At 69.1% G+C, this 89,601-nt stretch carries 89 protein-coding genes, 2 pseudogenes and 1 riboswitch (1 of these 92 only partly in view); of the genes and pseudogenes, 41 read left to right on the top strand and 50 right to left on the bottom strand.

Annotated elements, in window-relative coordinates; genetic code table 11:
• Positions 1-77: 77 nt before the first annotated feature.
• The 10 genes from M5C96_RS01710 to M5C96_RS01665 form a co-directional block, all read right to left on the bottom strand.
• A complete protein-coding gene (locus M5C96_RS01710; RefSeq protein ID WP_272566778.1) occupies positions 78-1,946 on the bottom strand; it encodes a potassium transporter Kup in 1,869 nt (622 codons plus the stop codon).
• 166 nt (positions 1,947-2,112) lie between these two features.
• Entirely contained in the window at positions 2,113-3,408 is a 1,296-nt protein-coding gene (gene gshA / locus M5C96_RS01705; RefSeq protein WP_272566777.1) for a glutamate--cysteine ligase, read from the bottom strand.
• A gap of 130 nt (positions 3,409-3,538) precedes the next feature.
• Entirely contained in the window at positions 3,539-5,005 is a 1,467-nt protein-coding gene (locus M5C96_RS01700; protein ID WP_272566776.1) for a TrkH family potassium uptake protein, read from the bottom strand.
• A gap of 43 nt (positions 5,006-5,048) precedes the next feature.
• Complete coding sequence (gene trkA, locus M5C96_RS01695) at positions 5,049-6,539, bottom strand: Trk system potassium transporter TrkA (RefSeq protein WP_272566775.1); 1,491 nt, start codon at positions 6,537-6,539, stop codon at positions 5,049-5,051.
• A gap of 44 nt (positions 6,540-6,583) precedes the next feature.
• Positions 6,584-7,864 carry a glutamate-5-semialdehyde dehydrogenase gene (locus tag M5C96_RS01690; protein WP_272566774.1) on the bottom strand — a complete coding sequence of 427 codons (1,281 nt, stop codon included), beginning with the start codon at positions 7,862-7,864 and terminating at the stop codon, positions 6,584-6,586.
• Between the two features lie 160 nt (positions 7,865-8,024).
• The gene (locus tag M5C96_RS01685) at positions 8,025-8,627 is read right to left on the bottom strand and encodes a nucleotidyltransferase family protein (RefSeq protein WP_272566772.1); all 603 of its coding nucleotides are present in this window, start codon (positions 8,625-8,627) and stop codon (positions 8,025-8,027) included.
• 8 nt (positions 8,628-8,635) lie between these two features.
• The gene (locus tag M5C96_RS01680) at positions 8,636-9,382 is read right to left on the bottom strand and encodes an ABC transporter ATP-binding protein (protein WP_272566771.1); all 747 of its coding nucleotides are present in this window, start codon (positions 9,380-9,382) and stop codon (positions 8,636-8,638) included.
• Positions 9,379-10,173 (bottom strand): ABC transporter ATP-binding protein, encoded by a 795-nt coding sequence (locus tag M5C96_RS01675; RefSeq protein ID WP_272566770.1) that lies wholly within the window; start codon positions 10,171-10,173, stop codon positions 9,379-9,381. The genes M5C96_RS01680 and M5C96_RS01675 overlap by 4 nt, the downstream gene beginning before the upstream one ends.
• Positions 10,170-12,101: an ABC transporter permease gene (locus M5C96_RS01670; protein ID WP_272566769.1), complete on the bottom strand. Its 1,932-nt coding sequence runs from the start codon at positions 12,099-12,101 to the stop codon at positions 10,170-10,172. Before M5C96_RS01670 ends, M5C96_RS01675 begins: the two co-directional genes overlap by 4 nt.
• Before the next feature lie 52 nt (positions 12,102-12,153).
• A complete protein-coding gene (locus M5C96_RS01665; RefSeq protein WP_272566768.1) occupies positions 12,154-13,392 on the bottom strand; it encodes an ABC transporter substrate-binding protein in 1,239 nt (412 codons plus the stop codon).
• Between the two features lie 269 nt (positions 13,393-13,661).
• Here M5C96_RS01665 and M5C96_RS01660 point away from each other — a divergent pair, with 269 nt between their 5' ends.
• The gene (locus M5C96_RS01660; RefSeq protein ID WP_272566766.1) at positions 13,662-14,051 is read left to right on the top strand and encodes a nuclear transport factor 2 family protein; all 390 of its coding nucleotides are present in this window, start codon (positions 13,662-13,664) and stop codon (positions 14,049-14,051) included.
• A 129-nt stretch (positions 14,052-14,180) separates the two neighbouring features.
• On the opposite strand, the pseudogene M5C96_RS01655 reads toward M5C96_RS01660, so the two are convergent.
• Positions 14,181-15,461 (bottom strand): annotated as a pseudogene (locus tag M5C96_RS01655) (phosphoethanolamine transferase).
• A 469-nt stretch (positions 15,462-15,930) separates the two neighbouring features.
• Positions 15,931-16,118, top strand: a riboswitch (yybP-ykoY riboswitch).
• A gap of 15 nt (positions 16,119-16,133) precedes the next feature.
• Here M5C96_RS01655 and mntP point away from each other — a divergent pair.
• Together mntP and M5C96_RS01640 are read left to right on the top strand one after the other, a co-directional pair.
• Positions 16,134-16,700: a manganese efflux pump MntP gene (mntP, locus tag M5C96_RS01645; protein ID WP_272566760.1), complete on the top strand. Its 567-nt coding sequence runs from the start codon at positions 16,134-16,136 to the stop codon at positions 16,698-16,700.
• 25 nt (positions 16,701-16,725) lie between these two features.
• On the top strand, positions 16,726-17,028 hold the full coding sequence (locus M5C96_RS01640) for a hypothetical protein (protein WP_272566759.1): 303 nt from the start codon (positions 16,726-16,728) through the stop codon (positions 17,026-17,028).
• A gap of 34 nt (positions 17,029-17,062) precedes the next feature.
• On the opposite strand, the gene M5C96_RS01635 is transcribed toward M5C96_RS01640, so the two are convergent.
• The 8 genes from M5C96_RS01635 to M5C96_RS01600 form a co-directional block, all read right to left on the bottom strand.
• Positions 17,063-18,400, bottom strand: a complete 1,338-nt coding sequence (locus M5C96_RS01635) for an NAD(P)/FAD-dependent oxidoreductase (protein ID WP_272566758.1) — start codon at positions 18,398-18,400, stop codon at positions 17,063-17,065.
• Positions 18,401-18,425: 25 nt separating this feature from the next.
• Positions 18,426-19,478 (bottom strand): DNA polymerase III subunit delta, encoded by a 1,053-nt coding sequence (gene holA / locus M5C96_RS01630; RefSeq protein ID WP_272566756.1) that lies wholly within the window; start codon positions 19,476-19,478, stop codon positions 18,426-18,428.
• A gap of 100 nt (positions 19,479-19,578) precedes the next feature.
• Positions 19,579-20,079: an LPS-assembly lipoprotein LptE gene (locus tag M5C96_RS01625; RefSeq protein WP_272566755.1), complete on the bottom strand. Its 501-nt coding sequence runs from the start codon at positions 20,077-20,079 to the stop codon at positions 19,579-19,581.
• A gap of 2 nt (positions 20,080-20,081) precedes the next feature.
• On the bottom strand, positions 20,082-22,817 hold the full coding sequence (leuS, locus tag M5C96_RS01620; protein ID WP_272566754.1) for a leucine--tRNA ligase: 2,736 nt from the start codon (positions 22,815-22,817) through the stop codon (positions 20,082-20,084).
• Positions 22,818-22,956: 139 nt separating this feature from the next.
• On the bottom strand, positions 22,957-23,418 hold the full coding sequence (locus M5C96_RS01615) for an ExbD/TolR family protein (protein ID WP_272566752.1): 462 nt from the start codon (positions 23,416-23,418) through the stop codon (positions 22,957-22,959).
• A gap of 30 nt (positions 23,419-23,448) precedes the next feature.
• On the bottom strand, positions 23,449-24,135 hold the full coding sequence (locus tag M5C96_RS01610) for a MotA/TolQ/ExbB proton channel family protein (protein WP_272566751.1): 687 nt from the start codon (positions 24,133-24,135) through the stop codon (positions 23,449-23,451).
• Positions 24,136-24,152: 17 nt separating this feature from the next.
• Positions 24,153-25,001 carry a 4-hydroxy-tetrahydrodipicolinate reductase gene (gene dapB / locus M5C96_RS01605; RefSeq protein WP_272566750.1) on the bottom strand — a complete coding sequence of 283 codons (849 nt, stop codon included), beginning with the start codon at positions 24,999-25,001 and terminating at the stop codon, positions 24,153-24,155.
• Positions 25,002-25,059: 58 nt separating this feature from the next.
• Positions 25,060-25,608 (bottom strand): outer membrane protein assembly factor BamE, encoded by a 549-nt coding sequence (locus M5C96_RS01600; RefSeq protein ID WP_272566749.1) that lies wholly within the window; start codon positions 25,606-25,608, stop codon positions 25,060-25,062.
• Between the two features lie 92 nt (positions 25,609-25,700).
• Between M5C96_RS01600 and fur the strand changes: the two genes are divergently transcribed.
• Entirely contained in the window at positions 25,701-26,135 is a 435-nt protein-coding gene (fur, locus tag M5C96_RS01595) for a ferric iron uptake transcriptional regulator (RefSeq protein ID WP_272566748.1), read from the top strand.
• Positions 26,136-26,181: 46 nt separating this feature from the next.
• Here fur and hprK read toward each other — a convergent pair whose 3' ends face one another.
• From hprK to hpf, 3 genes are all read right to left on the bottom strand, one after another.
• Positions 26,182-27,135 (bottom strand): HPr(Ser) kinase/phosphatase, encoded by a 954-nt coding sequence (gene hprK, locus M5C96_RS01590; protein WP_272566747.1) that lies wholly within the window; start codon positions 27,133-27,135, stop codon positions 26,182-26,184.
• A 28-nt stretch (positions 27,136-27,163) separates the two neighbouring features.
• Complete coding sequence (locus tag M5C96_RS01585) at positions 27,164-27,634, bottom strand: PTS sugar transporter subunit IIA (protein WP_272550568.1); 471 nt, start codon at positions 27,632-27,634, stop codon at positions 27,164-27,166.
• Between the two features lie 121 nt (positions 27,635-27,755).
• A complete protein-coding gene (gene hpf, locus M5C96_RS01580) occupies positions 27,756-28,091 on the bottom strand; it encodes a ribosome hibernation-promoting factor, HPF/YfiA family (protein ID WP_272566746.1) in 336 nt (111 codons plus the stop codon).
• 422 nt (positions 28,092-28,513) lie between these two features.
• On the opposite strand from hpf, the gene M5C96_RS01575 reads away from it, so the two are divergent.
• On the top strand, positions 28,514-29,434 hold the full coding sequence (locus M5C96_RS01575; RefSeq protein ID WP_272566745.1) for a phosphoribosylaminoimidazolesuccinocarboxamide synthase: 921 nt from the start codon (positions 28,514-28,516) through the stop codon (positions 29,432-29,434).
• 61 nt (positions 29,435-29,495) lie between these two features.
• Here the strand turns inward: M5C96_RS01575 and M5C96_RS01570 are convergent, their stop codons facing one another.
• Positions 29,496-30,302: an META domain-containing protein gene (locus M5C96_RS01570; protein ID WP_272566744.1), complete on the bottom strand. Its 807-nt coding sequence runs from the start codon at positions 30,300-30,302 to the stop codon at positions 29,496-29,498.
• 32 nt (positions 30,303-30,334) lie between these two features.
• Positions 30,335-31,243: a thioredoxin gene (gene trxA, locus M5C96_RS01565; RefSeq protein WP_272566743.1), complete on the bottom strand. Its 909-nt coding sequence runs from the start codon at positions 31,241-31,243 to the stop codon at positions 30,335-30,337.
• A gap of 93 nt (positions 31,244-31,336) precedes the next feature.
• On the opposite strand from trxA, the gene purE reads away from it, so the two are divergent.
• The 4 genes from purE to M5C96_RS01545 all read left to right on the top strand — a co-directional run bounded on the left by purE (position 31,337) and on the right by M5C96_RS01545 (position 35,078).
• A complete protein-coding gene (purE, locus tag M5C96_RS01560) occupies positions 31,337-31,834 on the top strand; it encodes a 5-(carboxyamino)imidazole ribonucleotide mutase (protein ID WP_272566742.1) in 498 nt (165 codons plus the stop codon).
• Positions 31,831-33,003 carry a 5-(carboxyamino)imidazole ribonucleotide synthase gene (locus M5C96_RS01555; RefSeq protein WP_272566740.1) on the top strand — a complete coding sequence of 391 codons (1,173 nt, stop codon included), beginning with the start codon at positions 31,831-31,833 and terminating at the stop codon, positions 33,001-33,003. Before purE ends, M5C96_RS01555 begins: the two co-directional genes overlap by 4 nt.
• 19 nt (positions 33,004-33,022) lie before the next feature.
• Positions 33,023-34,033: an L-threonylcarbamoyladenylate synthase gene (locus M5C96_RS01550; RefSeq protein ID WP_272566739.1), complete on the top strand. Its 1,011-nt coding sequence runs from the start codon at positions 33,023-33,025 to the stop codon at positions 34,031-34,033.
• Between the two features lie 91 nt (positions 34,034-34,124).
• Positions 34,125-35,078 carry an SGNH/GDSL hydrolase family protein gene (locus M5C96_RS01545; protein WP_272566738.1) on the top strand — a complete coding sequence of 318 codons (954 nt, stop codon included), beginning with the start codon at positions 34,125-34,127 and terminating at the stop codon, positions 35,076-35,078.
• 93 nt (positions 35,079-35,171) lie between these two features.
• Here M5C96_RS01545 and M5C96_RS01540 read toward each other — a convergent pair whose 3' ends face one another.
• Together M5C96_RS01540 and M5C96_RS01535 are read right to left on the bottom strand one after the other, a co-directional pair.
• Complete coding sequence (locus tag M5C96_RS01540) at positions 35,172-35,843, bottom strand: OmpW/AlkL family protein (RefSeq protein WP_272566737.1); 672 nt, start codon at positions 35,841-35,843, stop codon at positions 35,172-35,174.
• 33 nt (positions 35,844-35,876) lie between these two features.
• On the bottom strand, positions 35,877-36,926 hold the full coding sequence (locus M5C96_RS01535; RefSeq protein WP_272566736.1) for an SGNH/GDSL hydrolase family protein: 1,050 nt from the start codon (positions 36,924-36,926) through the stop codon (positions 35,877-35,879).
• On the opposite strand from M5C96_RS01535, the gene M5C96_RS01530 reads away from it, so the two are divergent.
• Positions 36,901-37,134 carry a hypothetical protein gene (locus M5C96_RS01530; protein ID WP_272566735.1) on the top strand — a complete coding sequence of 78 codons (234 nt, stop codon included), beginning with the start codon at positions 36,901-36,903 and terminating at the stop codon, positions 37,132-37,134. The genes M5C96_RS01535 and M5C96_RS01530 overlap by 26 nt on opposite strands.
• Before the next feature lie 31 nt (positions 37,135-37,165).
• On the opposite strand, the gene dacB is transcribed toward M5C96_RS01530, so the two are convergent.
• A complete protein-coding gene (gene dacB, locus M5C96_RS01525) occupies positions 37,166-38,626 on the bottom strand; it encodes a D-alanyl-D-alanine carboxypeptidase/D-alanyl-D-alanine endopeptidase (RefSeq protein WP_272566734.1) in 1,461 nt (486 codons plus the stop codon).
• A 174-nt stretch (positions 38,627-38,800) separates the two neighbouring features.
• On the opposite strand from dacB, the gene M5C96_RS01520 reads away from it, so the two are divergent.
• From M5C96_RS01520 to M5C96_RS01485, 8 genes and pseudogenes are all read left to right on the top strand, one after another.
• Entirely contained in the window at positions 38,801-39,109 is a 309-nt protein-coding gene (locus M5C96_RS01520; RefSeq protein WP_272566733.1) for a hypothetical protein, read from the top strand.
• Between the two features lie 151 nt (positions 39,110-39,260).
• Complete coding sequence (gene tsaB, locus M5C96_RS01515) at positions 39,261-39,989, top strand: tRNA (adenosine(37)-N6)-threonylcarbamoyltransferase complex dimerization subunit type 1 TsaB (protein ID WP_272566732.1); 729 nt, start codon at positions 39,261-39,263, stop codon at positions 39,987-39,989.
• Positions 39,986-40,456 (top strand): ribosomal protein S18-alanine N-acetyltransferase, encoded by a 471-nt coding sequence (rimI, locus tag M5C96_RS01510; RefSeq protein WP_272566730.1) that lies wholly within the window; start codon positions 39,986-39,988, stop codon positions 40,454-40,456. Before tsaB ends, rimI begins: the two co-directional genes overlap by 4 nt.
• The gene (locus M5C96_RS01505) at positions 40,453-41,244 is read left to right on the top strand and encodes a uracil-DNA glycosylase family protein (RefSeq protein ID WP_272566729.1); all 792 of its coding nucleotides are present in this window, start codon (positions 40,453-40,455) and stop codon (positions 41,242-41,244) included. Before rimI ends, M5C96_RS01505 begins: the two co-directional genes overlap by 4 nt.
• Positions 41,245-41,476: 232 nt before the next feature.
• A complete protein-coding gene (gene corA / locus M5C96_RS01500) occupies positions 41,477-42,463 on the top strand; it encodes a magnesium/cobalt transporter CorA (protein ID WP_092742874.1) in 987 nt (328 codons plus the stop codon).
• Between the two features lie 298 nt (positions 42,464-42,761).
• Positions 42,762-43,193 (top strand): annotated as a pseudogene (locus M5C96_RS01495) (transposase); the annotation flags it as partial.
• 38 nt (positions 43,194-43,231) lie between these two features.
• Complete coding sequence (locus M5C96_RS01490) at positions 43,232-43,939, top strand: IS5 family transposase (RefSeq protein WP_272563731.1); 708 nt, start codon at positions 43,232-43,234, stop codon at positions 43,937-43,939.
• Positions 43,940-43,978: 39 nt separating this feature from the next.
• Entirely contained in the window at positions 43,979-44,353 is a 375-nt protein-coding gene (locus tag M5C96_RS01485; protein ID WP_272566728.1) for an RHO alpha subunit C-terminal catalytic domain-containing protein, read from the top strand.
• 118 nt (positions 44,354-44,471) lie between these two features.
• On the opposite strand, the gene M5C96_RS01480 is transcribed toward M5C96_RS01485, so the two are convergent.
• The 9 genes from M5C96_RS01480 to M5C96_RS01440 form a co-directional block, all read right to left on the bottom strand.
• Positions 44,472-45,233: a 5'-methylthioadenosine/adenosylhomocysteine nucleosidase gene (locus M5C96_RS01480; RefSeq protein WP_272566727.1), complete on the bottom strand. Its 762-nt coding sequence runs from the start codon at positions 45,231-45,233 to the stop codon at positions 44,472-44,474.
• 67 nt (positions 45,234-45,300) lie between these two features.
• The gene (locus M5C96_RS01475) at positions 45,301-46,980 is read right to left on the bottom strand and encodes a long-chain-fatty-acid--CoA ligase (protein WP_272566726.1); all 1,680 of its coding nucleotides are present in this window, start codon (positions 46,978-46,980) and stop codon (positions 45,301-45,303) included.
• A gap of 144 nt (positions 46,981-47,124) precedes the next feature.
• Positions 47,125-48,615, bottom strand: coding sequence for an NAD(P)(+) transhydrogenase (Re/Si-specific) subunit beta (locus M5C96_RS01470; protein WP_272566725.1), 1,491 nt, complete (start codon positions 48,613-48,615; stop codon positions 47,125-47,127).
• Positions 48,612-48,956 carry an NAD(P) transhydrogenase subunit alpha gene (locus M5C96_RS01465; protein WP_272566724.1) on the bottom strand — a complete coding sequence of 115 codons (345 nt, stop codon included), beginning with the start codon at positions 48,954-48,956 and terminating at the stop codon, positions 48,612-48,614. The genes M5C96_RS01470 and M5C96_RS01465 overlap by 4 nt, the downstream gene beginning before the upstream one ends.
• Positions 48,957-49,034: 78 nt before the next feature.
• Positions 49,035-49,781: a hypothetical protein gene (locus tag M5C96_RS01460; protein ID WP_272566723.1), complete on the bottom strand. Its 747-nt coding sequence runs from the start codon at positions 49,779-49,781 to the stop codon at positions 49,035-49,037.
• Positions 49,782-49,797: 16 nt separating this feature from the next.
• Positions 49,798-50,913 (bottom strand): Re/Si-specific NAD(P)(+) transhydrogenase subunit alpha, encoded by a 1,116-nt coding sequence (locus M5C96_RS01455; RefSeq protein ID WP_272566722.1) that lies wholly within the window; start codon positions 50,911-50,913, stop codon positions 49,798-49,800.
• A 169-nt stretch (positions 50,914-51,082) separates the two neighbouring features.
• A complete protein-coding gene (gene fba / locus M5C96_RS01450) occupies positions 51,083-52,147 on the bottom strand; it encodes a class II fructose-bisphosphate aldolase (RefSeq protein ID WP_272566720.1) in 1,065 nt (354 codons plus the stop codon).
• 92 nt (positions 52,148-52,239) lie between these two features.
• Positions 52,240-53,568: a histidine kinase dimerization/phospho-acceptor domain-containing protein gene (locus tag M5C96_RS01445; protein ID WP_272569876.1), complete on the bottom strand. Its 1,329-nt coding sequence runs from the start codon at positions 53,566-53,568 to the stop codon at positions 52,240-52,242.
• 86 nt (positions 53,569-53,654) lie between these two features.
• Positions 53,655-54,356, bottom strand: a complete 702-nt coding sequence (locus tag M5C96_RS01440) for a response regulator (RefSeq protein WP_272566717.1) — start codon at positions 54,354-54,356, stop codon at positions 53,655-53,657.
• A gap of 96 nt (positions 54,357-54,452) precedes the next feature.
• On the opposite strand from M5C96_RS01440, the gene M5C96_RS01435 reads away from it, so the two are divergent.
• Together M5C96_RS01435 and M5C96_RS01430 are read left to right on the top strand one after the other, a co-directional pair.
• Complete coding sequence (locus M5C96_RS01435; protein WP_272566716.1) at positions 54,453-55,274, top strand: phosphatase PAP2 family protein; 822 nt, start codon at positions 54,453-54,455, stop codon at positions 55,272-55,274.
• On the top strand, positions 55,261-55,851 hold the full coding sequence (locus M5C96_RS01430; protein WP_272566714.1) for a phosphatase PAP2 family protein: 591 nt from the start codon (positions 55,261-55,263) through the stop codon (positions 55,849-55,851). The genes M5C96_RS01435 and M5C96_RS01430 overlap by 14 nt, the downstream gene beginning before the upstream one ends.
• Here M5C96_RS01430 and pyk read toward each other — a convergent pair.
• The 4 genes from pyk to M5C96_RS01410 form a co-directional block, all read right to left on the bottom strand.
• The gene (gene pyk, locus M5C96_RS01425) at positions 55,784-57,220 is read right to left on the bottom strand and encodes a pyruvate kinase (RefSeq protein ID WP_272569875.1); all 1,437 of its coding nucleotides are present in this window, start codon (positions 57,218-57,220) and stop codon (positions 55,784-55,786) included. The genes M5C96_RS01430 and pyk overlap by 68 nt on opposite strands.
• A gap of 205 nt (positions 57,221-57,425) precedes the next feature.
• Entirely contained in the window at positions 57,426-59,192 is a 1,767-nt protein-coding gene (locus M5C96_RS01420; protein WP_272566713.1) for a hypothetical protein, read from the bottom strand.
• Positions 59,182-59,673 (bottom strand): hypothetical protein, encoded by a 492-nt coding sequence (locus tag M5C96_RS01415; RefSeq protein WP_272566712.1) that lies wholly within the window; start codon positions 59,671-59,673, stop codon positions 59,182-59,184. The genes M5C96_RS01420 and M5C96_RS01415 overlap by 11 nt, the downstream gene beginning before the upstream one ends.
• Positions 59,670-59,933 (bottom strand): hypothetical protein, encoded by a 264-nt coding sequence (locus tag M5C96_RS01410; protein WP_272566710.1) that lies wholly within the window; start codon positions 59,931-59,933, stop codon positions 59,670-59,672. The genes M5C96_RS01415 and M5C96_RS01410 overlap by 4 nt, the downstream gene beginning before the upstream one ends.
• A 654-nt stretch (positions 59,934-60,587) precedes the next feature.
• Between M5C96_RS01410 and M5C96_RS01405 the strand changes: the two genes are divergently transcribed.
• Genes M5C96_RS01405 through M5C96_RS01395 form a run of 3 tightly spaced genes read left to right on the top strand, consistent with a single transcriptional unit; the run spans position 60,588 to position 64,387 of the window.
• The gene (locus M5C96_RS01405; RefSeq protein ID WP_272566708.1) at positions 60,588-62,969 is read left to right on the top strand and encodes a TonB-dependent hemoglobin/transferrin/lactoferrin family receptor; all 2,382 of its coding nucleotides are present in this window, start codon (positions 60,588-60,590) and stop codon (positions 62,967-62,969) included.
• 57 nt (positions 62,970-63,026) lie between these two features.
• Positions 63,027-63,551: an EF-hand domain-containing protein gene (locus tag M5C96_RS01400; protein WP_272566706.1), complete on the top strand. Its 525-nt coding sequence runs from the start codon at positions 63,027-63,029 to the stop codon at positions 63,549-63,551.
• A 20-nt stretch (positions 63,552-63,571) separates the two neighbouring features.
• Positions 63,572-64,387 carry a DUF4198 domain-containing protein gene (locus M5C96_RS01395; protein ID WP_272566705.1) on the top strand — a complete coding sequence of 272 codons (816 nt, stop codon included), beginning with the start codon at positions 63,572-63,574 and terminating at the stop codon, positions 64,385-64,387.
• 10 nt (positions 64,388-64,397) lie between these two features.
• Here the strand turns inward: M5C96_RS01395 and M5C96_RS01390 are convergent, their stop codons facing one another.
• Positions 64,398-65,789, bottom strand: coding sequence for an aminopeptidase P N-terminal domain-containing protein (locus tag M5C96_RS01390; protein WP_272566704.1), 1,392 nt, complete (start codon positions 65,787-65,789; stop codon positions 64,398-64,400).
• Between the two features lie 142 nt (positions 65,790-65,931).
• On the opposite strand from M5C96_RS01390, the gene M5C96_RS01385 reads away from it, so the two are divergent.
• Positions 65,932-66,681, top strand: a complete 750-nt coding sequence (locus M5C96_RS01385) for a hypothetical protein (RefSeq protein ID WP_272566702.1) — start codon at positions 65,932-65,934, stop codon at positions 66,679-66,681.
• 33 nt (positions 66,682-66,714) lie between these two features.
• Here M5C96_RS01385 and M5C96_RS01380 read toward each other — a convergent pair whose 3' ends face one another.
• On the bottom strand, positions 66,715-67,500 hold the full coding sequence (locus M5C96_RS01380; RefSeq protein ID WP_272566701.1) for a nucleotidyltransferase family protein: 786 nt from the start codon (positions 67,498-67,500) through the stop codon (positions 66,715-66,717).
• Positions 67,497-67,889, bottom strand: a complete 393-nt coding sequence (gene speD / locus M5C96_RS01375; protein WP_272566700.1) for an adenosylmethionine decarboxylase — start codon at positions 67,887-67,889, stop codon at positions 67,497-67,499. The genes M5C96_RS01380 and speD overlap by 4 nt, the downstream gene beginning before the upstream one ends.
• 104 nt (positions 67,890-67,993) lie before the next feature.
• Between speD and tkt the strand changes: the two genes are divergently transcribed.
• The 7 genes from tkt (at position 67,994) to M5C96_RS01340 (ending at position 74,910) form a co-directional block, all read left to right on the top strand.
• Entirely contained in the window at positions 67,994-70,045 is a 2,052-nt protein-coding gene (gene tkt, locus M5C96_RS01370) for a transketolase (protein ID WP_272566699.1), read from the top strand.
• A gap of 76 nt (positions 70,046-70,121) precedes the next feature.
• Positions 70,122-70,583, top strand: a complete 462-nt coding sequence (locus M5C96_RS01365) for a hypothetical protein (RefSeq protein ID WP_272566698.1) — start codon at positions 70,122-70,124, stop codon at positions 70,581-70,583.
• Positions 70,584-70,596: 13 nt separating this feature from the next.
• Positions 70,597-71,103, top strand: a complete 507-nt coding sequence (locus tag M5C96_RS01360; protein WP_272566697.1) for a type VI secretion system amidase effector protein Tae4 — start codon at positions 70,597-70,599, stop codon at positions 71,101-71,103.
• Between the two features lie 347 nt (positions 71,104-71,450).
• Positions 71,451-72,452: a type I glyceraldehyde-3-phosphate dehydrogenase gene (gap, locus tag M5C96_RS01355; RefSeq protein WP_272550521.1), complete on the top strand. Its 1,002-nt coding sequence runs from the start codon at positions 71,451-71,453 to the stop codon at positions 72,450-72,452.
• A 318-nt stretch (positions 72,453-72,770) separates the two neighbouring features.
• Positions 72,771-73,241: a DUF4398 domain-containing protein gene (locus tag M5C96_RS01350; protein WP_272566695.1), complete on the top strand. Its 471-nt coding sequence runs from the start codon at positions 72,771-72,773 to the stop codon at positions 73,239-73,241.
• Between the two features lie 96 nt (positions 73,242-73,337).
• A complete protein-coding gene (locus M5C96_RS01345; protein ID WP_272566694.1) occupies positions 73,338-74,240 on the top strand; it encodes an OmpA family protein in 903 nt (300 codons plus the stop codon).
• 112 nt (positions 74,241-74,352) lie between these two features.
• Positions 74,353-74,910 (top strand): DUF924 family protein, encoded by a 558-nt coding sequence (locus M5C96_RS01340; RefSeq protein ID WP_272566693.1) that lies wholly within the window; start codon positions 74,353-74,355, stop codon positions 74,908-74,910.
• Between the two features lie 33 nt (positions 74,911-74,943).
• Here the strand turns inward: M5C96_RS01340 and M5C96_RS01335 are convergent, their stop codons facing one another.
• Both M5C96_RS01335 and M5C96_RS01330 read right to left on the bottom strand, forming a co-directional pair.
• A complete protein-coding gene (locus M5C96_RS01335) occupies positions 74,944-75,351 on the bottom strand; it encodes a YciI family protein (RefSeq protein WP_272566692.1) in 408 nt (135 codons plus the stop codon).
• Between the two features lie 21 nt (positions 75,352-75,372).
• The gene (locus tag M5C96_RS01330; protein ID WP_272566691.1) at positions 75,373-75,786 is read right to left on the bottom strand and encodes a VOC family protein; all 414 of its coding nucleotides are present in this window, start codon (positions 75,784-75,786) and stop codon (positions 75,373-75,375) included.
• 89 nt (positions 75,787-75,875) lie between these two features.
• On the opposite strand from M5C96_RS01330, the gene M5C96_RS01325 reads away from it, so the two are divergent.
• From M5C96_RS01325 to M5C96_RS01315, 3 genes are all read left to right on the top strand, one after another.
• Positions 75,876-76,550: a TetR/AcrR family transcriptional regulator gene (locus M5C96_RS01325; RefSeq protein WP_272566690.1), complete on the top strand. Its 675-nt coding sequence runs from the start codon at positions 75,876-75,878 to the stop codon at positions 76,548-76,550.
• Between the two features lie 138 nt (positions 76,551-76,688).
• Entirely contained in the window at positions 76,689-78,008 is a 1,320-nt protein-coding gene (locus tag M5C96_RS01320) for a putative DNA modification/repair radical SAM protein (RefSeq protein ID WP_272566689.1), read from the top strand.
• The gene (locus tag M5C96_RS01315) at positions 78,008-78,943 is read left to right on the top strand and encodes a TIGR03915 family putative DNA repair protein (protein WP_272566688.1); all 936 of its coding nucleotides are present in this window, start codon (positions 78,008-78,010) and stop codon (positions 78,941-78,943) included. The genes M5C96_RS01320 and M5C96_RS01315 overlap by 1 nt, the downstream gene beginning before the upstream one ends.
• Positions 78,944-79,031: 88 nt before the next feature.
• Here the strand turns inward: M5C96_RS01315 and M5C96_RS01310 are convergent, their stop codons facing one another.
• Positions 79,032-79,379 carry an HPF/RaiA family ribosome-associated protein gene (locus tag M5C96_RS01310; protein ID WP_272566686.1) on the bottom strand — a complete coding sequence of 116 codons (348 nt, stop codon included), beginning with the start codon at positions 79,377-79,379 and terminating at the stop codon, positions 79,032-79,034.
• Between the two features lie 290 nt (positions 79,380-79,669).
• Between M5C96_RS01310 and M5C96_RS01305 the strand changes: the two genes are divergently transcribed.
• From M5C96_RS01305 to M5C96_RS01280, 6 genes are all read left to right on the top strand, one after another.
• Entirely contained in the window at positions 79,670-80,542 is an 873-nt protein-coding gene (locus M5C96_RS01305; protein WP_272566685.1) for a gamma-glutamyl-gamma-aminobutyrate hydrolase family protein, read from the top strand.
• 260 nt (positions 80,543-80,802) lie between these two features.
• On the top strand, positions 80,803-81,444 hold the full coding sequence (locus M5C96_RS01300) for a Csu type fimbrial protein (RefSeq protein ID WP_272566684.1): 642 nt from the start codon (positions 80,803-80,805) through the stop codon (positions 81,442-81,444).
• Positions 81,445-81,489: 45 nt separating this feature from the next.
• Complete coding sequence (locus M5C96_RS01295) at positions 81,490-82,113, top strand: Csu type fimbrial protein (RefSeq protein ID WP_272566683.1); 624 nt, start codon at positions 81,490-81,492, stop codon at positions 82,111-82,113.
• On the top strand, positions 82,113-82,952 hold the full coding sequence (locus tag M5C96_RS01290; RefSeq protein WP_272569873.1) for a fimbrial biogenesis chaperone: 840 nt from the start codon (positions 82,113-82,115) through the stop codon (positions 82,950-82,952). Before M5C96_RS01295 ends, M5C96_RS01290 begins: the two co-directional genes overlap by 1 nt.
• The gene (locus M5C96_RS01285; protein WP_272566682.1) at positions 82,939-85,311 is read left to right on the top strand and encodes a fimbria/pilus outer membrane usher protein; all 2,373 of its coding nucleotides are present in this window, start codon (positions 82,939-82,941) and stop codon (positions 85,309-85,311) included. Before M5C96_RS01290 ends, M5C96_RS01285 begins: the two co-directional genes overlap by 14 nt.
• A gap of 47 nt (positions 85,312-85,358) precedes the next feature.
• Positions 85,359-86,312 (top strand): Csu type fimbrial protein, encoded by a 954-nt coding sequence (locus M5C96_RS01280; RefSeq protein ID WP_272566681.1) that lies wholly within the window; start codon positions 85,359-85,361, stop codon positions 86,310-86,312.
• Between the two features lie 117 nt (positions 86,313-86,429).
• On the opposite strand, the gene M5C96_RS01275 is transcribed toward M5C96_RS01280, so the two are convergent.
• On the bottom strand, positions 86,430-86,900 hold the full coding sequence (locus M5C96_RS01275; RefSeq protein ID WP_272566680.1) for an FKBP-type peptidyl-prolyl cis-trans isomerase: 471 nt from the start codon (positions 86,898-86,900) through the stop codon (positions 86,430-86,432).
• Positions 86,901-86,992: 92 nt separating this feature from the next.
• On the opposite strand from M5C96_RS01275, the gene M5C96_RS01270 reads away from it, so the two are divergent.
• Complete coding sequence (locus M5C96_RS01270) at positions 86,993-87,232, top strand: hypothetical protein (RefSeq protein ID WP_272566679.1); 240 nt, start codon at positions 86,993-86,995, stop codon at positions 87,230-87,232.
• Here the strand turns inward: M5C96_RS01270 and M5C96_RS01265 are convergent.
• From M5C96_RS01265 to M5C96_RS01255, 3 genes are all read right to left on the bottom strand, one after another.
• Positions 87,219-87,683, bottom strand: a complete 465-nt coding sequence (locus tag M5C96_RS01265; protein WP_272566678.1) for a hypothetical protein — start codon at positions 87,681-87,683, stop codon at positions 87,219-87,221. The genes M5C96_RS01270 and M5C96_RS01265 overlap by 14 nt on opposite strands.
• Before the next feature lie 93 nt (positions 87,684-87,776).
• Positions 87,777-88,841 carry a pirin family protein gene (locus M5C96_RS01260; RefSeq protein ID WP_272566677.1) on the bottom strand — a complete coding sequence of 355 codons (1,065 nt, stop codon included), beginning with the start codon at positions 88,839-88,841 and terminating at the stop codon, positions 87,777-87,779.
• A gap of 330 nt (positions 88,842-89,171) precedes the next feature.
• On the bottom strand, positions 89,172-89,601 hold the 3' portion of the coding sequence (locus tag M5C96_RS01255; RefSeq protein WP_272566676.1) for a GyrI-like domain-containing protein. The gene runs 35 nt beyond the window's last position; 430 of the gene's 465 nt are visible here — the last part of the coding sequence; its start codon lies beyond the right edge, outside the window; it ends in the stop codon at positions 89,172-89,174.

Below are 89,601 nucleotides of genomic sequence, written 5' to 3'. Positions count from 1 at the left end.
CTGGTCGAGTTGCTATCAAATCAATAGCTACAAGGACAATCAAACCGCCGGCATGCGCCAGAAAAAGCCATGAACTCTCAAATCTCGATCTTGGAGCCCAGTTCCACCACCGCATTGCCCGGCAGATTCAGGAAGCCGGCAGCGCCGCTCGCGTTGTGGTGCATCTGCGCGAAGAGCTTCTCGCGCCACGGGGCCATGCCGCTGCCGATGGTGGGGATGACGACATCGCGCGACAGGAAGTAGCTGGTGGTCATGGGCTCCAGCTCGCAGCCGCGCCCGCGCATCAGCGCCAGGGCGCCGGGCAGGTCGGGATCGTTCTTGAAGCCGTAGTGCACGATCACCTGCCAGCAGTCGCCGCCCAGGGGTTCGACCTGCAGCCGCCGGTCCAGCCCGATCCAGGGGACCTCGTGGCTGCGCACGGTCACGAACAGGTTCTGTTCGTGCAGCACCTTGTTGTGCTTGAGGTTGTGCAGCAGCGCATTGGGCACCGAGCCCGTCTCGGCCGTCAGGAAGACGGCGGTGCCGTTCACCCGGGTGGGCGGGCTGACGAAGACGGCGGTGAGGAAGTCGCGCAGGTCCAGGGAGTCGTCGCGCAGCTTTTCGTTGAGTAGCTCGCGCCCGCGCTTCCAGGTCATCATCAGGGTGAAGACGATGCCGCCGATCAGCAGCGGGAACCAACCGCCCTGGAACAGCTTGAGCAGGTTGGAACTGAAGAAGGCCAGGTCCACCACGAAGAACGAGCCCGTGGCCGCGACGCACAGGGCGAGCGGGTACTTCCAGCCGTACCGGATCACGAAGAAGGTGAGCACGGTGGTGATGAGCATGTCCAGCGTGACCGCGATGCCGTAGGCGGCCGCCAGGTTGCTGCTGGAGCGGAACATGACCACCGCCAGCACGATGGCGACGAACAGCATCCAGTTGACGAACGGGATGTAGATCTGGCCCGTGTCCCGTACGCTGGTGTGCAGGATGTTCAGGCGCGGCAGGTAGCCGAGCTGGATGACCTGCTTGGTCACGCTGAAGGCGCCGGTGATGAGCGCCTGCGAGGCGATGACGGTCGCCATGGTGGCCATGATGACCAGCGGGATCAGCGCCCAGTCGGGGGCCATCATGTAGAACGGGTTCTTCACCGCCTCGGGCTCGGCCAGCAGCAGCGCGCCCTGGCCGAAATAGTTGATGGTGAGCGCCGGCATCGCCACGCTGAACCAGGCCAGGCGAATGGGTTTCTTGCCGAAGTGGCCTAGGTCGGCGTAGAGCGCCTCGGCACCGGTCACGCACAGCACCACCGCGCCCAGCACGATGAAGCTGGTGCCCGGGTTGTTCCAGATGAAGCCCAGCGCATGGTGCGGGCTCAGGGCGCCCAGGATTTCCGGGTGGCCGATGATGTGCGGAATGCCCAGGGCGGCCAGGCTCAGGAACCACACCAGGGTGATGGGCCCGAAATAGCGCCCGATGCCGCCGGTGCCGCGCTTTTGCACCGCGAACAGGCAAAACAGCACGACGAGGGTGAGCGGGATGACGGCCTTGCCGAAGTGCGGCGACACCACTTCGAGCCCCTCGACCGCCGACAGCACCGAGATGGCCGGGGTGATGACCCCGTCGCCATAGAAGAGCGAGGTGCCGAAGATGCCGATGCACAGCAGCACGCTGCGCAGCCGGGGCTTGTCCTTCACCGCCTGGGAGGCCAGCGCCAGCATGGCGATGAGCCCGCCTTCCCCGTTGTTGTCGGCCCGCAGGACCAGCACCACGTATTTGAGCGAGACGATGGTGGTCAGCGTCCAGAAGAAGATGGACAGGATGCCGTAGACGTTCTGGGGCGTGAAGGCCACGTGTCCCGAGCCGAACACCTCCTTGACCGCATACAGCACGCTGGTGCCGATATCGCCATACACGACGCCGATGGCGCCCAGGGTGAGCGCCGCGAGCGAGGACTTGGAACTTTGCACAGACTGGCCCGCTGGCACCGGGGCCAACCGGGATTCCGATATTGGGGGACCGCTATTGTGGCGCGGCTCGCCCCCGATGGTTCGGCCCCCGCCCGGTTGTTGCAATGCAGCAACTGAGGCGGCCACGGCCGCCCCCTCCCCTTGCCCGAGCGTGGACGCGCGGCCGTCAGTCGTAGATCTCGGCCTCGGGGTTGGTGGCTTCCAGCTCGTAGCTGGCGGCGAGCATCGCCAGGCGCGCCACCACACCATACATATAGAAGCGGTTGGGCGCGCTGGCGCCGGGGCGGGCGCCGGGCTGGGGCAGGTGCGTGCTGTGCTCGAAGGCCAGGGGCACGAAGCTCGCGCCGGGGGCGTTGAGGTTCTCGTCCACGCCGCGCTCGGCATGCATGCGGTAAAAGCCCCCGACCACGTAGCGGTCCATCATGTAGACGACCGGCTCGGCCACGGCCTCGTGCACCCGCTCCTGCGTGAGCACGCCTTCCTGGATGATCACGTCGCTCACCGCCTGCCCGTCCTTGATGACGGCCATCTTGTTCCGGGTCTTGCGGTTGAGCGCGTCCAGGTCCTTGGCGTCGCGCACGGTCATGATGCCCATGCCGTAGGTGCCGTTGTCGGCCTTCACGATGACGAAGGGCTTTTCGTTGATGCCGTATTCTTTGTACTTGCGGCGCACCTTGCCCAACTGCGCATCGACGGCCGCGCGCAGCCCCTCCATGCCCGTGCCTTCGTTGAAGTCGACGCCTTCGCAGCGGCTGAACAGCGGGTTGATGAGCCACGGGTCGATGCCCAGCAGCTTGCCGAAGCGCTTGGACACTTCCTCGTAGCTCTGGAAATGGCGGCTCTTGCGGCGCACGCTCCAGCCGGCGTGCAGCGGCGGCAGCAGGTACTGCTCGTGGATGTCCTCCAGGATGCCCGGGGGGCCGGCCGAGAGGTCGTTGTTGAGCAAGATGGTGCAGGGATCGAAGTTCTTGAGCCCCAAGCGCCCCTTGGTACGGACCACGGGCTCGAGCGTGACGGAGTCGCCGTTGGGCAGGGTCACCGTGGTGGGCTTCTTGATCTCGGGGCTGATGGAGCCCACGCGCACGTTGAGCCCCGCCATGTTGAAGATGCGCTGCAGCTGGATCACGTTCGCCAGGTAGAACGTGTTGCGGCTGTGGTTCTCCGGCACGATGAGCAGGTTGCGGGCCTCGGGGCAGATCTTCTCGATGGCCGCCATGGCCGCCTGCACGGCCAGGGGCAGCATGTCGGTGGTCAGGTTGTTCCAGCCGCCGGGAAACAGGTTGGTGTCCACCGGAGCGAGCTTGAAGCCGGCATTGCGGATGTCCACCGACGTATAGAACGGGGGCGTGTGCTCCATCCACTCCAGGCGGAACCACCGCTCGATCGCGGGCATGGAATCGAGAATGCGCTGTTCGAGCTCGTTGATCGGTCCCGTGAGGGCGGTGATGAGATGCGGAACCATGAAAAGCCCTCGGAAGACGAAAGACGCGTTGAATTGTAGGGATATGGGGACGCGCCCCGGCTTCGCAACCCCGGCCGCCGGCTTTCGCCACCGGCGCGCCGCCCCGGCCCGTGCGGGCCGCCTCCCCGCGCTACCGCCGCCAGAACGCCGGGGTGAGCAGCACCATGAAGCTCAGGATCTCCAGCCGCCCGAGCAGCATGGCCAGGGTGCAGACCCAGAGCTGGAACTCGGTGAGCACCGCGTAGGTGGCCGACGGCCCGAGCAGCCCCAGGCCCGGCCCCGTGCAGTTGACGCTGGCCAGCACGGCGGAGAACGCGCTCACCAGGTCCAGGTCGGTCAGCAGCAGCACCATGCTCAGCACCGTGACCGTGGCGCCGTAGACCAGCATGAACGCCAGCACCGAGAAGATCATGCGGTGGTCCACCACCGCGCGGCCCAGGCGCACGGGCTGCACGGCGCGGGGGTGGGCCAGGCGCGTCATCTCGCGGCGGGCCTGCTTCAGCAGGATCAGCATGCGCACCATCTTGATGCCGCCGCCGGTCGATCCCGCGCTGGTGGCCACGCCCGACAGCATGAGCATGAAGATCGGCGCGAACACCGGCCAGGCCAGGTAGTCGGTGGTGGCGAAGCCCGTCGTCGTGGCGACCGACACCACATGGAAGAACCCGTGCCGCAGCGCCGCCAGCGGCGCATAGACGTCCTTGGCCCACAGCAGCAGCGCGACGAACAAACCGCCGCCCAGCAGCGTGAGCACGGTGGCGCGCATCTCGGGGTCGCACCACAGGCTGCGCCAGTGGCCCTTGCGCAGCGCGACGAAATACAGCGCGAAGTTGCAGCTGGCCACCACCATGAACACCACCGCGATGGATTCGAGCAGCGGCGACTGGAAATGGCCGAAGCTGCTGTCGTGCGACGACAGCCCGCCCAGGCTCACCGTGGTGAACATGTGCATGACGGCATCGGCCGGCGGCATGCCGCCCAGCCAGTAGGCCAGCGCACACGCCAGCGAAAAGAGCACGTACACGCCCCACAGCCCCTTGGCGGTTTCGGTCATGCGTGGGGTGAGCTTGGTGTCCTTGACCGGGCCCGCAGCCTCGGCCTTGAAGAGCTGGCTGGCGCCCACGCCCAGCAGCGGCAGCACGGCCACCGCCAGGATCAGGATGCCCATGCCGCCCAGCCACTGCATGAAGGTGCGCCACACGTTGATCGACAGCGGCAGCGCATCCAGCCCCGTCAGCACGGTGCCGCCCGTGGTGGTCAGGCCCGAGACGGCCTCGAAGTAGGCATGCGTGAACGATATCGGCCGGCCGATCTGGTGCATGGCCAGCAGCAGCGGCAGCGCGGCGAACAGCGGCAGCACCACCCACACGAGCGCGACGAGGATGATGCCGTGGCGCGGCTGCAGTTCCCGCGCCTGGTGGCGCAGACCCGCCCACAGCCCGCCGCCGCACAGCAGCGTGGCCGCCAGGGCGCCGGCGTATTGCGGCCACAGGCCGTCGCCCGTCCACCAGGAGGCCGCCAGCGGCACGCCGAAAGCCAGCGAGAACAGGGCGAGCAGCGCGCCCAGCACGCGCAGAACGGGAAGAAGGTCCGCCATGGTGTCGGTGTGGAAGGAAACGAAGAGGGTCGGGGGCGCGGGTTCAGAAGAACGTGGCGCCCAGGCGGAAGGCCTTTTCCACATCGCGCACCAGCCGCTTGTTCGGCAGGAAGAACACCACGTGGTCCCCGCTTTCGATCACCGTGTGGCTGCGCGGGATGATGACCTGGGGTTCGGCGAAGGCGTCCGGGCCATCGCCCTCGGCCGGCGCCGCATCCGCCCCCGGCTCCGCGCCGGACAGCCCGCGCACGATCAGCCCCATGTGCACCTCGGGCGGCAGGTGCAGGTCGCCGACCTTGCGGCCCACCACGCGCGAGCTCTTGCGGTCGCCGCGCGCCACGATCTCCAGCGCCTCGGCCACGCCCCGGCGCAGGCTGTGCACGGCCTGCACGTCGCCGCGGCGCACGTAGGCCAGCAGCTCGCCCAGCATGGCCTGCGCGGGCGACAGCGCGATGTCGATCTGCGTGCCGTGCATCAGGTCGGCGTAGGAGCGCCGGTTGATCAGCGCCAGCACGCGGCTCGCGCCCATGCGCTTGGCCAGCAGGCAGGCCATGATGTTGTCCTCGTCGTCGTCGGTGAGCGCGAGGAACAGGTCCACCTCCTCGACGTTCTCGTCACCCAGCAGGTCTTCGTCCGTGGCATCGCCCTGCAGCACCAGCACCTCGGAGGGCAGCGTGGAGGCCAGCTCGACGCAGCGGTCCGGATCGCCCTCGATCACCTTGATGTGAAAGCGCCCCTGCTGCGCCAGCTGCCGCGCCAGGCGCAGGCCCACGCGGCCGCCGCCGGCGATCATGATGCGGCGCACCGCCCGCGCGGGCTGGCCGTCGCGCTGGTGCATGGCGGCCAGCACCTGGGGAATGTGCTCGCGCGCGGACAGCACGAAGACCTCGTCGCCCGCCGCGATGCGCGTGTCGCCGTCGCAGGCGATGAAGCGGTCGGGCTCTTCGGGAAAGCGGCGGTAGATGGCCACCATGCGCATGGCCACGTCCGGGATGCCGGCCCGCATGTCGGCGATGCGCACGCCCGCCACGGTCGCGCCGGCCCGCACGCGCACCGACACCAGGCAGGCCCGGCCGCCGGCGAATTCGCGCACCTGCAGTGCCTCGGGGTACTCCACCAGCTTGCCGATGTAGCGCGTCAGCGATTCCTCGGGGCAGATGATGCGGTCCACCGCGAAGCCGTCCTTGCCCAGCAGCAGCGCGGCCTGCTCGCGGTCGTGCTCGAAGCCCGAGGAGCGCACCCGCGCGATGCGCGTGGGCACGTTGAAGAGCAACTGCGCGACCTTGCAGCACACGAGGTTGGTCTCGTCCTGCGCGGCGCAGGCGATCAGCAGGTCGGTGTCGCGCGCGCCGGCCTCGGCCAGCACCTCGGGGTCGATGCCGTTGCCCACCACGCCGCGCAGGTCGAAGCGTGATTCCAGATCGCGCAGGCGCTGGGCGTCCGTGTCGATGACGGTGATGTCGTTCTGCTCGGACACGAGGCTGTCGGCCACGCTGCAGCCGACGCGGCCCGCGCCGAGGATGATGATTTTCATGTCAGTGGGGGGCTGGGCCGGACCGCGGGCTCGCTGGGAGCGCGTCAGCCGCGCACTTCGCCTTCGCCCAGCACCACGTACTTGAGCGAGGTCAGGCCCTCGATGCCCACCGGGCCGCGGGCATGGAACTTGTCGGTGCTGATGCCGATCTCGGCGCCCAGCCCGTACTCGAAGCCGTCGGCGAACCGGGTGCTGGCGTTGACCATCACGCTGGCCGAATCCACCTCGCGCAGGAAGCGCTGGGCGTGGCCGTGGTGGGTGGTGAGGATGGCGTCGGTGTGGTGGCTGGAGTAGCGGTTGATGTGGGCGATGGCCTCGTCCAGGCCGTCCACCACCTTCACGCTGATGATCGGGGCGAGGTATTCCTCGCTCCAGTCCTGCTCGGTGGCGGGCACCAGCTTCGCGCCCGGCACGCCGGCCAGCAGGGCGAGCGATTCGGGGCAGCCGCGCATCTCCACGCCCTTGCCGGCATAGACCGCGCCGATCTGCGGCAAAAAGGCGGCCGCCGCGCCGCGCGCCACCAGCAGGCTCTCGCTGGCGTTGCACGGGCTGTACTTGTTCGTCTTGGCGTTGTCGGCCACCTTCACCGCCATGGCGATGTCGCAGGGGTCGTCCACATAGGTGTGGCAGTTGCCGTCCAGGTGCTTGATGACCGGCACCTTGGCGTCGCGGCTGATGCGCTCGATCAGGCCCTTGCCGCCGCGCGGGATGATGACGTCCACGTACTCGGGCATGGCGATCAGGTGGCCCACGGCCTCGCGGTCGGTGGTCTGCACCAGCTGCACCGCGTCCTCGGGCAGGCCGGCCTCGGCCAGGGCCTGCTGCACCAGGGCCGCCAGGGCCTTGTTGGAGTCGATGGCCTCGGAGCCGCCGCGCAGGATGCAGGCGTTGCCGCTCTTGATGCTGAGGCTGGCGGCCTCGATGGTCACGTTGGGGCGGCTCTCGTAGATCATGCCGAACACGCCGATGGGCACGCGCATCTGGCCGACGCGGATGCCGCTGGGCTGCTGGCGCATGCCGGTGATCTCGCCGATCACGTCGCCCATGGCGGCGAGCTGCTCGCAGCCGAGCGCGCAGGTTTCCAGCACTTTGGGGGTGAGCTTCAGGCGATCGACCATGGGCTCGGCCAGGCCGGCGGCGCGGGCGCGCTCCAGGTCGCGGGCGTTGCTCTCCTGCAGCGGGGCGGTCTGCTCGCGCAGCAGGCGGGCCAGGGCGAGCAGGGCCCGGCTCTTGACCGCCGAGGGCGCCCGCGCCATCTGCGCGGAAGCCGCTTTTGCCTGGATGCCGAGGCCATGGGTGTATTCGGCGATGTGGAGCGCGTTCATGGGCGTGATTTTGACGCAGTTGCCGCGGCCGCGGAAACGCAGGGCTGTCGCGCCGCTCACCCTCGAGAGCGAAATCACTACCAATTTGATAGCACAATGCCCTAGTACTGATTGCGCCGGAGCCCGATTCGACCCCGAACCCTTTCCGGGACCGCCGCCGTCACCCCAGCCCGGCGGGCGTGTCCAGATCGCGCAGCACGCCGGGGTCGTCCACCGCGCAGCGCTGCGCGGCCGCCCAGTCGAGCGCACGGCGCACGCCGTCGTCGCCCGACAGCCCCTCCAGCCGGGGATACAGCACTGCCGGGATCAGCCGCGGATTGCCGGGCTGGCCGCCGAACACCGGCAGCACGGGCTGCCCCGGCTGGCGCTGCCAGGCCGCGATGAGCGCGCGCACGGTGGCCGCCCGCACGTCCCCCATGTCGGCCAGCGCGACCACGATGGCCGGCGCGCCGCGCACCAGCGGCAGGGCGGCCGACAGCGAGGCCGCCAGCCCATCGCCGCGCCGGAACGACCAAGCCACCTCGACCTGCAGGCGCCGGCACAGCATCAGCCCCCAGGCATCGCCCGGCGGCAGCACGGCGACGACGCGCGGGCACACGGCCTGCAGCGGCGCGAGCGCGGCCTCCATCAGCGAGCCGTGGCCGGGCCAGGGCACGCGGCGCTTGTCGCTGCCGAAGCGCCGCGCGTGGCCCGCCGCCAGCAGCACGCCGACCACGCCGTGGGCCGGCGCCGTGGGCAGGGCTTCGTCGCGGGCGGTGTCCATGGCGCGGCCTACACCGCGAGGTACGCGCGGCGCACCTCCTCGTTGCGCGACAGCGCCTCGATCGAGCCCTCGTAGCGGATCTGGCCCTTTTCCAGCACATAGGCCCGGTCGGACACCATCTCGGCAAAGCGCACGTTCTGCTCGGACAGCAGGATGCTCGCGCCCCGGGCCTTGAGCTGCAGGATCGTCTGCGCCATCTGCTCGACGATCACGGGCGCCACGCCCTCGGAGGGCTCGTCCAGCAGCACCAGGTACGGGTTGCCCATGAGCGTGCGCGCCACGGTGAGCATCTGCTGCTCGCCGCCGCTCATCTGCCCGCCGGGCCGCTGCGGCATGGCGCCCAGGTTGGGAAAGAGCCGGTACAGCGCGGCGGGCGTCCAGGACGGCGCCTCGCTGCCATCGGGCCAGCGCCGGGGCGGCTGGCGGCCGACCTCCAGGTTCTCGGTGACCGTGAGGTCGGCGAACACGCGCCGGTCCTCGGGCACGAAGCCCAGGCCCATCCGCGCGATCTCGTAGGGCTGCAGGCCCGCGATCGGGCGGCCGAGAAAATCCACCCGCCCCTGCCGCCGCGCGAGCAGACCCATGATGGCCTTGAAGGTGGTGGACTTGCCCGCGCCGTTGCGGCCCATCAGCGCCACGACCTCGCCGCGGCGCACCTGCAGCGACACGTCGAACAGGATGTGCGCCGCGCCGTACCAGGCGTTCAGGCCGGAGACCTCCAGCAGCGGCGGCGGCGGCGCCGCGGGGGCCGTCATGCCGCGCCCTCTGGCACCGCTTCCCGGTGCTCGCTCTTTTCCCCGAAGGTCGTGCCGGCGCCCAGGTACACCGCCTGCACTCCGGGGTGGTTGCGGATCGCGTGGGCATCGCCCTCGGCGATGAGCCGGCCCTGCGCCAGCACGATGATGCGGTCCGCATGGGCGAACACCACGTCCATGCTGTGCTCGGTGAACAGCACCGCCATGCGGCGCTCGGCCACGAGCCGCCCGGTGAGCGCCATGAGGTCGCTGCGCTCCTGCGGCGCCATGCCGGCGGTGGGCTCGTCCATCAGCAGCAGTTGCGGATCGTTGGCCAGCGCCAGGGCCAGCTCCACGCGCTTGACGTCGCCGTAGGCCAGTTCGCTGCACGGGCGGTCGGCCTGCGCGTCCATGCCGACCTGGGCCAGGAGCCCCATCGCCTCGGCGCGGTAGTGCGAGGCGGCGGGCCGCCAGAGCGCGAACACGCGCCGGTGGTGCGACAGCAGCGCCATCTGCACGTTCTCGACCACGGTGAGCGAGGCGAACGTGGCCGCGATCTGGAAGGTGCGGCCCACGCCCAGGCGCGCGATGGCGCGGGGCGGCAGGCCCAGCAGCTCGCGCCCCTGCAGCTGCACCGAGCCGGCCGTGGCCTTCGTCTGCCCGCCCACCATGTCGAAGGTGGTGGACTTGCCCGCCCCGTTGGGCCCGATGAGCGCGAGCAATTCCCCCGCCGCCAGGTCGAAGCCGATGCCATCGACGGCCTGCACGCCGCCATAGGATTTGCGCAGGCCGCGCACCTGGAGCAGCGTCATGGCGAAGGCCCCTCGGGGATGGCGGGCGCCACCGCCGATCGTTCGGCCCGGCGCTGCGCGATCTGCTGCGCAAAGCCCGCGATGCCCTGCGGGAAAGCCAGCACCAGCAGCAGGATCACCCCGCCGAACAGCGCGCGCCAATACTCCGTGGCCCGCAGGATGGCGTCCTGCAGCACGCTGAACGCCGCCGCGCCGACGATGGGCCCCAGCAGCGTTTGCAGGCCGCCCAGCAGCACCATGACCAGCCCGTTCACCGACTGGCCCACGGCCACCGCCTCGGGCGAAATGCTGCCTTTGGAGAACGCGAACAGGCTGCCCGCCAGGCCGGCGAACCCGCCCGCGATCACGAAGGCCGTCCACTGCACGCGCCGCACGTCGATGCCCACCGCCTCGGCCCGCAGCGCCGAGTCGCGCCCCGCACGCAGCGCGTAGCCGAACGGCGCGAACAGCACGCGCCGCAGCGCGAACACCGACAGCCCCACCAGCGCCAGCGTGAGGTAGTAGTAGCCCGCGCCGCCCAGCCACGGCGCGGGCCACACGCCGATCAGGCCGTTGGAGCCGCCGGTGACGGCATCCCACTGGAACACCACCGACCACACGATCTGCGAGAACGCGAGGGTCAGCATGGCCAAGTACACGCCCGACAGGCGCACGCAGAACCAGCCGAAGACCAGCGCGCCGGCCCCAGCCACCAGCGGCGCGAGCGCCATGGCCAGCGGCATGGGCATGCTGAAGGCCTTGAGCAGCACCGCCGCGCCGTAGGCGCCCAGCCCGTAGTAGGCCGCGTGGCCGAACGAATGCAGGCCGCCCGGGCCCATGATGAAGTGCAGGCTCACCGCGAAGAGCACCGCCACCAGCACGTCCTGCGCCAGCACCGTGGCATACGGCAGCCAGGCCGACAGCAGCGGCAGCGCGGCCAGGGCCGCCAGCACGGCCACCACCGCGGCCCGGAACAGCGGCGTGCCTGGGCGCAGCGGCGCCTCCGCGGGTGCCGAATTGCGGCTCGTGGCCTGGGGCCGCCCCATCAGCCCCCAGGGCCGGAACACCAGCACCAGGGCCATCACCAGGAACTCCACTACCAGCGTGAGCTTGGAGAACGACACCTCGACGCCGAACCACTGCACCGTGCCCAGCCCCACGCACAGCGCCTTGATCTCGGCGATCAGCAGCGCGGCCACGTAGGCGCCCGGGATCGACCCCATGCCGCCCACCACCACGATCACGAACGCCTCGCCGATGGCGCGCAGGTCCAGCGCCAGGCTGGCCGGCTCGCGCGGCAGCTGCACCGCGCCGCCCAGCCCCGCGAGCATGGCGCCCAGCGCGAACACGCCCGTGAAGAGCCACGCCTGGTTGACGCCCAGGGCGCCGAGCATTTCGCGGTCCTGCGTGGCGGCGCGCACCAGCGTGCCCCAACGCGTGCGCGTGAGCAGCAGCCACAGCAGGCCCAGCACCAATGGGCCCAGGGCGATCAAGAACAGGTTGTAGGCCGGGTACTGCCGGCCCATCAGCTCGATCGATCCCGCCAGGCCCGGTGCGCGCCGGCCCAGCAGTTCCTCGGGCCCCCAGAGCCACAGAACCGCATCGCTCACCACCAGCACCAGCGCGAACGTGGCCAGCAGCTGGAACAGCTCCGGCGCGCGGTAGATGCGCCGCAGCAGCACCACCTCCACCAGCGCGCCGAAGGCGCCCACCGCCAGCGCCGCCAGCAGCAGGCCGAGCCAGTAGCCCAGCGGCCCACCGGCCAGACCCGCCATGTGCTCGACCAGCGAATACGCCAGGTACAGGCCCAGCATGTAGAACGACCCATGCGCGAAGTTGACGATGCGCGTCACCCCGAAGATCAGCGACAGGCCGGCCGCCACCAGGAAGAGCGACGACGCCTCGGCCAGCCCGTTGAGCAGCTGGGTCAGGAAGCCGGAGAAATCCATCGCGGGCGGAACGGGGCGCGGCGGGGTCGCGGGCGATCGGCAGGCCGGCGCGTCAGGGCGCGGGGCGCAGCGCGCGCACCTCGGCCTCGGGCGGCAGCAGGGTGTCGCCGGGCACGTAGCGGTAGTCGACCATCACGCCCTTGCCGTCCTTGAGCGCGATCTTGCCCACGTACACGCCCAGCGTGGACTGGTGGTCGATCGCGCGGTATTCGATGGGGCCGTCGGGCGTGGACACCTGGAGGCCGCTGAACGCCTTGGCCAGCGACTCGGCATCGGTCTTGCCGCCCGCGCGCTTCACGCCCGCGGCCAGGGACTGGATGGTGTCGTAGCCGATCAGCGCGCCCAGGCGCAGGTCTTCCTTGCCGTACTTGGCCTGGTAGGCCGCGACGAACGCCTTGTGGGCCGGCGTGTCGATGCTGTACCAGGGGTAGCCGGTGACGATCCAGCCCACGGGCGCCTCGTCGCGCAGCGGCTCCAGGTACTCGGGCTCGCCGGTCAGCAGGCTCACCACCGGGGTGCTCTTGAACAGGCCGCGCGTGGTGCCTTCGCGCACGAACTTGGCCAGATCGGGGCCGAACAGCGCGTTGAAGATGGCGTCGGGCTTGGCATCGGCGATGGCCTGGGCCACGCTGCCGGCGTCCAGCTTGCCCAGCGGCGCGGCCTGCTCGGTGACGAACTCGATGCCGGGCTGCTGCGCCTTCATGCGCTTCTTGAACGTGTCCACCGCCGACTGGCCGTATTCGTAGTTGGGGTACACGATGGCCCAGCGCTTTTTCTGGAGCTTGAGCGCCTCGGGCACCAGGGCCGACGACAGCATGTGGGTGGACGAGCGCAGGCGGTATGTGTAGGCGTTGCCGTTTTGCCAGGTGATCTTGTCGGTGAGCGCTTCGCTGGCCAGGAAAAAGCGCTTCTTTTGCTTGGCGTAGTCGGACAGCGCCAGGCCGATGTGCGACAGGAAGCTGCCCGCCAGGATGTCCACCCGCTCGCGCGAGACCAGCTCGTCGGCCAGCCGCACGGCCTCGCCGGGGTTGGCATTGTCGTCGCGCGTGACCAGTTCGAGCTTCCTGCCGCCGATGCCGCCCGCGGCATTGACCTCGTCCACCGCCAGGTGCATGCCCTTCTTGTAGGCCTCCAGGAACACCGGCTGGGCCTTGTAGCTGTTGATCTCGCCGATCTTGATCGTGCCCTGCGCCCAGGCGGGGACACCGGGAAAAGCGCCCAACACGGCGACACAGGCCGCAGCCAGCCAGCGCGCGCCGGCGCCCGCAACGAAACGGTGGGGAAAGCTCATGACAACTCCTAGCGAAATAAAGGGCGGGCCGACTTTTCCTGCGGGTCCACCGGCGCAACCGCGCAAACCCCCGATGCTGGCACATCCGCCGCAGGCCCAGCCCCGAAAATCGCAGCGATTCCATGGCCTTGCGGATCGCATTGTCCCGGGTAGCGGCCGGCCCGGGCGACCCCGCCGGGCGCCGGCCGTGTTAAACATGCCGGAACGTCTCGCCACCGCCCTGCCCCGTTCGGCATGGCGGCCTGTCCTTCACTGCTTTCGGAATCTCCATGCGCACGCCTTTCGAACTCATCACCGCCCACTACGCCGCCTCCGCCCGCCAGGACATCGCCGCCATGATGGCCGACATGGCGCCCGAAGTGCAGTGGACCGAAATGGCGGGTTTTCCATGCGCGGGCACCTGGGTGGGGCCTCAGCAGGTGATCGACAGAGTTTTCAAGGTGCTGGGCGCCGACTGGATCGGCTACCGCTTCGATCTGGAGACGTTGATCGATGGCGGCGACCGCATCGTGGGCGTCGGTAGCTACTCGGGCACCCATGGCCGCACGGGCAAGGCCATGCAGGCGCGGGCGGCGCACGTGTGGCAGGTGCAGGGCGAGCGAATCGTGCGCTTCGAGCAGTTCACCGACACCCTGCTGGTCGATCGTGCGATGGCCTGATTCCGGGCGCGAAAGCGATGTCCCGGCAGATGCTATTAAATTAATAGCTACATGCCCTAGGTATTATTGCGGTGGAGCCCGATTGGGGCATGCATCCAAAAGCCAGAGGCATGCCCGCCTGCGCCGCCCTCACTCCGAGAACGACGGCACCGCTACCGGCAGCGTCGGCGCCACCCAGCGGTAGCGGTCGTCCAGCACGTTGCGCTCCGGCATGGCACCGGCCCAGCCGATGTGCAGCAGATCGGCCAGGGTCCAGGCCGCCCAGTCGGCGCGGAACGGCCGCTGCGCCGTGGCGGCGGACACCGGCTGCGCCGCCGCGCTGCGCCAGATCACCGTGGGAATGCGGTAGCCCGAGGCGGTCGCGGGGCTGTGGCCCGCGCGGTCGCTGCCGTGGCCGACCTCCTGGCCGTGGTCGGACAGATACATCCACGCCCGGGACTCGCCCGGCCGCGCCCCGGCGCGCGCCAGCTGCAGCGTCTCGGACACCACGAAGTCGTGGTACAGCAGGGCGGCGTCGTACTGCTGGCGGTAGCGCCGCACCCAGGCCGAGCGGCCCTGGCCGGCCAGCTGCGCCTCGACCGCGTCCACGTGGTCGTCGAACGGGTTGTCGCCGCTCGGAAAGCGCAGCCGGTAGTGCGGGTGCGCGCCCATCAGGTGCACCACGATCAGCTTGCGCTCGGCGGGGTCGTCCAGCGCCTCCTGCACGCAGTCCAGCAGCTCGCCGTCCAGCGAGGCGCCCGCGCGGCCCGGCGTGCGGTTGACCAGATCCACCACGTCGGCCAGGCGCGCATGCTGCTGCTCGATCGCCACGTCGTCGTGGTTGCTCATCCACCAGACCTTGTAGCCCGCGGCGCGGGCCAGCGCCAGCACGTGCTGCCCGTCGGCCCGGCCCGGCTACCCGAAGCCGAAGAGGTTGGCCAGTGCCGGCAGCGTGCTGGCATCGACCGACCATGCATTGCGCAGCACGGCCATCTCCCCGCCCAGCACGCGCTGCTGCGCCTCCAGGCGCGGCGTGGTGGCGCGCGCGTAGCCGTACAGGCCCAGGTTGTCGCGGTTGATGCTGTCGGTTACCACCAGCACCACGGTGGACGGGCCGGCGCGCGTGACCGCGGGCGCCGCCTGCCGCGCGCGCTCCAGCAGGGCGCTGCGCTGGCGCTCCTGGTCGGCCCAGCCGCTGCGCAGGCCGTGGACCGCCGCGTTCCAGTGCATCCAGTAGGCGACCGGGTGCAGCCGGCGCCACGGCTTGCTGGCATAGCCCAGGGCGCTGAGCGCCAGCAGTGCGCACAGCAGCGCCACCAGGCTTCGCGGCCAGCGCACGGCGGTGCGCAGGCCCCGGCGCGCGCTGCGGCCCACCAGCCACGCGGCACCCACCAGCGCCGCCGACCACACGGCCACCGAGCGCCAGTGCATCGACAGGTATTCGGCGCTCTCGCGGCCCGTGGCGTTGGCGGCCGCGCCGAGCACCAGCGTGCTGTCGGGCGCGGCCTGGTAGGCGTCCAGCAGATAGGCGCGCGCCACGCCGTCGAGCGCGAAGGCCATGGCCCACAGCCACACGGCGGCGGTGCGCAGCCGGTGCACGGCATCGCTGCGCACCGGCCAGGCCAGCCACAGCAGGGCGGGCAGGGCCAGCGCCATCAATTGCGCCACACGGCGGCCATCGTGCCCGAGGGCCACCAGCGCCAGCACCGTGGCCATGGCCAGGCCCAGGGCGCGCAGCGCCTGCCGCGGCGCGGGCGGCGGGGCCGCGGAAAGGGAGGAAGGGTCTGGCACGTTCGGGATCCGGCTCGTCGGGGTGGCGCGGATTCTGACAGCGGGCCAAGCCCCCGCACGCGCCAGGGCCGGCGCGGCCCCAGGCCGGCAGGGGCTTCTATAATCCGCGCTCCCTTGGGGAGTAGCCGGCTTTCGTGCAATGTCTTTCGAGCGTTGTACGAAGGCGCCTGCGTCAACACACTCGGCATGCTGCATGCCGTGGCGCAGGCAACCGTTGCGGTTGGCGAGACCATCGGCATGCCACCGCGACGAAAGGTCGGGCAGCGGGGGCGTGCCTTTGCGCTCGCCCGGCCGTACAACGACTTCCCCACCATGAATTTCGCCTCCACCGCCTTGCTCGCGCTGGCCATGTCCACCGACGCCTTCGCCGCCGCCGTCGGCAAGGGCAGCGCCCTGCAGAAACCCCGCTGGTCCGAAGCCTTGCGCACCGGCGCCATCTTCGGCGTCATCGAGGCGCTCACCCCGATCGCCGGCTGGGCGCTGGGCTACGCCGCCTCCGGCTACGTGAAGGAATGGGACCACTGGATCGCGTTCACGCTGCTGACCATCCTCGGCCTGCGCATGGTGTACGCCGCGTTCCAGGCGCCCGATGCCGAAGCCGAAAAGCCCGCCCGCCACGGCTTCTGGCTGCTGGCCGTGACCGGCTTTGCCACCAGCATCGATGCGATGGCCGTGGGCGTGGGGCTGGCGTTCCTCGACGTGGGCATCCTGCCCGTGGCGGCGGCCATCGGCCTGGCGACGTTTGCCATGGTCACGATCGGCGTGATGGTCGGCCGGGTGCTGGGAAGCATCGCGGGCCGCTGGGCCGAGGCCGTGGGCGGCGTGCTGCTGATCGGCATCGGCTCGGTGATCCTCTACGAGCACCTGACCACGTTCTGATCCCGGCCCGCGCTACCCTTGCCGCATGACCCGTTTTTCCGACACCACCACCGCCCTCGTGCAACTGGCCACGCTGGACTCCGCCCTGGCCCGCTGCCGCGCCCCGGGCGGCAGCGCCACCGAGCTGAGCGCCACGGCCCGCGCGCAGGACGCGCTGCTGGCCGCCCTGCCCCCGCGCTATGCCGAGGTGCTGCACGGCCTGCTCGACCGCCTCGAATCGAGCGCGCTGTTTTCCGAGGAAAGCTGCTCGTTCAGCCAGAAGGACCTGCTGGACAGCCTCCAGCAGTGGGTGGACAAGGCCGGGGACGTGCTGCGCCAGGCGGGCTGACCGGGCCGGCCACCGCGCCCCATCCACCGCCCGGTCACCGCTCGGCGCGGCCCGCCCACTTCTCCCGGGCGATGTAGGCGCGCACGCCCAGGCCCAGGCCCAGGAACGGCGCGGGCGGCATGCGCGCGGGCGCGCCCAGCGCCAGAGCGTCGGCGATCAACGGATGGTCCTGGCCCAGCGCCAGATCGGCCGCGAGCGCGCCCAGCACCGTGTGCTTGACGATGCCCACGCCGTTGCAGCCCGCCACGCCGTGCACGTTGGGGGCAAAGCGCCCCCAGCGCGGCGCGCCGTTGCGCGTGATGGCGATGGCGCCTTCCCAGAAATGCGCGAGCGGCACGTCGGCCAGCTGCGGAAACCGCGCATCGAACACGGCCCGGTGCGCGCGCCGCACGCGCTCGCGCACGGCGGCGGCCACGCGAAAGCGCGGCGCGTATTCGAAGCCCTGGCGCACCAGCAGGCGGTGGTCGTCGGTGTAGCGCAGCGTGGCGCCGGCCACGGCGTTCACCGGCGTCACGCCCCAGCCCTGCGGTGCGCCCAGGCGCTCGCGCTGCGCGGGCGTGAGCGGCGCGCTCAGCGAGCCGAACGTGGCCAGCGGAAAGGTCTCGCCCTGGAACAGGCCGAGCTGCTGCGCGAAAGGGTTGCTGGCCACGATGAGCTGCGGCGCTTCGATGCGCCCCTGCGCGGTGTGGGCCACCACCGCGTGCGGGGCGATGTCCAGCGCGTGCACGGGCGTGTTCTCGTACAGCGCGACCTGGGCGGGCAGCGCATCGGCCAGGCCCCGGCACAGCGCGGCCGGGTTGAGCAGCACCGTGCCCGGCGTGTACAACCCGGCGGCGAAGTAGCGCGTGCCCAGGCGCGCGGCGAGCGCATCACGGTCCAGCCGTTCGTGCGGCTCACCCAGTGCGCGCAGCTCCTGGGCGTGGTGGTCCAGCGTGCGCCCGGCCGCGGGCGACACGGCGCAGTGGTACTTGCCCGCGCGGCGCCACTGGCAGTCGATGGCGTGTGCGGCGATGTGCCGCTGCAGGTCGGCCAGGCCGGCGGCCAGCAGGCGCTGGTAGTGCGCGGCCTGGCGCAGCTCTTCGAGCGAACTGCCCACGTTGTGCGGCACGTCGATGGCGAAGCCGGAGTTGCGGCCCGAGGCGTTGTCGCCCACCGTGCCCGCATCGACCAGCACCACGTGCGCGTGCGGGCGCAGCTCGGCCAGGCGGCGCGCCGCGGCCAGGCCCGCGTAGCCGGCGCCCAGCACCAGCCAGTCGGCCCGCACGGGGCCCTGCAGCGCCGGGCGCGGCGCGCGCGGCGGCAGGATGGCCGACCAGCCGTTGGTAGCATCGTCGGCCGGCAGGCGCAAGGGGGTGGGACGCGGTGTCGGCAAGGCGAACGAAAGGCGCTGCGGGCGCTCAGCGCGCCCCGCAGGCCTTGCACAGCTGCAGCGCCAGCCGCTGCAGCGCCTGCCAGCCATCGGTGGGCCAGTCGGGCGCCTTGAGGCCCTTGACGATGCCGTCCACCGTGTGCGCGGACTGCAGCAGCCGGGCCGCGGCGGCATCGGAAAAACGCGGCGCGATGCGCTCGAACAGGCGCTCCTTGGGGCCCCAGATGCGGTTTTCGCGCAGGGCGATGGGCAGGGGCTTGCCGGCGTTGAGCGCGTCCTTCACGCGCTTCAAGGCGCGGATGTCCTCGGCCAGCGCCCAGTGCACCAGCACTTCGGCCTCGCCCTCGGCCTGCAGGCCATCGAGCATGCGCTGCACCCGGGCCACCTGGCCCGAGAGCACCGCCTCGGAGAGCTTGAACACGTCGTAGCGCGCCACGTTGAGCACCGCCGCCTCGACCTGGGCCCACGACAGCTCGCCGGGCGGATGCAGCAGCGCGAGCTTGGCGATCTCCTGGTGCGCGGCAAGCAGGTTGCCTTCCACGCGGTCGGCGAAGAACTGCAGCGTGCGCTGGCCCTCGTCGCCGCCGGCCACGCGCTGGCCCTGCAGCGACAGGCGCTGGGCGATCCACTGCGGCAGCGCGGCGCGCTCCACCGGGTCGATCTGCACCGAGATGCCCCGGCCGTCCAGCGCGCTGAACCAGCCCCCGGTGCGGGTGGCCTTGTCCAGGCGCGGCAGCAGCACCAGGGTGAGCGTGCTGTCGTTGCCCTGCGCGGCCTCGGCGATCTGCTGCAGCGCCGCGCCGCCGTCCTTGCCGGGCTTGCCCGAGGGGATGCGGATCTCCACGATCTGCTTGTCGGCGAAGAGCGAGAGCGAGCCGCCGGCCGCCAGCACGGCGCTCCAGTCGAAGTGCGCGCCGGCCACGGTGTGGCTGCTGCGCTCGGTGTAGCCCTGGGCCCGCGCCGCCGCGCGGATGGCGTCGGCCGCCTCCTGCTGCAGGAGCGGTTCGTCGCCATGCAAGGTGTAGAGCGACCGCACGCCCTTTTGCAGGTGCGCGGCGAGTTGGTTCAGAGCGACTTGCATGGGAGCGGCCAGGGCAGGATCTTTGAATGAAACAGGCCGCATGCCCTAGGAAAACATGCGGTCGCAGCTATCAAATCAATAGCAATCGGAGTGCCGACCATCAAACCGGGCGCGCCGCGGCGAGCCGGCGCAGCAGCTGCTGCACGAGGTCGGTCTGCATGTTGCGGTACAGCAGCGCTTCTTCGGCCTCCTTGGCGAGCGCGATGCTTTCGTTGTAGCTCACGTCGCGCTGCTGGAGCAGCTCGGTGTCGGGGATCAGCTCCGCGCCCTGCTGGTTGCGCAGGCGAAAGTGGATGCGCAGGCGCAACTGCAACTCGCGCACCTGGCCCGAGGCGTTGTAGCCCACCACCACGCGCTCGCGCTGCTCGGACAGCAGCTCGAAAATGGCGTCGGCCGTGGTCTTTTGCGTGGGATCGCGCAGCACCGTGAGGTTGCCGCCCGCGCCCTGCAGCGTGCGCTGCAGCTCGCGCGCCAGGGGCGAGCCGCCGCCCGCCTCCACGTAGAGCGAGCGGAACTGGAACTCGGGCGCGCGGCGCAGGTGAAAGCCGCAGGCGGCCAGGGGCGCGACGGCCAGCAGCGACAGGAGGGTGCGTTTTTGCATTGTCAGATGACCACGTTGACCAGGCGGCCCGGCACGACCACGATCTTCTTGGGCGTGGCGCCGTCCGCCTGCTTGACGAAAGCCTCGCTCGCGAGGGCGGCGCGCTCGATCTCGGCCTTGTCGGCCGAGGCGGGCACGCGGATGGAGCCGCGCAGCTTGCCGTTGACCTGCAGCATCAGCTCCAGCTCGTCCTGCACCAGCGCATCGGCATCGGCCTGGGGCCATGGCGCATCGAGCAGGTCGCCCCACGTCTTGTTCAACGCTAATTCACACCACAGGTTGTGGGCAATATGAGGGGTTACAGGATAAATAACCCGCAAAAGAATTGAAAAAGACTCGTGAGCGACGGCTGAAACTTCAAGCTGGGTCTGGTCGTCATCACCTTTTTGCCAAAGGTCACTCTGCCGTGCAACTAAATTAAGAATTTTCATACAACCACTAACCACCGTGTTGTAACTCATGCGGCTGTAGTCATAGTCGATCTGTTGCAGCAAAAGGTGAACTTGGCGGCGGTAATCCTTCGCTCGACTAACTGTCAGGTTGTGCACGACTCCTTCAAGTGCGCTGCTTTCACTTTTAAAAAATTTGTTTGTCTTTGCGTTGAAAGCAATTGAATCCCAAAGGCGATTTAGAAACCTATTTGCCCCCTCTACTGCGGACTCGTTCCACTCAAGAGTCTGCTCAGGCGGCGCAGCGAACATCACGAATAGGCGCGCGGTGTCGGCGCCGTAGCGCTCGATCAGGTCCTGCGGATCGACGCCGTTGTTCTTGGACTTGGACATGGTGCCCACGCCCTCGTAGTCGATGGCGGTGCCCGCGGGCAGGCTGCCGACGGCGTTCTTGAGCTTCGCGCCCACGATCTTGCCGCCCTCGTCCACCACGTGCTCGACGTCGTGCGGCCAGAAATACTCCTTGCCGCCCTGCTCGGTGCGGCGCGAGTAGATGTGGTTGAGCACCATGCCCTGCGTGAGCAGCTTGGTGAAGGGCTCGTCGATCTTCACCAGGCCCACGGGCTCGGAATCTCCGGGGCCCTCCACCCGGATATCGCGCATCACCTTGGTCCAGAAGCGCGCATACAGCAGGTGCAGGATGGCGTGTTCGATGCCGCCGATGTACTGGTCCATCGGCATCCAGTAGTCGGCACCCTCGGCCACCATGGCCTCGCTGTTCTTCGGGTCGCAATACCGCATGAAGTACCACGAGCTGTCCACGAACGTGTCCATGGTGTCGGTCTCGCGGCGCGCGGCCTTGCCGCAGACCGGGCAGGTCACGCCGGCGTGGAAGCCTTCGTGGTGGTGCAGCGGATTGCCCGAGCCGTCCGGCACGCAGTCGGTGGGCAGCACCACCGGCAGGTCCTTCTCGGGCACGGGCACGGCGCCGTGCTCGTCGCAGTGGATGATGGGGATCGGCGTGCCCCAGTAGCGCTGGCGCGAGACGCCCCAGTCGCGCAGGCGCCAGGTCTTTTTGGTCTCGCCCAGTCCCTTTTGCGCGAGCGCATGCGCCACGGCCTGCACGGCCTCGGGGTAGGACAGGCCGCTGAAGCTGTCGGAGTTGACGGTGACGCCGCGCTGCTTGTCGCCGTACCAGTCCTGCCAGTGGTGGTAGTCGAAGGTCTCGCCATCGACCAGCACCACCTGCTTGATGTCGATGCCGTACTTGAGCGCGAAGGCGAAGTCGCGCTCGTCGTGCGCGGGCACGCCCATCACCGCGCCGTCGCCATAGCCCATGAGCACGTAGTTCCCGATCCACACGGGCACTTCCTCGCCGGTGATCGGGTGCGTGACCACCAGCCCGGTGGGCAAGCCCTTCTTTTCCTGCGTGGCCAGTTCGGCCTCGGTGGTGCCGCCGCTCTTGCACTCCTCGATGAAGGCGGCGATGGCCGGATTGCCCTGCGCCGCGCGCGCGGCCAGCGGGTGCTCGGGCGCCACGGCGCAGAAGGTCACGCCCATGATGGTGTCGGCGCGCGTGGTGAAGACGTACATGCGCCCGTCGCCGATCAGCGTGCCGTCCGCCGCGCGGATGTCGTGCGGGAAGGCGAAGCGCACGCCCTCGCTCTTGCCGATCCAGTTCTCCTGCATGAGCTTGACGCGCTCAGGCCACCCGGGCAGCTGGTCGCCGGTGACGAAGCCCAGCAGCTCTTCGGCGTAGTCGGTGATCTTGAGGTAGTAGCCCGGGATCTCGCGCTTTTCCACCGTGGCACCGGTGCGCCAGCCCTTGCCGTCGATCACCTGCTCGTTGGCCAGCACGGTCTGGTCCACCGGGTCCCAGTTGACGACCTGGGTCTTGCGGTAGGCGATGCCCTTTTCCAGCATCTTGAGGAACAGCCACTGGTTCCAGCGGTAGTAGCTCGGGTCGCAGGTGGCGACCTCGCGCGACCAGTCGATGGCCAGGCCCATCGCCTGCATCTGCTTTTTCATGTACGCGATGTTGTCGTACGTCCACTGCGCGGGCGGCACGCCGTTCTTGAGCGCCGCGTTCTCGGCCGGCAGGCCGAAGGCGTCCCAGCCCATCGGCATCAGCACGTTCATGCCCTTCATGCGCAGCTGGCGCGCGAGCATGTCGTTGATGGTGTAGTTGCGCACGTGGCCCATGTGCAGCTTGCCGCTGGGGTAGGGCAGCATGGAGCAGGCGTAGAACTTCTTCCGGTCCGCATCCTCGGTCACGCGGTAGGCATCGGTGGCCGTCCAGTGGCCCTGCGCGGCGCGCTCGACCTCGGTGTGGTTGTATTTGTCTTGCATGGGTTGGCGGGGCCGCGGCGGTGCGGCCAGGAAAGAAAGTGAGCGGGGTGTCAGCCGGGGATTTTAGGCGCGATGCCGGCCGCGGGCGGCGCGAAGCGTTACACGGAGCGCGGTCCCGGCTGGCGCAGGGCCCGGCCGGTCAGCGGGCAGCGGCGGGAGAGGCTGGAGCTGTGGAAGGGGCGGCCGGCGCGGCCGGGTCCGCCACGAAGCCGATGCGCCGCAGGCCCGCGGCATTGGCCGCCCCCATCACCTCGACCACCCGGCCATACGGCACGGCGGTGTCGGCGCGCAACTGCACCTCGGTGTCGGGCTGCTCCCTGGCCAGCTGCGCAAGGCGCGCGGCCAGCGCCTGCGGGGCGAGCGGCACGTCGTCCAGGTAGGCCTGGCCCTCCTTGTCGAGCACCACGGTGACCGACTGCGGGGGCGCGCCGGGCGTGGCGCCGTCAGCGCGCGGCAGGTCCAGCCGGATCGAGCTGGCCAGCAGCGGTGCGGTCAGAATGAAGATGACCACCAGCACCAGCATCACGTCCACCAGCGGCGTCATGTTGATGTCGCTCATGGGCTGCGGCCCGGTGGTGCGTTCGAGTCGGCCGAATGCCATGGCGCGTGCGGGGCGGGAGTCCGTCGCCGGTCAGTCGTTCGCCGCGCCGGGCGGGGCGATGCCGGATTCGTCCAGCACCAGCTCGCGCAGGTCGCGCGCGAAGCCTTCCAGGTCGGCCTCGGTGCGGCCGATGAAGCGGCCGAACACGTTGTAGGCCAGCACGGCGGGAATGGCCACGGTGAGGCCGGCAGCGGTCATGACCAGCGCCTCGCCCACGGGGCCTGCCACGCGGTCGATGGTGATCTGCCCGGCCCCGGCCATGGCGGTGAGCGCATGGTAGATGCCCCACACGGTGCCAAGCAGGCCCACGAACGGTGCGGTGGAGCCCACGGTGGCCAGCAGCACCTGCCCGAACTGCAGCCGGCCCAGCACCCCGTGCAGCGCATCGCGCAGGCCGCGCGTCAGTTGCTGGGACAGGCTGCCGCGCGCGGCCAGCGTGGCGGGGGCCTGGTTGGCGCCGGCCACGGCGCTGGCCGCCTGCACCAGCGGCATCACCAGGCCATCGCGGTCGAAGGCGGGCAGGCGCTCGGCCGCCAGGGCGATCGACGGGGCCTGCCAGAAGGCGGCGATGGCGCGGGCCGCATCACGGCGGGCACGGCGCATCAGCAGGGCCTTCCAGACGATCACGACCCAGCTGGCGACCGACATGGCCAGCAGCAGCAGCGCGCTGATCTGGGTGACCGCGTCGCCCTGACGCCACCAGTGCAGGCCGTCCATCGCGTGCGCGCCGGCCGTCAGGCGGCGTTCAGGCCCAGCACGTCGAACATGTCGAACAGGCCGGTCTGGTGCGCGGCGAGGAATCGCACGGCGCGCAGGCTGCCCTGGGCATAGGTCGTGCGGCTGGCGGATTTGTGGGTGATCTCGATGCGCTCGCCGGTGCCGGCGAACAGCACGGTGTGGTCGCCCACGATGTCGCCGCCGCGGATGGCGGAAAAGCCGATGCTCGACGGATCGCGCTCGCCCGTGATGCCCTCGCGGGCATAGACGGCGCAGTCCTTGAGATCGCGCCCCAGGGCCTGGGCGATGACCTCGCCCATCTTGAGCGCGGTGCCCGAGGGCGCATCCACCTTGTGGCGGTGGTGGGACTCGATGATCTCGATGTCGTAGCCCGTGGACATGGCCTTGGCGGCCAGCTCCAGCAGCTTGAGCGTGACGTTCACGCCCACGCTCATGTTGGGCGACAGCAGGATGGCGGTGCGCGCGCTGGCGGCGGCGATCTCGGCCTTTTGCGCGTCGGACAGGCCCGTGGTGCCGATCACCATCTTGACGCCCGTCTCGGCGCACACCGCCAGGTGGGCCATGGTGCCCTCGGGGCGGGTGAAGTCGATCAGCACGTCGGCGTGGCGCAGGCCTTCGCGCACGTCGGCCGTGATGGCCACGCCGCTGGCATGGCCCAGGAAGGCGGTGGCGTCGGAGCCGATGGCGGGGCTGGCCGCCACGTCGAGCGCGCCGGCCAGCACGCATTCGCCGCCGGTGTCGCGGATGGCTTCGATCAGCATGCGCCCCATGCGGCCGGACGCCCCGGCGACGGCCACGCGGCAAGGGGTGGAGGAGGATGCGTTCGGGGAAGTGGTGGCGGTCATGGAAAGATCAGCGGCTAAGCCGCAGGGCCGGTGCGCACCAGGCCCTGGCCGGCGGAAATCAGCGGGTCGACGATTCCAGCGGCGGGTAGCTGGACGGCGGCGTGGGCACGGGCGAATCGGCAGGTTCGGGCAGCGTGGCCGGCTTGGGGAGCTTGGCCAGCTGGGCCTCGGTCGCCTCCAGCACCGGCACCTTGTTCTTCGGGGTGCGCGTGCCCAGGGTGGCGACGAACTCGGCCTCGGTGGGCATCTCGTCGCCCTCGGCGCGCTCGAACACGTCGCCGTTGAAGAAAACGGTCAGCTTGCGCGACTGCACCTCGACGCCGGGGCGTTTGAGGGTGAAGACGTATTCCCAGCGGTCGGCGTGGAACAGGCTGGTCACCAGCGGCGTGCCGAGGATTTCCTTGACCTGCTGGCGCCCCATGCCGGGCTTGAGCGCCTCGACCTGCTCGCGGGAGACGAAGTTGCCTTGAACCACGTCCACCTTGTAGGGAGTGACCAGGCTGGCGACGCGGTTGCTGGCGCTGTCGAAGCTGCCGCAGGCCGTCAAGCTGGCGCCGATCAACAGGGTCAGGGCCCAACGGGCGCTGCAGCGGGCGGAAACGGACATGGAGTTAGGCATAGGCGATATGATCCGACCCATTGTAGCGGCAGCTTCTCCCGGGCTTTGGCACGCTGGTTTGGTACACGGAAACCCCTGTCATGACGAACATCGACGAACTCAAGAGCACCGGCCTGAAGGCGACCCTGCCGCGCCTGAAGATCCTCGAGATCTTCCAGAAGGGCGCGCAGCGCCACATGACCGCAGAAGACGTGTTCCGCGTGCTGCTGCAGGAGCGCTCGGACATCGGCCTGGCCACGGTGTACCGCGTGCTCACGCAATTCGAGCAGGCGGGCATCCTGAACCGCAGCAACTTCGAAAGCGGCAAGGCGGTGTACGAGCTCAACGAGGGCCAGCACCACGACCACTTCATCTGCACGGTCTGCGGCAAGGTCGAGGAGTTCTACGACCCCGAGATCGAAAAGCGCCAGCAGCTGGTGGCCAAGTCGAAGGGCTGGGTGGTGCAGGACCACTCGATGGCGCTGTACGGCCAGTGCGCCACCTGCGCCAAGCTGGCCACCACGCAGCACCGCTGAGCAGCGGGCGCGTGCCGCCCGGCGGGCCCGGGACGCGGCGCGATGGTCAGGAGCCGTCGCGCTCCATGGCGCGGCGGTGCCGCTCCACGAATTCCTGGTAGGTGTCGATCCCGCGCAGGTTCAGGATGGTGTTGCGCACGGCCGCCTCGACCAGCACGGCGATGTTGCGGCCCGCCACCACCTGGATCACCACCTTGAGCACCGGCACGCCCAGCACGTCCTGCGTGAGGGGCTCATAGGGCATGCGTTCGTAGTCGCGCTCCAGCGTTTCCTTGCGCACCAGGTGCACGATGAGCTTGAGCCGCATTTTGCGCCGCACGGCGGTCTCGCCGAAGATCGCGCGGATGTCCAGCAGGCCGATACCGCGCACTTCCAGCAGGTTCTGCAGCAGGTCGGGGCACTTGCCTTCGATGGTGGTCTGGTTGATGCGGAACAGGTCCACCGCGTCGTCGGCCACCAGGCCGTTGCCGCGCGAGATCAGCTCCAGGCCCAGCTCGCTCTTGCCCAGGCCCGATTCGCCGGTGATCAACACGCCCAGGCCCAGGATGTCCATGAACACGCCGTGCATGGTGGTGCGGTCGGCGAAGTGCTTGGACAGGTAGGCGCGCAGCACGTCGATGACGAAAGCCGACGACTCGTGCGTGGAGAACATCGGGATTTGAGCGCGCTCGCACATGGACAGCAGCGCATCGGGCGCGACCTGGCTGTCGGCCAGCACCAGCACGGGCGGCTCCAGCGTGACGATGCGGGCGATGCGGCGCTTGCAGTCCTCGGGCGTCGCGTTGGTGAGGTAGGCGGTTTCGCGCTCGCCCAGAATCTGCACCCGGTAGGGGTGGATGTAGTTGAGGTAGCCCACCAGGTCGGCGCCGGAGCGCGCGGAGCGCACGGCCACCTCGTCGAAGCGCCGCTCGGAGGCCCCGAGGCCGGCGACCCATTCCCACTTCAGCGGGCCGCGGAACTCCTCGAACAGGACATCGGCGCTGACGACGTTGGGTTTCACGGAAGGTTCAGCGTTCGCGGCGGCGGAGTCAGGCGGTGGCCTGGGCGGACTGCCAGCCGGCGATCAGACCGTGCAGCTCGGCGGCATCGGTGCTGCCCTTGATGCGCTCGCGCAGCGAGCCGTCGCTCAGCAGCTCGGCGATCTCGGACAGGATCTCCAGGTGCTTTTGCGTAGCCGCCTCGGGCACCAGCAGGAAGATCAGGAGCCCGACGGGCTGCTCGTCCGGCGCATCGAAACCGATCGGGTGGGCCAACTGGAAGACGGCGGCCATCGGCGCCTTCAGGCCCTTGATGCGGCCATGCGGGATGGCGACACCGTGGCCCAGCCCCGTGGAGCCCAGCCGCTCGCGGGCGAAGAGGCTGTCGGTGATGAGGGCGCGCGACAGGCCGTGCTGGCTCTCGAACAACAACCCTGCCTCTTCGAAAGCGCGCTTTTTGCTGGTGGCGTCGACGCTCACGAGCACTTGAGCGGCAGGCAGGATGGAGGCAAGACGGTTCATGGTGAAGGGTTGCGATTATGCACCCCCTAGCATAAACCCTGAGCACTTTGAGGGGGGCATAAAAAAACCGCCCCTGAGGGCGGCGTGGCGAAGGGCCTGGCTGCTCAGGCCCCGGCACCAATCAGGCCACCAGCTCCCGCTTGATGGCGCCATGGTGGTGGTTCTGGATGCGGTCCTTGTGGCGGACCACCTGGCGGTCCAGCTTTTCCACCAGGTCGTTCACGGCCACGTACAAGTCGGAATGGGAACTCTCGGCGAACAGATCACTGCCTTTCACATGCACGTTGCATTCCGCGCGCTGGCGTTTTTCCTTCTCCTTTTGCTTCTCGACGGTGAGCAGCACCTTGACGTCGACCACCTGGTCGAAATGCTTGCTGATGATGTCCAGCTTTTCCGTCACATGGGCGCGCAATGCGGGAGTTACTTCGAGGTGGTGACCGCTGATCGTCAGGTTCATAAAACTGGCCTCCTGGGCTTGCGTTGAAGAAGCGCCGTCCTCAAAGGTCTGATGGAAGGACGGCCCGGCGAAAGGTCAACTCATGCATGTGTTGGATTCACTATGCGCCCGCCCCCGGGCAATTGCAAACGCATACCGAAGTCGGCTGTCGGGTCTTGCCCTCCCAGGTGCCAAGGGCCGAAAAACGGCGCAAAATAGCCTGGCTTTGCTCCGCGGCACACAGCGCAGACGCCTTCGCGGGGCACACCGCCGGCACGGCGCCCTGCCGACGCAGTGGCCCGCCGTCCGCTGCGGTTCCGGCCCACGCCCCTCCCTCCCGACCGCCCTGCACCGGCCATCCCGGCACGCGCCCTAAAATCGCGGGCTGGCCGGCCCTGCCGCCGAAAGCCGCGGCTTTCCCGTTCGCAATCGCTTCACCCACCATGACCCTGCCCCTTTCCTCCGCACTGCACACCTCCGCCCTCACGTCCCTGCCGCTGCTCGCGCGCGGCAAGGTGCGCGACAACTACGCCGTGGGCGACGACCGCATCCTGATGGTGGCCAGCGACCGCCTCTCGGCCTTCGACGTGATCATGGGCGAGCCGATTCCGGGCAAGGGCGAGCTGCTCACGCAGATGGCGCTGTTCTGGTTCGACAAACTGGGCCACCTGTGCCCCAACCACCTGACGGGGGACGATCCCGAGAGCGTGGTGACGCCGGACGAGGCCCCCCAGGTGCGGGGCCGCTCGATGCTGGTGCAGCGCCTGCAGCCGATCCCCGTGGAGGCGGTGGTGCGCGGCTACCTGGCCGGCAGCGGCTGGAAGGAATACCAGGAATCGCGCGCCGTGTGCGGCGTGCAGCTGCCCGAGGGCCTGACCAACGCGGCCAAGCTGCCGCAGCCCATCTACACCCCGGCCGCCAAGGCCGCGATGGGCGAGCACGACGAGAACATCACCTTCGAGCGCACGGTGGAGATGATCGGCATCGAGCTGGCCACGAAGATCCGCGACCTCAGCATCGCCATCTACCAGGAGGCCGCGGCCATCGCGCTGGAAAAGGGCATGATCATTGCCGACACCAAGTTCGAGTTCGGCCTGGCGCCCGACGGCACGCTGGTGCTGATGGACGAGGTGCTCACGCCCGACAGCTCGCGCTACTGGCCCGTGGAAGGCTACGAAAGCGCTCTGGCCGCCGGCGAGAATCCACCCAGCTACGACAAGCAGTTCGTGCGCGACTGGCTGGAGCAGACGCAGATCAACGGCAAGCCCTGGAACAAGACCGCGCCCGCCCCGCGCCTGCCGCGCGAGGTGGTCGAGAAGACCGCCGCCAAGTACCGCGAGGCGCTTGAGCGCCTGGTGGGCTGAACGGCCCTCTGCCGCGCGCGCCAGGGGGCGCAGCGGCATCCCGGCGGCCCGTGCGGCCGCCTCATTCCAGCTCGATGGCCTCCAGCCGCAGCAGCACGCGCGCCTCTTCGCCGAACAGCAGCAGTTGCCGCCCTTCCTGGCGGTAGGTCCGGACTTCGCCCAGCGCATGCAGAAAACGACCCTCCAGGGTGGCCGTCTGCAGGCACAGCTGCAGGGTCGTGTTGATCTGCATCATCCGCAGGCGCACGCCATCGACCACGTAGCTCGCCAGAAAGCGGTTGCAGCCCCCTGCCCCGCGCGCTTGTTCCCCTTCGCTGTCCAGCACCAGATGCGGCTCGGGCGCTCCAGCGGGGGCCGGCGGCACGGCCGTGTCATCGATTTCCACCAATCGCCAGTAGGTCTGTCGCAGCGGCACCTCGGCCTGCACGGTCGCCTTGTCCAAAGGCAGGCGGTGCAGCTCGACATCCACGCGCCGATAGGCCGGGTCCGGCGGCAACGGATGGGTGCCATCGGAGGCGAAGCGCACGTAGCCTTGCAGGGACAGTGAGGCGCGAACCCGGTAGCGGCCCGGCAGCAGCGGCTGCGTGAGCGCGGACCGGAAAGGAATCCGCAACTGGTACGGCGGCGGCCCCGGCAGCTCGATGCGCTGGCGCCCGAGCACCGTGGGCGGCGCATCGGGCCGCGAGACGTCGAGCAGCGCCGCCTCAAACACGGCCGGCTCGTCGGGCGGCACGTAAAGGCGCTCACGCGAGAACACCGTGCCGATGACCATGGCATCGGGCGAGGGCGATGTGGCGCAGCCCGCCAGGGCGAGAACCAGCACCGAGGCCAAGGCCAGCGCCGCCGCACGGGCCCGTTCAGCGCCCATGGACCGGGCGGCTTCGGTGGCTGGGGCGCCGGTCAGCTCAGCACCACGCTGGACAGGCGGCGGCGGTAGGTGGCGACCGTCGGGTCTTCCGGCGGGATCTGACCCTCGGCCACCTTCACCCGGGGCGGCTCGATGATCTCGAGCACGGCCACGTAGGTCTTGCGCGCGGCCTCGTCGCTCCAGGCCTTGTCGCGCATGAGGATTTCCAGCAGTTCGTCCATGGCCTCGGTCCAGCGCTGGTGCGCGATGAACCAGCGCGCACGGCCGAAGCGGGCGTCGAAATCGCGGCGGTTGGCCGCGATCCTGGCATCGAAATCGGCCAATGCCGACGGGCCGTTTGCCTCCCTGGCCACGAAATCGATCGCATCCATCCAGGCCTTGAGCGCACCCAGCTTGCGCGATGCCGGGGCCTTGGCGATCACTGGAGCGAAGGCGACCTTGGCGTCGTCCTCGCGGCCCAGCTGCAGCAGCAGCTTCACGTAGTCGAAGCGGGCGTCGTCGTTGGCGGGGTCGGTGGCGACGGCGTGCTGCAGCTTTTCCAGCGCGGTGTCGGTGTCGCCGTCGGCCAGCGCGTCCTGCGCCAGTTCCTCCTCCTGCTCGGCCAGGGCCGCCTCGGCGGTGGGCACGTGCTTGTCGAGGAAGGCCCGCACCTGGCCCTCGGGCTGGGCGCCCATGAAGCCATCGACGGGCTGGCCGTTCATCAGCAGCACGCAGGTGGGAATGCTGCGGATGCCGAACATGCCGGCGATCTGCTGCTCCTGGTCGGAGTCGATCTTCACGAGCTTGAAGCAGCCCTCGTACTCGGTCTCCAGCTTCTCCAGGATGGGCCCGAGCGACTTGCACGGGCCGCACCAGGGCGCCCAGAAGTCCACCAGCACGGGCACGTCCATCGAGGCGGCGATGACTTCGGTTTCAAAATTTTCTACGGTGACGTCGATCATGTGTTCAGGCCCGGTGGGTGCGCTCGGCACACAAAAAGTAAAATCGCGGGTTCCACTTCGGCGGGCGGCCGGTTCGGCCAGCGCCCCACTCACATGAAACCCATCCAGATCGGTGTGGTCATGGGCTCCAGCAGCGACTGGGAGACCATGCAGCACGCAGTGCAGATTCTCCAGCAATTCGGCATCGCCCACGAAGCCCGCGTGGTCTCGGCCCACCGCATGCCGGACGACATGTTCGCCTATGCCGAGGCAGCGGCCGGCGCGGGGCTCAAGGCCATCATCGCCGGTGCGGGGGGCGCGGCCCACCTGCCGGGCATGATCGCCGCCAAGACCACGGTGCCGGTGCTCGGCGTGCCGGTGGCCAGCCGCCACCTGCAGGGCGTCGATTCGCTGCACAGCATCGTGCAGATGCCCAAGGGCATTCCGGTGGCGACGTTCGCCATCGGCACGGCGGGTGCGGCCAATGCGGCGCTGTTCGCCGTGGCCCTGCTGGCCACCGAGGACCCCGCATTGCGCGAGCGGCTCGAGGCCTTCCGCGCCGAGCAGACCGCCGCGGCGCGCGCCATGGCCCTGCCGCCGGTGTCCGCATGAGCGCGCAGCCGAGGCCCCCGCTGCTGCCCGGCAGCACGCTCGGCGTGGTGGGCGGCGGCCAGCTCGGCCGCATGTTCGTGCACGCGGCGCAGGCCATGGGCTACTTCACGGCCGTGCTGGATGCCGACGCCGACAGCCCCGCCGGCCGGGTGAGCCACCACCACGTCCGCACCGCCTACGAGGACCCGGACGGCCTCGCCCGGCTGGCCGGCCTGTGCGATGCCATCACGACCGAATTCGAGAACGTGCCGGCCCAGGCGCTGCGCACGCTGGGCGCCGAGCGCCCGGTGGCGCCGGCCGCGAGCGCTGTGGCCATTGCACAGGACCGCGCCCAGGAGAAGGCCCATTTCGTGCGCTGCGGCGTGCCCTGCGCGCCCTACGCGGTGATCGAAACCGCCGCCGATCTGGCGGCCGTGGCGCCCGATCTTCTGCCCGGCATCCTGAAGACGGCGCGCATGGGCTACGACGGCAAGGGCCAGTCCCGCGTGAAGACGCCGGACGAACTCGCCGCCGCGTGGCAGGCCATGGGCGGCGTGCCCTGCGTGCTGGAAAAGATGCTGCCTTTGGCCCTCGAATGCTCGGTGATCGTGGCGCGCGGCGCCGACGGCACCTGCGTGCACCTGCCCGTGCAGCGCAACCTGCACCGGGACGGCATTCTGGCGGTCACCGAGGTTTACGAGGGTAATGTGCCTCATGCCCTAGTGGAACATGCCGTCAATGCTTCCAAATCGATAGCAAACGGCCTGGACTACGTGGGCGTGCTGTGCGTGGAGTTCTTCGTGCTCGACGGCGGCGAGCTGGTGGTCAACGAGATCGCCCCGCGCCCGCACAACAGCGGCCACTACAGCCAGAACGCATGCGACGTCTCGCAGTTCGAGCTGCAGGTGCGCGCCATGGCCGGCCTGCCACTCACGCAGCCGCGCCAGCACAGCCCCGCCGTCATGCTCAACCTGCTGGGCGACCTGTGGTTCACGCACGGCCCGCACGCCCGCACGCCCGCCTGGGACGCGGTGCTGGCGCTGCCGGGCACGCACCTGCACCTGTACGGCAAGGCCGACGCCAAGCCCGGCCGCAAGATGGGCCACCTGAACGTGACGGCCCCGACCGCCGAGGCCGCGCGCGCCACGGCGCTGCAGGCGGCGGCGCTGCTGGGCATCGAAGCCTTCTGAACCCGGGCCCGCACACGACATGATCCTCGACGGCCAACGCCCCGAATCCATCGCCGCCGCCGCGCGCGCCCTGCGCACGGGCGCGCTGCTGGGCCTGCCCACCGAGACGGTGTACGGCCTGGCCGCCGACGCGGCCAGCGATGCCGCCGTGGCGCAGATCTTCGCCGCCAAGGGCCGGCCGAGCGACCATCCGCTGATCGTGCACGTGGCCGATGCCGGCGGCATTGCCCACTTCGCCAGCGAAGTGCCGGCGTTCGCGCAGGCGCTGGTCGATGCGTTCTGGCCCGGCCCGCTCACCCTCATCCTGCCGCGCCGGCCCGGCGTGGCCACCGCCGCCACGGGCGGCCAGGACAGCGTGGGCCTGCGCTGCCCCGCCCACCCCGTCGCCCAGGCCGTGCTGCGCGCCGGCGCATCGGACGACCCGGCGCTGGAGGGCCGCCCCGTGTGGGGCGTGGCCGCGCCCAGCGCCAACCGTTTCGGCCGCGTGAGCCCCACCACCGCCCTGCACGTGCAGGACGAGCTGGGCGAGGCGCTGCTGGTGCTGGACGGCGGGCCCTGCGGCGTGGGCATCGAATCGACCATCGTCGATTGCACGCGCGGCGTGCCGGTGCTGCTGCGGCCCGGCGCCATCACCCGCACGCAGATCGCCCAGGCGTGCGGCCTGGCGCCGCTGTCGAAGGAGGACCTGCCCGCGCACACCCCGCGCGCGTCGGGCACGCTGGAGGCCCATTACGCCCCGGCCGCCAAGGTGCGGCTGATGGAGGCCAAGGCGCTGCAGACCGGGCTGGACCTGCTGGGCGCCGATGCCGCGCACCTGGCCGTCTACGCGCGCACCCCGCTGCGCTCGCGCTCGGCCAAAGTGCAGGTGCGGCGCATGCCCGACGATGCCACGGCCACCGCCCAGCAGCTCTTTGCCGTGCTGCGCGCCTTCGACGACGACGGCGTCAAGCTGATCTGGATCGAAACCCCGCCCGCCACCCCCGACTGGGAGGGCGTGCGCGACCGCCTACAGCGCGCCGCGGCGGCATAGGGCAGGGTCCGGGAGGCCCATTGCACGCCCTGTTGCAGGCCACCGCGCGCCAGTCGTTAAACTCTCGCCACATTTTCTGGAGAAAAAACCCATGGCAGCAAATTGGATGCGCCGCACCCTCGTGGTCGCCGCTTGTGCAACGGCCACGTTGCTCGCGGCTTGCGGTTCGAGCACAACCGAGTCGGCCATCACGCCCGACCGGTTCATCACGTTCGGTGACGGCTTCACCGACATCGGCCAGAACGGGGCCCGCTACACGGTCAACGACGGCAGCATCAACAACTGGGCCCAGCAGATCGCCAACAACTACGGCAAGAGCTTCACCGCCGCCGCAGCGGGCGGCACGGGCTACGCGCAGGGCAATGCCCGCGTGACGGCCACCACCGACGCCGCCGGCCGGACCACCACCCCGTCCGTCACCCAGCAGATCGACACCTTCCTGTCCAAGGGCGGCTTCGCCGAGAACGACCTGGTGCTGATCAACGGCGGCATCAGCGACGTGATCGCCGGCATGGCCGCGGTGAACGCGGGCACGCAGACCAGCGCGCAGTTCCTCACCAACGCGGCCACGGCCGGCAAGGAACTGGCCGCGCAGGTGCGCCGCCTGTCCAACGCCGGCGCCAAGCACGTGGTGGTGACCGGCACCTACGACCTGGGCAAGAGCCCCTGGGCCGTGGGCATCAACCAGACCACGCTGCTGAGCAACGCCAGCACGCAGTTCAACCAGGCCCTGCTGGTGAACATCGAAGACCTGGGCACCACGGTGCTGTACGTCGATCTGGCCTACTACGGCAACGTGTTCGTGGGCTCTCCTTCGGGCTACGGCTTCACCGACAAGGACAACGCCGTCTGCACCTCGGTGGACCCGAACAACGGCATCGGCATCGGCGCAGGCCAGGTCAACTCGCTGCTGTGCAACGCCTCCACGCTGCTGACCGGCGCCGCCCAGGACAAGTACGTGTTCGCCGACCGCGTTTACTTCACGCCTTCGGCCCAGCGCCAGTTCGGCACCTACGCGTACGACCGCCTGCGCGCTCGCTGGTAAGCGCCTTGCAGCCCACGCGAAAAAGCCGACCCTCGGGTCGGCTTTTTTGATGGTGCCGCGGGCTCCGTGCGGCACGGGGCCCGGCGGGGGGCCTCAGAACCGGTAGCCGATCCCGACCGCGAACACGTTGGGGTTGAGCTTGATGTCGATGTTCTGCCCGCTCGACAGGCGCGTGGTGGTCTTCAGGGCGCTCTTGTAGTAGGCCGCGTCCAGGAACCAGCGCTCGTTGAACTGCCATACGAAGCCGACCTGCGCGGTGACGCCCCACTTGTCGTCGATCGACGCGGTGGTGGGATTGGTCGGCGTGCCGCCTGTCAGTCCGTTCAGCGTGGCGGTGGTGCGCTCCTTGAAGAACTTGGCGTAGGTCACGCCCAGCCCGACATACGGCCGGAAGGCCGCGTTGGCCTCCTGGAAACGGTATTGCGCGAACACGGTGGCGGGCACCACCTTGGTCTCGCCCACCTTGCCCACGCCGCCGATGGCGCCGTCACCGTAGAACGAGTGCTTGAACGGCAGGCCGATGGGCACGTCCACCGCCCAGTGGTCGGTCAACATGTAGTTCAGGCCGCCGGTCAGCGCCGTGGCGGAATGCACGTCCACGCGGGTGCCGGGAAAGCTCGGCGCGCTCAGGTTGCCGCTTTTGACTTGGGGCGAGATTTGGGTCACGCCGGCGCGCAGGCTCAACGTGCCGGCGACTTGTGCGCTGGCCGTGCCGCAGACGGCGGCCGCGGCGATCGCCACGCAGGCCCAGGAAAATGGCTTCATGAAAACTCCTCGAAGGGGATGGGGCCTGGGCAATCAGAGCCAGCCGGCGGTGGACAGGGAACGCGACACCAGTTGGGCGACCAGTTGGTGGCCGTACGGCGTGGGGTGGAAGCTGTCGGCAAAACCGTAGGACTTCCACCAGTCGGCACCGCCCGTGGCGCCTGCAGGGGGCGTGCGGGCCGACAGGGCGGCCGACGTGCAGGTCGGGAAGGAGTAGGTCGGCAGGCCATCGCTGCCCACGCCGGTGGCCGGGCAGGCAGCGGTCGAGACGTTGGTCAGCTGGTACTGGGCCGGGTTGGTGGCCTGGTCCTTGAACGAGCTGTAGAAGTCCACCAGGGCCAGGCGGCTGTCGGTCCCCAGGCTGGTGGCCAGGCGGGCGTTGTAGGCCTGGATCCAGCCGTCGAACAGGGCTTCGGCCTGGGCGGCGGCGGCCGCGCCGTTGGCGGCCGCGATGGAAGCCACCACCAGGCGGAACCGCGGGGTGAGGGTGATGCCCGGGGCGTTGAGCACCGCGACGCGCTTGGCGCCCTTGTCCAGCGTGTTGGTTTTGATGGTGGCCGCGAAACGCGTGGCCAGCGTCTGCATGTACAGCCCGCCCACCTGCGCCATGCCGGTCGCGCCGCCGGCCAGGGCGGTGTTCACGGTGTTGGCGTCCAGCAGCGTGCCCAGCACGGCGCGGTAGGTGGCGCCGCCGTCGCTCGAGGCGCGCAGGTAGGCGCCGATCAGGTCGGCCGCGTCGTTGGCGCCGCCGTCGATCAGCACCAGGTCGGCGTCGGTGAATCCGGCGGCGCCTGCATCCTGGATCTGCTTGGTGATGGAGACCGGCGAGGTGGGCGCCGTGAAGTTATTGATGCGCCCGCCGCCCACGGCGTAGTTGGTGCATTCCGCACGCGTGCCGAACGTGGTGCCGGTCGACTGGTAGTGCGCGCACAGCGTCTGCCCGTAGCTCGTGGCGACGCGCTCGGGCCAGACGGAACTGGAGCCGGCGCCCGTGGCCGCCGTGCCCTGCACGGTGAACTTGAAGCCGAACGTGCCGCTGTCGGCCAGGCTGTCGCCCATGACCTTCACGGACTTCACGCTCACGGCGGGCGTCGTGTCCGAGCCGCCGCCCCCGCAGGCCGCCAGCAAAGCGGCTGCCGCCAATGCCGTCACCGCCCAGGAAGCTCTGTTTTTAGTGGTTTTTGAGATCAAGGTGTTCTCCGTCAGGTTGAAAATAGCACGGTCGTGCGTTTTACTGGGGCCCATCGTAAACCTGCACCGTCCGGGGCCAGCACAGGGGAACTACCGATAGCCGCGCCGCGCAGGCGCCCGTCCAGAGCGCCTCAGCGGTCATGGGCCACCCAATCGACCAGGGCCTCGATGGCCGGGCGCGCCGCGGCCGCGTTCGGGTGGTTGGCGATGGCCACCATCACGTAGCGGCGGCCGCTGGCGGCGTGCACGAAGCCGGCCATGGCCGAGACGTCGCGCAGGCTGCCGGTCTTGAGGTGGGCCGCGCCCACCGACCGTCCCTGGGCCCGGCGCAGGGTGCCGTCCACGCCGGTGATCGGCAGCGACGACACCAGCTCGGGCATGACAGGCGAGAGCCATGCCGCCTGCAGCATGCGCGCCAGGGCCTGGGCGCTGATGCGCGCCTCGCGGCTCAGGCCCGCGCCGTTGTCCAGCACGGGCGCCTCCGTGCCGGGAAAGCGCTGGCGCCACCACTGTCCGACCACGGTGCGCGCACCGTCGAAGGTGCCGCGGCCATTCTTTTGCAGCGCCAGCGTGAGGAACACCTGCTGCGTCATCACGTTGTTGCTGTACTTGTTGATGTCGCGCACCACCTCGGCCAGCGCGGGCGAGGACGTGCTGAAGGCCGGGGCCAGGCCGGCGGGCACCCGCCCGTCGCGCACGCTGCCGGTGAGCTTGCCGCCCAGGTCGCGCCACATGCCTTCGATGGCGCGCGCCGCGTAGCCGGCGGGATCGGCCGGCGCCACCGCCCAGGTGCGCTCGCCGCAGGCCGCCGGGTACACACCCTGGAAGGCGATGCGGGCGGGGTCGGCCAGCTCGGCCTTGAGGGCCGTGCGCCAGTCGCCGCACTCCGCGCCCGCCGCCGCGAGCGGCACGGTGGCGGGCCACTGCACGCCGGCCAGCGGCGGCTCGTACTGCACGCGCGCCAGCCCGGCCGGGCCATCGGGCACGAAGGTCATGGCGATCGACTTGTAGTTGACCAGCAGCGCGTCCGGCGCGGCGTTGTAGGGGCGCAGGGGCTCGCCGTCGAAGCGCGCGGCATCGTGGTCGGGCACGTCGAAGGCGCTGCGGTCCAGCACGATGTCGCCGACGATCACCTGGATGCCCTGCGCCTGCAGGCGCCGCATCAGCAGCCACAGGCGCTCCACCACGAGCTTGGGGTCGCCCTGCCCCTTGATGTACACGTTGCCCTGCAGGCTGCCCGACCGGGGGCGGGCGTCCAGGTACACCGGCGTGTCCCAGGTGAAGGCCGGCCCCAGCTGGTCCAGCGCGGCATAGGTGGTGACCAGCTTCATGACCGAGGCGGGATTGACCGGCACCTGCGCGCGGTAGGCGAGCCGGGGCGCCTGCCGGCCCTCCGCATCCACCACCAGCACCGACAGGGCCTCGCGCGGCAGCTTGGCGCGCTGCAGGGCGGCCTCGACTGCGGGCGGCAGGGCGGCGGCCTCGGGCGTGGCGGGAGACTGGGCCAGGGCCGGCAGCGCCGCCCCCGCGAATGCCACGAGCGTGGCCGCGCGCACGGCCAGACGCCGGCGCCATGAAAAGACTTGCAACATGGCGGACGAGTCTAGCGATGCACGCCGGCGGCGCCCCCCTGGCGCGCTGCCGGCGGCTGAGGATCGGCCTTCGTCCTACAAATCGATGCGCTTGCGGGGAGGGCCAGCGGCCTGCGGGTTCACCCTAGGATGGCCTCCATCTTGAAGTCCCGGCCTCCGGGAAGAAAGGCAACTGTGAGCATTTGGTACAAATTGGCTCTCGGCAATGACCAGGACGCGTTCGAGCCCGCGCGCCAGATCCAGCAGATCTTCATGGCGAAGTTCCTGATGACGCCTCCCGGCTCGGGACGCGCCCTTTTCTCCAGCTACGACCTCGCCAGCGACAACCTCTGGCTGTATTTTTCGCCCGCGGCGCGCGACATCGCCACCCGTGTGGCCGCCCAGCCCTGCGACAAGCCCGCCCCCGACGCCCCCCTGGGCCTGCTGGCCGGCGAGGGCGACGCCCTGGCCCAGCCGGCGGCGCTGGAAGCCGCGGCCGCCTGACGCCGGCACCGCGCGCAGGGGTTGCGCGCGGCGGGACGGCAGCCGCCGGCCGGGGCGCCGATAATGCGCACCGGCTCTCCAGCACCGGGTGCGGCGCACGGCTGCGGTTTCGCAGACCCGGCGCTTCGGGCGGGCCATCCACCCTCACCCCATGAACCTGCTCGCCTTCGACACCAGTACCGACACCCTGTCCATCGCCGTACAGCGCGCCGATGCGACCTGGGAGCACAGCGGGCCCGGCGGCGCGCAGGCATCTGCCACGCTGCTGCCGGCGATCCGGGCGTTGCTGGCCGAGGCCGGCCTGTCGTTCGACACGCTGGATGCCGTGGTCTTCGGGCGCGGCCCGGGCTCGTTCACCGGCCTGCGCACGGCGTGCTCGGTGGCGCAGGGACTGGCTTTCGGTGCGCGCGGCGGTGCGGGCGTGCCCGTGCTGCCGATCGACACCCTGCTGGCCATGGCCGAGGCGGCCCGCCATGCCCACGGCTGCACGCGCGTGGTGGCGGTGCTCGACGCCCGCATGGACGAGGTCTACACCGCGCTCTTCGAATTCCAGGCCGACGGCACCTGGCGCGGGGGCGACGATTTCGGCCTGTGCGCGCCGCAGTCCGTGGCCGTGCCGCCCGGCTACACCGTGGCCGGCAATGCCCGCGCGGCCCATGGCGAGCGGCTCGCACCCGACGCCCCCCACGTGTTCGCCCTGCCGACCGCCCTCGCCCTGCTGCACCTGGCTCCCGCGCGCATCGCTGCGGGGGGCGCGCAACCGGCCAGCGAAGCCCTGCCGCTGTACGTGCGCGATAAAGTGGCGCAAACCACGGCGGAGCGCCTGGCGGCCAGGCAGGCGGCCGCAGCCGCCCTGCCTCCCATTCTGAGTGCCCCATGAGCGCCGTTCCCCACCCCCCCGAAGAAGCCCGGTTCGAGCCGCTCACGCTCGCGCGGCTGGATGCGCTGCTGGCGATCGAACAGGTCGCCTACACGCACCCCTGGACGCGCGGCAACTTCATCGATGCCATGGCGGCCGGCTACGAAACCCAGCTGCTGATGGCCGGCGATGAACTGATCGGCTACTTCGTGGCCATGAAAGGCGTGGACGAAGTGCACCTGCTCAACCTGACCGTGGCACCCGCCCACCAGCGCCAGGGCTGGGCCCGGCTGCTGCTGGATGCGCTGGCCCTGTGGGCGCGCGGCTGCAACGCGCAATGGCTGTGGCTGGAAGTGCGCGTGAGCAATGCGCGGGCACGGTCGATCTACGAAGCCCGGGGCTTTCGCTTCGTGGGCGAACGCAAGCGCTACTACCCCGCCCACGGCGGCGAACGCGAGGATGCCGTCGTGATGAGCCTGCCACTATGAGCCTGGACCTGGACGCACGCCAGCGCGCCATGCTGGCCGAGATGGGCATCACCGTGTGGGCGCCGGCAGCCGCCCCCCCGGCCGTGCCGGAGCCCGTCGTGGCCGCGGCCCCGGCGGCCGAATCCGTTGGAGCTCCCCCCTCCTCCGCCGTGCCGGCCGCGCCCCGGATGGCGCCGGCGCCGCAGGCCTCGGCCCCTGCCGTGGCCCGCCCGGCCTCGGTGCCTGCGCCCGCAGCGTTGCCCCCGACGCGCGACGAGGCCGCGGGCACCGCCGCGGCCCTGCAGGCGCCGCAGCCGCTGTACCCGCTGGCCGACCCGTCGGCCACGCCGGTGGACCTGGGTGCCGGCTGGCTGGTGCTGGCCGAAAGTGCCACGCCCGACGCCCCGCTCACCGGCGACGCCGGCAAGCTGCTGGACAACATGCTGCGCGCCATGCGCCTGCACCGCCATCCCCGGGTGTTCTTCGCCGCCGTGCAGCGCACCGGCGCCGTGGGCCCCGGCGATGCCGGCATCGCGCACGCGCTGCACGAGGCGCTGGCCACCCTGCGCCCGTCGATGGTGCTGGTGCTCGGCCTGGGTGCGGCCCGCGCCGTGCTGGAGAGCCGCGAACCCCTGGGCCGGCTGCGCGCCGGCCTGCACGCCCTGCCCGGCGGCACGCCGGCCATCGTCACCTACGACCCGGCCTACCTGCTGCGCGCCCCCGAGGCCAAGGCCGCCGCCTGGGCCGACCTGTGCCGCGCCCTCGCCACGGTGCGGGCGGCGGGCAACCCGGCGCCCGAGGCGGACTGACGGAAAACAAAGCCTTCCCGGCACTGCGCGCACGGACTGCCAGGCCCCGCCGGGCCTCGGCGGGTGTCATGGGATTGACGCAGCGCAATGCCATAATCCGCGGCTTGCATTTTTGGAGATTCCTCCGTGGAAACCTACCCCAGTTGGTAGCTTTCAGCTCCCGGCCTGCCGAGGGTTGAAAGCCGCCCCATCCCTCGCAGAAAAGCCCATCACACACCGGGAGTGAGCCCACATGCTCAACATTTTCACGCTCGCCAACGGCCGGCTCGTCCAGGAAGAAATCGAATCCCTGGAAGAGCTGGCGCAGTTCCAGCCGATCTGGGTCGACCTGGAGTCGCCCACCCTCGAAGAAAAGCGCTGGGTCAAGCAGCACTACGGCCTCTTCATCCCTGAAGACGCCATGGACGAGGACATCGAGGAATCCGCCCGCTTCTATGAAGAAGACAACGGCGAGCTGCACATCCGCAGCGACTTTCTCATCGACGACGAAGACGACCCGCGCTCGGTGCGCGTGGCCTTCATCCTGAACCTCGTCAACGACACGCTCAAGAGCAAGGGCGTGCTCTTTTCCATCCACGACGAAGACGTGCCGGTCTTCCGCCTGCTGCGCATGCGCGCGCGCCGGGCGCCGGGCCTGATCGAGGATGCGAAGGAGGTGCTGCTCAAGCTCTTCGACGCCGACGCCGAATACTCCGCCGACACGCTCGAAGGCATCTACGACGACCTGAAGAAGGTCAGCGTGCAGGTCCTGGCCGGCGACGTGACCGACGCCCGCGCCGGCGAGGTGCTGGCCGCCATCGCCCGCCAGGAGGACCTGAACGGCCGCATCCGCCGCAACGTGATGGACACGCGCCGCGCCGTGAGCTTCATGATGCGCAGCAAGATGCTCAACGCCGAGCAGTTCGAGGAGGCGCGCCAGATCCTGCGCGACATCGAATCGCTCGATAACCACACGGCGTTCCTGTTCGACAAGATCAACTTCCTGATGGACGCCACGGTCGGCTTCATCAACATCAACCAGAACAAGATCATCAAGATCTTCTCGGTCGCCAGCGTCGCCTTGCTGCCGCCGACGCTGATCGCCAGCGTCTACGGCATGAACTTCAAGTTCATGCCCGAGCTGGACTGGTCGCTGGGCTACCCCTATGCGCTGGCGCTGATGGTGGCCAGCGCCCTGGGCCCCATGTGGTACTTCCGAAAGCGCGGCTGGTTGAAGTGACCCCCCCTGAGCCGCTGCGCGGCTTCCCCCCAGGGGGACGACGCCAGTGGCCCGGCGGAGCCGGTTCCACGGCGTCTGCTGGACTGAAGACGCGCGATGCTGATAGGCGTTGACTGTGCTGCGTCGAATTGGCCTTAAGCACAATAAACACTAAGGCATGCAGCTACTATTTTCATAGCATCAAGCAACCCTATATTGCGTTTCATGAAGGACGATGCTAAGTGACCTAAGGAAGGTCTGCATAAATCGCCCCACGACATGCTTGGCATGGAGATGAAGCCCTGAGACGATACGTCACATGAAGCAGCACAGCCTGGGCTTGGGAATGACGGCGAAGCGAACGCGGCGGCGGGAATTCCTGGATGAGATGGAGAAGGTCGTACCGTGGGCCGAACTGGTGGCCCTGGTGTCGCCGTACCTACCCGAAGGCAAGCGGGGGCGTCCTCCGTTCCCGTGCGAGACCATGTTGTGTATCCATTTCATGCAGCAGTGGTTCGCGCTGAGCGACCCGGCGATGGAAGAAGCGCTGCACGACATGCCGGTATTCCGCGAGTTCGCGGGCCTGGAAGGCTGGGACGAGCGGCTGCCCGACGAGAGCACGATCCTTCGGTTCCGGCATGTGCTGGAGAAGCACAAATTGGCTGCGCAAATCCTGCAGACCATCAACGATCTGCTCAGCGCCAAGAGCGTGATGCTCAAGAGCGGCACGGTGGTGGATGCCACGGCTTTGTTGCACAAAGCGATGCAGCTCGCTGGTAGTCTGACCAGATGAGTGAAGGCAAGAAGATGCGGACCCGCTACCGCACGACAAACTGGGCACAGTACAACGCGGCATTGAAGGCCCGTGGATCGCTGACGATGTGGCTGGATAGGGGGATGCAGTGGCTGGCTGAGCCCAAAGGCAAACGCGGTCGCAACCAAACGTTCTCGGATGCCGCGATCCAGTTCTGTCTGAGCATCAAGTGCCTGTTTGGTCAGCCCCTTCGCCAAGCGCTTGGCATGGTCCAAAGCCTGCTCAAGCTGGCTGGGGTGAACTGGCCGGTCCCTGACTTCAGCACGGTCTGTCGGCGCCAAAAGGATCTGCAAGTCCAACTGAACTACCAGCCGAGGAGCTCACCGCTGCACCTGCTGGTGGACAGCACAGGCATTAAGTTCCTGGGAGAAGGTGAATGCAAGCGCAAAAGGCACGGGGCCGAATACCGGCGCGAATGGCGTAAGGTTCATTTGGGCATCGATGCTCAGACACTGGAGATCCGGGCCATCGAGGTCACCAGCAACGCCATTGGAGATGCGCCCATGCTGCCGCAGTTGCTGGCGCAAATGACCAAGATGCACTGCTTCAAGCGCTTGGGCGAGCGGGTCATGGCACGAACGTTTGAGCGTCAGGTGGTTGAGCTGCATGTCCGAGTTGCGCTGCTGAACCGGTTCAGCCAGCTTGGACGGCCTGAAACCGTCGCGGTGGCGGCTGTGGCATGAGTGCGCCTGGGGCTGGGGTCATAACGCGCTCGATTCGGTTTGTGCAACAAAGCCTACCCGGATGGCTATCGGCATCACGTGATCTTTCCTGCCACGACCATTGGATACACCGACAACCAGCAGCTTGCCATCATGGATTACCAGCCGACAGGGACTGGCAGTTGCAGGATGTTCGCCCGCCTCTTCAGCTTTGAGGTTCCTGACCTCACTCGGGCTGAAATGGCGATGCTGGAAATCGTGGATCCTTGGCACACCGCCTACGCGGAAAAGCTCTTTGCGGAAGACCAAGCCATCTGTGAGGCAGTGCAACGCGGGCTGTCGTCCAGGCCCTCACGCATGAAGGGCGTTCTGCAACCCGGCGAGCGCCTCGTTCGACGCTTCCAGGAAATCTATCGCCAATGGATGGATCGATAAAACCCCAAGGCGGCAGGTCCACAACACCTGCCGAGACGAACGCTTACCTTTCCGAAAACCACCCAAAAGCCAAACAGCCCTCCAGCGTAATAACCACTAGGGCATGCAGCTACTATTTTTATAGCGCATCTAGAAATCGCCCGATGATGCCATCGGCATACCGGCTGGCCACGGTCTGAACGAAGCGGGGGAAGTCCACGTGCGCGGCGTCGTCCGCACGGTCGGAGACGGTGCGGACGGCGGCAAAGGGCACGCCGTAGTCGCTGCAGACCTGGGCCACGGCGGCGCCCTCCATCTCCACCGCCAGCACCGCATGGCCGGCGGCGGTGAACGCGTCGCGCAGCGCCTGCGATTCCTGCACGGTCGACACGAAGCGGTCGCCGCTTGCGATCAGGCCCCGGTGCACACGCGGAGCGCGCAGGGGCGGCGGCAGTCCGGCGCCGTCCAGCAGCGCGGCTGCGCCACCGGCCAGGCATTCGCCGGCGGCATCGGCTAGCCGGTCGGCCAGCGCTTCATCGCACGGCAGCCGGGTGCGGCCGTAGCCGGGCAACTCCCAGCGGGGGAACAGGGGCGAGGCGTCCATGTCGTGCTGCAGGAAGTCGTGCGCCACGACCACGTCGCCCACCTGCACGTCCGCGCCCAGGCCGCCGGCCACGCCGGTGAACACCACGCGCGCCGCGCCGAAGCGCTCGATCAGCGCGGTGGCGGTGGTGGCCGCCGCGACCTTGCCGATGCCCGATAGCGCCAGCACCACCTCGCGCCCGTGCAGGCCGCCGCTCCAGAACGTGCGGCCGGCATGCAGGGTGCGCCGCCCCCGGGTGAGCGCGTCGATGAGGCCCTGCTGCTCTTCGGCCAGGGCGCTGAGGATGGCGGTCGTCACGGCCGCAACGCCCCCAGCGGTTGCGCCGGCGCCGGGGTGGCCCGGGGCCAGGACGGGACGGGCCGCACTAGCGCTTGTCGCGCAGCTCGCGGCGCAGGATCTTGCCCACCGGGGTCTTGGGCAGCGATTCGCGGAACTCGATCACACGGGGCTGCTTGTAGCCGGTGAGGTTGGCCTTGCAGAACTCGCGCACCTGCGCCTCGGTGAGGTCGGTGCCGCGCTTGACGATGACCAGCTTGACGGCTTCGCCCGTCTTCTCGTCGGGTACGCCCACCACCGCGCATTCGAGCACGCCGGGCAGCGTGGCCACCACGTCCTCGACCTCGTTGGGGTAGACGTTGAAGCCGCTCACCAGCACCATGTCCTTCTTGCGGTCCACGATCTTGAAGTAGCCGCGCTCGTCGATCACGCCGATGTCGCCGGACTTGAAGTAGCCGTCGTCCGTCATGACCTTGGCGGTCTCATCGGGCCGCTGCCAGTAGCCGGCCATGACCTGCGGGCCCTTGATGGCGATCTCGCCACGCGCGCCCGGCTCGGTCACATCGCGGCCATCGTCGTCGATGAGCTTCATGTAGGTGCTGGAGATCGGCACGCCGATGGTGCCGGTGAACGCCTTTTCCGTGGCCGGGTTGCAGGCGACCGTGGGGCTGGTCTCCGACAGGCCGTAGCCTTCGCAGATGGGGCAGCCGGTCTTTTCCAGCCAGAGCTTGGCCACCGCGCCCTGCACGGCCATGCCGCCGCCCACCGACACCTTGAGGTTCTTCCAGTTCACGGTGTTGAAGTCGGGGTGGTGGGCCAGGCCGTTGAACAGCGTGTTCACGGCCGGGAAGCTGTGGAAGGTGTGCCGCGAAAGCTCCTTGAGCACCGCCGCCAGGTCGCGGGGATTGGGCAGCAGGATGTTCTTGGCGCCCGTGCGCATGCTCATCATCATGTTCACCGTGAAGGCGAAGATGTGATAGAGCGGCAGCGCGCACACGGTGGTGGGCTGCTCGTTGGCCGGCACGGTCTGCATCACGGGAACGTTCCAGGCCTCGGCCTGCAGCACGTTGGCGATGATGTTGCGGTGCAGGAGCACGGCGCCCTTGCTCACGCCCGTAGTGCCGCCCGTGTACTGCAGCAGGGCCACGTCGTCGGGGCGCAGGTCGGGAACCTTGAGCGTGCCGCGCGCGCCCTGCGACAGGGCGTCGTTGAAGCGCACCGCGCCGGGCAGGTTGAACGGCGGCACGAGCTTCTTCACGCTGCGCACCACGTAGTTGACGATCAGGCCCTTGGGGAAACCCAGGCGGTCGCCCATGGCGCACAGCACGACGTGCTTGACCTGCGTGGCGCCGATGCACGCCTGCAGCGTGGCGGCGAAGTTCTCGATGATGACGATGGCCTTGGCGCCCGAGTCCTTGAGCTGGTGCTCCAGTTCGCGCGGGGTGTACAGCGGGTTCACGTTCACAACCACGAAACCGGCGCGCAGGATGGCGGCCACGGCCACGGGGTACTGCGGCACGTTGGGCATCATGACCGCCACGCGGTCGCCCCTGGCCAGCCCCAGGCCCTGGAGATAGGCCGCGATGTGGCGGCTTTGCACGTCCGTCTCACCGAAGCTCACATCCTTGCCCATGTAACTGTAGGCCACGCGGTCAGCGTACTTGCCGAAGCCCTCTTCCATCAGGGCGATGAGCGAGGGGTACTGCGCCGGGTCGATGTCGGCCGGCACCCCGGGTGGGTAGGCGGCAAGCCACGGGCGGTCATTCATGCTGTGTGTCTCCAAACCTGCTGTTACAAAAAGGAGCCCGCATTGTCGTCGCGGGCGAAGGCGCCAGGGGCCTGTAGTTTCCCTAAACCGTGCGCCTCCGCCGCAGCGGCCGCCAAGAGGGCGCCGTCGTAGGGGCGCGCGGGCCTATTCGATGGCCTTGCCGATGTCCTCGACGACCTTCTTGGCGTCGCCGAAGACCATCATGGTCTTGTCCATGTAGAACAACTCGTTGTCCAGGCCGGCATAGCCCGCCGCCATGGAGCGCTTGTTCACGATCACGGTCTTGGCCTTGTAGGCCTCCAGGATGGGCATGCCGTAGATGGGGCTGCCCTTGGTGTGCGCGGCGGGGTTCACCACGTCGTTGGCGCCGAGGATGATCGCCACGTCCACCTGTCCGAATTCGCCGTTGATGTCTTCCATCTCGAACACCTGGTCGTAGGGCACCTCGGCCTCGGCGAGCAGCACGTTCATGTGGCCCGGCATGCGCCCGGCCACCGGGTGGATGGCGTATTTGACGGTGATGCCCTTCTCGGCGAGCTTGGCGGCCAGCTCCTTGACCGCATGCTGGGCGCGCGCCACGGCCAGGCCGTAGCCGGGCACGATCACCACGGTCTCGGCGTTGCCCAGCACGAAGGCGGCGTCGTCGGCGCTGCCGCTCTTGACGCTGCGCTGCGCCTGCGCGCCGCCGGCCGAAGCCGCCGCCGCATCGCCGCCGAACCCGCCCAGGATCACGTTGAAGAACGAGCGGTTCATCGCCTTGCACATGATGTAGGACAGGATGGCGCCCGAGCTCCCCACCAGCGATCCGGCGATGATGAGCATGCTGTTGTTCAGGCTGAAGCCGATGCCCGCCGCCGCCCAGCCCGAGTAGCTGTTGAGCATCGAGACCACCACCGGCATGTCCGCGCCGCCGATGGGAATGATGATGAGCACGCCCATCACGAACGCCAGCGCCAGCATTGCGAAGAAGGCGGTCCAGCTCTCGGTGGCCATGTAGACCAGCCCGAGCCCGACGGTCGCCAGCCCCAGCACGAGGTTGAGCAGGTGCTGGCCCTTGAACTGCACCGGCGCACCCTGGAACCAGCGGAACTTGTATTTGCCCGACAGCTTGCCGAAGGCGATCACCGAGCCGCTGAAGGTGATGGCACCGATGGCTGCGCCCAGGAACAGCTCCAGCCGGTTGCCGAACGGGATCGGCAGCCGCGCGAAGCCTTCCACCAGCACGGTGCCCTCGGGCGTGGCGGCGCTGGCCAGGGCCGGCACGGGGGGCGGCACGATGCCGAAGGCCCAGGGCTCGGCCACCGCGGCGACGGCGATGAAAACTGCGGCCAGGCCGATCATGCTGTGCATGAAGGCGACCAGTTCGGGCATCTTGGTCATCTCCACCCGCTGGGCCATCACCGTGCCGGCAGCGCCCCCGACGAGCAACCCGAGCAGCACCCAGGCCAGGCCCATGGGCGCGCCGCGCGTGACGCTCCAGATCAGCGCGGCGGTGGTGAGCACGGCGATCGCCATGCCGGCCATGCCGAACAGGTTGCCCCGGATCGAGGTGGTGGGATGCGAGAGCCCCTTGAGCGCCTGGATGAAGCAGACGCTGGCCACCAGGTACAGCAGCGTGACGAGGTTCATGCTCATGGCGCGGCCTTGTCGGAAGCGGTGCCGGCGGCAGCGGGGGACGCGGGCTTGCGCTCCTTCTTGCGGAACATCTCCAGCATGCGCCGCGTGACGAGGAAGCCGCCGAACACGTTCACCGCGGCCAGCGCCACCGCGAGCACGCCCATGGTCTTGCCCAGGGTGGTCTCGGTGAGGGCTGCGGCCAGCATGGCGCCGACGATCACGATGGCCGAGATCGCATTCGTCACCGCCATCAGCGGCGTGTGCAGCGCCGGGGTCACGGTCCACACCACGTGGTAGCCGACATAGATGGCCAGCACGAAGATGATCAGGTTGATCAGCGTGGGGGAAACGGCATCCATGGCAGCACTCCTTGAAGGTGAAGGGGCGAACGGGGCGAAGGAACGGACGACTGGCTGAACGGCGGAACGACGGAATGGCTACTGCGGCGGGGCGATCGGGAACGGCGGCACGATCAGCCGGCCGTCCATCATCGCGGTGCTCAACCGCGCGGCCTGCGCCATCTTGTCGCCCCACTCCAGCGCCGGACGGCCGGCGCGCAGGAAGGCCTCGTTGTCGCGCGTGGGTGGGCGCACCAGGCGCTGATCGACCAGCGCATCGATGGTGACGATGGCGCCGCCGTTGGTGGCATAGCGGAAGAACACGTGCGAGTACGGCTTGGTGGGCGCCGCCTGGTTCATGGACAGCCACTGCGCCACGGCGGGGCGGTTCTTGGCCAGGTAGTCCTCGGTATCGGCGCGGCGCTTGTAGCGCAGGCAGTCGATGCGCGCGGGGCTGCCCTGGGCCTTGTCCTCGACGAACACGCCCTGCTGCTGGGGGCACGGGGCCGTCCACAGCGTGGTGTCGCGCGGGTAGTTGGTGCTGTTGGTCTGCACCAGCAGCACGGCCAGCAGCGGCCGGTCCTTGCCCGGACCGCGCAGGCCCATGGCGGTCATCTGCGTGGGCAGGTCGGCGGAGGTGTCGTCGGGCAGCACGTCGATCACCTCGTCGCGGCGGCCGAGCACCTCCCAGTCGCCGGGCGGCAGTTCCAGCTGCGCACGGCCCACGTGCGGCAGCGCGGGCTGCACGGGCGCGCAGGCGGCCAGGGTGAGCAGCGAGGCGATGGCCAGCAGCGGGCCGCCAAGGCGGGGGGACAGGGGGAGCAGGGATGAAAGCCGGGTCTTCACAGGAATGCTTGTCTTGTCATGCGCGGGTGACCGCGCCTTCATGGGCCACGAGGCAGGCGGCGACGATGTCGTCTTGCCGGTCCACGTGCAGGGCCCCTTCGGGGTGGATGATGAGCTTGAGGAAATCGAGCAGGTTGCGCGCGTAGAGTGCCGAGGCATCGGCCGCCACCAGCGCGGGCAGGTTGGTTTCGCCGACCAGCGTCACGCCATGGCGCACCACGGTCTGGCCGGCTTCGGTCAGCGGGCAGTTGCCGCCCTGGGGAGCGGCGATGTCGACGATCACCGAGCCCGGCTTCATGGACTGCACCATCGCCTCGGTCACCAGCACCGGCGCGGGCCGGCCGGGAATGAGGGCGGTGGTGATGACCACGTCGGCCTGGGCCACGCGCTTGGCTACCTCACCCTTCTGGCGTTCCAGCCAGCTGGCCGGCATGGCGCGCGCATAGCCGCCGGAGCCCTGGGCGGCCTCTTTCTCTTCGTCGGTTTCGAAGGGCACGTCGATGAACTTCGCGCCCAGCGATTCGACCTGGTCCTTGACCGAGGGCCGCACGTCGGAGGCCTCGATCACCGCGCCCAGCCGCTTGGCCGTGGCGATGGCCTGCAGGCCGGCCACGCCCACGCCCAGCACCACCACGCGCGCGGCCTTCACCGTGCCGGCGGCGGTCATGAGCATGGGAAAGAAGCGCTGGTAACGGTCGGCCGCGATCATCACGGCCTTGTAGCCGGCGATGTTGGCCTGGGAAGACAGCACGTCCATGCTCTGGGCGCGCGTGGTGCGGGGCGCAGCCTCCAGCGCGTAGGCAGTGACGCCCGCCTGCGCCAGCCGCTGCAGGCCGGTCGCATCGAAGGGGTTGAGCATGCCGACCAGCGTGGCGCCGGGGCGCAGCAGGGGCGTTTCGGATTCGGTGGGGCAGCGGACCTTGAGCACCAGGTCAGCGCCCCAGGCGCCGGCGGCGTCCACGATCTCGGCGCCGGCCGCGGCATAGGCGGCATCCGGCACGCTGGCGGCCACGCCCGCACCCGCCTGGATGCGCACCGCATGGCCCTGGGCCTTGAGCTTCTTGACCGTCTCCGGGGTCGCGGCGACCCGGGTTTCTCCAACCATGGACTCGGCTGGTACACCTATCTGCATGTTGTCTGTCTCCCGGCTGGCGTGTGCTCGGCGATCTCCGCTCACTGGGCCCGAGCTTACCCGATGCGCTCCGCGGCACCGGCACGCCCCCATGACGAAGGCCCGGCGCACGCGAATGCGCCGGGCCTTGGCGTGCGGAGGCGATAGCGCCCCCGCGCGGCGCAGGGAATCAGTTCACCACCTGGGCCAGCGCGCCCGCGGCGTACTGGCCGGCCACGACCTGCAGGCTGTGGCCCTTGATCTTGGGCGCCTGGCCTTCGCAGCCGAACTCGATGTAGCGCTGCTTGCAGATGGCCTTGGCGGCCTCGCGCGCGGGCTTGAGCCATTCGCGGGCGTCGAACTTTTCGGGGTTCTCGGCCAGGAACTTGCGCACGGCGCCCGTCATGGCTAGGCGGATGTCGGTGTCGATGTTGATCTTGCGCACGCCGATCTGGATGGCCTTCTGGATTTCCTCGACGGGCACGCCGTAGGTTTCCTTCATGTTGCCGCCGTACTGGCGAATGATCTCCAGCAGATCCTGCGGCACGCTGGAGCTGCCGTGCATCACCAGGTGGGTGTTGGGGATGCGGCGGTGGATTTCCTGGATGCGGTCGATGGCCAGGATGTCGCCCGTGGGCTTGCGCGTGAACTTGTAGGCGCCGTGGCTGGTGCCGATGGCGATGGCCAGCGCGTCGAGCTGGGTGCGCTTGACGAAGTCGGCGGCCTGCTCGGGATCGGTCAGCAGTTGCTCGCGCGTCATGGTGGCGTCGGTGCCATGGCCGTCTTCCTTGTCGCCCTTCATGGTCTCCAGCGAGCCCAGGCAGCCCAGTTCGCCCTCGACCGTGACGCCGACCTTGTGCGCCATGTCCACGACCTTGCGCGTCACGTCCACGTTGTATTCGTAGCTGGCGATGGTCTTGCCGTCGGCCTCGAGCGAGCCGTCCATCATCACGGACGAAAAACCCAGGTCGATCGCGCCCTGGCACACGGCGGGGTTCTGACCGTGGTCCTGGTGCATGACCAGGGGAATGTGGGGGTAGGCCTCGACGGCGGCCTGGATCAGGTGCTTGATGAAGGCTTCGCCGGCGTACTTGCGGGCGCCGGCACTGGCCTGCAGGATGACCGGGGCGCCCGTCTCGTCGGCGGCGGCCATGACGGCCTGGACCTGTTCCAGGTTGTTCACGTTGAAGGCGGGAATGCCGTAGCGGTTTTCGGCGGCATGGTCGAGTAGTTCGCGCATCGAGACGAGAGGCATGGGATGGGTCCGTTCAAGGTGGGCAGTGGGGAAGGCACGCAGGCCCTGGAAGGCCGTCGGCCGCGGTGGTAACCGCTTCGTAACCGGCGATTTTATCCGGTCGGCCCCGCCGGGGAATCCATGAATTCCAGACGGTAGCAGGTGGTGAATGGCGGCGGTACGGCGCCCGGGCCGAAGCGTGCGCCGTGCGCCTCCGCCACGCGCGCGACGATCTCGTGTCCCAGGTGCAGGCTGTCCACCGGTGCGGGCGCAGCGCCCTGGTCATGGTGCCGGGCGCCGTCGTCCACCACCTGCAGCCAGGGGCCGCCGTGTTCGGCCTGCCCCAGCTGCACCTCGATGCGGGTGCCGTGGGGCGTGTGCTTGAGGGCGTTTTCCAGCAGGTTGCGCAGGGCGATCTCCAGCAGCACCGCGTTGCCGTGCCAGACCAGCGCGCCGGGCGCCGCGACGGCGATGCTGTCCTCGCGCGCCCAGGCGGCCTGGGCGTAGTCGGCGCTCACGCGGCGCGCCAGTTCGGCCAGATCGACGGGCGCGGCCGCCTCGTGCAGCTGGGTGCGGCTGGCGCGTGCCAGGGCGAGGAGCTGGTTGAGCACATGCCCGGCGCGCAGCGCATCCTGCCCGATGCGGGCCAGCGCCTGGGCCTGCTCCTGCGCCGACAGCCCCCCGTCCAGCGCCCGCGCCTGCAGCACGATGGACGACAGCGGCGTGCGCAGCTCGTGCGCCACCTCGTTGGCCAGCCGCCGCTCGCGCGCCAGCGCCGCCTGCTGGCGGTCCAGCAGGGTGTTGATGGACACGACCATCGGGTCGAGCTCGCGCGGGGCGTTGCCGGCGTCCAGCCGCTCGGCCCGCACCACGTCCAGCCGGGCCACGGCGTCCGACAGCGAGTACAGCGGCCGCAGCCCGCGCCGAACCGCCAGGCCCAGCGCCAGCGCCACCACCGGCAGCAGCCACAGCCCGGGCTCGATGATCTGGCCGGCGATGTCGTCGGCCAGGTCGTCGCGCTCGTCCAGGTTGAGCAGCACCATGATCTTGCGGTCGTGGGCCGCATCCCACTGCGAGAACCCGCGCCAGGACACCGGCGGGTCGCCCAGCTCCAGGTCGGCGAAGCCGTCCGGCAGGTCGAACGCCGGCAGCGGCGCGCTGCCCGTGCGCGACAGCAACTGGCCGTTCGCTCCCCACAGCACCACGCTCAGCGATTGCTGGTAGTCGTGCGCCTTGAGCCAGGGCGTGGGCGCGCGCTGCGTGGCCAGGGACGGCTCGACCCCATCGGAGGCGCGCAAATTGAGCAGCAGCGCGGCGACGCTGGCCAGGTGTCCGTCGGTGAGCTCGTCGGCCTCGTGCACCCCGGTCTGGTAGCCCAGCCCGACGAAGGTGCCCCACACGACCACCAGCGCGCCCAGCGTCCACAGCAGCAGGCGCCGCATGAGCGAACCCCTGCGCACAGGTGGCACGGGCGTCGCGGCGGTGTCGGCGGGCTCGGGGATCGGTGGGTCGGTCGGAAGGACGCGGCTCATGGCGTGTCCTCCAGCGGCATGAAGTAGCCCACGCCGCGCATGGTCTGGATGCGCCCGCTGCCGAGCTTGCGGCGCAGGTGGTGGATGTGCACTTCCACCGCATTGCTCTCCACGGCGCTTTGCCAGTTGTAGAGGCTTTCCTCGATCTGCTGGCGCGACAGCACCCAGCCGCGCGACTCCAGCAGCACCAGCAGCACCGAAAACTCGCGCGGGGACATGTCCACCTGCTGCCCTGCCCGGCGCACGGTGCGCGCGGCGGGGTCCACCTCCAGGTCACCATGGCGGATGGTGGGCGATGCCCGGCCCGCAGCCCGGCGCAGCAGGGCGCGCAGGCGGGCTTCCAGTTCGTCCACGTCGAACGGCTTGGCCAGGTAGTCGTCGGCGCCTTCGTCCAGCCCTGCGATGCGCTGGTGGACCTGGTCCCGGGCGGTGAGGATCAGCACCGGCATGGCCGGATCGGGCAGCGCGGGCGCGCCCGGGGCACCGGGCGGGCTGTGGCGCAACCGGCGCAGCAGCTGGGCGCCATCGCCATCGGGCAGGCCCAGGTCCAGCAGCACGGCATCGAACCGCTCCATGCGCAAGGCGCTCCAGGCGGCCGCCACGCTGGAACACACGTCCACCGCATAGCCGCGCTGGTGCAGGTTGGTGCGCAGGCCGTCGGCAATGCCTGCATCGTCTTCGACCACGAGGATTCGCATGGAGGCGATTGTCACCGCGATGCGCGGCGTTCCATGACCCCAGCCGTCCGGACCCGTTAAGACGGCGTTAAGAGCGGCTGCCTATCGTCCGCCCCCATGCCGATTTCAGCCTCCCCCGGCGCCGCACCTGCCGCGCCCCGCTCCGCCCCTCCGCTTCAACCGCTGGCCTGGGCGCTGGCCATTCTGGTCGCACTCATGGCCTGGGACACCTCGGGCCTGGACCTCGATCTGGCCCGCCTGTTCAGCTCGGCCCATGGCTTTCCCTTGCGCGACCATTGGCTTTTCGTGCACGTCCTGCACGAAGGCGCGCGGCGGCTGGGCTGGGTGCTGGTGCTGGTGCTGGTGCTGGTGCTGGTGCTGGTGCTGGTGCTGGTGCTGGTGCTGGTGCTGGTGCTGGTGCTTGCTGTCGGCGTGTGGTGGCCGGTGGGCGTGCTGCGCCGGCTGGACCATGGCGAGCGGGTGCAGATGGCGATCAGCGCCCTGCTGTCGCTGGGGGTGATTGCGCTGCTCAAGCAGGGCAGCACCACCAGTTGCCCCTGGGATCTGTCGGAGTTCGGCGGCGTGGCGCGCTACGCCTCGCATTGGGCCCTGGGCGTCATGGACGGCGGTGGCGGCCACTGCTTTCCGGCAGGACATGCCTCGGCCGGCTTTGCATTCCTCGGTGGCTATTTCGCCCTGCGCCACAAGGCGCCGCGCGCCGCGCGCTGGTGGCTGGCCGGCGCCCTGGCCGCCGGCGTGGTCCTGGGACTGGCGCAGCAGGCACGGGGCGCCCACTTCACCAGCCACACGCTGTGGACCGGCTGGTTCTGCTGGATGACGGGCTGGCTTTGCGACCTCGTGGGACAGTGGATGCACCGGCACTTCCCGGAACTGGACAGCCAGCTGCCCGCCGAGGCCGACGCCCATGCTGTCCATTGAACTGGCCCTGTTCACGGCCGTGAACGCCACGGCAGCGACCCCGGCCGGCATCGTGACCGCCGCGCGCTGGCTGTCGCAGGGGTTCCCCATCCTTGCGGGGCTTCTGGTGGCCGCGGGCCTGGCCTTTGGCAGCCCCCGGCTGCGCCAGGCACTCATGCTGAGCCTGGTGGCCGTGGTGGTCGCCTGGTGCGCCGCGCGCGGCGTCCGAGCATGGGTTCCCATGCCCCGCCCGGGGCAGTTGGGCCTCGGCGTGCAGTGGATCGAGCACGGCGTCCGCGCGGGCTTTCCCAGCATGCATGCCACCGGCGCGTTCGCGCTGGCCCAGGGGTTGGCCCTGGGGCTGCACCGGCGGCGCCACGCGCCCTGGCAATGGCTGGCCTTCGGGTTGGCGGCGGCCGTGGCGTGGAGCCGTGTCTGCCTGGGCGTGCACTTTCCCGCGGACGTGCTGGCAGGGGCCCTGACCGGCTGCGCGAGCGCCCTGTTCGCCAGGGCCCTGCTGCGGCACGCGCTCAGCTGGCGCGGCAGATCTTCAGCATATTGGTTCCGCCCGGCGCGCCCATCGGCTCGCCGCACGTGATCGCGTACAGGTCGCCCTGCTGCACGATGTTGCGGCTCTTGAGGCGGCCTTCGGCCTGCTCCAGCGCGGTGTCGCGGTCGGCGCTGGTGTCCATGAGCAGCGGGCGCACGTTGCGGTACATGGCCATCTTGCGCTGCGTGGCCACCTTGGGGGTGAGCGCGTAGATGGGAATGTGGATGCGGTGGCGGCTCATCCACAGCGCGGTGGATCCGCTCTCCGTCATGGCCACGATGGCCTTGGCCCCCAGGTGGTGGGCGGTGAAGAGCGCGCCCATGGCGATGGACTGGTCGATGCGGCCCAGCGTCTGGCCGGTGAAGTCGGAATCGCGTTCGGGGTCTTCCGCCGCCTCGGCGGCGGCGCAGATCTTGGCCATCTCCTCCACCGTCTCCAGCGGGTACTTGCCCGCGGCGGTCTCGGCGCTCAGCATCACGGCATCGGTGCCGTCCAGCACGGCGTTGGCCACGTCGCTCACCTCGGCGCGCGTGGGCACGGGGTTGGTGATCATGCTTTCCATCATCTGCGTGGCGGTGATGACGACCTTGTCCATGTCGCGCGCCATGCGGATCATCTTCTTTTGCAGCGCAGGAACGGCCGCGTTGCCCACCTCCACGGCGAGGTCGCCCCGCGCCACCATGATGCCGTCAGACACGCGCAGGATCTCCTCCAGGCGCGGCACGGCCTCGGCCCGCTCGATCTTGGCGATCAGGCCCGGCTTGTGCCGGTACTCGGCTGCAGCCACATTGCACAGCTGGCGCGCCATTTCCATGTCGGTGGCGTTCTTGGGGAAGCTCACGGCCACGTAGTCGGCCTGAAAGCTCATCGCGGTGCGGATGTCTTCCATGTCCTTGGCAGTGAGGGCCGGCGCGGTGAGGCCCCCGCCCTGCTTGTTGATGCCCTTGTTGTTGGACAGCTCGCCACCGATCTTGACGGTGGTGTGTACCTCTTCGCCGCGCACGGCGTTCACCACCAGCACGATCAGGCCGTCATTGAGCAGCAGCACGTCGCCCGCCTTCACGTCCCGCGGCAGCTCCTTGTAATCGAGGCCCACGCCGTTGTCGTCGCCCGGCACGGTGCGCGACGCGTCGAGGATGAAGGACTGGCCCTGCTGCAGTTGCACGCGGCCCTCGGCGAACTTGCCCACGCGGATCTTCGGACCCTGCAGGTCGGCCATGATGGCCACCTCGCGGCCCGCGCGCTGCGCGGCCTCGCGCACGGCGATGGCGCGGTCGATGTGGTCCTGCGCCTTGCCGTGGCTGAAGTTCAGCCGCACCACATTGACCCCGGCACGGATCATCTGCTCCAGCAGTTGCGGGTCGCTGGAAGCGGGCCCGAGGGTGGCAACGATCTTGGTGGCGCGGCGGATCTGCATGGCGGTTCGGTCTCTCTGCATGGATGTAATCGGGTTTCAATTTTGCATGAAAAGAGGTTACATCACCTCCAGGCAGACCCCGACTGCGCGCCATGGCCAAAGCAGGTCTGCGCTGGCAGGGACTGCAGCGGGCACCCCGCTGCGGCACGGACCTGGGGGTCCGCCCACGATTCCCGAGCGGACCGCCCACCCGGGCATCGAAGCCTCAGGCTTGTGCGTCGCCTTCTGGGTGGGGGCGGCGCCGGCGCAGTCCCTGTTGGGGTGCGCCGCCAGCGGCAAGGGCCTCGGCTTCGGCCTCCCGACGGACCGCACGTACCGCGCCTTCTGCCTGCCAGCTCCCCCCGATGGCCGCGTACTGCAACCCCGCCAGGATGCCGGCGAGGGAGTTGCTCAAGAAGTCCTGCTGCCCTCGCGTGCCGCCGCGGCTCACATTTCCCAGCAAGTTGAAAATGGCATTTCCTGCGGTGATGGCGGTGATGCGCGCAGGCGTCTGGTCCAGCAATCGTCCATAGTCCGTTCCCGTGAGGCGAGGGTTCCATTGCTGCACCGTCCCGGACTGCAGCGCCTCCTGCTGGGTGACGGATATCCAGTCTGCAGTCTCCACCGCCCAGTTGATGGCCGCCTTGATGGCGGACGCCCCGGCGATGTCGCGCCATGCAGCGCTTCTTGCACTGCTGGAGCTGGCTGCATCCAGCAGCACGGTACGTGCGGCGGAAGTATCCCCTCCCAGTATCGGAAGCTCGGACCAAGCGTTGTTGCCCACCGCATTGGCCATACCGTAGAAGAGGCTGGCCGAGTTCAGATGGCTGCCGCTCACGCCGCCAGAGGTTTCATCGCGCATGCCGACCATGCTGAAGGACGCCTGGATGAAGTCGCGCGTGAACGAATACGCCAGTGTCTTGATGTCCACTGCAAGCACGTCTGCGGCCATTCCCACATTGCCGGTGATCGTGCCATGCAGTGAAAGCCCGGCCGAGACCATGGAAGCGCCGATCTGCTCCAGCGTCACGATGCGCGACATGCGCTGCTGTTTCTGGCGCAGTTGTGTCTTTTCCTGCTCCGAGCACGCGGCCCATTGCTCCACGGTCATCGCGTGAAAACCCCGCGCGGCCGTGTCCGGATCGCGTGCCTCGCGCCGCTCACGCATGATGGCCATGCCGATGTTGAGCAGCCCCACACCCACCTGCATGCCCAGAACCATGGAAGGCGGTGTGTTGCGAAACGCGATCTTCATGGACTCCGCCATCATTTCGCGCACAAAGGTAGGTGCGTACACCCCTGCGGCCTGATGGATGGCATGGCCCGCTCCAGCACCCATCACACGCTGGCTGGGCAGCATCGAGCCGATGGCCTGGGCCGTGGTGGATTCCGATACTGCGGTGCGGGCTGCCGTGGCCACGTCCCCGAGCCGGTGCAAAGCCGCTTCTCCGCTCTGCATAGCACCGATGCCCAATTGCCGCAGCATCGCGTTCCAGCTCTGCGGCTCAGGCACCGCCGGCTCCTCGTGTTCCTGCAGCTCTGGCATATCGCCCCGGCGGCTGGCGCTCAGGAACCGGTCCAGCGGAATATCAACGAGTTCCTCCAGCGCCGGCATCTCGCCCCTGGTCCGAAACGACACGTTGGCGGTTGAAAAACCGGTTATCGCCGCTCCCTCACCGAAACCACCGGCGTTCGGAGTCCCGGGTTCGCTGCTATCCCAGCGATGGCTGCCTCCGGGTAGAGGGGTATGAAAGGATTCCGAGCGCGTAGGACTGGACAGCAGGGAGAAGGAGTCTCCGTCTTGAAGCATCTGGCGCTGCGGCATCGTCTGCGGATGCGCTTGGGACAGTCCTCGCCGGCCGGTCAGCGACGCGTGCTGAAGGCGTCCGGAAATGCTGGCGCCCGAGGAGCGGGACTGGGGAGGCTGAGACCCAGAGGACAGTGTGGGGCGGATCGGTGTGGCCGAACCTGACGTGTTCGTTTTATTGACCATGGATGCGCTCCTTCAGGCCGCCAGAAGCTTCGGATACCGCGCAAGGACCGCACGCCTGCACGGCATTGGCCAGTGCAGCAAGTTGCAGAAGGTGCCGGGCGACAACCTCCGCCGAAGCATTGCCGAGTGGACACCGACACAGCAGTTGCGGCCCCCCGAAACCGCGGGCGAAGATGGCTCCAACGCTGAGCATCCACTGCGTGGAGGCATGCAGCGCGGCCACGCGCCGGGTCGGATCGTCCAGGCAGTCGGCGGGCAACGGAGCCGCCATGATGAGCGCCTCCTCGTCCACGGCGGGCACCAAGGCAATGGTGCGGCTTTCCAGGGCGATGGTTCCGGTGCGCGAGGCATGCTTTGCCTGCTCATGCGATGCGCCCAGGAACAAGGCCGTATCCCTGACCAGCGTCAGGACGCGGGATGACGCTTCCAGTTCCTGCACAGGAGCAGGTGTCTGCGGGCGGGGCGTGAGAACGGCGCTCATTGCACAGCTCCTTTGCGCTGCGATGCCTCGCCCAGTGCCAGCACGCCCTCGCGAGTGGCTTGGCACATGGCCAGCAAACCGCCGAGCTGCACGGCAAGAATCTGCTCGCTTTCTTGCTGTGTCTCCAGCCGCCGCACCAGCACGGCATCGCCGTTGTCTTCCAGGCCATAGCCCCAGTCGGCACTCAGCATCGAATGGCCGTTGGCGAACAGCAACGCGTCGGTCCAGGTGTCCGGGGGAATCTGCTCGGGCCGGGCCATCGTGGCAATGGCGGCCCATGGGCCATTGTCCCGATGGCTCAGGGGTGCCACGCGCAGCGTGAACGGCCCCACTTTCGCTTCGCCCGTTTCTCCAAAATACGGGCAGTGGCCGCGTCGGCCCCCAGTTGCAAGGCTGCGTCCCTGGCACAGGCCTTGCGCCGGGATGACAGTGCGGGGCCACGCACGGGTGGCTTCGGTTTTGCGTTTTTCATCGTCGTTCTTTCAACCGTTATCGCTTATGTATTTCCGCGCGACATGCGGATTTGGTGCCCTTTACACCAGCCGGCACTCGTCTCTGAAAATGTGCCGGCCGTTCCATCGTTGAATGTGCGAAGGCACCGCATGCCTCAGCCAGCGAAGCGATTGACCGGTTTGCGAAAAGGAAAGTTGACAGGAACGCGCGACATTGAACCTTGCCAGGCCCGCCGGGTCGTGGCGCCTCCCCGCCGGGGGCCGATTCCGGCAGGCTGCAAGGCGCCATCGCGCAGCGTGGAATCCTTCCACTCAATGCATTAACGCAAATGAGACATATTCTCATTTGTGTAACAATGTGCGCTGTGAGCCAGACAACCTGCAGGGACGACGGTGCCGCGATCGGCAGTGTCCAGACCGCGCGAGAGGGTATCCAGCAGACAACCCTTTTCGACGCACTCCATGGTTCACTGCCCACACACCCGGCCTGTTTCTCTTGCGCACGGCGCCCTGCGCTTCGCCCCCATTCCGCATGTCCTTCGCCCGCTGGCGGGTGCTGCGCTCCTGGCGGTCCTCGCCGCCCCTGCCGTGCCAGCGTGGGGACAGGGCGTCGGTGCCGGCGCCCCGGGCGCCGTGCGGACGGCATTGCTGCCCCAGGTGGACGTGGTGGACGAGGCCGAACGCAGTCCGGGCACCTCCACCGTCGTCAGCGGCGAGGCACTGGAGCAAGCGGGCAGCATGAAGGACGTGGTGCGCAACCAGCCGCTGGTCTCGGCCCCCGGCACCGCCGCAGGCACCACCCGCAACCGCAGCAGCTTCGACCGCTCCGGCACGACGGGCTACAACATCCGCGGGATCGAAGGCAACCGCGTGGGCATGGACGTGGACGGCGTGGAAATGCCCGACGCCACCACCCGCCCCTACGTGAGCCGCGTGGGCGCGAACACCTTCGGCATCGGGCGCGACTTCATCGATCCCGAGATGTTCTCCTCGGTCAACATCCTGTCGGGCACCACCTCCGCCAGGCGCTCCGCCGGCGGCATCGGGGGCGCCGTGAGCTTCAAGACCAAATCGGCGAGCGACTACCTGCGGGGCGAACGGACCTCGTACCTGGGCGCCAAGATCGGCTACGACTCGGCCGACCGCGCATGGAACGAGAGCTTCACCGGCGCCGCCCGCAGCGGCGACCTCGATGGCCTGATCTCCTATTCGCGCCGGGACGGCCACGCGGCGCGCAACCACAGCGACGTGGTGAACAGCTACCCCGACGACTGGCACTCGGACGCCCTGCTGCTCAAGGGCGGCCTGCGCGTGGACGGCAGCAACCGGCTGGAACTCTCGGCCGACCTGTACCGCCGCAAGAATGACACCTTCTTCCACGGGTGGAACACCACCAACACGGCCATCACCGAGCAGTCCCGCCAGGCCAGCGACACGGAGCGCAACACGCTGCAGCTGACCCACCAGTGGACGCCGCGCAATGCCTGGGTGGACCACGCGGACACCCGCCTGTACTTCCAGGACACGGGCACCACGGACGTGACCGACACCACCACGCTGGCCACCGGCGCCCTGGTGCGCAATCTTTCCGAGAACCAGACCCGCACCTGGGGCGCGTCCACCACTGCGGACAAACGCATCGGCCGGCACCAGCTGAGCTTCGGCGCCAACGCCTCCACCCAGGACGTGGACCGGCCCTGGAACGTGGCGGGCTACATGAAGCCCCAGCCCGACACCACCACCCGGCGCCTGGGCGCCTTCCTCCAGGACGACATCGCCTTCGATGCGGGCGGCAAGCGGCTTGCCGTGATTCCCGCCCTGCGCGTGGACCGCATCGACATCCAGACCCGCAACTTCGGCAACTTCGTCTCCGGGGTGCTCACCGAGCAGGACGTGAGGCGCCTGTACGGCAATGCGCCCTCCACCACCCTGTGGAGCCCCAGCCTCGGCCTGACCTATGACCTCGCGCCGCGCTTCATCACGTATGCGCAGTACAAGCGCAGCGGTCGCGCGCCGTCGCCGGGCGAGATCTTCGGCTCGTGGAACATGGCCAGCAACTACGCCACGGGCAACCAGTACGCGCTGATCGGCAACCGCGATCTGAAGGAAGAGTCGAGCAACGCGTTCGAGGTGGGCGTCAAGGGATCGCCGGCCGACGGCGTCACGCTCAACAGCTCGGTCTTCTACACGCGCTACCGCGATTTCATCGCCTACACCCGCTACACGCGCGCCAGCGCGCCCAGCCTGTTCACGAACGTGCCTGCGCACATCGGCACCATCTACCAGGCCGAGAACCGCGACGAAGCCACCATCTACGGCTTCGAGCTGAGCGCCCGCCTGGAACACGGCCAGTTGAGCCCGGCGGCCCGCGGCCTGTACACCACCTGGGCGGTGGGCCTGAGCAAGGGCACGTCGCGGTCGCACTACGCCGGCGACAAGGATGTGGCGCTCGACTCCGTGCTGCCACGCAAGGCCATCGTCGGCGTGGGCTACGACGCGCCCATGAAGCAATGGGGCGTGAACTTCACCGGCACCTTCGTGGCCGCCAAGCAGGCAGAGGCCACCAACCGCGACAGCTACACCAACGCGGGTGCGGCGCTCACCGACGCCACCACCCAGCTGTTCCGCGTGCCCGGCTATTCCGTGTTCGACCTGAGCGGCTACTGGCAGGTGAACAAGAGCGTGCGCCTGCAGGCCGGCATCTACAACCTGACCGACAAGCACTATTGGGACTACGCCAGCGCCCGCAGCCTGCAGCCTTCGGTGGCGCGCGACCAGCGCGACATCGAACTGCTCACCCATGCCGGCCGCACGGTGGCGGTGTCGATGTCCGTCGCGTTCTGATCCGCCCGCGCCGGCCTCAGCCGGCCTTCTTTTTCCCCATTCCACAGGAGTCTTCCCATGCCACACCCACTGTCCTTCTTTTCCCACCGTCCTCGCGCCATCCGCCGGGCCGGCATCGCCACCGCCGCCAGCGTGGCGGCACTGCTCGCGGCCTGCGCGGCCCCATCGGCCCCTGCCGGCGACGGCCCGGCGCGGCCGGCGGGCGGCCACGGCAATGCCGCCTTCATCGGTGGCTACGACGCCAACCAGGACGGCCAGGTCACCCGCGCCGAATACGACGCGGTGCGCAAGCAGCGCTTCGCGGCTGCCGACACCAACCGGGACGGCTGGCTCAGCGAAGCCGAATACGTGGCCGAGTTCGAGGGGCGCCTGCAGCAGCAGTACGCCGCCCAGAAGCGCCCGCCCGACGCGGCCCACGCCGCGTCGATCCAGCAGGCCCATGTGCGATTTGGCATCCTGGACAAGAACAAGGATGGCCGCCTGACCGAGGACGAAGAACTCGCCATCGCCGACCGGACCTTCAAAGGCGCGGACACCAACGGCGACGGCGTGGTCAATGCCGCCGACGCCAAGAAGCCTTGAGGCCGCCATCCATGCCTGCCATGCACACCGCCCTTTTCTTGCCGCGGCTGCGGCGCACCGGCCTGGCGCTGGCTCTGGGCCTTTGCGGCCTGGCCCGCGCCCACACGCCCTACCTGCTGCCTGCGAGCTTCGACATCGAGCCCGGCTCCACCGTCAGCGTGGACGCATGCTTCACCGAGAAGTTCTTCCTGCCTGACGTGGCGTTCGGCGACACGCGCTTTGCCATCACCACGCCCGATGGCGGCACGCTGCCGTTCGGCGACGTGCGCCAGTTCAAGACGCGCACCGTGGCCGAGCAGAAGCTGCCCGGCGCCCAGGGCACGTACCGGCTCAGCACCGGCCCGCGCCTGGGCGCGATCTTTCGCAGCTGGGAGCAAGGCGGCAAGGTCGAGGTGGCACGCGACCCCGCCACGCCGATGCCGTCCGGCGCCAGGCTGCTGAGCCACTACCAGTCGCTATCCATCTCCGAGGCCTATGTGACCGCGGGGCCCCCCACGCGGGCCGCGCTGGCGGGCTCGGGCAAGGGGCTGGAGATTGTGCCCGCCACGCACCCGAGCGATCTGTTCGCCAAGGAAGCCTTCGACTTCGCCGTGCAGTTCGACGGCCAGCCGCTGGCCGGGCAGAAAGTGGACCTCTACCGCTCGGCGATGGACCTCGCCAGCCAGCACAGCGCCGAGAGCCTGAAGACCGATGCGCAAGGCCGCATCCACTACGTGCCGCCACAGCCCGGCGTGTACCTGGCCCTGGTGCGCCACCGTGCGCCCGCGCCGCAAGGCGCGGCGGCCCCGATGTACGGCCACAACTACACGCTGACCTTCCGGGTACTGGCCCCGTAGCGCGGGGGCGTCAGCCCCGCATCAACGCCTCGATCTCGTCCGCCTTCACCGGCACGCCGCGCGTGATCAGCTCGCAGCCGCCGTCGGTGACGATGGCGTCGTCCTCGATGCGGATGCCCAGATGATGGAAGGCCTCGGGCACGCCCGGGGCCGGGCGCACGTACAGGCCCGGCTCGATCGTCAGCACCATGCCGGGCCGCAGGATGCGGCTGGGGCGGTTGGCGATGGTCTCGCCCGAGAGCGGGTCCTTGCGCTCGCTGACCTGCCCGACCTCGGACGGCTCCACGTAGCTGCCGCAGTCGTGCACGTCCATGCCCAGCCAGTGGCCGGTGCGGTGCATGTAGAACTGGAAGTAGGCGCGGCTGTCGATCACGTCCTGCGCCGTGCCCACGGTGTTCCTGTCGAGCAGGCCCAGGTCCAGCATGCCCTGCGCCAGCACGGCCACCGTGGCGTCGTGCGGGTCATTGAAGCGGGCGCCGGCCCGGGTCGCCGCGATGGCCGCGTCCTGGCTGGCCAGCACCAGGTCGTACAGCGCGCGCTGCGGCCCGGAGAAGCGGCCGTTGGCGGGAAAGGTGCGCGTGATGTCGCTGGCGTAGCCGTCGAGTTCGCAGCCCGCATCGATCAGCACCAGTTCGCCATCGCGCACCGGGGCGGCGTCGGCGCGGTAGTGCAGCACGCAGGCATTGGCGCCGGCGGCGACGATGGAGTTGTAGGCCAGGCACTGCGAGCCGGCTTCGCGGAAGGCATGCAGCAGTTCGGCGTCCAGGTGGTACTCCCGGACGTCCTCGCCCGCACGCAGCATGCGCGCGCTGCGCTGCATGGCGCGGATGTGGGCCTGGGCGCTGATGGCCGAGGCGCGGCGCATGGTGTCCTGCTCGTGCGCGTCCTTCACCAGCCGCATTTCGTCGAGCAACGTGCACAGGTCGTCCTGCTGCGCCGGGCACAACGCGCCGTAGCGCACCCGTGCGCGCACCTGGTTCAGCCAGCCCTCCACGCGCGCGGCCAGGCCGGTGTGGATGGCGAACGGGTACCAGACCCGGGTGCGGTTTTCGAGCAGGCGGGGCAATTGCGACTCCAGCACGGCGGCCGAGTGCGCGGCGTCCACGCCCAGCGTGCCCACGGCGGCCTCGGGGCCCAGGCGGTAGCCGTCCCAGATCTCGCGCTCCAGGTCCTTGGGCTGGCAAAACAGCGTGCTCTGGCCCTGCGCCGTGATCACCAGGCAGGCGCCCGGCTCGGTGAAGCCGGTGAGGTAGTAAAAGTAGCTGTCGTGCCGGTACAGGAAGTCGCTGTCGCGGTTGCGCGGGCGCTCCGGGGCGGTGGGCACGATGGCGATGCCGCCTTCGCCGAGCATCGAAGCAAGGCGGGCGCGGCGCTGGGCATAGAGGGAGTTCTGTGGGCTCATGCAGGCATTCTCAGGGCATCGGCTGGGGAGCATTTGCAATTCCACTGGGCAAATTACATTTCGAATCACTGCAGGCACGCGCCGCCCCGGCGGTGCCCGCAAAGCGTTCGAGAATGGCGGGCTCCCCTCTCCTGGATCGCGCATGTCCGGTTTCGCCCCGCTGCAGTTCATTTTGACGACCTTCCTGCCGCTGCTGGGCCTGGGGTTGACGGTGGCCCTGCTGGGCTACGGCGCCTATGCCCTGTGGATCGATGTGCCGCAAAAGCTGGTGCTGTCGCGCCGGGCCCTGCTGGTGCTGTGCGGCGTGGCGCTGCTGTGCAACGCATGGTTGGGGCTGCGCCTTTACCTGTCGCACAGCGAGCGGCAGGAATGGAAGGACGGCGCCGTGCACCGTGCCAGCCGCGAGCGCTTCGCGCTGGCGCAGGATTTCCAGTACGGCGAGTTGCTGATCCCGGCCGGCAGCCTGGTCAACCGCCAGGACCCGTTCGACAAGGGCGAGCCGTTGCGCCCCGTGGCGCTGCATGGGCTGGAAGCGGTGCGGTTTTCGCAGCCGGTGCTGGTGGCCGGGGTGTGGGCCAGCGCGCTGCAGATCAACCCGCTGCGCGTGGAGCTGGCGCAGGACCAGCGCATCGGCCCGCTCTACCGCTACGACGCGGCCAGCCAGGGCTGGGTGGCCAACAAACTGGTGCCCGCGCTGGCCTGCAAGAAGGGCCAGATGGCCGTGTTCCAGGTGCCGCACATTCCCTACGACGTGCCGGCGGAGGTGGGCAAGCCGCCACCGGACGGCCCCGCCGCGCGCTTTCTGCCCAGCCAATGGCTGTTCCGCAACTGCGAGGCGGCGCCGCCCATTGCCGTGCAGCCCGCAAACGGCAGCACCGCACCGGCCCAGTGATCGCAAGGCGCCGAAAAGGGCCGCCCCGACCCCTTAGCGGTTGAGCTGCGCCAGCCGCTGCGGCGTGCCCACATCGGTCCAGCGGCCGGTGTAGAGCGATGCGGTGACGCGGCCCGCATCCATGGCCCGGCGCAGCAGCGGTGCCAGCGCAGCGCTGATCCCCGTCGGATTGCCGGCGGGCACATCGCACCAGGGCGCGCCGAACAACTCCGCCCGCAGCAGTGCGAGGGTGCTGTAGGTGTAGCGCGGCGCGGTGCTGTCGGCCGGCAGGTTCAGCGCCAAGCCGGCGTCCGACCGGCCAAAGTCCCCGCGCGGGTGGTGCTCCGGGTTGGGCACCAGCCACAGGTGGGCCAGCGCGGTGCTGGCGGCAAAGCGCTGCGCGGCATCGGCCGCGAACACGAAATCGGGCGCAAACACATCGCCCGCCGCCAGCCAGAAGACGGGCCCCAACTGCGGCAGCGCCCGCGCGATGCCGCCGGCGGTCTCCAGCGCACCACCGAAGTCGCGGCCTTCGTGCGAGTATGAAATCGATAGCAGGCTGCCGTCGGATTCATTGCCCTGGAGGCCGAAATGACCCCCAAACCGCTCGCTGATCTGCTCGCCCAGCCACGCCGTGTTGATGACGGCGCGTGGCACGCCCGCCTGGGCCAGCGCACGCAGGTGCCACTCCAGCAGCGGCACGCCCTGCACCGCCAGCAGCGGCTTCGGGCACGCATCGGTCAGCGGGCGCATGCGCTCGCCGCGGCCGGCGGCCAGCACCATGGCGGGAATCTGCGCGCCTCCCTGGACCGGCAATGGGGTCTGCACGGCCGCGGTCATGCCGCAACGCCCTGGGCCACCGCGCCGCGCTGCAGCGCATGCCGCTGCGCCCGTGCCGGCTCGAACAAGGCCAGCAGCGCGGCCATCAGCGACTCGGCCTTGGTCGAATGGTCGCCGCCGAAATTGCACACGTACACATCCAGCGTGACCGCGCCCAGTTCGGGCCAGGTGTGCACACACAGGTGCGACTCGGCCAGCAGCAGCGTGGCCGTCACGCCGCCCGGCCCCTGCGCGGTGGCCGGGAAGGTGTGGAACAGCTGCCCCACGGCCTGCAGCCCGGCCGCCTGCACGGCGCCGGCGCAGGCACGGCCCAGCGCGGCAGCATCGGTCAGCCAGTGCGGCGCGCAGCGGCATTGCTGGAGATCGGCGGTGAGGTGCAGGCCTTGCATGGGGCTGCACTGTAGTGCATCGGGGCCCGGGGACGGAGCCCCGGGAGCCGCCCCGGTAAAATGCCGGGTTTTCCCCCCACAGCCCCCTTCCGGAGCCGCCCCTGATGGCCAATTCTCAACAAATGGCGAATGCGATCCGCGCACTCGCAATGGATGCAGTTCAACAGGCCAATTCCGGCCACCCCGGCGCCCCGATGGGCATGGCCGACATGGCCGTCGCGCTGTGGGGCCGCCATCTGCGGCACAACCCCGCCAACCCGCACTGGCTGGACCGCGACCGCTTCGTGCTGTCCAACGGCCACGGCTCCATGCTGCTGTACGCGCTGCTGCACCTCACGGGCTACGACTTGGCCCTGGAGGAGCTGAAGAACTTCCGCCAGCTGCACAGCAAGACGGCCGGCCACCCCGAATACGGCATCACGCCCGGCGTCGAGACGACCACCGGCCCCCTGGGCCAGGGCATCACCAACGCCGTGGGCTTCGCGCTGGCCGAGAAGCTCCTCGCCAAGGAATTCAACCGCGACGGCCATGCCGTGGTGGACCACCACACCTACGTCTTCCTGGGCGATGGCTGCCTGATGGAAGGCATCAGCCAGGAAGCGCTGTCGCTGGCAGGCGCCTGGAAGCTCAACAAGCTGATCGCGCTGTACGACGACAACGGCATCAGCATCGACGGCCAGGTCGCTCCCTGGTTCGTGGACGACACCCCGGCCCGCCTGCGCGCCTGCGGCTGGAACGTGATCGGCCCCGTGGACGGCCACGACGTCGAGGCCGTGGCGGCCGCGGTGCAAAGCGCCAAGACCTCCACCGACAAGCCCACGCTCATCGTCTGCAAGACCGCCATCGGCAAGGGATCGCCCAACCGCGCGAACACCTCCAAGGCCCACGGCGAACCCCTGGGCGCCGACGAGATCACGCTCACGCGCAACGCCATCGGCTGGAGCCACGTGCCCTTCGAGATCCCGGCCGAGGTCTATGTCGACTGGAGCGCCAAGGACACCGGCGCCCAGGCCGAAGCCGAATGGCAGCAGCGCTTCGACGCCTATGCCGCCGCCTTCCCCGAGCTGGCCGCCGAATTCACCCGCCGCATGGCCGGCGACCTGCCCAAGCACTTCGCGCAGACCGCTGTGGACACCGTGGTCGGCATGCACACCAAGGGCGAAACCGTGGCCAGCCGCAAGGCCAGCCAGCTGGCCCTGGAAGCCTTCACCGCGCAACTGCCCGAGCTGCTGGGCGGCAGCGCCGACCTGACCGGCTCCAACCTCACCAACACCAAGAGCACGCCGGCCCTGCGCTTCGACGAACACGGCGACGTGCAGCAGGTGGAAGTGAACGTGGGCGCCGAGACGGTGCGCGTCGGCGGGCGCCACATCAACTACGGCGTGCGCGAATTCGGCATGGCCGCGATCATGAACGGCATCGCCCTGCACGGCGGCTTCATCCCCTACGGCGGCACCTTCCTCACGTTCAGCGACTACAGCCGCAACGCCATCCGCATGGCCGCGCTGATGAAGCTTCGTGTGGTGCACGTGTTCACCCACGACTCCATCGGCCTGGGCGAAGACGGCCCGACCCACCAGTCGATCGAGCACGCCGCCAGCCTGCGCCTCATCCCGAACCTGGACGTGTGGCGCCCGGGCGATACGACCGAAACCGCCGTCGCCTGGAGCGTGGCCCTGTCCAACCGCACCCAGCCCACGGCCCTGCTGCTGTCGCGCCAGAACATCGCCTATGCCCCTAAGCGCGACCTGGGCGACATCAGCCGCGGCGCGTACGTGCTGTCCGAGCCGGCCGACGTGGGCATCAAGAAGAAGGCCCAGGCCGTCATCATCGCCACGGGTTCGGAAGTGCAACTGGCGCTCAAGGCGCAGCAACTGCTGGCCACGCGCAAGATCGCCGTGCGCGTGGTGTCCATGCCCAGCACGACGACCTTCGACCGCGAAGACACCAAGTACAAGCAATCCGTGCTGCCCGCCGGCATCCCCCGCATCGCGGTGGAGATGGGCGTGACGGACGGCTGGTGGAAATACGGCTGCGCCGCCGTGGTCGGCATCGACACCTTCGGCGAATCGGCCCCGGCGCCGGTGCTGTTCAAGCACTTCGGCTTCACGGAAGAGAACGTGGCCGATACGGTGCAGGCGGTGCTCAAACGATAGTCATCGACCAGTACGGATTGACCCATCGTTTTTCAAGAACAGCGCATTTTTCGCTCATGTTTAATTGATTGAATGAATGACGTACAGCAAGCGAGCCAAGATATTCCTTTTCGGCGTCCTTGGCTTGATTGCTGCCTTTCTGCTGTTCTTGATTTTTGCCTGGTCTACTTTTGATGTTTCAGAGGCCGGCCGCCATTCAATGGCATACCAATTGGCGGCTCCCGGACATCTCCGCGATGTGGAGATCATTGGAGAATGCAGACCTCCAAAATATCGATGGAAGGGACGCGACGGAATGGGAGTGCCATTCAGCTCTTTGAATTACGGCAGTTCGGCGCCAACCACTGATATTTTCAAAATTTATCGCCAAGCATTTGCAAGCCATTCATGCAAGATTGAAACCTCGATACCCGAATCCAAATCAGGGAATCTATTGATTTTATTTTGCGACAGCCAGAATCTCTCTTCAATTCAAATTTTTATTGCGGACAATTCGAAATGCAGTGACATAGTTATTAGCTTCATCGGAAATAATTAAATCGGGAGAGAAAATGGCGAATTTCCAGACGATATGGAGCAACCATCCTGGCGTAACGAGAGAAAAGCCACTGCTTAACGTGGCGACGTATGAAAATCAGTGTGCTGTGAATGTAGCCGCTGCGCTGATGCGTTCTGGATACGATCTCAGTACATTCAGAGGCACAAGGTCTTGGCAAAAAGATGCCGTCAAATACCCATTGCGAGCAGAAGAGTTAGTTTCATGGCTCGATACGGCTGCATCCAAGTTACCTAGCAGAGCCATCAGGTTCACAGGCAAGCAGATTGCCGACAAGCAGACAGGGCAGGATGTTTTCAAGATTCTCAATGGCAAAACGGGCATCCTCTTTTTCAAAAACTATTGGGGACCTGGCCGGCAGGGAGATCATATCGACCTATGGAATGGCTCTAGGATGACGGCCCTTAGTTCCTGGGTTCGTGTCCAATTCGGCATTTCGCTAGATGGCTATTGGTCTGACTATTTGAAGGCAGAAGAGGCAATGTTCTGGAATATCCCATGAGGCATTTTTTATTTATTCTTTCAGGGACTATAGCTGCGGGCTTTTTGGCATATTGGGGCATGTTTCATGCGTTTGCCGCTTGGTATGGCCCCCGCTACATTAAAAATGATAACGACATAGGCGATCTCATCATTTTGTCGTTGGGAATATGTTGCCTGCTCTCCATTCTAGGAGGGTGGGCAGGACACCGAATTTATAAAAATCGACTTTAAAAACCGTCGTTTTCTATTCATTTACCGAAAATCTACCTATTTCTTGATGAGCGCAAAATACAACCATTCGCTTTTAAGCTCGCAAAGAGACCAAAGCAACAAATTTCATATACATCATTCATAAAGGGTAATTCCATGACAATCAAGATTGGCATCAATGGCTTCGGCCGCATCGGCCGCATGGTGTTCCGCGCCGCCGTGCAGAACTTCTCCGACATCGAAGTCGTCGGCATCAACGACCTGCTGGAGCCGGATTACCTGGCGTACATGCTCCAGTACGACTCGGTGCATGGCCGCTTCAAGGGCACCATCGCGGTGGAGGGGAACACCCTGGTCGTCAACGGCAAGAAGATCCGCCTCACGCAGGAACGCGACCCGGCGCAGCTCAAGTGGAACGAAGTCGGCGCGGACGTCGTGATCGAGGCCACGGGCCTGTTCCTGACCAAGGAAACGGCGCAAAAGCACATTGACGCGGGCGCGAAGAAGGTCATCCTGTCGGCACCGTCCAAGGACGACACGCCGATGTTCGTGCATGGCGTGAACTGCAATTCCTACGCCGGCCAGCCCATCATCTCCAACGCCTCGTGCACCACCAACTGCCTGGCCCCCGTGGCCAAGGTGCTGAACGACAAGTGGGGCATCAAGCGCGGCCTGATGACCACCGTGCACGCCGCCACCGCGACGCAAAAGACCGTGGACGGCCCGTCCAACAAGGACTGGCGCGGTGGCCGCGGCATCCTGGAAAACATCATCCCCAGCTCCACCGGCGCCGCCAAGGCCGTGGGCGTGGTGATCCCTGCGCTCAACAAGAAGCTGACCGGCATGTCGTTCCGCGTGCCCACCTCCGACGTGTCGGTGGTGGACCTGACCGTCGAGCTGGAAAAGCCCGCCACGTACGCCGAGATCTGCGCTGAAATGAAGTCGCAGTCGGAAGGCGCGCTCAAGGGCATCCTGGGGTACACCGAAGACAAGGTGGTGGCCACGGACTTCCGCGGCGAAAGCTGCACCAGCGTGTTCGATGCCGATGCCGGCATCGCCCTCGACGACACCTTCGTGAAGATCGTGTCCTGGTACGACAACGAATGGGGCTACTCCAACAAGTGCCTGGACATGGTGCGCGTGGTGTCTTCCCGCTGAGACAGCAGCGCCCGCTCGCCGGACCATCGGAACGCGCCTTCGGGCGCGTTTTTCTTTGGGCGAATGGTTTGTGCCGCCATTGGCCGCTTCGCCTCCGCCCAGCGGCATGAACCTGAATGGCATCGGCAGGAACGCTCGCAACCGTTGCTTTCGGATGCATTGCTCACGTTTCGTCGGACATTGCCCACGCGGCCTGCTGCGATGGGCCTACGCCGGGCGGCAGGCCCAGCCCGAACAATCGGAACCCTGTCGCCAGGGGCACCCATCACCGGGACCCGCCCCGAAGCGCCATTCCATCCCTGTCCGGAGAAAAACACCATGCCGACCTTCACCTTGATCCGAACTGCCACTGCCGTGCTGGCGCTGGGCGCGCTTGCCGCCTGCTCCTCCACCCCCAAACCCACCGAGCAGATGGCCGTGAGCCGCACTGCCGTGGACCGCGCGACCACCGCGCCCAAGGTGGCCGCCAACGCCCCCGTGGAACTGCAGAGCGCCCGTGACAAGTGGACCCAGGCCCAGCAGGCCCTGGACAGCAAGGACTACACGCGCGCGCGCCGCCTGGCCGCCGAAGCGGAAGCCGACGCCCGCGTGGCCGAGACGAAGGCCGAAGCCACGGACAACGCCGCCACGCTGCAGCAGGTCAAGACCAGCATCCAGTCGCTGCAGGACGAAATCACCCGCCGCGCGCCGCCCGTCCCCGGTGCCATGCCACCGCCCCCTCCCGCGCCAGTGCCCATGGCCGCCCCCATGCCTGCACCCATGCCCGGTGCCGTGCCTCCGGCCCGCTGAGGCGCCGGGCCTTCGGGCCCGCCTTCCTGACCGGCCGCCGACACCCACGCGCCACCGCGGCGCGGCCGCCCATCCCCCGATTTGAAGGACACCACCATGCAGTCATCCAACCTCCGCCGCACCTCTACCCTGGCCGCTGCCCTGCTCGCCGCCGGCCTGCTGGCCGCCTGCGCGTCGCCCGGCCCCCTGCCGGCCGTGGAGCAGGCCCGCTCCGCCGTGAACCGTGCCGCCACTGATCCGGCCGTGAACCAATACGCCCAGCTCGAACTGAAGGCCGCCACCGACACGCTGGCCCGCGCCGACCATGTGCTGCGCGACGAGAAGGACGAGTCCGAAGCCAACCACCTGGCTTACCTGGCCACCCAGCGCGCTGCCATCGCCACCAACACGGCCCAGGCCCGCCGCCTGGACGCCGAGATCAAGCAGGCCGGCAGCGAGACCGACCGCCTGCGCCTGGAAGCGCGCACCCGCGAGGCCGAAGCCTCGGCCCGCAATGCGCAGGTCGCCCAGGCCCGCGCCATGACGGCCGAGCAGCTCGCCGCGCAGCAGCAGGCGCAAGCCCGGGCCGCGCAGGACCGCGTGCGCCATCTCGAAGCGCAGCTGCGCGAGATCGAAGGCCAGCAGACCGAGCGCGGCCTGCTGGTCACGCTGGGCGATGTGCTGTTCGCCTTCAACAAGGCCGACCTGTCGGCCCAGGCCGGTCCGCGCCTGGACAAGCTGGCCAACTTCCTCAAGCAGTTCCCCGAGCGCAAGCTGCTCATCGAGGGCTACACCGACAGCGTGGGCTCGGACAGCTACAACCAGGAACTGTCGGAGCGCCGCGCCCAGGCCGTGCGTGACGCGCTGGTGCAGCGCGGCGTGGACACCAGCCGCATCACGGCACGCGGTTACGGCAAGTCGTACCCCGTGGCCGAGAACGGCTCGCCCGAAGGCCGTGCCATGAACCGCCGCGTCGAGATCGTGATTGCCGACGCACAGGGCAACCTCAAGGGCCGTTAAAGTCCAGCGACCCGCGGGCGGAACACCGCCTGCATCGACCGCCGCCGTTTCCCTGCATCTGCCGGGCACGGCGGCTTTCTTTCGTCCCCCACCCTTCTGGATCCGATCCGCCATGCACCCCGACTTGCCCGATGCCGCACGCCATGTGCTGACCTTCTGGTTCGAGGAAACCACGCCCCAGCAATGGTTCGCCAAGGACGCGGCGTTCGACGCCGCCATCCGCGAACGCTTCGCCCGCCTGCACCACGAGGCGGCGCAAGCCGAGCTGTGGGACTGGCGCGCCACGCCGCAGGGCCGGCTGGCGGAGGTGATCGTGCTGGACCAGTTCTCCCGCAACCTGCACCGCGACAGCACCCAGGCGTTCGCGCACGACGGCATGGCCCTGGTGCTCGCGCAGGAGGCAGTGGCGGCCCAGGCCGACGCCGCCTTGCCGCCCGCGTGGCGCGCGTTTCTCTACATGCCTTACATGCACAGCGAGTCCGCTGCGGTGCAGGCGCGATCGGTCGCGCTGTTCACGCAGCTCGGCAACGCCAACAACCTCGACTTCGCGGTGCGGCACCGGGACATCGTGGCGCGCTTCGGCCGCTTTCCGCACCGCAACGCCGTGCTGGGCCGCCCTTCGACGCCGCAGGAGACGGCCTTCCTGCAGGAGCCCGGCAGCGCGTTCTGAGGGGCGCTGTTGCGGGGCACGCCTCTGCGCCCTTCAGCGCCCCTGCATTTCGGCGAAGCCCTTGGCGGCCTCCTGCACATCGGGCGGGAAGTCCGACATCTCCTGGATCTGCCGGACCTCGATGGTTTCGTTGCCCGACGCCGGGCAGCGCGAGGCCCAGGCGATCGCCTCCTCCCGGGAGCCTACCTCGATGATCCAGAACCCGCCCAGCACCTCGGCCACGCCGGGAAACGGCCCGGGCTGCACCTTGGGGGCACCGCCTTCGAAGGTGATGCGCACGCCCGCCGACGGTGGGTGCAGGCCTTCCAGCGACCGCAGAACGCCGGCGGCCTGCAGGCTTTCGTTGTAGGCCATCATGGCCGCGACGGCGTCGGCCTCGGGCACGGTGCCGGGCGCGGCGGATTCATAGCCGTGGGGAATCATCAAGAGCATGAATCGCATGGCAAGGCCTCCGGGGCAGGGTCAGGACTCGGTGGGGGGAATGGCGCCGGGCTCCATGAACATGACCTCCCACAGGTGCCCGTCCGGATCCTCGAAGCCGTGCTGGTACATGAAGCCGTGGTCCTGCGCCGCGCGCGGCGCCTTGCCGCCGGCGGCGATCGCCTGGCGCACGATCTCGTCCACGGCCGCCCGGCTGTCGCGCGACAGGCAGATCAACACCTCGGTGGTGCGGTGCGCGTCGCTCACGGGCTTGTCGGTGAAGGTCTGGAAGAACGGCTGGGTGAGCAGCATGACGAAGCTGTGCTCGCTCACGATCATGCAGGTGGCCTTGTCGCTGGTGAAGCGCGGGTCGAAGCGAAAACCCAGCGCGGTGAAGAACGCGACGGACCGGGGTAGGTCCTGGATGGGCAGGTTCACGAACATCTGGGTGGCCATGGACATCTCCAAAAAAAGGGCGGGGCTTGTGTACGCCGTTCACAAACCTTAGCAGACACAATGGACAGCGTCCACATCGACAAACCCGCATGACCGAACCCGCCTCGCAGGCCCCGAACCCGCCCCCCAAAGCCACGCCCCTGCGCCAGACCTACCGCCACGGGGATTTGCGCCGCGCCCTGCTGGACGCGGGCGTGGCGCTGGCGCGCGAGGGCGGCCCGCAGGCCGTGGTGCTGCGCGAGGCCACGCGCCGGGCGGGCGTGGCGCCCAACGCGGCCTACCGCCACTTCGCCAATCGCCAAAACCTGCTGGAGGCCGTGCGCGCCGTCGCGCTGGCCCGCGTGGCGCGGGCCATGGAAGCCGAGCTGGCCGCCATCCCCGCCGGCCTGGCGCCGCCCGATCAGGCCCGGCGCAGCCTGCGCGCGGTGGGCACCGGCTACCTGCGCTTCGCACGCGAGGAGACGGGTCTGTTCCATGCCGCCTTCGCCGCTTCGGGCGACATCGGCCCCGAAACGCCGCACCATGCCGACAAAGGCGGCGCGACCGGGCTCGACCCGTTCCAGCTGCTGGGCGCCGCGCTGGACCGCATGGTGGCGGCCGGCGTGCTGCCTGCCGAGCGGCGGCCCGGGGCGGAGTTCCTGGCCTGGTCGGCGGTGCACGGCCTGGCCCTGCTGGTGATCGACGGCCCCCTGGGCCGCGCGGTGGGGCCGCAGATGGACCGGGTGGCCCGGCGGCTCCTGGACATGGTGGAAAAAGGCCTGTGATCGGCAGGCCTTTCCAGCCTGCAAGGTTCATGGCCCGATCGGCCTCCAGCGCATATGTTGCTAGGGCATAGTGCTATATTTTTAGTAGCACAGCAGATTTTCATTGCGGCCCGCCGCACATCACTGTAAATTCATACAGTGATTCTCGACGCCAAACTCGCCATCCTCGCCGACGCCGCCAAGTACGACGCCTCGTGCGCCTCCAGCGGCGCGGCGCCACGCAACTCCGTGGGCGGGCGCGGCATCGGCTCCACCGAGGGCTCGGGCATCTGCCACAGCTACGCGCCGGACGGGCGCTGCATCTCGCTGCTCAAGATCCTGCTCACCAACTTCTGCCTGTACGACTGCCTGTACTGCGTGAACCGCGTGAGCAGCAACGTGCAGCGCGCGCGGTTCACGGTGCAGGAGGTGGTGAACCTCACGCTCGACTTCTACCGGCGCAACTGCATCGAGGGGCTGTTCTTGTCCAGCGGCATCATCCAGAGCCCCGACTACACCATGGAGCTGGTGGTGGAGGTGGCCCGCGTTCTGCGCGAGGAGCACGATTTTCGCGGCTACATCCACCTCAAGACCATTCCCGATGCCTCGCCCGAGCTGATGCAGCGCGCCGGCTGCTACGCCGACCGCCTGAGTATCAACGTGGAACTGCCCACACCGCAGGGCCTGGCGGCGCTGGCACCCGAGAAGGACGGCGCCGCCATCCGCCGCTCGATGGCGCGCATGGCCGGGCACATCGCCGATGCCCGGCAGTCCCGGCGCGAGCAGCAGGGCGCCGCGCAGGTCGTCTCGCTGCCCGGGAGCACGCGGCGGGCCGCCGCGCCGCATTTCGCCCCGGGGGGCCAAAGCACGCAGATGATCGTGGGCGCGGATGCGGCGGACGACCGCACTATCCTGGCCACGAGCGCGCAGCTGTACGGCGGCTTTCGCTTGCGGCGCGTGTACTACTCGGCCTTCAGCCCCATTCCGGACGCCTCGCGTGCGCTGCCGCTGGCCGCCCCGCCCATGGTGCGCGAGCACCGGCTGTACCAGGCCGACTGGCTGATGCGCTTTTACGGCTTCGCGCACGAGGAGATCGTTCCCGCGCGCCAGGGCGGCATGCTGTCGCTGGACATGGACCCCAAGCTCGCCTGGGCCATCGCGCACCCGGAGCGCTTCCCGGTCAACCTCAACACCGCCCCGCGCGAGATGCTGCTGCGCGTGCCCGGTCTGGGCGTGGGCTCGGTGGACCGGCTGCTGGCCTCGCGCCGGGTGCGGCGCGTGCGGCATGCCGACCTGTCGGGGCTGCGCGTGCCGCTCAAGAAGGTGCTGCCGTTCGTCGAGACGGTGGACCACCGGCCGGGGCGCCTGCTCGATTCGGGGCACCTGCAGGCGTTCTTCGCCACGCCGGCACGGCCGGTCCCGCTGGCGGGCGCACCCGCCGCCCCCGCGCCGCCCGTGCAGGCCTCGCTGTTCGGCTGATGGACGACGCCACCACCACAGCCACCGATGCGGTCACCACCGTGACCCTGGGCCACGCCACCGACTGGGCGGGCTTTCGCGCGGCGGCGCGCACGCTGCTGCAAGGCGGCCGCCCGCCACAGCAGGTGCAGTGGTTCACGGCCGCGGACGCGGCGGGCGACCTGTTCGCCGAGGGGTCCGGGGAGGCCGGCCCGGCGGCAGCGGACGATGCCGCGCGCGCGCCGGGCGCATCCTTTTCGCCCGATGCACCGCCGCCCGCCTCCCCACCGCGGGTGCCACGCGAATTCCTGCAGCGGTGCGAGCGCGTGGTGCTGCACCGCGACCCCGGCCGCTTCGCGCTGATGTACCGGCTGCTGTGGCGGCTCGCGCACGAGCCGGGCCTGCGCCATGACCCGCTGGACCCCGACCGCCTGCGGCTGCAGCACCTGGACCGCGCCGTGAAGCGCGACATGCACAAGATGCGCGCCTTCGTGCGGTTCCGGCCCGTGCCCGAGCCCGACGGCGGCACGCTGCACATCGCCTGGTTCGAGCCGGACCACTGGATCACCGAGGCCAACGCGCCGTTCTTCGCACGCCGCTTCACCCAGATGCGCTGGGCCATCCTCACGCCGGACGCCAGCGTGCACTGGGACGGCCAGCGGCTGCACCAGGGCCCGGCGGCGCAGCGCAGCGACGCGCCGCCACCGGACGCGGGCGAGGCGCTGTGGCTCACCTACTACCGGAACATCTTCAACCCCGCGCGCCTGAAGCTGGACATGATGCGCAAGGAGATGCCCACGCGCTACTGGAAGAACCTGCCCGAGGCCACGCTGATCGGCGAACTCGCGCAGACGGCGCAGGCCCGCAGCACGCGCATGGTGGAGGCGCCCGGCACCGTGCCGCGCCGGCGCATCGCGGCAGGCCCCGGCCGCGCCGCCGCCAGGCCTGCGGAATAAAAAAGCCCCGCGAAAGCGGGGCCGTGGCGGTTCGGTGTCCGGAGGGCCGGGGCCCGCACAGGCCTGGAGCTGCAGGGCCCTGCCGGACTCACTCGGTCGCGGTGCGGATGGTCTCGCGGCCGTGGCGGTCCTTGAGGCGGCCCAGGTCGGTGTCGAGGGCGCGGGCCGCCTTTTCGACCGCGCTGGTGAAGGCATCGGCCAGCTTGTCGGCGTCCGCGCTGGCGGCGACGGGCGGACGGCCCGCCGCGCGGGCTTCCACCACGCAGCGCTTGTCGGCCGCGCCGGACTTGCCGGCATCCACATCGGACAGGAAGACCTCCACGCGGGTCAGGTGGTCGCGAAAGCGTGCAAGCCGGCTGTTGGTCTCGTCATGGATCCACTGGGCCAGCGATTCGCCGCCCTGGATGTAGTCGTCGGTGTGCACCTGTACTTGCATAGCGTTGCTCCTTTTTTCCAATGGCGCCCGGCAGGGGCCGGGCAAGACGAAAGGGCGGGACCGGCGCGTGGATGCCGCGTTCCGGCCACCACCCGTGGGCATCGTCGCACATTGCAGCGCCGGGCCACCGCAACGCGCGGCGCCGCGGGGCTGTCGGGCAGGCGCCCACGGCGGGAGCGGCCGGTTCCTACAGCCGGTCCCGGGGGCGGGTGTTACAACGGTCGGATGCCTTTTGCCCTGACCTGCGGCGCATCCGTTCGCCGCCGATTCTCCTTCGCGGACCGCTGAGCATGTCCACTTCCAAGCGCCTCAAGATCGGCCTGTCCGCCTGCTTCTCCCACGCGGACCCCGCTCGCTCGCTGTTCACCAACAAGACGCTGCAGTATGTGGAGCAGTCGATCGCCCACTGGATCATGTCCGCCGGCGCGATGGTGGTGATGGTGCCCTGCCCCACCGGCGAGACCGCGCGCGGCGACGTCACCCTGGCGCACTACGCGGACTGGCTCGATGGCGTGGTGATGCACGGCGGGTCCGACGTATGGCCCGGCACCTATGGCGAGGTCCCGCTCAAGGACGCCTGGCTGGGCGACCGCATCCGCGACCTGTACGACCTGGCGGTGGTCGAAGCCTTCGAGCAGGCCGGCAAGCCCATCTTCGGCGTGTGCCGGGGTCTGCAGCTGATCAACGTGGCCTTCGGCGGCACGCTCTACCAGGACATCGAAACCCAGCACCCCGGCGCCCAGCAGCACCGCAACGCGGTGACTTACGACCAACATTTCCACGAGGTGGAATTGGTGCCCGGCACCCGGCTGTCGCAGATGTATCCGAGCCAGCAGCGCGTGGTGGTCAACAGCATCCACCACCAGGGCATCAAGAACCTCGCGCCGGGCTTCGAGATCGAGGCCTGGAGCCATCCCGACGGCGTGCCGGAGGCGATCCGGCGGCGCCCGCAGCGCGGGCGCGGCTACATCGCCGCCACCCAGTGGCACCCGGAATTCTTCAAGCCCGGCTCGTCGCAGACCATGGACGACGCGCCCATCCTGGAGGACTTTTTGGCGGCCTGTTCGCGCTCCAAAGTGCGTCCGTTGCCGGGCCACAGCCCCTTCCAGATCCGGGATCGTGCCGCTCGACTGCTCCGGCAGGCACTTTTGCTGCGCCGCTGAGAGGCGCGCGCTACCTCAACCGTAGCTATCAAAAACGATAGCAACCCCGCCAGACAGCGCAGCGCAGGGGCCTCTGTTTCGCGTTGCAATAATCAATGCGGGGCTTTCCGGCAAATTGTTTCCATTTGTTATCAACACGGAGGCCTACCGTGTAAATGTGCAATAACTGTGTCCGGAGACAGTGCAGCTTGGAGAGCTGCAAGACGACGTAGACCACTGTCCCATCGAAATTTTCTTCCTGCAACGAATAGGGGAAAGCGATGCAAACGAGACCGTCAGCCGCAGGCGCCACGCCGCGCGGAACCCACACCGACCCGTCCCCCAGACTGCCGTTGCGCGCGATGCCTGCCGCGGTGGCCTTGTCCTGCCTGGCCCTCGTGGCCGGGCCCGGCACCGCGGCGGCGGACACCCTCACTGGCAACCTGCAGGCGACCATGCGCATCAGCACGGGCTGCGTCATCTCGGGCAGTTCGGGCGGGCAGTCCGGCGTGAGCTTCGGTACGCTGGACTTCGGCACCCAGCCCGCGACGTTCTCCGGCACCGTGAGCGCGGCCCCCACGGGCGGCGCCGGCGGTGCGGGCACCACGCAGATCCTGTGCTCGCCCGAGATCACCGTCATCAGCGTGACGGTGGGCGGCGGCCTGCATGCCGGCCAGGGCGCCGGCGTGGGCGTGGGCACGCGGGCGATGAACTCCGCGTCGGCCTACATCCCCTACGAGGTCTACCAGGACGCGAGCCACACCACGCCCTACCCGCTCAACACGCCCGTGGCGAATGTCGCCATTCCCACGGCAGGCGCGGCGTTCAATTTGCCCATCTACGGGCAGGTCAACAAGACCGGCAGCCAGTCGCTGCCCTTCGGAGCCTACACCGACACGCTCGGGGTCACGCTGACGTTCTGACAGCTCGGCGGCCGGCCACGCGCCCGGCCCGCCCGGAGGAAATCCATGATGCAAGCCATCGGACGGCATGGGCCCATGCACGCCCTGGAAAGCCCTGCGCGTCGGTTCCGCAGTCCGCACGCCACCCCGGCGGGCGTGCGCAAAGCCGCCTCGGTGGCGGTGCTCGCGGCGTTGCCGGCGTGGGTCGCCGTGCCCGCCGAAGCCGCCACGCCCATCGCCACCACGGCCACGATTCCGGTGAGCGCGACCGTAGCGCGCGGCTGCCAGATCTCGGGCAGCGCGCAGACCACCGGGCTCTCGTTCGGCCTGCTCGACTTCGGCGTGCATTCGCCCGTGCGCACCGGCACCCACAGCGTCATGGCCACGGGCGGCTCCGGCACGCAGGCCCAGGTGCTGTGCACGCCGGGCACCACGCTGCGGGTGACGGTCGGCAGCGGCCTACACGCCAGCGGCGCGCAGCGCCGGCTCTCCAACGGCTCGCAGTTCATTCCCTACGCGCTCACGCTGGTGGCGGCCGGCTCGCCGGTCCTGCTGCCCAATGTGGCGGCGGACATGGCGCTGGGCGCCACGCCCACGGCGCTGCCCATCCAGGCCACCGCGACGTTCCCGGGCTCCGGGCTCAGCGCCGGCACCTACACCGACACCGTGCAGGTGACCCTGTCGTGGTGATGCGGCACCGCTTCCTCGCGCTGGCCCTGGCCTGCCTCTGCGGCATCGGCCCGGGGAGCGCGCCGGCGCACGCGGCCACTCCGATCATGATCTGGCCTGTGGACCCGGTCATCACGGGCCCGCAGCGCGCGGTGGCGCTGTGGCTGGAAAACCGCGGCGCCGAGCCCGTATCGATGCAGGTGCGGGTGTTCCAGTGGCGCCAGACCGACGGGCAAGACCGCTTCGAGGCGCAGCGCGAGGTGGTGGCCAGCCCGCCCATCAGCCAGATTCCGCCAGGCCAGCGCCAGATGGTGCGCCTGCTGTCCACGCAGCCAGTGCCGGCGCGCACCGAGCAGGCCTATCGCGTGCTGGTGGACGAACTGCCCGCCGCCACGCCCCCGCCGCCCCCGGACCCGCCCGCACCAACACCTCCCTCGGCCGGCGCATCGCGCACGCCGCAGGCGCTGCCCAGCGACGCGGCAGTGGCCGTGCGCCTGCAGATCCGCTATGCGATCCCGCTCTTCGTCTACGGGCAGGACACGCTGCCGCAGCGCCTGTCCGATGCGCGGTCGCTGGTCGATGGCACCGCGGTCGTCACGCCCGAGCTGTCGTGGGCCCTCACGGGCGCAGGCCGTGCCAGCCAGGTCGTGGTGCACAACCACGGCGCATCGCACGCGCGCATCACCTCCGTCGCCTGGACGCGCGGCGGCAGCCCCGTGGCGCCGCCCAAGGACGTGCTGAACTACGTGCTGCCCCATGGCCAGATGCCGCTGGACCTGGCGCCGCCGCCCTCACCCGACCACGACCTGATGGTGACGGTCAACGGGCGCGAAGCCCAGCTGCCCCGTGCATCGCAATGAACCGCGCCCCTCTCCGCTGCGCACCCGCATCGCCCGGTGGGGGGTGCTGGCGGCATGCCTGCCGCGCCTGCTCAGCGCCAGCGACTATCCGGTGCCGGACGCGCATGCCGGCGCCCCGGTCACCCTGTTCCTGGAGATCGTGGTCAACGGAAGGACCACCGGCGAGGTCGTCAAGGTGCAGCACAGCGGCCCCCACTACGAGATCGATGCGGAAACGCTGCGCGAGCTGTCCCTGCAGACCCCCGAGCCGGACGGCGCTCCCGTGGCCGTGGACACCCTGCCCGGCGTCTCGGCGCAGTACGACAGCCTGGGCCAGCGCCTGCTGCTGCAGGTGCCGCCCGAGTGGCTGCCGATGCAGGACCTGGCCGACCACAGCCGCACGCAGCTGCCGCTGGGCGGAGGCAGCGGCCTGCTGTTCAACTACGACGCCTACACCATGACCACGCAGGGCCGCACCACCTCGTCGGTCTGGTCCGAGGCCCGGTACTTCGGCGAGCCCGGCGTGGTGTCCAGCACCGGCATCCTGCGCCGCGGCGCCACCGGCATGTCGACCGGCTTCGTGCGCTACGACACGCAGTGGACCCGGCCCGAGACGCAGGAGGCCACGCAGACCGTGTACGGCGACGTCATCACCGGCTCGCTGCAGTGGAGCACGCCCGTGCGGATGGGCGGCGTGCAGTGGTCACGCAACTTCAGCATCCGGCCCGACCTGGTGACCTATCCGCTGCCCGCCTTCTCGGGCCAGGCGGCCGTGCCCTCGGCGGTGGACGTGTTCATCAACGGCTTTCGCGCGGCCAACCGGGCCGTCGCGCCGGGCCCGTTCACGCTGGGCGAGCTGCCCACGGTGAACGGCTCGGGCACGGCCTCGGTGGTGACCACCGACGCGCAGGGGCGGCAGGTGCTGACCTCGGTGCCGTTCTACGTCAACACGCAGCTGCTGCGCCCGGGCTGGACCGACTACTCGCTGTCGCTGGGGGCGCTGCGGCGCGCCTACGGTTTTCGCAGCCTGTCCTACGGCCGGCCGCTGGCCTCCGGCGTGTACCGCCAGGGCATCACCGAGGCGTTCACCCTGGAAACCCAGGCGCAGGCGGGCCGCGGGCTCGGCGTGGCCGGCGCGGGCGGGCTGCTGCGGCTGGGCCTGCTGGGGGTCGCCAATGCCTCCGTCACGCGGGGGCAGGCGCAGCGCGATCGCGGCGGCTGGCAAGTCGGCCTGGGCTACCAGTTCCAGAGCACGGGCGGCGGCATTTCCATGCAGCAGCTGCAGCGCACGCCCGGCTACGGCGATGCCAGCACCTACGCCGATGACGGCTTTCAACTGCCGCGCCGCACGCGGCAGCTCGATGCCAGCCTGAACGTGGCGCGCGGCTCGTTCAGCGTGGGCTGGGTGGACCTGCAAAGCCGCGAGGGCCAGCGCAGCCGGCTGGCCTACGCCGGCTACAGCACGCCGCTCGGGGACCGCAGCTACCTGTCGTTCACCGCCGGCCGCACCCTGGAGACGGGCCAGACGCAGATGCGCCTGCAGCTCACCTACGTGCTCGGGCCGCAGTCGAGCGCGCAGACCGCCGTGGCCCGCTACGGCGACGGCACCACGCAGGCCCAGGCCAGCGTGCAGCGCACCGTGCCGTCAGACGGCGGCTTCGGCTGGAACCTGGGCCACACCGTGGGCGGCCAGGCGAACCGCTACAGCCAGGCCTCGGCGCTCTACCGCGGCGACAGCATGACGGTGCAGGGCGGCGCCTACGGCATGGCCGGCCACGGCACGCGCTTCGCGGGCGCGGCCGGATCGATCGGGCTGATGGACGGCTACGCCTTCGCCTCCAACCGCATCAGCGACGGCTTCGCGCTGGTGTCCACGGACGGCATGGCGGACGTGCCGGTGCTCTTCAACCACCAGCGGGTCGGCCGCACCAACGCCCGCGGCTACCTGCTCGTGCCGGAGGTGCCGGCCTACTACGAAGGCCGCTACGAGATCGACCCGCTGGCGCTGCCGGCGGACGTGCACACCCCCAGCCTGGAAAAGCGCGTGGCGGTGGCGCGCGGCACCGGCACCCTGGTGCGGCTGCCGGTGATGCGCGTGCGCACCGCCACCATCACGCTGGTGGACGGCCGGGGCGCGCCGCTGCCGGCCGGCACCGCCGTGGTCCACGAGCAGGGCAACGTGCCCACGGTGGTGGGCTGGGACGGCGTGGTGTACCTCACCGCGCTGCAGGCCCGCAACACGCTGGTGGCCCGCCTGCCGGACGGAGAGGTGTGCCGCGGCGCATTCAGCGAACAGGCCTACGCCGGCACGCGCGACCTGCGCGTGGTGTGCCGCACGGGCGACGCGCCGGCCGACGCCGGCCCGGAGATGCAATCGTGACCCCGTCCGGCCGTCGGCCCTGTTGCCTCGCCGGGGTGGCGCGTACCGTGCGCCCCCTGCTCGCCCTGGCGGCCCTGGGGGCGGGCGCGCCGGCGTTCGCCGCCGTCTGCAGCTATGCGGAAACCGGCGCCTCGCTGGGCTCGGCGTCCTCGTTCGCCGTGCGCGACGGCAGTCTGACCACACCGGGCAGCTTCTCCATCACCTGCGGCTCCGGGCTGCTGTCGTTGCTGTCCACCGACAGCCTGCTGCGGGCCACGCTCACCAGCGACAACGGCTTTTTGCTGCGCAACATCAGCGACAGCACCAAGGCCATCGGCTACCAGGCGGGCAACGGCAGCGGGCTCATCTATTCGTCGGGCCTGCTGGTGATCAACGCCACCGGGGCCAACATCCTCACCCTGCTGCCCAACCGCAAGGCCACCGTGCCGCTGCAGATCGCCACGCTGAACGCCAACGTCCCGGCCGGCACCTACCGCGACACCCTGCGGCTGGCCTGGACCTACAACCTGTGCGACGGCGCGGGCCTGCTCGCCACCTGCCTGGGCACGGTGTACGCCGGCACGGCCACGCGCACCGTGACGGTGGAACTGCAGGTGAACAACGACTGCCTCATCACGCCCGGGGCGATCAACTTCGGCAGCGCCGCGCTGCCCACGGGCTTCGGCGAGGCCGCGTCGCAGGTGGCGATGGTGTGCACCACCGGCATGGTCTACACCGTCGGCCTGGGGCCGGGCAGCAACCCGAGCGGCGGGCGGCGCCAGATGGCCAACGGCAGCAACCGGCTGGCCTACGACATCTTCTTCGGCGCGGGCACCACGCCCTGGGGCACGACCGTCGGCTCCCGCGTGTCCAGCAGCCAGGCCACGTCCGGCCCGGCGGGCGGCATCGCCAACGGCACGGGGTCGCACGTGTTTCCGTACCGCGCCCGCGTGTACCCCGACCAGGCCGCGCCGGTGGAGGGCACCTACCTGGACAACGTGGTGGTGGACGTGCAGTTCTGAGCCGCACCACCCATCCAGCCCGTCCGTCCCGAAAATCCAGCCGAACAGGCCGCCAGCGCAATCAACACTAAGGCATTTCGCTATATTTTTAATAGCAAATGCCCATGAACGCCCCGATCAGTGGTGGTGGCCGTGCCCGCCGTGCACGTGGCGGTGCACGACTTCTTCCGGCGAAGCCGGCCGCACCTCGGTCACCTTGCAGGAAAAGCGCAGCGCCTGGCCGGCCAGCGGGTGGTTGCCGTCCAGGTGCACCTCGGGGCCCTTGATCTTGACCACGTTGAACACGTGCTCGCGCCCGTCGTTGCCCGCGCCGCGCAGCTGGCCGCCCACCTTCACGCCGGGCGGGAACTCGCTCTTGGGGATGGTGCGCACCAGGCTTTCGTCACGCTCGCCGAAGGCCTCGGCCGCGGTCAGGTCCAGCGTGGTGGCGAAACCGGTGGCCTGGCCGTCCAGCACGGCCTCCACCTTCGGAAAAATGCCGTCGTAGCCGCCGTGCAGGTATGCCATGTGGCCGGAATCGAGCGGCTTGCCCTGCGGCGTGGTGACCTTGTAGCTCAAGGTGACGGCGGTGTCTTTGGAGATGTTCATGGAGGGAGGGTCCGGACAGGTCGGTGGATCGTCGAAGCCGGGCGGCGTGCGCCCGGCGGTGCAGGCCTGCATTGTCGAGCAACGCGCGCGCCATGGGTGCCCGCAGCCAGATCACCCGGAAAACGGCCTCGCAGCAGTTCCCCGATTCCACGAACGGCTACTTTTTCTGCCTGAACTTCGGTTTTCCCACCTTGCTGACAAGCAACGCCACGACGACGACCACCATGAGCAAAAATGCGTACTGCCCCAGAAACTGGAAAGCGCCCCAAGCGAGCACCGCCAACACGATGCAAAGCAGCAGGAATAGAAGGCTATTCATCACGCATAGCTGAAATTGGACGGAGCGATTTTGGCTTGCATTCCAAAGCGTGCCCGGCCCGGATGATTTTTCTGGATGACCTGGGGGTTGTTGGCATAGAAGGCTGCCAGCCCATCGAACTCCAGTTTGTTCTGGCGAGCCATCACGAAAAGATCGGACATGCGTGATCCACAGCCGAGTGAGCGCCCCGCAGCCACCGCGATGCTGCCGATGGCCGCTCCGGTGTACGCGGAGGCCCCGATGGAGGCAGCCACCGCCAGCTTTTCCAGACCCACAGTGGCGCCGACCAGTTCAGCCATCGTGGCGCCTTTGCCCAGCGTGGCCAGGGTCCCCACCATCGTCGAGGCCGTGCTGAGGGCCGTGTTGTAGGTATCAAACAGCGTGGACGGCACGGGCAAGCCCAAATCCTGCATGTTCTCGTTGAAGTATTTTTTGAAATCGCCTGCGGCGTAGCACTGCCCCATCCATCGACTCCGGTAGTGAGGGAACACAAATGCTAAATCGGGCCTCTCCATCCCACGGCAATAACCATTTGCACACAAAAAATGACAGTCCGATCACCCGGCCGATGGCAATCCCACATCCACCGGCGCGGGCACGTCCGGCGCCGTGCCCGGCCGCTGCGCGAACCGGCCCACGGTCGGCCCGTGCACCGGCGCCGCATCGCCCCAGGGCCAGCCGCCGAAGCCGGTGCGGCGGTAATCGGCCAGGGCCTCGGCGATTTCCTGCTGCGTGTTCATCACGAAGGGGCCGTACTGCACCACCGGCTCGGCCAGGGGCCGGCCCTGCAGCAGCAGGAATTCGGCGTCGGCCGTGCCGCCGTTGTGCAGTGCCACCGCCTCGCCCGCGCGCAGCTCCACCGCGGCGTGGTCCACCGGCCGGCCCGCCAGCGTGACGCCGCTGCCGGCAAAGAAGTACAGCATGCGCCGGGTGCCCTCGCCGGTGGCGGCGGGCAGCGTGAAGCGCGCGCCGGGCTCCAGGCGCAGCGTCCAGATGGCCACGTCGGCCTCGGCCTGCGCGGCCCACGATCCCGGCGGGGGCGCCAGGGGCGCGGCCTCGCCCAGCCGGCCGGCCACCACGGCCACGTGGGTGGCGCCGGCGCCGTCCGTGCCCGGGTCCACCACGCGCGGAATGTCGCCGGACCAGAACATGGTGAAGTGCGGATCGACCCGCTTGGAACGCGCCGGCAGGTTGAGCCAGATCTGGAACAGCTCCAGCGGGTTGGGACCGGTGCGGTCCAGCAGCGGGAACATCTCGGAATGCACCACGCCGTCGCCGGCGGTGAGCCACTGCACGTCGCCCTGGCCGAAGCGGGCGGCGGCGCCCAGCGAGTCGGCATGGTCGATGAGGCCCTTGCGCACGATGGTCACGGTCTCGAACCCACGATGGGGGTGCGGCGGGAACCCGGGCACCACGTCGCCGTGGTACATGCTCCAGCCGTCCCGGCGCGAAAAGTCCTGGCCGATCTGCCGGCCGTGCAGCGGCGCATCGGGCCCCAGTTCGGCATTGCCGGGCGGGTAGGCGTCGTCATGGTGGGCGCAGAACAGGAACGGGTCCATCGTGGGCCACAGCGGGCCCAGGGGCTGGGTGTTCAGGATCGGGGTGTCGGCAACGGCTGGCATGGAAAGCTCCTGGGTGGCGCCGCGCGCGGCCCCGGCGGCCGGCGTGCACGGTGGGGTGCGACCGGCGTGGCGCGGGCCATGCGGCGGCATGGTCTGGCACTGCACATGGGGGCGGCCGGCGGCGCTGCAACGCGGGCGCGGCAGGACAGACTGGTGCGGGGATGGAACAGTGGCCTGCGCGCGGATCATGCCGCAGGGACGGGACGGGTCCGCACTGCCATGCCATTCCAAGCCTGCATTTCAAGGAAAAACCAGTCCATGCCGGCGATTTGCATGCCTGCATTGCTATCGATTCAATAGCAAGCCGCCCCAACGCAGCTGGCAGGCCGCTCAATCCTGCAGCGGCTGGTTCAGCTCCGTGCGCCAGGCGGTGGGGTCCGAGCCGGTCTCGGGCCCGGTCAGGTAGCACTCCCACAGCTCGCCCGTGGGCGTGAGGCCCTCGCCCTCGATCCATTGCAGGAACTCGCCCCAGGCGCCCGCCAGGTCTTCATAGCGCCCGCGGTGCACGGTGCGGGCCACGCGCATGGCGGGCCACTCGCTGGGCTGCATGCGGCCGTGCGGGCCGATGGGCGCGGCCAGAGGCACGCTGATCTCGAAGTCGAAGGTGTCCGTGGGCCGGCGCCGGTGGTGGGTGAACCAGGGGCCGGCAGGCGAGGCGCCCTGGGCGGCGATGGCGTCCATCAGGTCGCGCACGCCCTGGCCCATGACGTGCTGGATCTCCTCGCGGGTGCAGGTGACGTGGATGAACGCCGTGGGGCGG

The organism is Acidovorax sp. GBBC 1281 (genome assembly GCF_028473645.1).
Lineage (GTDB): Bacteria > Pseudomonadota > Gammaproteobacteria > Burkholderiales > Burkholderiaceae_C > Paracidovorax.
The sequence above is the reverse complement of the archived record's forward strand: the minus strand, read 5'-3'. Positions and strand labels throughout refer to the sequence as shown.

Excerpts from the sequence above, each read along its gene's own strand:
- gshA (WP_272566777.1), bottom strand. The coding sequence starts at position 3,408 with ATGGTTCCGCATCTCATCACCGCCCTCACGGGACCGATCAACGAGCTC.
- M5C96_RS01700 (WP_272566776.1), bottom strand. The coding sequence starts at position 5,005 with ATGGCGGACCTTCTTCCCGTTCTGCGCGTGCTGGGCGCGCTGCTCGCC.
- trkA (WP_272566775.1), bottom strand. The coding sequence starts at position 6,539 with ATGAAAATCATCATCCTCGGCGCGGGCCGCGTCGGCTGCAGCGTGGCC.
- M5C96_RS01690 (WP_272566774.1), bottom strand. The coding sequence starts at position 7,864 with ATGAACGCGCTCCACATCGCCGAATACACCCATGGCCTCGGCATCCAG.
- M5C96_RS01685 (WP_272566772.1), bottom strand. The coding sequence starts at position 8,627 with ATGGACACCGCCCGCGACGAAGCCCTGCCCACGGCGCCGGCCCACGGC.
- M5C96_RS01680 (WP_272566771.1), bottom strand. The coding sequence starts at position 9,382 with ATGACGGCCCCCGCGGCGCCGCCGCCGCCGCTGCTGGAGGTCTCCGGC.
- M5C96_RS01675 (WP_272566770.1), bottom strand. The coding sequence starts at position 10,173 with ATGACGCTGCTCCAGGTGCGCGGCCTGCGCAAATCCTATGGCGGCGTG.
- M5C96_RS01670 (WP_272566769.1), bottom strand. The coding sequence starts at position 12,101 with ATGGATTTCTCCGGCTTCCTGACCCAGCTGCTCAACGGGCTGGCCGAG.
- M5C96_RS01665 (WP_272566768.1), bottom strand. The coding sequence starts at position 13,392 with ATGAGCTTTCCCCACCGTTTCGTTGCGGGCGCCGGCGCGCGCTGGCTG.
- M5C96_RS01660 (WP_272566766.1), top strand. The coding sequence starts at position 13,662 with ATGCGCACGCCTTTCGAACTCATCACCGCCCACTACGCCGCCTCCGCC.
- mntP (WP_272566760.1), top strand. The coding sequence starts at position 16,134 with ATGAATTTCGCCTCCACCGCCTTGCTCGCGCTGGCCATGTCCACCGAC.
- M5C96_RS01640 (WP_272566759.1), top strand. The coding sequence starts at position 16,726 with ATGACCCGTTTTTCCGACACCACCACCGCCCTCGTGCAACTGGCCACG.
- holA (WP_272566756.1), bottom strand. The coding sequence starts at position 19,478 with ATGCAAGTCGCTCTGAACCAACTCGCCGCGCACCTGCAAAAGGGCGTG.
- M5C96_RS01625 (WP_272566755.1), bottom strand. The coding sequence starts at position 20,079 with ATGCAAAAACGCACCCTCCTGTCGCTGCTGGCCGTCGCGCCCCTGGCC.
- leuS (WP_272566754.1), bottom strand. The coding sequence starts at position 22,817 with ATGCAAGACAAATACAACCACACCGAGGTCGAGCGCGCCGCGCAGGGC.
- M5C96_RS01615 (WP_272566752.1), bottom strand. The coding sequence starts at position 23,418 with ATGGCATTCGGCCGACTCGAACGCACCACCGGGCCGCAGCCCATGAGC.
- M5C96_RS01610 (WP_272566751.1), bottom strand. The coding sequence starts at position 24,135 with ATGGACGGCCTGCACTGGTGGCGTCAGGGCGACGCGGTCACCCAGATC.
- dapB (WP_272566750.1), bottom strand. The coding sequence starts at position 25,001 with ATGACCGCCACCACTTCCCCGAACGCATCCTCCTCCACCCCTTGCCGC.
- M5C96_RS01600 (WP_272566749.1), bottom strand. The coding sequence starts at position 25,608 with ATGTCCGTTTCCGCCCGCTGCAGCGCCCGTTGGGCCCTGACCCTGTTG.
- fur (WP_272566748.1), top strand. The coding sequence starts at position 25,701 with ATGACGAACATCGACGAACTCAAGAGCACCGGCCTGAAGGCGACCCTG.
- M5C96_RS01585 (WP_272550568.1), bottom strand. The coding sequence starts at position 27,634 with ATGAACCGTCTTGCCTCCATCCTGCCTGCCGCTCAAGTGCTCGTGAGC.
- hpf (WP_272566746.1), bottom strand. The coding sequence starts at position 28,091 with ATGAACCTGACGATCAGCGGTCACCACCTCGAAGTAACTCCCGCATTG.
- M5C96_RS01575 (WP_272566745.1), top strand. The coding sequence starts at position 28,514 with ATGACCCTGCCCCTTTCCTCCGCACTGCACACCTCCGCCCTCACGTCC.
- M5C96_RS01570 (WP_272566744.1), bottom strand. The coding sequence starts at position 30,302 with ATGGGCGCTGAACGGGCCCGTGCGGCGGCGCTGGCCTTGGCCTCGGTG.
- trxA (WP_272566743.1), bottom strand. The coding sequence starts at position 31,243 with ATGATCGACGTCACCGTAGAAAATTTTGAAACCGAAGTCATCGCCGCC.
- purE (WP_272566742.1), top strand. The coding sequence starts at position 31,337 with ATGAAACCCATCCAGATCGGTGTGGTCATGGGCTCCAGCAGCGACTGG.
- M5C96_RS01555 (WP_272566740.1), top strand. The coding sequence starts at position 31,831 with ATGAGCGCGCAGCCGAGGCCCCCGCTGCTGCCCGGCAGCACGCTCGGC.
- M5C96_RS01550 (WP_272566739.1), top strand. The coding sequence starts at position 33,023 with ATGATCCTCGACGGCCAACGCCCCGAATCCATCGCCGCCGCCGCGCGC.
- M5C96_RS01545 (WP_272566738.1), top strand. The coding sequence starts at position 34,125 with ATGGCAGCAAATTGGATGCGCCGCACCCTCGTGGTCGCCGCTTGTGCA.
- M5C96_RS01540 (WP_272566737.1), bottom strand. The coding sequence starts at position 35,843 with ATGAAGCCATTTTCCTGGGCCTGCGTGGCGATCGCCGCGGCCGCCGTC.
- M5C96_RS01530 (WP_272566735.1), top strand. The coding sequence starts at position 36,901 with ATGACCTTCACGGACTTCACGCTCACGGCGGGCGTCGTGTCCGAGCCG.
- dacB (WP_272566734.1), bottom strand. The coding sequence starts at position 38,626 with ATGTTGCAAGTCTTTTCATGGCGCCGGCGTCTGGCCGTGCGCGCGGCC.
- tsaB (WP_272566732.1), top strand. The coding sequence starts at position 39,261 with ATGAACCTGCTCGCCTTCGACACCAGTACCGACACCCTGTCCATCGCC.
- rimI (WP_272566730.1), top strand. The coding sequence starts at position 39,986 with ATGAGCGCCGTTCCCCACCCCCCCGAAGAAGCCCGGTTCGAGCCGCTC.
- M5C96_RS01505 (WP_272566729.1), top strand. The coding sequence starts at position 40,453 with ATGAGCCTGGACCTGGACGCACGCCAGCGCGCCATGCTGGCCGAGATG.
- corA (WP_092742874.1), top strand. The coding sequence starts at position 41,477 with ATGCTCAACATTTTCACGCTCGCCAACGGCCGGCTCGTCCAGGAAGAA.
- M5C96_RS01490 (WP_272563731.1), top strand. The coding sequence starts at position 43,232 with ATGAGTGAAGGCAAGAAGATGCGGACCCGCTACCGCACGACAAACTGG.
- M5C96_RS01475 (WP_272566726.1), bottom strand. The coding sequence starts at position 46,980 with ATGAATGACCGCCCGTGGCTTGCCGCCTACCCACCCGGGGTGCCGGCC.
- M5C96_RS01470 (WP_272566725.1), bottom strand. The coding sequence starts at position 48,615 with ATGAGCATGAACCTCGTCACGCTGCTGTACCTGGTGGCCAGCGTCTGC.
- M5C96_RS01465 (WP_272566724.1), bottom strand. The coding sequence starts at position 48,956 with ATGGATGCCGTTTCCCCCACGCTGATCAACCTGATCATCTTCGTGCTG.
- M5C96_RS01455 (WP_272566722.1), bottom strand. The coding sequence starts at position 50,913 with ATGCAGATAGGTGTACCAGCCGAGTCCATGGTTGGAGAAACCCGGGTC.
- fba (WP_272566720.1), bottom strand. The coding sequence starts at position 52,147 with ATGCCTCTCGTCTCGATGCGCGAACTACTCGACCATGCCGCCGAAAAC.
- M5C96_RS01445 (WP_272569876.1), bottom strand. The coding sequence starts at position 53,568 with ATGCGGCGCCTGCTGCTGTGGACGCTGGGCGCGCTGGTGGTCGTGTGG.
- M5C96_RS01440 (WP_272566717.1), bottom strand. The coding sequence starts at position 54,356 with ATGCGAATCCTCGTGGTCGAAGACGATGCAGGCATTGCCGACGGCCTG.
- M5C96_RS01435 (WP_272566716.1), top strand. The coding sequence starts at position 54,453 with ATGCCGATTTCAGCCTCCCCCGGCGCCGCACCTGCCGCGCCCCGCTCC.
- M5C96_RS01430 (WP_272566714.1), top strand. The coding sequence starts at position 55,261 with ATGCTGTCCATTGAACTGGCCCTGTTCACGGCCGTGAACGCCACGGCA.
- pyk (WP_272569875.1), bottom strand. The coding sequence starts at position 57,220 with ATGCAGATCCGCCGCGCCACCAAGATCGTTGCCACCCTCGGGCCCGCT.
- M5C96_RS01420 (WP_272566713.1), bottom strand. The coding sequence starts at position 59,192 with ATGGTCAATAAAACGAACACGTCAGGTTCGGCCACACCGATCCGCCCC.
- M5C96_RS01415 (WP_272566712.1), bottom strand. The coding sequence starts at position 59,673 with ATGAGCGCCGTTCTCACGCCCCGCCCGCAGACACCTGCTCCTGTGCAG.
- M5C96_RS01410 (WP_272566710.1), bottom strand. The coding sequence starts at position 59,933 with ATGGCCCGGCCCGAGCAGATTCCCCCGGACACCTGGACCGACGCGTTG.
- M5C96_RS01405 (WP_272566708.1), top strand. The coding sequence starts at position 60,588 with ATGGTTCACTGCCCACACACCCGGCCTGTTTCTCTTGCGCACGGCGCC.
- M5C96_RS01400 (WP_272566706.1), top strand. The coding sequence starts at position 63,027 with ATGCCACACCCACTGTCCTTCTTTTCCCACCGTCCTCGCGCCATCCGC.
- M5C96_RS01395 (WP_272566705.1), top strand. The coding sequence starts at position 63,572 with ATGCACACCGCCCTTTTCTTGCCGCGGCTGCGGCGCACCGGCCTGGCG.
- M5C96_RS01390 (WP_272566704.1), bottom strand. The coding sequence starts at position 65,789 with ATGAGCCCACAGAACTCCCTCTATGCCCAGCGCCGCGCCCGCCTTGCT.
- M5C96_RS01385 (WP_272566702.1), top strand. The coding sequence starts at position 65,932 with ATGTCCGGTTTCGCCCCGCTGCAGTTCATTTTGACGACCTTCCTGCCG.
- M5C96_RS01380 (WP_272566701.1), bottom strand. The coding sequence starts at position 67,500 with ATGACCGCGGCCGTGCAGACCCCATTGCCGGTCCAGGGAGGCGCGCAG.
- speD (WP_272566700.1), bottom strand. The coding sequence starts at position 67,889 with ATGCAAGGCCTGCACCTCACCGCCGATCTCCAGCAATGCCGCTGCGCG.
- tkt (WP_272566699.1), top strand. The coding sequence starts at position 67,994 with ATGGCCAATTCTCAACAAATGGCGAATGCGATCCGCGCACTCGCAATG.
- M5C96_RS01365 (WP_272566698.1), top strand. The coding sequence starts at position 70,122 with ATGACGTACAGCAAGCGAGCCAAGATATTCCTTTTCGGCGTCCTTGGC.
- M5C96_RS01360 (WP_272566697.1), top strand. The coding sequence starts at position 70,597 with ATGGCGAATTTCCAGACGATATGGAGCAACCATCCTGGCGTAACGAGA.
- gap (WP_272550521.1), top strand. The coding sequence starts at position 71,451 with ATGACAATCAAGATTGGCATCAATGGCTTCGGCCGCATCGGCCGCATG.
- M5C96_RS01350 (WP_272566695.1), top strand. The coding sequence starts at position 72,771 with ATGCCGACCTTCACCTTGATCCGAACTGCCACTGCCGTGCTGGCGCTG.
- M5C96_RS01345 (WP_272566694.1), top strand. The coding sequence starts at position 73,338 with ATGCAGTCATCCAACCTCCGCCGCACCTCTACCCTGGCCGCTGCCCTG.
- M5C96_RS01340 (WP_272566693.1), top strand. The coding sequence starts at position 74,353 with ATGCACCCCGACTTGCCCGATGCCGCACGCCATGTGCTGACCTTCTGG.
- M5C96_RS01335 (WP_272566692.1), bottom strand. The coding sequence starts at position 75,351 with ATGCGATTCATGCTCTTGATGATTCCCCACGGCTATGAATCCGCCGCG.
- M5C96_RS01330 (WP_272566691.1), bottom strand. The coding sequence starts at position 75,786 with ATGGCCACCCAGATGTTCGTGAACCTGCCCATCCAGGACCTACCCCGG.
- M5C96_RS01325 (WP_272566690.1), top strand. The coding sequence starts at position 75,876 with ATGACCGAACCCGCCTCGCAGGCCCCGAACCCGCCCCCCAAAGCCACG.
- M5C96_RS01315 (WP_272566688.1), top strand. The coding sequence starts at position 78,008 with ATGGACGACGCCACCACCACAGCCACCGATGCGGTCACCACCGTGACC.
- M5C96_RS01310 (WP_272566686.1), bottom strand. The coding sequence starts at position 79,379 with ATGCAAGTACAGGTGCACACCGACGACTACATCCAGGGCGGCGAATCG.
- M5C96_RS01305 (WP_272566685.1), top strand. The coding sequence starts at position 79,670 with ATGTCCACTTCCAAGCGCCTCAAGATCGGCCTGTCCGCCTGCTTCTCC.
- M5C96_RS01300 (WP_272566684.1), top strand. The coding sequence starts at position 80,803 with ATGCAAACGAGACCGTCAGCCGCAGGCGCCACGCCGCGCGGAACCCAC.
- M5C96_RS01295 (WP_272566683.1), top strand. The coding sequence starts at position 81,490 with ATGATGCAAGCCATCGGACGGCATGGGCCCATGCACGCCCTGGAAAGC.
- M5C96_RS01290 (WP_272569873.1), top strand. The coding sequence starts at position 82,113 with ATGCGGCACCGCTTCCTCGCGCTGGCCCTGGCCTGCCTCTGCGGCATC.
- M5C96_RS01275 (WP_272566680.1), bottom strand. The coding sequence starts at position 86,900 with ATGAACATCTCCAAAGACACCGCCGTCACCTTGAGCTACAAGGTCACC.
- M5C96_RS01270 (WP_272566679.1), top strand. The coding sequence starts at position 86,993 with ATGGGTGCCCGCAGCCAGATCACCCGGAAAACGGCCTCGCAGCAGTTC.
- M5C96_RS01265 (WP_272566678.1), bottom strand. The coding sequence starts at position 87,683 with ATGGGGCAGTGCTACGCCGCAGGCGATTTCAAAAAATACTTCAACGAG.
- M5C96_RS01260 (WP_272566677.1), bottom strand. The coding sequence starts at position 88,841 with ATGCCAGCCGTTGCCGACACCCCGATCCTGAACACCCAGCCCCTGGGC.